Annotated in this window: 98 protein-coding genes, 8 pseudogenes and 1 riboswitch (1 of these 107 running past the window's edge); of the genes and pseudogenes, 76 read left to right on the top strand and 30 right to left on the bottom strand. The window is 71.7% G+C overall.

Features of this window, described 5'->3' with window-relative positions:
- The 7 genes from aroC to nusB form a co-directional block, all read left to right on the top strand.
- Nucleotides 1-1,180, top strand: the 3' portion of a protein-coding gene (aroC, locus tag IEZ19_RS04125) for a chorismate synthase (protein ID WP_189309602.1). 5 nt of this gene lie to the left of the window's left edge; only the last 1,180 of its 1,185 coding nucleotides appear in the window; its start codon lies beyond the left edge, outside the window; it ends in the stop codon at nt 1,178-1,180.
- Complete coding sequence (locus tag IEZ19_RS04120; RefSeq protein ID WP_189309601.1) at nt 1,177-1,695, top strand: shikimate kinase; 519 nt, start codon at nt 1,177-1,179, stop codon at nt 1,693-1,695. Before aroC ends, IEZ19_RS04120 begins: the two co-directional genes overlap by 4 nt.
- Entirely contained in the window at nt 1,692-2,783 is a 1,092-nt protein-coding gene (gene aroB / locus IEZ19_RS04115; RefSeq protein WP_189309600.1) for a 3-dehydroquinate synthase, read from the top strand. The genes IEZ19_RS04120 and aroB overlap by 4 nt, the downstream gene beginning before the upstream one ends.
- Before the next feature lie 165 nt (nt 2,784-2,948).
- Nucleotides 2,949-3,821: a Pro-rich N-terminal domain-containing protein gene (locus IEZ19_RS04110; protein WP_189309599.1), complete on the top strand. Its 873-nt coding sequence runs from the start codon at nt 2,949-2,951 to the stop codon at nt 3,819-3,821.
- Between the two features lie 179 nt (nt 3,822-4,000).
- On the top strand, nt 4,001-5,107 hold the full coding sequence (locus tag IEZ19_RS04105) for an aminopeptidase P family protein (RefSeq protein ID WP_189309598.1): 1,107 nt from the start codon (nt 4,001-4,003) through the stop codon (nt 5,105-5,107).
- A 47-nt stretch (nt 5,108-5,154) separates the two neighbouring features.
- Entirely contained in the window at nt 5,155-5,721 is a 567-nt protein-coding gene (gene efp, locus IEZ19_RS04100) for an elongation factor P (RefSeq protein ID WP_189309597.1), read from the top strand.
- 2 nt (nt 5,722-5,723) lie between these two features.
- Complete coding sequence (nusB, locus tag IEZ19_RS04095; RefSeq protein WP_189309596.1) at nt 5,724-6,158, top strand: transcription antitermination factor NusB; 435 nt, start codon at nt 5,724-5,726, stop codon at nt 6,156-6,158.
- 173 nt (nt 6,159-6,331) lie between these two features.
- On the opposite strand, the gene bldD is transcribed toward nusB, so the two are convergent.
- Nucleotides 6,332-6,835 carry a transcriptional regulator BldD gene (gene bldD, locus IEZ19_RS04090; RefSeq protein WP_010046440.1) on the bottom strand — a complete coding sequence of 168 codons (504 nt, stop codon included), beginning with the start codon at nt 6,833-6,835 and terminating at the stop codon, nt 6,332-6,334.
- A gap of 253 nt (nt 6,836-7,088) precedes the next feature.
- On the opposite strand from bldD, the gene pyrR reads away from it, so the two are divergent.
- From pyrR to IEZ19_RS04020, 14 genes are all read left to right on the top strand, one after another.
- On the top strand, nt 7,089-7,646 hold the full coding sequence (gene pyrR, locus IEZ19_RS04085; protein WP_189309595.1) for a bifunctional pyr operon transcriptional regulator/uracil phosphoribosyltransferase PyrR: 558 nt from the start codon (nt 7,089-7,091) through the stop codon (nt 7,644-7,646).
- Nucleotides 7,647-7,730: 84 nt separating this feature from the next.
- Complete coding sequence (locus tag IEZ19_RS04080; RefSeq protein WP_189309594.1) at nt 7,731-8,720, top strand: aspartate carbamoyltransferase catalytic subunit; 990 nt, start codon at nt 7,731-7,733, stop codon at nt 8,718-8,720.
- Entirely contained in the window at nt 8,717-10,003 is a 1,287-nt protein-coding gene (locus tag IEZ19_RS04075) for a dihydroorotase (protein WP_189309593.1), read from the top strand. The genes IEZ19_RS04080 and IEZ19_RS04075 overlap by 4 nt, the downstream gene beginning before the upstream one ends.
- Nucleotides 10,000-10,578 (top strand): PH-like domain-containing protein, encoded by a 579-nt coding sequence (locus IEZ19_RS04070; RefSeq protein WP_189309592.1) that lies wholly within the window; start codon nt 10,000-10,002, stop codon nt 10,576-10,578. The genes IEZ19_RS04075 and IEZ19_RS04070 overlap by 4 nt, the downstream gene beginning before the upstream one ends.
- The gene (gene carA / locus IEZ19_RS04065; RefSeq protein ID WP_189309591.1) at nt 10,575-11,720 is read left to right on the top strand and encodes a glutamine-hydrolyzing carbamoyl-phosphate synthase small subunit; all 1,146 of its coding nucleotides are present in this window, start codon (nt 10,575-10,577) and stop codon (nt 11,718-11,720) included. The genes IEZ19_RS04070 and carA overlap by 4 nt, the downstream gene beginning before the upstream one ends.
- On the top strand, nt 11,713-15,024 hold the full coding sequence (gene carB / locus IEZ19_RS04060) for a carbamoyl-phosphate synthase large subunit (RefSeq protein ID WP_189309590.1): 3,312 nt from the start codon (nt 11,713-11,715) through the stop codon (nt 15,022-15,024). The genes carA and carB overlap by 8 nt, the downstream gene beginning before the upstream one ends.
- A gap of 56 nt (nt 15,025-15,080) precedes the next feature.
- Nucleotides 15,081-16,187, top strand: a complete 1,107-nt coding sequence (locus IEZ19_RS04055) for a quinone-dependent dihydroorotate dehydrogenase (RefSeq protein WP_189309589.1) — start codon at nt 15,081-15,083, stop codon at nt 16,185-16,187.
- Nucleotides 16,184-17,029: an orotidine-5'-phosphate decarboxylase gene (gene pyrF, locus IEZ19_RS04050; protein WP_189309588.1), complete on the top strand. Its 846-nt coding sequence runs from the start codon at nt 16,184-16,186 to the stop codon at nt 17,027-17,029. Before IEZ19_RS04055 ends, pyrF begins: the two co-directional genes overlap by 4 nt.
- 299 nt (nt 17,030-17,328) lie before the next feature.
- Complete coding sequence (locus IEZ19_RS04045; RefSeq protein ID WP_003977346.1) at nt 17,329-17,652, top strand: integration host factor; 324 nt, start codon at nt 17,329-17,331, stop codon at nt 17,650-17,652.
- Nucleotides 17,653-17,712: 60 nt separating this feature from the next.
- A complete protein-coding gene (gmk, locus tag IEZ19_RS04040; RefSeq protein WP_189309587.1) occupies nt 17,713-18,270 on the top strand; it encodes a guanylate kinase in 558 nt (185 codons plus the stop codon).
- Nucleotides 18,271-18,323: 53 nt separating this feature from the next.
- The gene (gene rpoZ, locus IEZ19_RS04035) at nt 18,324-18,596 is read left to right on the top strand and encodes a DNA-directed RNA polymerase subunit omega (RefSeq protein ID WP_005319902.1); all 273 of its coding nucleotides are present in this window, start codon (nt 18,324-18,326) and stop codon (nt 18,594-18,596) included.
- Nucleotides 18,597-18,698: 102 nt separating this feature from the next.
- Nucleotides 18,699-19,901 carry a bifunctional phosphopantothenoylcysteine decarboxylase/phosphopantothenate--cysteine ligase CoaBC gene (gene coaBC / locus IEZ19_RS04030; protein WP_189309586.1) on the top strand — a complete coding sequence of 401 codons (1,203 nt, stop codon included), beginning with the start codon at nt 18,699-18,701 and terminating at the stop codon, nt 19,899-19,901.
- Between the two features lie 238 nt (nt 19,902-20,139).
- Complete coding sequence (metK, locus tag IEZ19_RS04025) at nt 20,140-21,348, top strand: methionine adenosyltransferase (protein ID WP_189309585.1); 1,209 nt, start codon at nt 20,140-20,142, stop codon at nt 21,346-21,348.
- A 424-nt stretch (nt 21,349-21,772) separates the two neighbouring features.
- A complete protein-coding gene (locus IEZ19_RS04020; RefSeq protein ID WP_189309584.1) occupies nt 21,773-23,920 on the top strand; it encodes a primosomal protein N' in 2,148 nt (715 codons plus the stop codon).
- A gap of 117 nt (nt 23,921-24,037) precedes the next feature.
- Here IEZ19_RS04020 and IEZ19_RS04015 read toward each other — a convergent pair whose 3' ends face one another.
- On the bottom strand, nt 24,038-24,580 hold the full coding sequence (locus tag IEZ19_RS04015) for a hypothetical protein (protein WP_189309583.1): 543 nt from the start codon (nt 24,578-24,580) through the stop codon (nt 24,038-24,040).
- A 284-nt stretch (nt 24,581-24,864) separates the two neighbouring features.
- On the opposite strand from IEZ19_RS04015, the gene fmt reads away from it, so the two are divergent.
- The 10 genes and pseudogenes from fmt (at nt 24,865) to IEZ19_RS03970 (ending at nt 36,369) form a co-directional block, all read left to right on the top strand.
- Complete coding sequence (fmt, locus tag IEZ19_RS04010) at nt 24,865-25,797, top strand: methionyl-tRNA formyltransferase (protein ID WP_189309582.1); 933 nt, start codon at nt 24,865-24,867, stop codon at nt 25,795-25,797.
- A 78-nt stretch (nt 25,798-25,875) separates the two neighbouring features.
- On the top strand, nt 25,876-27,303 hold the full coding sequence (locus IEZ19_RS04005) for an RsmB/NOP family class I SAM-dependent RNA methyltransferase (protein WP_189309581.1): 1,428 nt from the start codon (nt 25,876-25,878) through the stop codon (nt 27,301-27,303).
- Between the two features lie 99 nt (nt 27,304-27,402).
- Nucleotides 27,403-28,089 (top strand): ribulose-phosphate 3-epimerase, encoded by a 687-nt coding sequence (gene rpe / locus IEZ19_RS04000; RefSeq protein WP_189309580.1) that lies wholly within the window; start codon nt 27,403-27,405, stop codon nt 28,087-28,089.
- Nucleotides 28,090-28,167: 78 nt separating this feature from the next.
- A complete protein-coding gene (locus IEZ19_RS03995) occupies nt 28,168-29,211 on the top strand; it encodes a sugar-binding transcriptional regulator (protein WP_189309579.1) in 1,044 nt (347 codons plus the stop codon).
- 76 nt (nt 29,212-29,287) lie between these two features.
- Nucleotides 29,288-29,650: a barstar family protein gene (locus tag IEZ19_RS03990; protein ID WP_229839938.1), complete on the top strand. Its 363-nt coding sequence runs from the start codon at nt 29,288-29,290 to the stop codon at nt 29,648-29,650.
- A 515-nt stretch (nt 29,651-30,165) separates the two neighbouring features.
- Nucleotides 30,166-33,651 (top strand): S8 family serine peptidase, encoded by a 3,486-nt coding sequence (locus tag IEZ19_RS03985; RefSeq protein ID WP_229839936.1) that lies wholly within the window; start codon nt 30,166-30,168, stop codon nt 33,649-33,651.
- Between the two features lie 103 nt (nt 33,652-33,754).
- Complete coding sequence (locus tag IEZ19_RS03980) at nt 33,755-34,108, top strand: helix-turn-helix domain-containing protein (protein ID WP_189309577.1); 354 nt, start codon at nt 33,755-33,757, stop codon at nt 34,106-34,108.
- Nucleotides 34,109-34,234: 126 nt separating this feature from the next.
- The gene (locus IEZ19_RS03975) at nt 34,235-35,677 is read left to right on the top strand and encodes a GuaB1 family IMP dehydrogenase-related protein (protein WP_189309576.1); all 1,443 of its coding nucleotides are present in this window, start codon (nt 34,235-34,237) and stop codon (nt 35,675-35,677) included.
- Between the two features lie 22 nt (nt 35,678-35,699).
- Nucleotides 35,700-35,906, top strand: a pseudogene (locus tag IEZ19_RS50410) (amino acid permease); the annotation flags it as partial.
- 10 nt (nt 35,907-35,916) lie between these two features.
- Nucleotides 35,917-36,369, top strand: a complete 453-nt coding sequence (locus IEZ19_RS03970; protein ID WP_189309575.1) for an Lrp/AsnC family transcriptional regulator — start codon at nt 35,917-35,919, stop codon at nt 36,367-36,369.
- Nucleotides 36,370-36,417: 48 nt separating this feature from the next.
- Here IEZ19_RS03970 and IEZ19_RS03965 read toward each other — a convergent pair whose 3' ends face one another.
- Both IEZ19_RS03965 and IEZ19_RS03960 read right to left on the bottom strand, forming a co-directional pair.
- Nucleotides 36,418-36,876, bottom strand: coding sequence for an SRPBCC family protein (locus IEZ19_RS03965; RefSeq protein WP_229839934.1), 459 nt, complete (start codon nt 36,874-36,876; stop codon nt 36,418-36,420).
- Between the two features lie 23 nt (nt 36,877-36,899).
- Nucleotides 36,900-37,640 (bottom strand): GntR family transcriptional regulator, encoded by a 741-nt coding sequence (locus IEZ19_RS03960; protein WP_189309573.1) that lies wholly within the window; start codon nt 37,638-37,640, stop codon nt 36,900-36,902.
- Nucleotides 37,641-37,851: 211 nt separating this feature from the next.
- On the opposite strand from IEZ19_RS03960, the gene IEZ19_RS03955 reads away from it, so the two are divergent.
- The 8 genes from IEZ19_RS03955 to IEZ19_RS03920 all read left to right on the top strand — a co-directional run bounded on the left by IEZ19_RS03955 (nt 37,852) and on the right by IEZ19_RS03920 (nt 46,427).
- Nucleotides 37,852-39,009, top strand: a complete 1,158-nt coding sequence (locus IEZ19_RS03955; protein WP_189309572.1) for an ABC transporter substrate-binding protein — start codon at nt 37,852-37,854, stop codon at nt 39,007-39,009.
- Nucleotides 39,006-39,905 carry an ABC transporter permease gene (locus tag IEZ19_RS03950; protein ID WP_189309571.1) on the top strand — a complete coding sequence of 300 codons (900 nt, stop codon included), beginning with the start codon at nt 39,006-39,008 and terminating at the stop codon, nt 39,903-39,905. The genes IEZ19_RS03955 and IEZ19_RS03950 overlap by 4 nt, the downstream gene beginning before the upstream one ends.
- Nucleotides 39,890-40,708, top strand: coding sequence for an ABC transporter permease (locus tag IEZ19_RS03945; RefSeq protein ID WP_189309570.1), 819 nt, complete (start codon nt 39,890-39,892; stop codon nt 40,706-40,708). Before IEZ19_RS03950 ends, IEZ19_RS03945 begins: the two co-directional genes overlap by 16 nt.
- Before the next feature lie 4 nt (nt 40,709-40,712).
- Nucleotides 40,713-41,789, top strand: coding sequence for an ABC transporter ATP-binding protein (locus tag IEZ19_RS03940; protein WP_189309569.1), 1,077 nt, complete (start codon nt 40,713-40,715; stop codon nt 41,787-41,789).
- A gap of 59 nt (nt 41,790-41,848) precedes the next feature.
- Nucleotides 41,849-43,270, top strand: coding sequence for an HAD-IA family hydrolase (locus tag IEZ19_RS03935; RefSeq protein ID WP_229839966.1), 1,422 nt, complete (start codon nt 41,849-41,851; stop codon nt 43,268-43,270).
- A gap of 204 nt (nt 43,271-43,474) precedes the next feature.
- Nucleotides 43,475-43,615, top strand: coding sequence for a DUF742 domain-containing protein (locus IEZ19_RS50405; RefSeq protein WP_229839932.1), 141 nt, complete (start codon nt 43,475-43,477; stop codon nt 43,613-43,615).
- Between the two features lie 261 nt (nt 43,616-43,876).
- Nucleotides 43,877-44,665: a carbon-nitrogen hydrolase family protein gene (locus IEZ19_RS03925; RefSeq protein WP_189309567.1), complete on the top strand. Its 789-nt coding sequence runs from the start codon at nt 43,877-43,879 to the stop codon at nt 44,663-44,665.
- Nucleotides 44,666-44,714: 49 nt separating this feature from the next.
- A complete protein-coding gene (locus tag IEZ19_RS03920; RefSeq protein WP_189309566.1) occupies nt 44,715-46,427 on the top strand; it encodes a flavin monoamine oxidase family protein in 1,713 nt (570 codons plus the stop codon).
- Here the strand turns inward: IEZ19_RS03920 and IEZ19_RS03915 are convergent.
- Both IEZ19_RS03915 and IEZ19_RS03910 read right to left on the bottom strand, forming a co-directional pair.
- The gene (locus tag IEZ19_RS03915; protein ID WP_189309565.1) at nt 46,424-47,353 is read right to left on the bottom strand and encodes an LLM class F420-dependent oxidoreductase; all 930 of its coding nucleotides are present in this window, start codon (nt 47,351-47,353) and stop codon (nt 46,424-46,426) included. The two genes, IEZ19_RS03920 and IEZ19_RS03915, sit on opposite strands and share 4 nt — an antisense overlap.
- 91 nt (nt 47,354-47,444) lie before the next feature.
- Nucleotides 47,445-48,131, bottom strand: coding sequence for a DUF5995 family protein (locus IEZ19_RS03910; RefSeq protein WP_189309564.1), 687 nt, complete (start codon nt 48,129-48,131; stop codon nt 47,445-47,447).
- Between the two features lie 184 nt (nt 48,132-48,315).
- Here IEZ19_RS03910 and IEZ19_RS03905 point away from each other — a divergent pair.
- Nucleotides 48,316-49,423 (top strand): annotated as a pseudogene (locus IEZ19_RS03905) (glycoside hydrolase family 6 protein).
- On the opposite strand, the gene IEZ19_RS03900 reads toward IEZ19_RS03905, so the two are convergent.
- Complete coding sequence (locus IEZ19_RS03900) at nt 49,405-50,811, bottom strand: uracil-xanthine permease family protein (protein ID WP_189309563.1); 1,407 nt, start codon at nt 50,809-50,811, stop codon at nt 49,405-49,407. The pseudogene IEZ19_RS03905 and the gene IEZ19_RS03900 overlap by 19 nt on opposite strands.
- 151 nt (nt 50,812-50,962) lie before the next feature.
- Between IEZ19_RS03900 and IEZ19_RS03895 the strand changes: the two genes are divergently transcribed.
- The gene (locus tag IEZ19_RS03895) at nt 50,963-51,421 is read left to right on the top strand and encodes an acyl-CoA thioesterase (protein ID WP_189309562.1); all 459 of its coding nucleotides are present in this window, start codon (nt 50,963-50,965) and stop codon (nt 51,419-51,421) included.
- Here IEZ19_RS03895 and IEZ19_RS03890 read toward each other — a convergent pair.
- Nucleotides 51,381-52,601, bottom strand: a complete 1,221-nt coding sequence (locus tag IEZ19_RS03890; protein WP_189309561.1) for an MFS transporter — start codon at nt 52,599-52,601, stop codon at nt 51,381-51,383. The genes IEZ19_RS03895 and IEZ19_RS03890 overlap by 41 nt on opposite strands.
- Before the next feature lie 156 nt (nt 52,602-52,757).
- On the opposite strand from IEZ19_RS03890, the gene IEZ19_RS03885 reads away from it, so the two are divergent.
- Nucleotides 52,758-53,951, top strand: a complete 1,194-nt coding sequence (locus IEZ19_RS03885; RefSeq protein WP_189309560.1) for an ROK family transcriptional regulator — start codon at nt 52,758-52,760, stop codon at nt 53,949-53,951.
- Nucleotides 53,952-54,037: 86 nt separating this feature from the next.
- Here IEZ19_RS03885 and IEZ19_RS03880 read toward each other — a convergent pair whose 3' ends face one another.
- Nucleotides 54,038-54,793 carry an SDR family oxidoreductase gene (locus IEZ19_RS03880; RefSeq protein ID WP_189309559.1) on the bottom strand — a complete coding sequence of 252 codons (756 nt, stop codon included), beginning with the start codon at nt 54,791-54,793 and terminating at the stop codon, nt 54,038-54,040.
- 104 nt (nt 54,794-54,897) lie between these two features.
- Nucleotides 54,898-55,785: an RNA polymerase sigma-70 factor gene (locus tag IEZ19_RS03875; RefSeq protein ID WP_189309558.1), complete on the bottom strand. Its 888-nt coding sequence runs from the start codon at nt 55,783-55,785 to the stop codon at nt 54,898-54,900.
- 271 nt (nt 55,786-56,056) lie between these two features.
- Nucleotides 56,057-56,187, top strand: a riboswitch (FMN riboswitch).
- A gap of 152 nt (nt 56,188-56,339) precedes the next feature.
- Between IEZ19_RS03875 and IEZ19_RS03870 the strand changes: the two genes are divergently transcribed.
- From IEZ19_RS03870 to IEZ19_RS03830, 9 genes are all read left to right on the top strand, one after another.
- Entirely contained in the window at nt 56,340-56,942 is a 603-nt protein-coding gene (locus tag IEZ19_RS03870; protein WP_189309557.1) for a riboflavin synthase, read from the top strand.
- Nucleotides 56,939-57,580 carry a nicotinamide mononucleotide transporter family protein gene (locus IEZ19_RS03865; protein WP_189309556.1) on the top strand — a complete coding sequence of 214 codons (642 nt, stop codon included), beginning with the start codon at nt 56,939-56,941 and terminating at the stop codon, nt 57,578-57,580. Before IEZ19_RS03870 ends, IEZ19_RS03865 begins: the two co-directional genes overlap by 4 nt.
- Nucleotides 57,577-58,863, top strand: coding sequence for a bifunctional 3,4-dihydroxy-2-butanone-4-phosphate synthase/GTP cyclohydrolase II (locus IEZ19_RS03860; protein ID WP_189309555.1), 1,287 nt, complete (start codon nt 57,577-57,579; stop codon nt 58,861-58,863). Before IEZ19_RS03865 ends, IEZ19_RS03860 begins: the two co-directional genes overlap by 4 nt.
- Nucleotides 58,864-58,883: 20 nt before the next feature.
- Complete coding sequence (gene ribH / locus IEZ19_RS03855) at nt 58,884-59,369, top strand: 6,7-dimethyl-8-ribityllumazine synthase (protein ID WP_189309554.1); 486 nt, start codon at nt 58,884-58,886, stop codon at nt 59,367-59,369.
- 34 nt (nt 59,370-59,403) lie between these two features.
- Nucleotides 59,404-59,676: a phosphoribosyl-ATP diphosphatase gene (locus IEZ19_RS03850; RefSeq protein ID WP_189309553.1), complete on the top strand. Its 273-nt coding sequence runs from the start codon at nt 59,404-59,406 to the stop codon at nt 59,674-59,676.
- 50 nt (nt 59,677-59,726) lie between these two features.
- Nucleotides 59,727-60,575: an ATP phosphoribosyltransferase gene (hisG, locus tag IEZ19_RS03845; protein ID WP_189309552.1), complete on the top strand. Its 849-nt coding sequence runs from the start codon at nt 59,727-59,729 to the stop codon at nt 60,573-60,575.
- A 20-nt stretch (nt 60,576-60,595) separates the two neighbouring features.
- Nucleotides 60,596-61,060, top strand: a complete 465-nt coding sequence (locus IEZ19_RS03840) for a PH domain-containing protein (protein ID WP_189309551.1) — start codon at nt 60,596-60,598, stop codon at nt 61,058-61,060.
- 198 nt (nt 61,061-61,258) lie between these two features.
- Entirely contained in the window at nt 61,259-62,593 is a 1,335-nt protein-coding gene (locus IEZ19_RS03835) for a hemolysin family protein (protein WP_189309550.1), read from the top strand.
- On the top strand, nt 62,590-63,675 hold the full coding sequence (locus tag IEZ19_RS03830) for a hemolysin family protein (protein WP_189309549.1): 1,086 nt from the start codon (nt 62,590-62,592) through the stop codon (nt 63,673-63,675). Before IEZ19_RS03835 ends, IEZ19_RS03830 begins: the two co-directional genes overlap by 4 nt.
- 25 nt (nt 63,676-63,700) lie before the next feature.
- Here the strand turns inward: IEZ19_RS03830 and IEZ19_RS03825 are convergent, their stop codons facing one another.
- On the bottom strand, nt 63,701-65,560 hold the full coding sequence (locus IEZ19_RS03825; protein WP_189309548.1) for an AAA family ATPase: 1,860 nt from the start codon (nt 65,558-65,560) through the stop codon (nt 63,701-63,703).
- 430 nt (nt 65,561-65,990) lie between these two features.
- Nucleotides 65,991-66,659, bottom strand: coding sequence for a uridine kinase family protein (locus tag IEZ19_RS03820; RefSeq protein WP_229839929.1), 669 nt, complete (start codon nt 66,657-66,659; stop codon nt 65,991-65,993).
- Nucleotides 66,660-67,167: 508 nt separating this feature from the next.
- Between IEZ19_RS03820 and IEZ19_RS03815 the strand changes: the two genes are divergently transcribed.
- The 3 genes from IEZ19_RS03815 to IEZ19_RS03805 all read left to right on the top strand — a co-directional run bounded on the left by IEZ19_RS03815 (nt 67,168) and on the right by IEZ19_RS03805 (nt 69,552).
- Nucleotides 67,168-68,532, top strand: a complete 1,365-nt coding sequence (locus IEZ19_RS03815) for a C39 family peptidase (RefSeq protein WP_189309547.1) — start codon at nt 67,168-67,170, stop codon at nt 68,530-68,532.
- Nucleotides 68,533-68,674: 142 nt separating this feature from the next.
- Entirely contained in the window at nt 68,675-68,815 is a 141-nt protein-coding gene (locus tag IEZ19_RS03810) for an SCO1431 family membrane protein (protein ID WP_189309546.1), read from the top strand.
- A gap of 77 nt (nt 68,816-68,892) precedes the next feature.
- Entirely contained in the window at nt 68,893-69,552 is a 660-nt protein-coding gene (locus tag IEZ19_RS03805; protein WP_189309545.1) for a TetR/AcrR family transcriptional regulator, read from the top strand.
- A 52-nt stretch (nt 69,553-69,604) separates the two neighbouring features.
- Here IEZ19_RS03805 and IEZ19_RS03800 read toward each other — a convergent pair whose 3' ends face one another.
- Entirely contained in the window at nt 69,605-70,852 is a 1,248-nt protein-coding gene (locus tag IEZ19_RS03800) for a glycoside hydrolase family 18 protein (protein ID WP_189309544.1), read from the bottom strand.
- Nucleotides 70,853-71,184: 332 nt separating this feature from the next.
- Between IEZ19_RS03800 and IEZ19_RS03795 the strand changes: the two genes are divergently transcribed.
- Complete coding sequence (locus tag IEZ19_RS03795) at nt 71,185-72,357, top strand: acyl-CoA dehydrogenase family protein (protein ID WP_189309543.1); 1,173 nt, start codon at nt 71,185-71,187, stop codon at nt 72,355-72,357.
- Nucleotides 72,358-72,852: 495 nt separating this feature from the next.
- Here the strand turns inward: IEZ19_RS03795 and IEZ19_RS03790 are convergent, their stop codons facing one another.
- Nucleotides 72,853-73,290: a hypothetical protein gene (locus IEZ19_RS03790; RefSeq protein ID WP_189309542.1), complete on the bottom strand. Its 438-nt coding sequence runs from the start codon at nt 73,288-73,290 to the stop codon at nt 72,853-72,855.
- A 268-nt stretch (nt 73,291-73,558) separates the two neighbouring features.
- Here IEZ19_RS03790 and IEZ19_RS03785 point away from each other — a divergent pair, with 268 nt between their 5' ends.
- The 4 genes from IEZ19_RS03785 (at nt 73,559) to fxsA (ending at nt 77,683) form a co-directional block, all read left to right on the top strand.
- Entirely contained in the window at nt 73,559-73,999 is a 441-nt protein-coding gene (locus tag IEZ19_RS03785; RefSeq protein WP_189309541.1) for an Lrp/AsnC family transcriptional regulator, read from the top strand.
- A gap of 127 nt (nt 74,000-74,126) precedes the next feature.
- Nucleotides 74,127-75,743, top strand: a complete 1,617-nt coding sequence (locus tag IEZ19_RS03780) for an amidohydrolase (RefSeq protein WP_189309540.1) — start codon at nt 74,127-74,129, stop codon at nt 75,741-75,743.
- A gap of 534 nt (nt 75,744-76,277) precedes the next feature.
- On the top strand, nt 76,278-77,072 hold the full coding sequence (locus tag IEZ19_RS03775; protein WP_229839925.1) for a polyprenol monophosphomannose synthase: 795 nt from the start codon (nt 76,278-76,280) through the stop codon (nt 77,070-77,072).
- A gap of 47 nt (nt 77,073-77,119) precedes the next feature.
- Nucleotides 77,120-77,683 carry an FxsA family membrane protein gene (fxsA, locus tag IEZ19_RS03770; protein WP_189309538.1) on the top strand — a complete coding sequence of 188 codons (564 nt, stop codon included), beginning with the start codon at nt 77,120-77,122 and terminating at the stop codon, nt 77,681-77,683.
- A 126-nt stretch (nt 77,684-77,809) separates the two neighbouring features.
- Here fxsA and IEZ19_RS03765 read toward each other — a convergent pair whose 3' ends face one another.
- From IEZ19_RS03765 to yczE, 4 genes are all read right to left on the bottom strand, one after another.
- Complete coding sequence (locus IEZ19_RS03765) at nt 77,810-78,184, bottom strand: RNA polymerase-binding protein RbpA (protein WP_003977404.1); 375 nt, start codon at nt 78,182-78,184, stop codon at nt 77,810-77,812.
- Nucleotides 78,185-78,462: 278 nt separating this feature from the next.
- Nucleotides 78,463-79,809 (bottom strand): MFS transporter, encoded by a 1,347-nt coding sequence (locus tag IEZ19_RS03760; RefSeq protein ID WP_189309537.1) that lies wholly within the window; start codon nt 79,807-79,809, stop codon nt 78,463-78,465.
- Between the two features lie 59 nt (nt 79,810-79,868).
- Nucleotides 79,869-80,636 carry a glycerophosphodiester phosphodiesterase family protein gene (locus tag IEZ19_RS03755; protein ID WP_189309536.1) on the bottom strand — a complete coding sequence of 256 codons (768 nt, stop codon included), beginning with the start codon at nt 80,634-80,636 and terminating at the stop codon, nt 79,869-79,871.
- Entirely contained in the window at nt 80,633-81,286 is a 654-nt protein-coding gene (gene yczE, locus IEZ19_RS03750) for a membrane protein YczE (protein ID WP_189309535.1), read from the bottom strand. The genes IEZ19_RS03755 and yczE overlap by 4 nt, the downstream gene beginning before the upstream one ends.
- Nucleotides 81,287-81,387: 101 nt before the next feature.
- On the opposite strand from yczE, the gene IEZ19_RS03745 reads away from it, so the two are divergent.
- Nucleotides 81,388-82,896, top strand: a complete 1,509-nt coding sequence (locus IEZ19_RS03745; protein WP_189309534.1) for an SCO1417 family PLP biosynthesis transcription factor — start codon at nt 81,388-81,390, stop codon at nt 82,894-82,896.
- Between the two features lie 168 nt (nt 82,897-83,064).
- Here the strand turns inward: IEZ19_RS03745 and IEZ19_RS03740 are convergent, their stop codons facing one another.
- Together IEZ19_RS03740 and IEZ19_RS03735 are read right to left on the bottom strand one after the other, a co-directional pair.
- Entirely contained in the window at nt 83,065-84,669 is a 1,605-nt protein-coding gene (locus IEZ19_RS03740; protein ID WP_189309533.1) for a hypothetical protein, read from the bottom strand.
- Nucleotides 84,670-84,709: 40 nt separating this feature from the next.
- The gene (locus tag IEZ19_RS03735; RefSeq protein WP_189309532.1) at nt 84,710-84,904 is read right to left on the bottom strand and encodes a hypothetical protein; all 195 of its coding nucleotides are present in this window, start codon (nt 84,902-84,904) and stop codon (nt 84,710-84,712) included.
- A gap of 337 nt (nt 84,905-85,241) precedes the next feature.
- Here IEZ19_RS03735 and IEZ19_RS03730 point away from each other — a divergent pair, with 337 nt between their 5' ends.
- From IEZ19_RS03730 to IEZ19_RS03710, 5 genes and pseudogenes are all read left to right on the top strand, one after another.
- Complete coding sequence (locus IEZ19_RS03730) at nt 85,242-85,634, top strand: ankyrin repeat domain-containing protein (RefSeq protein ID WP_189309531.1); 393 nt, start codon at nt 85,242-85,244, stop codon at nt 85,632-85,634.
- Between the two features lie 300 nt (nt 85,635-85,934).
- A complete protein-coding gene (locus IEZ19_RS03725) occupies nt 85,935-87,353 on the top strand; it encodes a HEAT repeat domain-containing protein (protein WP_189309530.1) in 1,419 nt (472 codons plus the stop codon).
- A 139-nt stretch (nt 87,354-87,492) separates the two neighbouring features.
- Entirely contained in the window at nt 87,493-88,620 is a 1,128-nt protein-coding gene (locus IEZ19_RS03720) for a glycosyltransferase family 4 protein (RefSeq protein WP_189309529.1), read from the top strand.
- Nucleotides 88,617-89,762 (top strand): annotated as a pseudogene (locus IEZ19_RS03715) (glycosyltransferase); the annotation flags it as partial. The gene IEZ19_RS03720 and the pseudogene IEZ19_RS03715, both read left to right, overlap by 4 nt.
- 260 nt (nt 89,763-90,022) lie before the next feature.
- Nucleotides 90,023-90,877 carry an SGNH/GDSL hydrolase family protein gene (locus tag IEZ19_RS03710; RefSeq protein ID WP_189309528.1) on the top strand — a complete coding sequence of 285 codons (855 nt, stop codon included), beginning with the start codon at nt 90,023-90,025 and terminating at the stop codon, nt 90,875-90,877.
- Between the two features lie 4 nt (nt 90,878-90,881).
- Here the strand turns inward: IEZ19_RS03710 and IEZ19_RS03705 are convergent, their stop codons facing one another.
- The 5 genes from IEZ19_RS03705 to IEZ19_RS03685 are packed head-to-tail and all read right to left on the bottom strand — an operon-like array spanning nt 90,882 to nt 95,348.
- A complete protein-coding gene (locus IEZ19_RS03705) occupies nt 90,882-91,751 on the bottom strand; it encodes a 5-oxoprolinase subunit C family protein (protein ID WP_189309527.1) in 870 nt (289 codons plus the stop codon).
- Complete coding sequence (locus IEZ19_RS03700; RefSeq protein ID WP_189309526.1) at nt 91,748-92,365, bottom strand: 5-oxoprolinase subunit B family protein; 618 nt, start codon at nt 92,363-92,365, stop codon at nt 91,748-91,750. The genes IEZ19_RS03705 and IEZ19_RS03700 overlap by 4 nt, the downstream gene beginning before the upstream one ends.
- Nucleotides 92,362-93,120, bottom strand: a complete 759-nt coding sequence (locus tag IEZ19_RS03695) for a LamB/YcsF family protein (protein ID WP_189309525.1) — start codon at nt 93,118-93,120, stop codon at nt 92,362-92,364. The genes IEZ19_RS03700 and IEZ19_RS03695 overlap by 4 nt, the downstream gene beginning before the upstream one ends.
- A 45-nt stretch (nt 93,121-93,165) precedes the next feature.
- Nucleotides 93,166-94,032 carry a putative hydro-lyase gene (locus IEZ19_RS03690; protein WP_189309524.1) on the bottom strand — a complete coding sequence of 289 codons (867 nt, stop codon included), beginning with the start codon at nt 94,030-94,032 and terminating at the stop codon, nt 93,166-93,168.
- Entirely contained in the window at nt 94,029-95,348 is a 1,320-nt protein-coding gene (locus IEZ19_RS03685) for an MFS transporter (protein ID WP_189309523.1), read from the bottom strand. The genes IEZ19_RS03690 and IEZ19_RS03685 overlap by 4 nt, the downstream gene beginning before the upstream one ends.
- A 143-nt stretch (nt 95,349-95,491) precedes the next feature.
- On the opposite strand from IEZ19_RS03685, the gene IEZ19_RS03680 reads away from it, so the two are divergent.
- The 4 genes from IEZ19_RS03680 to IEZ19_RS03665 all read left to right on the top strand — a co-directional run bounded on the left by IEZ19_RS03680 (nt 95,492) and on the right by IEZ19_RS03665 (nt 103,438).
- A complete protein-coding gene (locus IEZ19_RS03680; RefSeq protein WP_189309522.1) occupies nt 95,492-96,199 on the top strand; it encodes a GntR family transcriptional regulator in 708 nt (235 codons plus the stop codon).
- A 114-nt stretch (nt 96,200-96,313) separates the two neighbouring features.
- Nucleotides 96,314-97,840 (top strand): hypothetical protein, encoded by a 1,527-nt coding sequence (locus tag IEZ19_RS03675; protein ID WP_189309521.1) that lies wholly within the window; start codon nt 96,314-96,316, stop codon nt 97,838-97,840.
- Between the two features lie 31 nt (nt 97,841-97,871).
- A complete protein-coding gene (locus tag IEZ19_RS03670; protein WP_189309520.1) occupies nt 97,872-98,750 on the top strand; it encodes a hypothetical protein in 879 nt (292 codons plus the stop codon).
- Between the two features lie 53 nt (nt 98,751-98,803).
- Nucleotides 98,804-103,438, top strand: a complete 4,635-nt coding sequence (locus IEZ19_RS03665; RefSeq protein WP_189309519.1) for a hypothetical protein — start codon at nt 98,804-98,806, stop codon at nt 103,436-103,438.
- 47 nt (nt 103,439-103,485) lie between these two features.
- Here IEZ19_RS03665 and IEZ19_RS03660 read toward each other — a convergent pair.
- The 4 genes and pseudogenes from IEZ19_RS03660 to IEZ19_RS03645 all read right to left on the bottom strand — a co-directional run.
- A pseudogene (locus tag IEZ19_RS03660) lies at nt 103,486-103,779 on the bottom strand (GMC oxidoreductase); the annotation flags it as partial.
- A pseudogene (locus tag IEZ19_RS03655) lies at nt 103,761-103,937 on the bottom strand (aldehyde dehydrogenase family protein); the annotation flags it as partial. The pseudogenes IEZ19_RS03660 and IEZ19_RS03655, both read right to left, overlap by 19 nt.
- Nucleotides 103,938-103,939: 2 nt before the next feature.
- A pseudogene (locus IEZ19_RS03650) lies at nt 103,940-104,140 on the bottom strand (alcohol dehydrogenase catalytic domain-containing protein); the annotation flags it as partial.
- A gap of 243 nt (nt 104,141-104,383) precedes the next feature.
- Nucleotides 104,384-105,232: an IclR family transcriptional regulator gene (locus tag IEZ19_RS03645; RefSeq protein WP_373296904.1), complete on the bottom strand. Its 849-nt coding sequence runs from the start codon at nt 105,230-105,232 to the stop codon at nt 104,384-104,386.
- A 308-nt stretch (nt 105,233-105,540) separates the two neighbouring features.
- On the opposite strand from IEZ19_RS03645, the pseudogene IEZ19_RS03640 reads away from it, so the two are divergent.
- Both IEZ19_RS03640 and IEZ19_RS03635 read left to right on the top strand, forming a co-directional pair.
- Nucleotides 105,541-105,865: pseudogene (locus IEZ19_RS03640) on the top strand (bifunctional 3-phenylpropionate/cinnamic acid dioxygenase ferredoxin subunit).
- Between the two features lie 157 nt (nt 105,866-106,022).
- Nucleotides 106,023-106,352 (top strand): annotated as a pseudogene (locus tag IEZ19_RS03635) (NAD(P)/FAD-dependent oxidoreductase); the annotation flags it as partial.
- A gap of 13 nt (nt 106,353-106,365) precedes the next feature.
- On the opposite strand, the gene IEZ19_RS52990 reads toward IEZ19_RS03635, so the two are convergent.
- Complete coding sequence (locus tag IEZ19_RS52990) at nt 106,366-106,863, bottom strand: hypothetical protein (protein WP_373296903.1); 498 nt, start codon at nt 106,861-106,863, stop codon at nt 106,366-106,368.
- Between the two features lie 463 nt (nt 106,864-107,326).
- Between IEZ19_RS52990 and IEZ19_RS03625 the strand changes: the two genes are divergently transcribed.
- The 5 genes from IEZ19_RS03625 to IEZ19_RS03605 are packed head-to-tail and all read left to right on the top strand — an operon-like array spanning nt 107,327 to nt 115,162.
- A complete protein-coding gene (locus IEZ19_RS03625; protein ID WP_189309517.1) occupies nt 107,327-110,104 on the top strand; it encodes a sensor histidine kinase in 2,778 nt (925 codons plus the stop codon).
- Entirely contained in the window at nt 110,101-110,529 is a 429-nt protein-coding gene (locus IEZ19_RS03620) for a roadblock/LC7 domain-containing protein (protein ID WP_189309516.1), read from the top strand. Before IEZ19_RS03625 ends, IEZ19_RS03620 begins: the two co-directional genes overlap by 4 nt.
- A 9-nt stretch (nt 110,530-110,538) precedes the next feature.
- A complete protein-coding gene (locus IEZ19_RS03615; protein ID WP_189309515.1) occupies nt 110,539-110,934 on the top strand; it encodes a DUF742 domain-containing protein in 396 nt (131 codons plus the stop codon).
- Between the two features lie 24 nt (nt 110,935-110,958).
- Nucleotides 110,959-114,576, top strand: coding sequence for a hydantoinase B/oxoprolinase family protein (locus tag IEZ19_RS03610; protein ID WP_189309514.1), 3,618 nt, complete (start codon nt 110,959-110,961; stop codon nt 114,574-114,576).
- Entirely contained in the window at nt 114,557-115,162 is a 606-nt protein-coding gene (locus IEZ19_RS03605; protein WP_189309513.1) for a GTP-binding protein, read from the top strand. Before IEZ19_RS03610 ends, IEZ19_RS03605 begins: the two co-directional genes overlap by 20 nt.
- Nucleotides 115,163-115,343 lie beyond the last annotated feature (181 nt).

Below are 115,343 nucleotides of genomic sequence, written 5' to 3'. Positions count from 1 at the left end.
CAGGCTGCGTTGGCTGACCGCGGGGGAGTCCCACGGTCCCGCACTCGTCGCGACGCTGGAGGGCCTTCCCGCCGGCGTGCCGATCACCACGGAGATGGTGGCGGACCACCTCGCGCGGCGGCGGCTCGGCTATGGCCGCGGTGCCCGCATGAAGTTCGAGCGCGACGAGGTCACCTTCCTGGGCGGAGTCAGGCACGGCCTCACCCTCGGCTCCCCGGTCGCGATCATGGTGGGCAACACTGAGTGGCCCAAGTGGGAGCAGGTCATGGCGGCCGACCCGGTCGACCCCGAGATCCTCGCCGGGCTTGCCCGTAACGCGCCGCTGACCCGCCCGCGTCCCGGTCACGCCGACCTCGCGGGCATGCAGAAGTACGGCTTCGACGAGGCCCGGCCGATCCTGGAGCGTGCCTCCGCCCGCGAAACCGCGGCTCGGGTGGCGCTGGGCGCGGTGGCCCGGTCGTACCTGAAGGAGACGACCGGCATCGAGATCGTCTCGCACGTCGTCGAGCTGGCCTCCGCGAAGGCCCCGCAGGGCGTCTACCCCACCCCGGCCGATGCCGAGAAGCTGGACGCGGACCCCGTGCGCTGCCTGGACTCGGACGCGTCGAAGGCGATGGTCGCCGAGATCGACCAGGCCCACAAGGACGGCGACACCCTCGGTGGCGTGGTCGAGATCCTGGCCTACGGCGTGCCGGTGGGCCTCGGTTCGCACGTGCACTGGGACCGCAAGCTGGACGCCCGGCTCGCGGGCGCGCTCATGGGCATCCAGGCGATCAAGGGCGTCGAGATCGGTGACGGTTTCGAGCTGGCACGGGTGCCCGGCTCGCAGGCACACGACGAGATCGTGGGCACCGACGAGGGTATCCGGCGCGTCTCCGGCCGTTCCGGCGGCACCGAGGGCGGCCTGAGCACCGGTGAGCTGCTGCGGGTGCGCGCCGCGATGAAGCCGATCGCGACCGTGCCGCGCGCACTGCGGACCGTGGACGTGGTCACCGGCGAGCCGGCGCAGGCCCACCACCAGCGCTCGGACGTGTCCGCGGTCCCGGCGGCGGGCATCGTCGCCGAAGCCATGGTGGCGCTCGTCCTCGCGGACGCCGTCGCGGAGAAGTTCGGCGGCGACAGCGTGACCGAGACCCGCCGCAACGTGCGTTCCTTCCTCGACCACCTGGCCATCCGGTGAGCGCCGTACCGGTCGTCGTCCTCGTGGGACCCATGGGCGTCGGCAAGTCGACCGTCGGGCAGCTGCTGGCCGAGCGGCTGGGCGTCGGCTTCCGCGACACCGACGACGACATCGTGGCCGCCGAGGGGCGGACCATCGCCGAGATCTTCGTGGACGAGGGCGAGCCCGCCTTCCGTGCCGTCGAGAAGCGGGCGGTGCACCGTGCGCTGGCCGAGCACGACGGTGTGCTGGCGCTCGGTGGCGGCGCGATCCTCGACGAGGACACGCGCGGGGTGCTCGCCGGGCACCGTGTGGTCTATCTCTCGATGGACGTCGAGGAGGCCGTCAGGCGCACCGGCCTGAACGTGGCCCGGCCGCTGCTCGCCCTCAACCCGCGCAAGCAGTGGCGCGAGCTGATGGAGGCGCGGCGGCACCTGTACGCGGAGGTCGCCACGGCCGTCGTCGCGACCGACGGCCGCACCCCCGAAGAGGTCACCCAAGCAGCGCTGGACGCACTGGAGTTGAAAGAAGCATGAGCGAGACGGTGACGCGGATCCAGGTCGGCGGCACGGCGGGCACCGAGCCGTACGAGGTCCTGATCGGCCGTCAACTCCTCAGCGAACTGGGCGGGTTGATCGGGGAGAAGGCCAAGCGTGTCGCGGTGATCCACCCGGAGGCGCTGGCCGAGACAGGTGAGGCCCTGCGTGCCGACCTGGTCGAGCAGGGGTACGAGACCGTCGCCATCCAGGTGCCCAACGCGGAGGAGGCCAAGACCGCCGAGGTCGCCGCCTACTGCTGGAAGGCGCTAGGCCAGTCCGGCTTCACCCGCTCCGACGTCATCGTCGGCGTGGGCGGCGGCGCGACCACCGACCTGGCCGGTTTCGTGGCCGCGACCTGGCTGCGCGGAGTGCGCTGGATCGCGATCCCGACCACCGTCCTGGCGATGGTGGACGCGGCCGTGGGCGGCAAGACCGGTATCAACACCGCCGAGGGCAAGAACCTCGTCGGCGCCTTCCATCCGCCTGCGGGCGTCCTGTGCGATCTGGCCGCGCTGGAGTCGCTGCCGGTCAACGACTACGTCTCCGGGCTCGCCGAGATCATCAAGGCCGGCTTCATCGCCGACCCGGTGATCCTCGACCTCATCGAGTCCGACCCAGAGGCGGCACGCACCCCGGCGGGTCCGCACACCGCCGAACTGATCGAACGCTCGATCCGGGTCAAGGCCGAGGTCGTCTCCTCCGACCTCAAGGAGTCGGGCCTGAGGGAGATCCTCAACTACGGCCACACGCTCGGCCACGCCATCGAGAAGAACGAGCGCTACAAGTGGCGGCACGGCGCCGCGGTTGCCGTCGGCATGCACTTCGCCGCTGAACTCGGCCGCCTCGCAGGCCGGTTGGACGACGCGACGGCGGACCGCCACCGCACGGTCCTGGAGTCGGTCGGCCTGCCCCTGCACTACCGCTACGACCAGTGGCCCAAGCTGCTGGAGACGATGAAGGTCGACAAGAAGTCCCGCGGGGACCTGCTGCGCTTCATCGTCCTCGACGGACTCGGCAAGCCCACCGTCCTGGAGGGCCCGGACCCGGCGGTGCTGCTCGCCGCGTACGGCGAGGTCGGTCAGTAAGTCCCCCGCGGCCCCGTCCGCCCGATTCTCCCTCCACAACGGGCACTTCCGACCGCCCCCGGCCGTTTCACCAAACGGCGGCCGGGGACGGTACCGTTCGGTAGGGAGCGGGGTTCGCACTCCGCTGCCAGCGTCAATCGCCTGTACGAGACGGAGTGGCACCGGATGCAGCACGCAGTGGGGTCTCCGCTGCCGCCGCCCCACCAGCCGGGGCAGGGACCGGTCACCGACTGGTCACCGACCGCACACCACCCGGGTGCGCACCATCCCGGAGCCCAGCGGGGTCCCGTGCCGACGCCGCACCAGGTACCGGGCTTCGCCGCACCCGGAACCCCTACAGGACCGCTACCGCCTTCGCCACCCCAGCAGGCGCCCGCCCCACCCCCGGCCGACACCACCGGCCACGTCCCGCTGCCGCCCGGCGGCCCCGTCGCCGTCCCCAGCGCACCGCCCGCCACGGCCACCGCGCCCGACCCGACGACCACGACGCTCGCCGTGCTGCTGATCGGCCCGGCGGGCGCGGGCAAGACGAGCGTCGCCAAGTACTGGGCCGACCACCGCCGGGTCCCCACCGCCCATATCAGCCTCGACGACGTGCGCGAATGGGTCCGCTCGGGCTTCGCCGACCCCCAGTCCGGCTGGAACGACCACTCCGAGGCGCAGTACCGCCTGGCCCGCCGCACCTGCGGCTTCGCGGCCCGCAACTTCCTGGCCAACGGCATCTCGTGCATCCTCGACGACGCGGTCTTCCCGGACCGCCCGGTCGTGGGCCTGGGTGGCTGGAAGCGGCACGTCGGTCCCGGCCTGCTCCCGGTCGTGCTGCTGCCCGGCCTGGACGTCGTCCTGGAGCGCAACGCGGAACGCACCGGCAACCGCCGGCTCACCGACGAGGAGGTGGCCCGCATCCACGGCCGCATGGCGGGCTGGTACGGCTCGGGCCTTCCGATCATCGACAACTCCCAACTGGACGTCCCGGCAACGGCCCGAGTTCTGGACGACGTCCTGGCAAGAGCCATAGCAAGCCCACCGAACTGGTAACCACGGCCACTGCGGTTCCCTGGGGGCGCGGGCTGTATCGACATGCGGCTCCGCCGCGTGGGCGCGACCAACCCCCACGGCCCGCACCCGACATACAACGGACGTATCCTCCCCCTCTCCCTCCCCCGACCGAACGTCCCCAACCGGCGCAAAACGGCCACGCCTTCTACGCTCGTGTCATGTCAGAGGTGTTCGCAGCCCGCCGAGCCAGACTCAGGGACCGCTGCAACGCGAGCGGCAGCGCATCCGCACTGGTCTCGCGCCCAGCCAACGTGCGCTATCTCTCCGGCGCTGCCCCGCAGGGCTCCGTCCTGCTCCTGAGCAGACACGAGGACTTCCTGGTGTGCGCGTCCCCGCCGGACGACCGGCCCTCCGAGGGCCGCCCCGACGAGTCGCTGACGCTGCATGTCCTGCCCGCCCCCGGCGGCGACACCGCCGTCGCCGCAGCCGGCCTCGCCGTCGCGCAGGACGCCGACTCCCTCGCCGTCGAGGAACACCACCTCACGGTCGCCCGGCACCGCGCCATCGGCTCGGTCGCCTCGCAGCTGCGCCTCGCCGACCTGGGCTGCGCGGTCGAACAGCTCAGGGTCGTCAAGGACGAGGAGGAGATCTCCTGCCTCCGCATCGGCGCCGAGATCGCCGACCAGGCCCTCGGCGAGCTGCTGGAGTCCATCCTGGTGGGCCGCACCGAACGGCACCTCGCGCTGGAGCTCGAGCGGCGCCTGGTCGACCACGGTGCCGACGGCCCCGCCTTCCCGACCTCCGTCGCCACCGGGCCGCACTCCGGCCGCCGCGGGCACCGGCCCACCGACCGTCGTGTCGAGGAGGGCGACTTTCTCTCCGTCTGCCTCGGGGCGACGTACCGCGGCTACCGTTGCGAGATCGGCCGTACGTTCGTCATCGGCACGTCGCCCGCGGACTGGCAGGTCGAGCTGTACGACCTCGTCTTCGCCGCTCAGCGTGCCGGACGCGAGGCGCTGGCGCCGGGCGCGGCCTTCCGCGACGTGGACCGTGCCGCACGCCATGTGCTGGACTCCGCCGGGCACGCCGAGGGGCTCCAGCCGCTGACCGGCCACGGCGTCGGGCTCGAAATCGACGAGGACCCGCAGCTGGCCCCCGCGGCCATGGGTAAACTGGACGCCTGCGTGCCGGTCACCGTCGAACCGGGGGTCCACCTCCCGGGCCGGGGCGGTGTCCGGATCGATGACACGCTCGTCGTGCGCCCCGAGGCGGACGGCGGACCCGAGCTACTCACCATTACGACCAAGGAGCTGCTCGCACTATAGGTGCGTGCCCCGGGGTCGTCCACGTCAGTCCAGGAGATTCCGCAACCGTGGCTTCCACGAACGACCTCAAGAACGGCATGGTGCTAAAGCTCGATGGCGGCCAGCTGTGGTCCGTCGTCGAGTTCCAGCACGTCAAGCCCGGCAAGGGCCCGGCATTCGTGCGCACCAAGCTCAAGAACGTGCTCTCCGGCAAGGTCGTCGACAAGACCTTCAACGCCGGCGTCAAGGTCGAGACGGCCACTGTCGACAAGCGCGACATGCAGTTCTCGTACATGGACGGCGAGTACTTCGTCTTCATGGACATGGAGACCTACGACCAGCTCCACGTCGACCGGAAGGCCGTCGGCGACGCCGCGAACTTCCTGATCGAGGGCTTCACCGCCACGGTCGCGCAGCACGAGGGCGAGGTTCTCTTCGTCGAGCTGCCCGCCGCCGTCGAGCTGACCGTCGCCGAGACCGAGCCGGGCGTCCAGGGCGACCGCTCCACCGGCGGCACCAAGCCCGCCACCCTGGAGACCGGTCACCAGATCCAGGTCCCGCTCTTCATCACCACCGGTGAGAAGATCAAGGTCGACACCCGCACGAGCGACTACCTCGGCCGGGTGAACAGCTAACCGTGGCTGCCCGCAACACGGCCCGCAAGCGCGCCTTCCAGATCCTCTTCGAAGGCGACCAGCGCGACGCCGACGTGCTGACGGTCCTCGCGGACTGGATCCGGCTCTCCCGGGACGACACCCGGCAGCCGCCGGTGAGCGAGTACACGATGCAGCTGGTCGAGGGCTACGCCGAGCACGCGACGCGCATCGACGAGCTGATCGCCCAGTACGCGGTCGGCTGGACGCTCGACCGGATGCCGGTCGTCGACCGCAACATCCTGCGCCTGGGCGCCTACGAGCTGATCTGGGTCGACGAGACCCCGGACGCCGTCGTCCTCGACGAGATGGTGCAGCTGGCGAAGGAGTTCTCCACGGACGAGTCGCCCTCGTTCGTCAACGGCCTGCTGGGCCGGCTGAAGGAGCTCAAGCCGTCGCTCCGCCGGGATCGGGCGTAAGACGTACGGCAACGCCAGGGGGCCCGCAGCGCGACCGCTGCGGGCCCCCTGGCGTTCCCCGGCATTCCGGTGCGGGCGACGCCCCCGAAGGCCGCAGAAAGCCGCCGGGGCGGCCGGAGCCATGACGGCCCGGCCGCCCCGGCGGCACGTTTCTGCTGGTGGACGGAGCGGGCTCAGCCCTCTTCGTGCGTGGCCACGGCGCGGCGCGCGTCCGCGTCGAGCACGCCCCAGCTGATCAGCTGCTCGGTCAGGACCGAGGGCGACTGGTCGTAGATGACGGCGAGCGTGCGCAGGTCGTCCTGGCGGATCGACAGCACCTTGCCGTTGTAGTCACCGCGCTGGGACTGGATGGTCGCGGCGTACCGCTGGAGCGGGCCCGCCTTCTCGGCCGGCACCGTGGCCAGCCGCTCCAGGTCCAGGACCAGCTTCGGGGGCGGCTCGGCGGCGCCGCCGGGGGTGGTGCCGGGCAGCAGTTCCTGCACGGGCACACCGTAGAAATCCGCCAGCTCCGCCAGGCGCTGTACGGTCACCGCGCGGTCACCGCGCTCGTACGAACCGACCACGACGGCCTTCCAGCGGCCCTGGGACTTCTCCTCGACACCGTGGAGGGAAAGGCCCTGCTGGGTGCGGATGGCCCGGAGCTTGGCCCCGAGCTGTTTGGCGTATTCGCTGGACATATAGCTCCCCGGACACTGTGTCGACGCGACGGGCTGGGTGCCGTGCCGCGCGGCTGGTAACTCACTGTGAGGTTACGCAGCGTGACTCTCATGCGTCAAGCCGAATGGTCCACACCGACTCTTCCGTGGCAGCGCCGGCCCGTTGCGCCGAGGGGGTGATCGGGGGCGTACCCACGGCCTGCTAGGGTTGATGGCGCAAATCCGACGTCCTTTAAGGTCCGTCCCGTGAGGCGGAGAAGGGGGTCCGTTTCGTATGGACACGCAAGCGTCCGATGCCCGGCCCGTGCTCGAAGGGCCCGACATCGCGCGGGTACTGACCCGCATCGCCCACGAGATCGTCGAGCGCGCCAAGGGCGCCGACGACGTGGTGCTCCTCGGCATTCCGACCCGGGGCGTCTTCCTCGCCCAGCGGCTCGCCGTCAAGCTCGAGCAGATCACCGACCGGAAGATGCCCGTCGGTTCGCTCGACATCACCATGTACCGCGACGACCTGCGCATGCACCCGCCGCGTGCGCTGGCCCGCACCGAGATCCCCGGCGACGGCATCGACGGCCGCCTCGTCGTCCTCGTCGACGACGTGCTCTTCTCCGGCCGCACCATCCGCGCCGCCCTCGACGCCCTGAACGACATCGGGCGCCCGCGCGCGGTCCAGCTCGCGGTCCTCGTCGACCGCGGCCACCGCGAACTGCCTATCCGCGCCGACTACGTCGGCAAGAACCTCCCCACGTCGTTGCGGGAGACGGTCAAGGTCCAGCTTGCCGAGGAGGACGGTCGCGACACCGTGCTGCTCGGTGCGAAGCCGACCCAGTAGCGGGCGGACGGCGTACGCCCGTCCCGTGCGCCCCGTCTTGCCTGAAATCTCCCTCAATGTGAACTGCCTTACGGAGCCTGACAGATGCAGCGTCATCTCATCTCGGCCGCCGATCTCACCCGTGACGACGCCGTCCTGATCCTCGACACCGCCGAGGAGATGGCCCGGGTCGCCGACCGGCCGATCAAGAAACTGCCGACCCTGCGCGGCCGCACGGTCGTCAACCTCTTCTTCGAGGACTCGACCCGGACCCGGATCTCCTTCGAGGCCGCCGAGAAGCGGCTCTCCGCGGACGTCATCAACTTCACCGCCAAGGGGTCGAGCGTCTCCAAGGGCGAGTCCCTGAAGGACACCGCGCAGACCCTGGAGGCGATGGGCGTCGACGCCGTCGTCATCCGGCACAGCGCCTCCGGAGCGCCGTACCGCCTGGCCAACTCCGGCTGGATCGACGCCGCCGTCATCAACGCCGGTGACGGCACCCACCAGCACCCCACCCAGGCCCTGCTCGACGCGTTCACCATGCGCCGCCGTCTCGTCGGCCGGGACGCCGGGATAGGGCAGGACCTATCCGGCAAGCGCATCACGATCGTCGGTGACGTCCTGCACAGCCGCGTCGCCCGCTCCAACGTCGACCTGCTGCACACGCTCGGCGCCGAGGTCACCCTGGTCGCCCCGCCCACCCTCGTGCCGGTCGGCGTCGAGCACTGGCCCTGCGAGGTGTCGTACGACCTCGACAGCACGCTGCCCAAGTCCGACGCGGTGATGATGCTGCGCGTCCAGCGCGAGCGGATGAATGCCGCGTTCTTCCCGACCGAGCGCGAGTACTCGCGGCGTTACGGCCTCGACGGCGAGCGCATGGCGAAGATGCCCGAGCACGCCATCGTGATGCACCCCGGGCCGATGGTCCGCGGTATGGAGATCACCGCCGAGGTCGCCGACTCCGACCGCTGCACCGTCGTCGAGCAGGTCGGCAACGGAGTCTCCATCCGGATGGCCGTCCTGTACCTGCTGCTCGGCGGCAACGAACCCGCCGTCAGCCACGCCCGCACCAACGAGGAGAAGCAAGACCGATGAGCAAGACCCTGATCCGTGGTGCGAAGGTGCTCGGCGGCGAACCGCAGGACGTCCTGATCGACGGCGAGACGATCGCCGAGGTGGGCGTGGGACTGTCCGCCGAAGGCGCCGAGGCCGTCGAGGCCGGCGGCAAGGTGCTGCTGCCGGGGCTCGTAGACCTGCACACGCATCTGCGCGAGCCCGGCCGCGAGGACTCCGAGACCGTGCTGACCGGCACCCGGGCTGCCGCGAGCGGCGGCTACACCGCCGTGTTCGCCATGGCCAACACCTTCCCGGTCGCCGACACCGCCGGCGTCGTCGAGCAGGTCTACCGGCTCGGCCAGGAGCACGGCTACTGCGACGTGCAGCCCATCGGCGCCGTCACCGTCGGCCTGGAGGGCAGGAAGCTCGCCGAGCTGGGCGCCATGCACGAGTCGGCCGCCGGGGTCACCGTCTTCTCCGACGACGGCAAGTGCGTCGACGACGCCGTGATCATGCGCCGCGCCCTGGAGTACGTGAAGGCCTTCGGCGGCGTCGTCGCCCAGCACGCACAGGAGCCGCGGCTGACCGAGGGCGCCCAGATGAACGAGGGTGTCGTCTCCGCCGAGCTGGGCCTGGGCGGCTGGCCCGCCGTCGCCGAGGAGTCGATCATCGCGCGCGACGTGCTGCTCGCCGAGCACGTCGGCTCCCGCGTCCACATCTGCCACCTCTCCACCGCCGGTTCCGTCGAGATCGTCCGCTGGGCCAAGTCCCGCGGTATCGACGTCACCGCCGAGGTCACCCCGCACCACCTCCTGCTCACCGACGAACTGGTGCGCACGTACAACCCGGTCTACAAGGTCAACCCGCCGCTGCGCACCGAGCGCGACGTGATGGCCCTGCGCGAGGCGCTCGCCGACGGCACGATCGACATCGTCGCCACCGACCACGCCCCCCACCCGCACGAGGACAAGGACTGCGAGTGGGCGGCGGCCGCCATGGGCATGGTCGGCCTGGAGACCGCCCTCTCGGTCGTCCAGCAGACGATGGTGGAGACCGGGCTGCTCGACTGGGCCGGTGTCGCCGACCGCATGTCGGTCAAGCCCGCGCGGATCGGCCGGGCCCACGGCCACGGACGCCCCGTCTCGGTCGGCGAGCCCGCCAACCTCACCCTGGTCGACACCGCATACCGTGGCGAGGTGGACCCCGCGGGCTTCGCCTCGCGCAGCCGCAACACCCCGTACGAGGGCCGTGAGCTGCCGGGCCGTGTCACGCACACGTGGCTGCGGGGCAAGGCCACGCTCGTCGACGGGAAGCTCACGTGACACCTCTGCAGCAACTGACAGACCTCGCCGTCGAGAAGAAGTCGGCCGAGGTCACCGACTGGGCCGCCCGCATCGGCTGGCTCGTCGGACTCGCCCTCTTCGTCGTGCTCGTCTACTGGCTGATGCGCGAGGGCTGGAAGTGGCGCGGAACGCTCCAGGGCGATCTGCCCGAGCTGCCCGGCGCGCCGGAGGAGACCAGCCCGGCGAGACTGAGCATGAGCGGCCGCTACCACGGCTCCACGACGGCCGGGCAGTGGCTGGACCGCATCGTGGCGCACGGTCTCGGCACCCGCAGCCTGGCCGAGCTCACACTGACGGACGAGGGCCTGGACGTCGTACGCCCCGGGGCGGCCGACTTCTTCGTCCCGGCCGCCGCACTGCGCGGGGCCCGGCTCGACAAGGGCATCGCGGGCAAGGTCCTCACCGAGGGCGGACTGCTCGTGGTGACCTGGGCGCACGGCGACAGGCTGATCGACTCCGGTTTCCGCTCCGACCACGCGGCCGAGCACACCGAGTGGGTCGAGGCCATCAACTCCATGATCAAGACAACCAGCACGGAAGGCGCCGAACGATGACGACCTCCACAAGGGGAGCCAAGGTTCCCGCCGTACTCGTCCTCGAGGACGGCCGCACCTTCCGCGGCCGCGCCTACGGGGCCGTGGGGGAGACCTTCGGCGAGGCCGTGTTCTCCACCGGTATGACCGGCTACCAGGAGACCCTGACCGACCCGTCGTACGACCGCCAGATCGTCGTCGCGACCGCCCCGCAGATCGGCAACACGGGCTGGAACGACGAGGACGACGAGTCGAGCCGCATCTGGGTCTCCGGCTACGTCGTGCGGGACCCCGCGCGCGTGCCGTCCAACTGGCGGGCCAGGCGCTCCCTGGACGACGAGCTGGTCGCGCAGAACGTCGTCGGCATCTCCGGCATCGACACCCGCGCCCTCACCCGCCATCTGCGCGAGCGCGGATCGATGCGCGCCGGGATCTTCTCCGGCGCTGTGCTCACCGGCGCCGCCGAGCCCGAGCTCCTCGCGCGCGTGCAGGCACAGCCGCCCATGAAGGGCGCGAGCCTCTACGAGGAGGTCGCGACCCAGGAGGCGTACGTCGTCCCGGCGATCGGTGAGAAGCGTTTCACCGTCGTCGCCGTCGACCTCGGCATCAAGGGCATGACCCCGCACCGCATGGCCGAGCGCGGCATAGAGGTGCACGTGCTGCCGGCGACCGCGACCGAGGAGGACGTGTACGCCGTCGCGCCCGACGGAGTCTTCTTCTCCAACGGACCCGGCGACCCGGCCACCGCGGACGGCCCGGTCGCGCTCATGACGGCCGTTCTGAAGCGCAAGACGCCACTGTTCGGCATCTGCTTCGGCAACCAGATCCTGGGCCGCGCCCTGGGCTTCGGCACCTACAAGCTGAAGTACGGGCACCGCGGCATCAACCAGCCGGTCCAGGACCGTACGACCGGCAAGGTCGAGGTCACCGCACACAACCACGGCTTCGCCGTCGACGCGCCGCTCGACCAGGTCAGCGAGACGCCGTTCGGCCGCGCCGAGGTCTCCCACGTCTGCCTCAACGACGACGTGGTGGAGGGGCTGCGGCTGCTCGACCAGCCGGCCTTCTCCGTCCAGTACCACCCCGAAGCGGCAGCGGGCCCGCACGACGCCGCCTACCTGTTCGACCGCTTCGTTTCCCTGATGGAGGGCCAGCGTGCCTAAGCGCACCGATATCCAGTCCGTCCTGGTCATCGGCTCCGGCCCGATCGTCATCGGCCAGGCCGCCGAGTTCGACTACTCCGGCACGCAGGCGTGCCGCGTCCTGCGCGCCGAGGGCCTGCGGGTCGTCCTGGTCAACTCCAACCCGGCGACGATCATGACCGACCCGGAGATCGCCGACGCCACCTACGTCGAGCCGATCACTCCCGAGTTCGTCGAGAAGATCATCGCCAAGGAGCGCCCGGACGCCCTGCTGCCCACCCTGGGCGGCCAGACCGCCCTCAACACCGCGATCTCGCTGCACGAGAACGGCGTCCTCGACAAGTACGGCGTCGAACTGATCGGCGCCAACGTCGAGGCCATCCACAAGGGCGAGGACCGCGACCAGTTCAAGGTCGTCGTGGAGGCCGTGCGGCAGAAGATCGGGCACGGCGAGTCGGCCCGCTCGGTCATCTGCCACTCCATGGACGAGGTCCTCGCGGGCGTCGAGCAGCTCGGCGGCGGCTACCCCGTCGTCGTCCGCCCGTCCTTCACCATGGGCGGCGCCGGCTCCGGCTTCGCGCACGACGAGGAGGAGCTGCGCCGCATCGCCGGGCAGGGCCTCACGCTCTCCCCGACCACCGAGGTGCTCCTGGAGGAGTCCATCCTCGGCTGGAAGGAGTACGAGCTGGAGCTGATGCGCGACAAGCACGACAACGTCGTGGTCGTCTGCTCCATCGAGAACTTCGACCCGATGGGCGTGCACACCGGCGACTCCATCACTGTCGCCCCGGCGATGACGCTGACGGACCGCGAGTACCAGATCCTGCGGGACATCGGCATCGCTGTGATCCGCGAGGTCGGTGTCGACACCGGCGGCTGCAACATCCAGTTCGCGGTGAACCCCGAGGACGGTCGCGTGATCGTCATCGAGATGAACCCCCGTGTGTCGCGGTCCTCGGCGCTCGCCTCCAAGGCGACCGGCTTCCCGATCGCCAAGATCGCCGCCAAGCTCGCCGTCGGCTACACCCTCGACGAGATCCCGAACGACATCACGCGGGAGACCCCGGCCTCCTTCGAGCCGACGCTCGACTACGTGGTCGTGAAGGCCCCCCGTTTCGCCTTCGAGAAGTTCCCGCAGGCCGACTCCACGCTGACGACCACCATGAAGTCGGTCGGCGAGGCCATGGCCATCGGCCGCAACTTCCCCGAGGCCTTCCAGAAGGCGCTGCGCTCGCTGGAGAAGAAGGGCAGCCAGTTCACGTTCGTCGGCGACCCGGGTGACAAGGACGAGCTGCTGCGCGAGGCCGTACGGCCCACCGACGGCCGGGTCAACACGGTCATGCAGGCGATCCGCGCGGGCGCCACGCAGGACGAGGTCTTCGAGGCCACGAAGATCGATCCCTGGTTCGTCGACCAGCTCTTCCTGATCAAGGAGATCGCCGACGAGCTGGCCGAGGCCCCGGAGCTGACGTCCGAGCTGCTCGCCGAGGCCAAGCGGCACGGCTTCTCCGACCAGCAGATCGCCGAGATCCGCGGCCTGCGCGAGGACGTCGTCCGTGAGGTCCGGCACGCGGTCGGCATCCGCCCGGTCTACAAGACGGTCGACACCTGCGCCGCCGAGTTCGCCGCGAGGACGCCGTACTTCTACTCCTCCTACGACGAGGAGACCGAGGTCGCGCGCCGCGAGAAGCCCGCGGTGATCATCCTGGGCTCCGGGCCCAACCGCATCGGCCAGGGCATCGAGTTCGACTACTCCTGCGTCCACGCGTCCTTCGCGCTGAGCGACGCCGGGTACGAGACCGTGATGGTCAACTGCAACCCGGAGACCGTCTCCACGGACTACGACACCTCCGACCGCCTGTACTTCGAGCCGCTGACGCTCGAGGACGTGCTGGAGATCGTCCACGCCGAGTCGCTGGCCGGCCCGATCGCGGGCGTCGTCGTGCAGCTCGGCGGCCAGACCCCGCTCGGTCTGTCGCAGGCGCTGAAGGACAACGGCGTGCCGGTCGTGGGCACGTCGCCCGAGGCGATCCACGCCGCCGAGGACCGCGGCGCCTTCGGCCGGGTCCTCGCCGAGGCCGGCCTGCCGGCCCCCAAGCACGGCACGGCCACCACGTTCGCCGAGGCCAAGGCCATCGCCGACGAGATCGGCTACCCGGTCCTCGTGCGGCCGTCGTACGTCCTCGGCGGGCGCGGCATGGAGATCGTGTACGACGAGACCCGCCTCGCCTCCTACATCGCCGAGTCGACCGAGATCAGCCCCTCCCGGCCGGTCCTCGTCGACCGCTTCCTCGACGACGCCATCGAGATCGACGTCGACGCCCTCTACGACGGCGAGGAGCTGTACCTCGGCGGCGTCATGGAGCACATCGAGGAGGCCGGCATCCACTCCGGCGACTCGGCGTGCGCCCTGCCCCCGATCACGCTCGGCGGCTTCGACATCAAGCGCCTGCGCGCCTCCACCGAGGCGATCGCGAAGGGCGTCGGGGTGCGCGGGCTGATCAACATCCAGTTCGCGATGGCGGGCGACATCCTCTACGTCCTGGAGGCCAACCCGCGCGCCTCGCGTACGGTCCCCTTCACCTCGAAGGCGACCGCGGTGCCGCTGGCGAAGGCCGCCGCCCGCATCTCGCTGGGCGCGACCATCGCCGAACTGCGCGCCGAGGGACTGCTCCCGGCGACCGGCGACGGCGGCGAACTGCCGCTGGACGCGCCGATCTCCGTCAAGGAGGCCGTGATGCCGTGGTCGCGCTTCCGCGACATCCAGGGCCGCGGCGTCGACACCGTCCTCGGCCCGGAGATGCGCTCCACCGGCGAGGTCATGGGCATCGACTCCGTCTTCGGCACGGCGTACGCCAAGTCCCAGGCCGGCGCCTACGGCCCGCTGCCCACCAAGGGCCGCGCGTTCATCTCGGTCGCCAACCGCGACAAGCGCTCGATGATCTTCCCTGCACGCGAGCTGGTCGCCCACGGCTTCGAGCTGCTGGCCACGTCCGGTACGGCCGAGGTGCTCAAGCGCAACGGCATCAACGCCACGGTCGTGCGCAAGCAGTCCGAGGGCACCGGCCCGAACGGCGAGAAGACCATCGTCCAGCTCATCCACGACGGCGAGGTCGACCTCATCGTCAACACCCCGTACGGCACCGGCGGCCGCCTCGACGGCTACGACATCCGTACGGCCGCGGTGGCCCGCTCCGTGCCGTGCCTGACGACGGTCCAGGCGCTCGCCGCGGCGGTCCAGGGCATCGACGCCCTCAACCACGGCGACGTGGGCGTCCGTTCACTCCAGGAACACGCGGAGCACCTGACCGCGGCCCGCGACTAGCAGCCCTGAGGGGGACACCGGAAACGGTGTCCCCCTCTGTACGAGGACTCTGAGACATGTACAAGATCTTCTTCCGTCTGGTTTTCACACGGATGGACCCCGAGAAGGCGCACCATCTCGCCTTCCGCTGGATCCGGCTCGCCGTCCGCATCCCCGTGCTGCGCACCTTCGTCGCCGCCGCCCTCGCCCCCCGTCACAAGGAACTGCGCACGGAGGCGTTCGGCCTGCGCATGCACGGTCCCTTCGGGCTCGCCGCCGGCTTCGACAAGAACGCCGTCGCGATCGACGGCATGGCGATGCTCGGCTTCGACCACGTCGAGATCGGCACCGTGACCGGCGAGCCGCAGCCCGGCAATCCCAGGAAGCGGCTGTTCCGGCTCGTCGCCGACCGGGCCCTGATCAACCGCATGGGCTTCAACAACGAGGGCTCCCTGGTCGTCGCCGCCCGCCTCGCCACCCGTGAGCCGGTGTTCAGGACGGTTGTGGGCGTCAACATCGGCAAGACCAAGGTCGTCCCGGAGGAGGGGGCCGTCCGCGACTACGTGAAGTCCGCCGAGCGCCTGGCGCCGTACGCGGACTACCTGGTCGTCAACGTCTCCTCCCCGAACACTCCCGGACTGCGGAACCTGCAGGCCACCGAGGCGCTGCGGCCGCTGCTGACCGCCGTGCGCGAGGCGGCCGACCGCACGGTCACCGGCCGCCGAGTCCCCCTGCTGGTGAAGATCGCCCCCGACCTCGCCGACGAGGACGTGGACGCCGTCGCCGACCTGGCCGTCGAACTCGGCCTGGACGGGATCATCGCCACGAACACCACCATCGAGCGGGAGGGACTCGGACTGCGGTCCTCGCCCTCCCTCGTCAAGGAGACCGGCGGCCTGTCCGGCGCCCCGCTCAAGGCCCGCTCCCTGGAGGTGCTGCGCCGCCTGTACGCGCGCGTGGGCGACCGGATCACCCTGGTGGGGGTCGGCGGCATCGAGAACGCCGAGGACGCCTGGCAGCGGATCCTGGCCGGCGCCACCCTGGTCCAGGGCTACAGCGCCTTCATCTACCAGGGTCCCTTCTGGGGCCGCGCCATCCACAAGGGCCTCGCCGCCCGCCTGCGCACCAGCCCCTACGCCACCCTCGCCGACGCGGTCGGCGCCGATGTGAGGAAGCCCGCATGACCTCGTACGAGCCCTTCGGCGCCCGGCTGCGCCACGCCATGGACGAGCGCGGCCCGCTGTGCGTCGGCATCGACCCGCACGCTTCTTTGCTCGCCGAGTGGGGTCTGAACGACGACGTCGCGGGTCTCGAGCGGTTCAGCCGCACGGTCGTCGAGGCCATGGCCGACCGGGTCGCCGTCCTCAAGCCGCAGAGCGCGTTCTTCGAGCGCTTCGGCTCGCGCGGTCTCGCCGTCCTGGAGACATGCGTCCAGGAGGCGCGCGCGGCCGGTGCCCTGGTCGTCATGGACGCCAAGCGCGGCGACATCGGCTCGACCATGGCCGCCTACGCCGAGGCCTTCCTGCGCAAGGACGCCCCGCTGTTCTCGGACGCCCTGACCGTCTCACCGTATCTCGGCTACGGCTCGCTGAGCCCAGCCGTCACGCTGGCGCGGGAGAGCGGCGCGGGCCTGTTCGTGCTGGCGCTGACGTCCAACCCCGAGGGCGGGGAGGTCCAGCACGCGGTCCGCGCCGACGGCAGGAACGTCGGCGCGACCATGCTGGCGCACCTGGCGGCCGAGAACGCGGGGGAGGAGCCGCTGGGCTCCTTCGGTGCGGTCGTCGGCGCGACGCTGGGCGACCTGTCCTCTTACGGCCTCGACATCAACGGTCCGCTCCTCGCGCCCGGGATCGGTGCCCAGGGAGCGACGCCCGCCGATCTCCCGGGGGTCTTCGGAGCAGCCGTCCGCAATGTCGTGCCGAACGTCAGCCGGGGTGTTCTGCGTCACGGTCCCGACGTCGGGGCGCTGCGGGCGTCGGCGGAGCGTTTCGCGGAGGAGATCCGGGCCGCCGTGGCCGCCGGCTGAGTCCGCCGTGGGTGTGTGCGGGAGCGCTACCAGGACGACGCGAGTCTTAATAGAGGCTCAAATCCGGGGCAATATGTCTGAAATGTCCGACCTGGCGGAGGCTGACCAGGACTTTTCCGCTGTTCTCGCTGACTCTGGCGCACTTGCCCGCTAGTCTCCGAGCAGTGGGGGCACCTCCCACGCCACTTAAGGCAGTGGGGGAGAACGGGCAGCGTGTTGCTCGTAGCTCCCCAGGTGTGGGGCGACTAGGTTCCTCACCGGTCCGTATCCGACAGTTCGACATCCGAGGTGACGTAGGCGTGGCTCTTCCGCCCCTTACCCCTGAACAGCGCGCAGCCGCGCTCGAAAAGGCCGCCGCGGCTCGCCGGGAGCGGGCCGAGGTCAAGAATCGACTCAAGCACTCCGGCGCCTCCCTGCACGAGGTCATCAAGCAGGGCCAGGAGAACGACGTCATCGGCAAGATGAAGGTCTCCGCCCTGCTCGAGTCTCTGCCGGGCGTGGGCAAGGTCCGCGCCAAGCAGATCATGGAGCGACTCGGGATCTCCGAGAGTCGCCGTGTGCGTGGTCTCGGTTCCAACCAGATCGCCTCCCTGGAGCGCGAGTTCGGCAGCACCGGTTCCTGAGTACCGGCTCCTGCGGGATCGGCGTCCCGGACACTCCGGGATTGCTGGAATAATCGCTGCATGAGTGAACGTCCGCGGCTGACCGTGCTCTCCGGCCCCTCCGGGGTCGGGAAGAGCACGGTCGTCGCCCATATGCGCAAGGAACACCCCGGGGTCTGGCTCTCGGTGTCGGCGACCACCCGCAAGCCGCGCCCGGGCGAGAGGCACGGAGTCCACTACTTCTTCGTCACCGACGAAGAGATGGACAAGCTGATCGCCAACGGCGAGCTGCTGGAGTGGGCGGAATTCGCCGGCAATCGCTACGGCACGCCGCGTGCGGCCGTGCTGGACCGCCTGGAGGCGGGTGAGCCCGTCCTCCTGGAGATCGACCTCCAGGGCGCCCGGCAGGTCCGCGAGTCCATGCCGGAGGCCTACCTCGTGTTCCTGGCTCCTCCCTCCTGGGAGGAGCTCGTGCGCAGGCTCACCGGCCGGGGCACCGAACCGCCCGAGGTGATCGAGCGCCGTCTGGAGGCGGCCACGATCGAGCTGGCCGCGGAGCCGGAGTTCGACGTGACCTTGGTCAACACCTCCGTCGAGGACGTGGCGCGCGAGCTGCTAGCCTTGATGGACGTTGTGTGATCGTGACTGTGATCACGATGATTGATTCTTTTCCACCCATCGGAAGGTAGAGCGTGTCCTCTTCCATCACCGCGCCCGAGGGCATCATCAACCCGCCGATCGACGAGCTCCTCGAGGCCACCGACTCGAAGTACAGCCTCGTGATCTACGCGGCCAAGCGTGCCCGCCAGATCAACGCGTACTACTCGCAGCTCGGCGAGGGCCTCCTCGAGTACGTCGGTCCGCTCGTCGACACCCACGTGCACGAGAAGCCGCTTTCGATCGCCCTGCGCGAGATCAACGCCGGTCTGCTGACCTCCGAGGCCATCGAGGGCCCCGCGCAGTAGTAATTTCGGAACGCGGTTGACTTGTCCACAGGCCCGGCAGTCATGCTGCCGGGCCTGTGGTGTGTCATGGAGCCGTACGTCATTCGAGTCCGGGGAGACACGGTGGACAAGCCGAGGGTTGTACTGGGGGTCAGCGGCGGCATCGCCGCCTACAAGGCCTGTGAGCTGCTGAGAAGGTTCACGGAATCGGGCCACGACGTACGCGTGGTGCCCACCGCCTCCGCGCTGCACTTCGTCGGCGCCGCCACCTGGTCCGCCCTCTCCGGCAACCCCGTCTCCACCGAGGTCTGGGACGACGTCCACGAGGTTCCGCACGTCCGCATCGGCCAGCACGCCGACCTGGTCGTCGTGGCCCCGGCGACGGCCGACACGCTCGCCAGGGCGGCGCACGGTCTCGCCGACGACCTCCTCACGAACACCCTCCTCACGGCACGCTGTCCCGTCGTCTTCGCCCCCGCGATGCACACGGAGATGTGGGAGCACCCGGCCACCCAGGAGAACGTCGCGACCCTGCGCCGCCGCGGCGCCATAGTCATCGAACCGGCCGTCGGCCGCCTCACCGGCGTCGACACCGGCAAGGGCCGGCTGCCCGACCCCGTCGAGATCTTCGAGGTCTGCCGCCGGGTGCTCGCCCGCGGGGTCACGGAGCCCGACTTGAAGGGCCGGCACGTCGTCGTCTCCGCCGGCGGCACCCGCGAGCCCCTCGACCCGGTCCGCTTCCTCGGCAACCGCTCCTCCGGCAAGCAGGGCTACGCCCTCGCGCGCACGGCGGCCGCGCGCGGTGCCCGCGTCACGCTGGTCGCGGCGAACACCGGCCTCCCGGACCCGGCCGGCGTCGACGTCGTCCAGGTCGGCACGGCGGTCCAGTTGCGCGAGGCGATGCTCAAGGCAGCCGCCGACGCCGACGCCGTGGTCATGGCGGCAGCGGTGGCCGACTTCCGCCCCGCGGCCTACGCGTCCGGGAAGATCAAGAAGAAGGACGACCAGGACCCCGCGCCCATCGTCCTCGTGCGGAATCCCGACATCCTCGCGGAGATCTCGGCCGACCGGGCGCGGCCCGGACAGGTGATCGTCGGCTTCGCCGCGGAGACGGACGACGTCCTCGCCAACGGCCGGGTGAAACTGGCACGCAAGGGGTGCGACCTCCTCGTGGTGAACGAGGTGGGGGAGCGCAAGACGTTCGGCTCCGAGGAGAACGAGGCGGTCGTGCTGGGAGCGGACGGCAGTGAAACGCCCGTACCGCACGGCCCGAAGGAGGCTCTCGCCGAGGTCGTATGGGACCTGGTCGGGCACCGTCTGACCTGATGTGTGCCGGTCGTCCGACGGTCCTGTGGAAGACGACATAGTCGCGTGGCGGCTCTGGTCAACGCCGCAGGCCAAAGGGCAGAATGCCCGTGCCGCAGAGCACAGCGCTCCCGAGAGGCGAGACAGGTGGGCCCGCGGCCGAGAGCGACCGATAAACTGTTCGCGGACGACGTCGGGCGCAGCTCCCGTGTCGTCCACCAATGATCAGCCAGCAGCCGCTGCAACCCCAGGGAGCGTTGTGTCCCGTCGCCTGTTCACCTCGGAGTCCGTGACCGAGGGTCACCCCGACAAGATCGCTGACCAGATCAGCGACACCATTCTCGACGCGCTTCTGCGCGAGGACCCGACCTCCCGGGTCGCCGTCGAGACGCTGATCACCACCGGCCTGGTGCACGTGGCCGGCGAGGTCACGACCAAGACGTACGCGGACATCGCGACGCTGGTCCGGAACAAGGTCCTCGAGATCGGCTACGACTCGTCGAAGAAGGGCTTCGACGGCGCCTCCTGCGGCGTCTCGGTGTCGATCGGCGCGCAGTCGCCGGACATCGCCCAGGGTGTCGACACGGCCTACGAGTCCCGGGTCGAGGGCGACGAGGACGAGCTGGACAAGCAGGGCGCGGGCGACCAGGGCCTGATGTTCGGCTACGCGACGGACGAGACGCCGACGCTGATGCCGCTGCCGATCTTCCTGGCGCACCGTCTGTCCAAGCGCCTCTCCGAGGTCCGCAAGAACGGCACGATCCCCTACCTTCGCCCCGACGGCAAGACGCAGGTCACCATCGAGTACGACGGCGACAAGGCCGTCCGTCTCGACACCGTCGTCGTCTCCTCGCAGCACGCGAGCGACATCGACCTGGAGTCGCTGCTCGCCCCCGACGTCCGTGAGTTCGTGGTGGAGCCCGAGCTGAAGGCCCTGCTGGACGAGGGCATCAAGCTGGACACCGAGGGCTACCGCCTGCTGGTCAACCCGACCGGCCGTTTCGAGATCGGCGGCCCGATGGGCGACGCCGGCCTCACCGGCCGCAAGATCATCATCGACACGTACGGCGGCATGGCCCGTCACGGCGGCGGCGCCTTCTCCGGCAAGGACCCGTCCAAGGTGGACCGCTCGGCCGCGTACGCGATGCGCTGGGTCGCGAAGAACATCGTCGCCGCGGGCCTTGCCTCCCGCTGCGAGGTGCAGGTCGCCTACGCGATCGGCAAGGCCGAGCCGGTCGGTCTCTTCGTCGAGACCTTCGGCACCGCCAAGATCGACCACGAGAAGATCGAGAAGGCGATCGACGAGGTCTTCGACCTCCGTCCGGCCGCCATCATCCGCGACCTCGACCTGCTCCGCCCGATCTACGCCCAGACCGCGGCGTACGGCCACTTCGGCCGCGAGCTGCCCGACTTCACGTGGGAGCGCACGGACCGAGTGGACGCCCTGCGCGCGGCCGTGGGGCTGTAAGTCACCGCAGCACGGCTCTCTCACCGAGGCCCGGTCTCCCTTCGGGGGCCGGGTCTCGGCGTTTCTCGGGCTTCGGGTGGCGGGTGCGGGGCTATTCCGGTGGCGGACGCGGGGCGCGGCTTCCCGGCCTGGTGATCTCCCGGTGCGCAGGCCGCGGTTACGTCGGTGGAGTGCGCTTCGTGCGTGCGGTGAAACTCGGTTGTGCGTCGCCGCGCCGAACGGATCCCGGGAGACCGGCGCCGCCCGGTGCGCGGGCCACGGATACTTCCTTCCGGGTCACCCCCTCGCAGGTTCGAATCCTGCTGCCGGTCCCGGGGCCGGTACGGCCGAGCGGCCCGAGGCGGAAGCGCCGCGTACGGCGGTCCGCGGCCGGAGTGATCTCGGGCGGCGTCGGCTGTCGGTCCCGTTTGGTAAGAATGCAAGCGTGAGCAGTGAGAACGGGCAGGCGGACGGCGGGGCCGAAGGGGCGCCGCCGGAGCAGCTCGCGCTCATCCGGGAGAGCGTGCGGGAGGCCAAGGTGCCGCGGGCGAAGCCCCGGACCTGGCGGGGAGCCGCGCTCGCCAAGGACCTGCCTGTCGCGCGGGTGCTCGTCGACAAGGGCGTGCTCCATCTCGACCGGTACTTCGACTACGCCGTCCCTGAGGAGCTGGACGAACAGGCGCAGCCCGGGGTGCGCGTGCGGGTGCGCTTCGGTGCCGGGCGGGGCCGGGTGCGGGAGGGACGCCGCGAGGGCGGCGGGCTCATCGACGGATTCCTCGTCGAGCGGCGGGCCGAGTCCGACTACTCCGGACCGCTGGCCGCGCTGGCCCAGGTCGTCTCCCCGGAGCCTGTGCTCGGTGAGGAACTGCTGGGGCTCGCGCGGGCTGTCGCCGACCGGTACGCCGGGAGCCTCGCCGACGTGCTGCAGCTCGCAGTGCCGCCACGCAGCGCACGGGCCGAGCAGCGGCCGTCGCCCGCACCGCTGCCACCGCCGGCGGCGCCGGACCCCGGGTCGTGGGTCCGGTACGAGAGAGGGGCCGCCTTCCTCGAGTCGCTGGCCTCCGGCGGTGCGCCCCGTGCCGTGTGGAACGCGTTGCCGGGACCGCGGTGGAGCGACGAGCTGGCGCGGGCCGTGGCCGCGACGCTCGCCTCGGGACGAGGCGCGCTCGTCGTCGTACCGGACGGGCGGGCCGCCGCCCGGGTCGACGCCGCGCTGATCGCGCTGCTCGGCGCGGGACGGCACGCGCTGCTCACCGCCGACGCGGGACCCGAGAAGCGCTACGCACAGTGGCTCGCCGTGTCACGCGGGTCCGTACGGGCCGTCGTCGGGACGCGGGCCGCCATGTTCGCACCGGTGCGGGACCTGGGGCTCGTCGCGATCTGGGACGACGGGGACGACAGCCACAGCGAGCAGCACGCCCCGCAGCCGCATGCCCGGGACGTGCTGCTGCTGCGGGCCGCCCAGGACAAGTGCGCCTTTTTGCTGGGGAGTTGGAGTTGCACCGTCGAGGCGGCGCAGCTCGTGGAGAGCGGCTGGGCGCGGCCCCTGGTCGCCGGGCGCGAGCAGGTGCGACGGGCCGCGCCGCTCGTGCGGACCGTGGGGGACGGCGATCTCGCGCGGGACGAGGCCGCCCGGGCTGCCCGGCTGCCGACGCTCGCCTGGCAGGTCGTCAGGGAAGGGCTCAAGCACGGCCCGGTCCTGGTGCAGGTGCCGCGGCGGGGGTACGTGCCGCGCATGGCCTGCGCGCAGTGCCGGGCGCCCGCGCGATGCCGGCACTGCTCCGGGCCGCTGGAGGCGCGGGACGCCGGGGCGTTGCGGTGCGGATGGTGTGGGCGCGAGGAGAACGCGTGGCACTGCCCGGAGTGCGGGTCGTACCGGCTGCGGGCGCAAGTGGTGGGGGCCCGGCGGACGGCCGAGGAGCTGGGGCGGGCGTTTCCCGCCGTACCGGTGCGGACCTCGGGGCGCGAGCATGTGCTGGACACCGTGCCGGGGGCGCCCGCGCTGGTCGTGAGCACACCGGGCGCCGAACCGGAGGCCGAGGGCGGCTATGCGGCGGCCCTGCTGCTGGACGGCTGGGCCATGCTCGGACGGCCGGATCTGCGGGCGGGCGAGGACGCGTTGCGTCGGTGGATCGCGGCCTGTGCGCTGGTCCGGCCGCAGGGGGAGCGGGGCACCGTGGTCGTCGTCGCCGAGCCGACCCTGCGGCCCGTGCAGGCGCTGGTGCGCTGGGACCCGGTCGGGCATGCGGTGCGCGAGCTGGCCGAGCGGGCCGAACTGGGGTTCCCGCCGGTGTCCCGGATGGCGGCCGTGTCGGGTCCGGCACAGGCGGTGGCGGATTTCCTGGGGACGGTCGAACTGCCGCCCGACGCCGAGGTGTTGGGCCCCGTGCCAGTGCCGGCCACACAGTCCGGGCGGCCTCGCCGTCCCGGCGCGCCGCCACCGGGGGAGCACTGGGAGCGAGCACTGATCCGCGTCCCACCCGGCAGCGGCTCCGCACTGGCCGCCGCACTGAAGACGGCTCAGGCCGCACGGATGGCACGAGGGGGCGGAGAGGCCGTACGGGTACGGATCGACCCGCCGGACATCGGCTGAGGCTGCCGACGGGAGCGGGCGGCTTCGGCCGGCGTCGGGGTGTCGGCATGGGGCCGGCCTTCGCCCGGTATGCGGCTGTCCTCCCGGGGTCTGCCGGGAGGGCAGGGTGAGAGGGCGTCAGCCGTTACGGGGGCCGGGAAAGGCAGTCGGCCGGACTTCTTCGCGGAGCGTCGGGCTGCTCGCGGTCGGCTGAGTCGGCATGGAGCGGGCCGCGGGAACCGTCGGCACCGCGGGAAGGCCGGTGCTCGCATTGACCGTGCGGGTCCCCGACGGCTCCGTCGCGCGCTCGGCCTCCGCGGCCGCCTGGGCGGCGGCGCGGCGGGCGCCGTAACGGCGGTGCACCGCCTGCTTGGTGACCCCGAGGGCGGAGCCCACCGCGTCCCACGAGAAGCCCAGTGAGCGGTCGAAGTCCACCGCAGCGGTGACCAGCGTTTCGACACTGTCCCGGAGTTCCTGGGCGAGACGGACCGTCGGGGCGGGGGCACGTCCGTACACGACGAAGCCCGTGGAGGGGCCGGAGCGGCGCGGGCGGTAGACGTTGCCCAACTGGGCGGTGAGCGTGCGCAGCGCGTCCACCTGCCGGCGGACCCGCTCGATGTCCCGCACCAGCAAGTGCAGGCTGGCCCGGGCCTGGGCGTCGTGGGTTGCGTGTTCGGCCATGAACAAGCCTCTCGAACCGGCGTTGAAAGGAATAGGGCCGCGAAAGCGGCCCGGTTGCGGTCAACTCTTCCTTGACCAACGCGTGTGCGCTCCGCTGGTAACGGGGAGGGGGCGCGTGGGGGTTCGCGTACGCCGGTTCGCCCACCTGTGCACCACCCGTTTCCAGTGGTCGAACAGTTGCCCTTTTCTGTGGGGGTTGTTCGCCGTCGTCGGTTTTCCGTTCGTGGTCATAGACTTGGGGGCTGCCCGCCAGTCGTCCCCGCCCGAGAGGCTCCACCCCACCCATGAAGCTCGTCTTCGCCGGTACCCCCGAGGTCGCCGTTCCCGCTCTGGACGCTCTCATCACCTCCGGGCGGCACGAGGTGGCCGCCGTCGTCACGCGGCCCGACGCGCCGGCCGGGCGCGGGCGCAGGCTGGTCGCGTCTCCCGTGGCCGAGCGGGCCGAGGAGGCCGGGATCGAGGTGCTGAAGCCCCTCAAGCCGAGGGATCCGGAGTTCCTGGAGCGGTTGAAGGGGATCGCGCCGGACTGCTGTCCCGTCGTCGCCTACGGCGCGCTGCTGCCCCGCGTCGCTCTGGACGTCCCCGCCCACGGCTGGGTCAATCTGCACTTCTCGCTGCTGCCCGCCTGGCGCGGCGCCGCGCCCGTGCAGCACGCGATCATGGCGGGCGACGAGATCACCGGGGCCTCGACCTTCCTGATCGAGGAGGGGCTCGACTCGGGCCCCGTCTACGGCACCGTCACCGAGGAGATCCGGCCCACCGACACCAGCGGCGACCTGCTGACGCGGCTCGCCTTCGCCGGTGCCGGGCTGCTCGCCGCCACCATGGACGGCATCGAGGACGGGAACCTGAAGGCAGTGCCGCAGCCCACCGAGGGGATCACCCTCGCTCCGAAGATCACCGTCGAGGACGCCCGGATCGACTGGACCGCACCGGCCCTCCGCGTCGACCGCGTGGTGCGCGGCTGCACGCCCGCCCCCGGCGCCTGGACCACGTTCCGCGGCGAGCGGCTCAAGCTCGTCCACGTCGCGCCCGTGCCCGAGCGCACCGACCTCGCGCCGGGGCAGCCGGCCGTCGGCAAGAACAGCGTGCACGTGGGGACCGGGTCGTACGCTGTGGAGCTGCTGTGGGTGCAGGCCCAGGGCAAGAAGCCGATGCGTGCCGCGGACTGGGCGCGCGGGGTGCGGGTCGCGCCCGGCGAGACCCTCGGCGGCTGACGTCCCGCCGGGCGGGGGACGCAGGCCTCCGACGTAGGCTGAAGGCCGCACCCCATTTCACACCCGGAGCACCTTTTCGTGAGCGAGCAGTCCCGGCGGCCCCGCAGGCCGGCCAAGCCCTACCGACGTCCCCAGAAGGACCCCGTCCGCATCCTCGCCTTCGAGGCGCTGCGCGCCGTGGACGAGCGGGACGCGTACGCCAATCTCGTGCTGCCGCCGCTGCTGCGCAAGGCGCGCGAGAAGGAGGGACCCGAGAAGTTCGACGGCCGGGACGCCGCGCTCGCCACCGAGCTGGTCTACGGGACGCTGCGCCGGCAGGGGACGTACGACGCGATCATCGCGGCCTGTGTCGACCGGCCGCTGCGCGAGGTCGACCCGCCGGTGCTCGACGTGCTCAGCCTCGGTGTGCACCAGCTGCTCGGGACACGGATCCCCACGCACGCGGCCGTGTCCGCCTCCGTCGAACTCGCGCGCGTCGTCCTCGGCGACGGACGGGCCAAGTTCGTCAACGCCGTGCTGCGGAAGGTCGCGCAGGACGACCTCGACGGGTGGCTGGCCAAGGTCGCGCCGCCGTACGACGACGATCCCGAGGACCACCTCGCCGTCGTGCACTCGCATCCGCGCTGGGTCGTCTCCGCGCTGTGGGACTCGCTCGGCGGCGGGCGCGCCGGGATCGAGGACCTGCTGGAGGCCGACAACGAGCGGCCCGAGGTCACCCTTGTCGCCCGGCCCGGCCGGTCCACGGCCGAGGAACTGCTCGGCGAGGACGCCGCCGTCCCGGGCCGCTGGTCGCCGTACGCCGTGCGGCTCACCGAGGGCGGGGAGCCGGGCGCCGTCGACGCCGTGCGCGAGGGCCGGGCCGGTGTGCAGGACGAGGGCAGCCAGCTCGTCGCCCTCGCGCTCGCCAACGCCCCGGTCGACGGACCCGACGAGAAGTGGCTCGACGGATGTGCCGGTCCCGGCGGCAAGGCCGCGCTCCTCGCCGCGCTCGCCGCCGAGCGCGGAGCCACGCTGCTCGCCTCCGAGAAGCAGCCGCACCGGGCGGGTCTCGTGGCGAAGGCGCTGCACGGCAACCCGGGGCCTTACCAGGTCGTCGCCGCCGACGGGACCCGGCCGCCGTGGCGGCCCGGCACCTTCGACCGCGTCCTGATGGACGTCCCCTGTACCGGTCTCGGCGCCCTGCGCCGACGGCCCGAGGCCCGGTGGCGGCGGCGCCCCGAGGACCTGGAGAACTTCGCGCCGCTGCAGCGCGCCCTGCTGCGCACGGCCCTGGACTCCGTCCGCGTCGGCGGGGTCGTCGGCTACGCCACCTGCTCGCCGCATCTCGCCGAGACCCGGGCCGTCGTCGAGGACGTGCTCAAGCATCGGCCGGACGCCGAGCTGATCGACGCCCGGCCGCTCCTGCCCGGCGTGCCCGCGCTCGGCGAGGGTCCCGACGTCCAGCTGTGGCCGCATCTGCACGGCACCGACGCCATGTATCTGGCGCTGATCCGGCGCACCGGCTGACCCGGTCCTCGGCCGGCCCGGGACGGCCCGACCATCCGATGAACGGCAAAGGTCTGGACCGGTGGGAACATCTGTGCCCGGGCATGGCAGGCTTGGGTCATGGCCGTGCAGATCAACCCCAGCATCCTGTCCGCCGACTTCGCCCGCCTCGCGGACGAGGCGAAGGCGGTCGAGGGAGCCGACTGGCTCCACGTCGACGTCATGGACAACCATTTCGTCCCGAACCTCACGCTCGGCGTGCCGGTCGTGGAGTCCCTGGCGCGGGCGACGGACACGCCGCTGGACTGCCACCTGATGATCGAGGACGCGGATCGGTGGGCACCCCAGTACGTCGAAGCGGGGGCCTCGTCCGTCACCTTTCACGTCGAGGCGGCGGCCGCTCCCGTACGGCTCGCCCGCGAGATCCGCGCCAAGGGCGCCCGCGCCTCCATGGCGCTCAAGCCCGCGACGCCGATCGAGCCGTACGAGGATCTGCTCCCCGAACTCGACATGCTGCTGATCATGACGGTCGAGCCGGGCTTCGGCGGGCAGGCGTTCCTCGACATCATGCTGCCGAAGATCCGCCGCACCCGTGAGCTCATCGCCAAGCACGGCCTTGAGCTGTGGCTGCAGGTGGACGGGGGTGTCTCCGCGTCCACGATCGAGCGGTGCGCGGACGCGGGAGCGGACGTCTTCGTCGCGGGTTCGGCCGTGTACGGGGCGAACGACCCGGCAGCGGCGGTCCATGCATTGCGCACCCAGGCGGAGACGGCTGTCGCCAAGGCGTCGTGGGCATGCGACCACTGAGCCACAGCTACGTGAACGGCGCCCATCAGGGCTGATCAAGCGCCGCGGATCTGCAAGGATGAACGGCGAATCCAGAGTGTGAACAGCAGTGAGGAGATCGCCGTGTCGGGTATGTCGGCGGGCCGGTCAGCCATGCGGATGGGACCCGCTGAGCTGGTGCAGGCGGCGGCCATGGCCCGCCGCTTCTACCTCGAGGGCAAATCCAAGATCCAGATCGCCGAGGAGTTCGGCGTCAGCCGCTTCAAGGTGGCCCGGGTCCTGGAGACCGCTCTCGAACGGGATCTCGTGCGCATCGAGATCCGTGTCCCGGCCGAACTGGACGCGGAGCGCTCCGACGCGCTGCGCGCCCGGTACGGTCTCAGGCACGCCGTCGTGGTCGAGTCCCCGGCCGATGCCGAGGACTCACCGGACCCCGAGAACCTCGGCGAAGTCGCCGCCGACCTGCTCGGCGAACTCCTCAACGAGGGGGACGTCCTCGGTCTGGCCTGGGGCCGTTCCACCATCCACATGGCGGCGGCTCTCGACCGGCTGCCGCCCTGCACGGTGGTGCAGCTGACGGGCGTGTACGACGCCGGGACCGCCGAGCGCGGCTCCGTCGAGGCCGTCCGCCGTGCCGCCCAGGTGTCCGGCGGCGACGCCCACCCCATCTACGCGCCGATGCTGCTGCCGGACGCGGCCACCGCGGCGGCGCTGCGCAACCAGACCGGGATCGCCCGGGCCTTCGAGTACTTCGACAAGGTCACGGTCGCCTGCGTGTCCATCGGTTCCTGGGAGCCCGGCATCTCGACGGTGCACGACATGCTCAGCGACGAGGAACGGTCGCACTACGCCTCGCTCGGTGTCGCCGCCGAGATGTCCGCCCACCTCTTCGACGCCGAGGGCCGCCGGGTCGGCCGGGACCTGGGGGAGCGGTGCATCACGGTCAAGGCCGACCAGCTCCGCAGGGTCCCCGAGGTCGTCGCGATCGCGGGCGGCCAGCGGAAGGCGGCCGCCATCGACGCGGTCCTGCGCTCGGGTCTGGTCACCAGCCTGGTCACCGACACCTCCGCGGCGGACTACCTGATGGCCGCCGGCCCGGCGCCCAAGCCGGCCCTGCAGCGGGCAGACCCGGACGGATCCTGATGACAGACCCGGACCCGGACCCGGACCCGGACCCGGACCCGGACCCGGACCCGGACCCCGCGCCGGTGCCGCCGCTGTGCTGGACGCCGCGCGCGGCGCGGGCTGGTCGGTCGCGGTGCTCGACCTGGGCGGGGCGGCGGCCAAGGAAGGCCTGATGGACCGGTGCGCGCGGGCTCTGAGCCTGCCCGCGTGGTTCGGCCGCAACTGGGACGCCCTGTACGACGTGTTCACCGACGTGTCCTTCTGGCCGGGGGTACCCGGCACGGGCCGTCTCCTGGCCGTCACCGGCTGGACCGGGTTCACGCGGGCGTACCCGGGGGACTGGGAAACGGCGCAGGGGGTGTTCGCCGACGCGGTCGACGCCGCGCCCCGGACGGCGGGTCCACCTCTGAACGTCGTCCTGCTGCTGGGCACGGCCCCAGGGCGTTCCGCCGGCTGACCACCGGTTCTCGCCGGTCCGACCGTCTGGCCCTCGGCCGCACCACCGCGCGGGGGCTCGGGCGCCTGTCCGGTGGCTCACTGGCCCTTCTCGTGCCTGTCCGGGGCCGCTGTCGGTGCCCAGTCGAGCCTGTTTGGGGGGAGGTGTCGGTGCCCAGTCGGCGGCCTTGTCATGCGCACTGTCGGAAATGTGGCGCCTTCACGTCATTCTCGCCCTCACCATTCGTAACTTCTTGTGTCGCTCTGCAGAGTTGAGCGAAGATTTGCGAGATCTTGTCGGGTCCCTTATTGCCCCGGTGTTCCGTTTTCCGTGTCATGCCCGGGTCATGGCCCGTGAGGTTCAGTACGTCCGCATCTGCACCATCCGTGCATGTCTGCCCTTTGCCGTTTTTGGAAGCGGGTGATCCCCGCGTGAACAGCAACGGAGACTCAGTGAGACCGATTCGGACAATGTCCTTAGATAGACCATCAAAAACGTTCAGACCGCTGAAAGTCGTCGCCGTAGCGCTGACCAGCATGGCTTTGCTGCCCCTGGGCTCCCTCACCGCCGTCGCGGCGCCCTCGCCGGACTCCGCCGCCGCGGACTCCCTGAGCGTGAAGGCCGAGCCGAAGGTACTGAAGGAGCTCGACGCGAACGACAAGGCCACCTTCTGGGTGGACCTCAAGGGCGAGGCCGACCTCACCAAGGCCAACCAGCTGACCAAAAAGGCCAGCCGGGGCGCCGAGGTGATGCGCGCCAAGAAGGCGACCGCCAAGGAGTCCCAGGAGAACGTCCTCGCGATCGCCGAGGCCGGCGGCGCCGAGGCGAAGTCGTACTGGATCGCCAACCAGGTCCTGGTCACGGCCACCGAGGCGGTCGCCAAGAAGATCGCCGAACTGCCCGAGGTGGCAGCCGTCCGGGCCCCGGAGACCATCAAGCTGGACGAGCCGATCAAGGGCAAGGACCAGGCCTCGGTCAACGGCGTTGAGTGGAACATCAACGACATCAAGGCCCCGGACGTCTGGAACACCTACGGCGTTCACGGTGAGGGCATCGTCGTCGCCAACGTGGACACCGGCGTGGACTACACCCACCCCGCCGTGGCCGGCAAGTACCGCGGCCTGAACGCCGACGGTTCCTACAGCCACGACTACAACTGGTTCGACCCGGCGGGCATCTGCACAGGCGGAGCCCCTTGCGACAACTACGGCCATGGCACCCACACCATGGGCACCATGATCGGCGACGACGGAGGCGACAACAAGATCGGCGTTGCACCGGGCGCCAAGTGGATCGCCGCCAAGGGCTGCGAGTCGAATGGCTGCTCGGAAGCGTCCCTGCTGGCCGCAGGCCAGTGGATTGTTGCCCCGACCGACCGTCAGGGCAACAACCCCCGCCCGGAGATGGCCCCGGACGTCGTCAACAACTCCTGGGGCAGCAGCGCCCTCGGCGTCGACCCCTGGTACCAGGACATCGTCGAGGCCTGGCGGGCCGCGGGTATCTTCCCCGCCTTCTCGGCCGGTAACTCCGGCTCGAGCTGCAACACCGCCAACTCCCCGGGCAACTACGTGGCCAGCTACGCCTCCGGCGCCTACGACGTGAACGGCAACATCGCCTCCTTCTCGTCCCGCGGCACCGGTGAGAATGGCGCGATCAAGCCCAACATCTCCGCCCCCGGTGTGGACGTGCGTTCCTCCGTCCCCGGCGGCGGCTACCAGCTCAACAGCGGCACCTCGATGGCTTCCCCGCACACCGCGGGCGCCGTGGCTCTGCTCTGGTCCGCCTCGCCGGCCCTGCAGGGTGACATCGAAGCCACCGAAGCTGTGCTGAACCAGACGGCCCGTGACACCTCGAACCTGCAGTGCGGCGGCACCGCGGAGAACAACAACGTCTACGGTGAGGGCAAGCTCGACGTCAAGGCCGCCGTGGACAACGCTCCGCGTGGTGCCCTGGGTTCGCTCGGCGGCACGGTGCTCGCCGGCGGTGAGTCGCTGGCCGGCGTCACCATCACCGCCGACGGCCCGATCCACCGTTCGGTCACCACGGGAGCGGACGGCACCTACTCGCTGCCGGTCCTCAGCGTCGGCGACTACCAGCTGACGGCGAGCAAGTTCGGCTACGGGACGGCCCACGACTCGGTCACCATCGTCGCGGACCAGACCGCCACCACGAACTTCGACCTGGCCCAGGTGCCGTCCAGCACCGTCTCCGGCACCGTGTCCAGCGAGGACGGACCGGCCGCCGGCGCGGTCGTCAGCTTCGCGAACACCCCGGTCTCGGCCACTGCCGACGCCCAGGGCCGCTACTCGGCCGTGATCCCCAACGGTGACTACACCCTCAAGGCCTCGAGCCCCACGCGCTGTTCGAGCCCGGCGAGCCAGCAGATCAGCGTGAGCCAGGACACCACCGCGGACGTCTCGCTGCCGCTGCGGCTGGACGACTTCGGCACCGCCTGCCGCACCGGATCCGGGGGCTGGGTCGAGGGCGACACCAAGCTCAACCTCACCGGTGACGACGCGGTCACCTCGGTGACCCTGCCGTTCGCCGTGCCGTTCTACGGCAACTCCTACGGCACCGCCGGGATCAACACCAACGGTATGGTCTCCCTCGGCGGCTCCACCACCGCCTACTCGAACGGTGCCATCCCGTCGACGGCGGCCCCGAACAACGCGCTGTACCCGTTCTGGGACGACCTGAGCATCGACAGCACGGGTGGCGTCTACACCAAGTCCTACGGAACGGCGCCCGACCGCAAGTTCGTGATCGAGTGGCGCCACGTCCACCCGCTCGGCACCACGCAGTTCTTCTCCTTCTCCGCGGAGATGAGTGAGGCCGGCGGTGTGACCTACCGGTACAAGGATGTCCCTAGCGATGACCGGTTCCGGGGGAACAGCGCCACCATCGGTGTCGAGAACGCCACCGGCACCGACGCCCTGCAGTACTCGCTGAACGAGGCCGTCATCAACGACGGCACCAGCATCTCCTTCCGCTCCACGACCACCGGCGTGCTCTGGGGCAAGGTGACGGACGGCAACGACGGCCTGCCCATCAACGGTGCCACCGTGACGGTCGGTACGGCCTCGACGGTCACCGATGCCGAGGGTGTGTACCTTTTCCAGGCCCCGGCCGGGCAGCAGACCGTCAAGATCTCGGCGCCCGCCTACCAGGGCGTGGAGAAGGCGGCCGACGTCCGGGTGGGTGAGCTCACCGAGGTGGGCGCGTCGCTCGCGACCGGCGCCGTCACCTCGAAGAACACCGGCGGAATCACGGCTGTGGTGCCCGGGGACGACACCCGTAAGCGGACCGTCACCCTCACCAACAGCGGCTCCGAGGTCAGCTGGACGGCGAGCGAGGACGCCGACTGGCTGACCCTGGACGCCACGGAGGGCACCCTCGCCAAGGGCGCCGAGGCCAAGATCGAGCTCTCCCTCGACACGCACGGCCTCACGCCCGGCCAGGTGTACAGCACCGACGTGGTCGTGCGATCCGCCTCGGGTCGCTCGCCCGAGCTCGTCATCCCGGTCCGCACGGTGGTCCCGGCCTACGTCAAGGCACTGGACAGCGGCGCCGGTGACGCCACCGCCGCGGACGTCAACGGTGACTCCTGGGCCGCGGACCAGGAGTACAGCGCGGGCGGATACGGCTGGATCGGCAAGTCCATCACCACGTCCACGAAGACCCCCATCGCCGGTACGGAGGACGACGAGCGCTTCAGCACGGCCCGTGAGGGCATGCTGGAGTACCGCTTCGACAACGTGCCGAACGGTGTCTACACCGTTGACCTCGACTTCGCCGAGATCGGCGGCAGGGCACCCACCAAGCGGGTCTTCGACGTGATGGCCGAGGGCAAGCTCGTCGAACCCAACCTGGACATCGCCCTGGAGGCGGGCAAGAACACGGCGCTCTCCAAGACCTACACCGTGACCGTGACCGACGGGCAGCTCAACCTGCGCTTCGTCGACAGTGACGGCAAGGCGCTGGTGAACGCTGTACGGGTGACGGAACGGCCCGACCTGGCCTGAGCTGGTCAGGTCCGGCGGACGAACCTCCGGCAAGGCCCGCCCCCACCGCCCCCGCGCGGTGGGGGCGGGCCTCGCCCCGTGCAGCGACGAAGGAGAAATCCGCATGGAATCGCACACATCCGTCAGACCCGCGACGGACCCGACCCGCGCCTCTGCGTCGGCTCCGCTGTCCAAGGACTCACAGGACCCGGAGGACCCGGAGGACCCGGAGGACCCGGAACTCCCCGAGCTGGACGGGCGGATCCTGCGGATGCTGCTGTCCGGTCACACCGACACCGCCGTGGCCGGCCGGCTCGGAATCGGCCGGCGGACCGTGCAGCGGCGCATCCGCCGCATGATGGATCTGGCCGGTGTCACCTCCCGCATCCAGCTGGGCTGGCACGCCCGTGACCACCTCTGGGTGCGCCGGCCGTGGGGCCCGGCCCGCTCGCGCTTGGAGGATCCTACGGAATCCTGATCCACGTCTCCGGACGATCGTCCTCTGGCGCGTCGGCCCCGCGGCGCGGGAACATGGAGTACGTGCCTTTTTCCCCACGGCGCATCGCGTCGCGGGGCCGTTTCTGAAGCTCTCCGGGATGTGCACGTGCGATTTCTCAACGATGTCCGGCCCACCTACGACCTGACCTACGACGACGTCTTCATGGTGCCGAGCCGCTCCGCGGTCGGCTCGCGTCAGGACGTGGACCTCAGTTCCCCGGACGGCACGGGCACCACGATCCCGCTGGTCGTCGCCAACATGACCGCCATCGCGGGCCGGCGCATGGCCGAGACGATGGCCCGGCGCGGCGGCCTGGTGGTGATCCCGCAGGACATCCCGATCGACGTCGTCACCGAGGTCGTCGGCTGGGTCAAGAGCCGTCATCTCGTGCTCGACACCCCGATCGTCCTCGCCCCGCACCAGACCGTCGCCGACGCGCTGGCCCTGCTGCCCAAGCGCGCCCACAACGCCGGTGTCGTCGTCGACGAGGACCACCGCCCGGTCGGCGTCGTCACCGACGAGGACCTGTCGGGCGTCGACCGCTTCACGCAGCTCGTCGAGGTCATGTCCACCGACCTGCTGCTGCTCGACGCGGACATCGACCCGCGGGAGGCCTTCAACACCCTGGACACCCACAACCGCCGCTACGCCCCCGCAGTCGACGCGGACGGCAAGCTGGCCGGCATCCTCACCCGCCGGGGCGCCCTGCGCGCCACGCTGTACACCCCGGCGACCGACGCCAACGGCAGGCTGCGCATCGCCGCCGCCGTCGGCATCAACGGCGACGTCGCGGGCAAGGCCAAGCAGCTGCTCGACGCGGGCGTCGACACGCTCGTCATCGACACCGCGCACGGTCACCAGGAGTCGATGATCAGCGCGATCCACCTGGTGCGCGCCCTCGACCCGCAGGTGCCCATCGTGGCGGGCAACATCGTCTCCGCCGAGGGCGTCAAGGACCTGATCGACGCGGGCGCGGACATCATCAAGGTCGGTGTCGGACCGGGCGCCATGTGCACCACGCGCATGATGACCGGCGTCGGCCGGCCGCAGTTCTCGGCGGTGCTGGAGTGCGCCGCCGAGGCGAAGAAGTACGGCAAGCACGTGTGGGCCGACGGCGGCGTCCGGCACCCCCGCGACGTGGCGATGGCGCTCGCCGCCGGTGCCTCGAACGTGATGGTCGGCTCGTGGTTCGCGGGCACGTACGAGTCGCCGGGCGACCTCCAGCAGGACGCCGACGGGCGCCTCTACAAGGAGTCGTTCGGTATGGCGTCGGAGCGGGCGGTGCGCCACCGCACGTCCGACGAGTCGGCCTACGACCGCGCCCGCAAGGCGCTGTTCGAGGAGGGCATCTCCACCTCCCGCATGTACCTCGACCCGGCCCGTCCGGGCGTCGAGGACCTGATCGACTCGATCATCGCGGGCGTCCGCTCCTCGTGCACCTACGCAGGCGCCGCCTCCCTGGAGGAGTTCGCGGAGAAGGCCGTGGTCGGCATCCAGAGCGCAGCGGGCTACGCGGAGGGCAAGCCCCTGCACGCCAGCTGGAACTGACCAGGGCGCGCTCGCGCGACGGTCGACGTTCTGCGGTGTCCTCGCCGCCGCGATCCGGCTCGGGCAGCGGGCCGGCGCGACCGGCACCGGCACGCTCTTCGCCTTCGCGCCGGTCGACATCGCCGTCGTGGTGCTGCGCCGGACCCGCCCGGACGGGCCGGCGGTCGGGCTCGTGTTGTACTTCGTGTACGGCCACCGCCGTTCCCGACCGGCAACACCTGAAAGCTGATCGACCCACAGTGCTGAACGATCTCGACGAACGCATCGTGCACGCCCTCGCCGAGGACGCCCGCCGCTCCTTCGCGGACATCGGGCAATTGGTCGGCCTGTCCGCGCCCGCCGTCAAGCGGCGCGTGGACCGGCTGCGCGCCACCGGGGCCATCACCGGGTTCACCGTACGGGTGGACCCGGCGGCGCTCGGCTGGGAGACCGAGGGGTACATCGAGATCTACTGCCGGCGCAACACCTCGCCGGAGACCATCCAGCGGGGCCTGGAGCGCTACCAGGAGGTCGTGGCCGCGTCGACCGTCACCGGCGACGCGGACGCGATCGCCCAGGTCTTCGCCTCCGACATGCGCCACTTCGAACGCGTCCTGGAACGGATCGCAGGCGAGCCCTTCGTGGAACGCACCAAGTCGGTCCTGGTTCTGTCGCCACTGCTGCGCCGCTTCAGCTCGGGCGCACCGGGCTGAGCCGGACCGATGACTCGCTGAGCCGCTTCCTCCCCGGGCGCAACCGGCTCACCGGGACCCACGGGCGATCGTGGCGAGCAGTCGTCGCATCCCCGCCGCGTGCCCGCCCGTGCCGATCACCAGCCACCGGTAGAGCCTCCCGGACAGACCGGGGAAGGCGGCCCGGGTCTCGGCGCGCAGGCGCGTGCGGCCCGGGCCCTCGGGTTCGAGGCGGAACGTCAGCGCGTACGTCGAGAAGCGGTGCCCGCCGGCGAACACCAGCCTGCGGCCGGGGTCCGCGGCGACCACGCGGAAGCCGGGCACGGTGGAACCCACCGCGAGCGGCCGTGGGCCGGACGCCGCCTTGTCGGCGCAGCCGACCAGGCGGGCGTAGCGGGCGGCTCGGGGGCGGGTCCAGGCGCGGTCCAGGACCTCGGCCGTCCGGTTCCACACGGCGTCGGGCTCCGCCGCGACGAGCGTGGCATGTTCGTCGACGTACGGCAGCGCGGCGATACCTGCGAGATCCATACGGCCCCCTGGGAAGTCCGGCCCTACTCGGCCGTCTTGCGTGCCAGCGCGTTGTTCCCGATCGAATTGTGCACGCTGAAGCTCACCGCGTCCGAGCGGTAGCGGTCGTCCGACCATTCCACCGGGCGGCCCTCGCGGGTCGTCGTCACCCGGCGCACCCGCAGCAGGGGGCTCGTGCGGCGGACGCCGAGCAGCTCGGCGTCCTGGGCGCCCGCGGCCACCGCGTCGATGACGTGCTCGCCGTACGCGAAGACCAACCCCGTTTCGTCGTACAGGCGTTGGGTGACCGACGGGCAGTCGGGTTCTATCGCCTCGACCGCCGGGGAGATCCAGTCGGCGTACACGGTGCGCTCCAGGAGCACCGGCTCGCCGTCCAGGCCACGCACGCGCAGGACGTGCAACACCGGTGTGCCCTCGCGCAGTTGGAGGCGGACCACGTCCTCCTTGGTCGCCGTGTGGTACTCCTGGAGCACCACACGGCCCGTCGCCTCGCGGCCCATCGCCCGCGCCCACTGGGCGAAGCTGCGCAGTTCCTCGAAGCTCTGGCTGCGGCGGCTGGTGAGCACCACGCGGCGGGCGCCCTGGCGGGAGCCGATGAGCCCCTCGGCGGTGAGGGCGGCGACAGCCTGCCGGACGGTGCCGCGGGAGACGCCGTAGTGCGCGGCCAGTTCCGTCTCCGCGGGCAGCCGACTGCCGACTGTGTACTCTTCGCGGTCGATGGCCCGCCGCAGTTCGTCGGCGATCTCCTCGTGTCGCGCCGTCATGCTTCCCCTCTGAGTAGGCGGCTGTGCACAGCGTGATCAGCCTAATCGACGTTCACCGGTGATTCGTGTCAGCCGTGATTGTGCAGGGAATCAGGGGCAAGGGTTTCGTCGGTGTTTACGAACAGGACACCCGCGACGGGCGTACTGGGGCCAACTTGTTCAGACAAGTTCCTCGTACCACCTCACCCTCGTGCGTACTCCTGGAGAGACCGTGACCGTGTCCCTGCCGAGAACCGCCGTCCTTGGCGGCTCCCTCGCCGCCGTAGCCGTGCTCGCACTGAGCGCCTGTGGCGCCGCCCCCGACGAAGCGTCGACCACCACCAAGGACGGCAAGAGCGCCGCCACCGCCGCCTCCGCCGCCGACCTCGGCGGTATGGACGCCCTGGTCGAGGCGGCCAAGAAGGAGGGCGCGCTGCACATCATCGCGGTGCCCCGCGACTGGGCCAATTACGGCGCCATCATCGACGGCTTCCAGAAGAAGTACGGCATCAAGATCGAGGACGAGAGCCCCGACAGCTCCAGCCAGGACGAGATCAACGCCGTCACCTCCCGCAAGGGCCAGGACCGCGCCCCCGACGTCCTCGACCTCGGCAGCTCCTTCGCGCTCAGCGCCGCCCAGCAGGGGCTGCTCGCGCCGTACAAGGTGACCTCCTTCGCCGACATCCCCGAGGGCCAGAAGGACCCGCAGGCCCGCTGGTACAACGACTACGGCGGCTACATCTCCATCGGCTGCGACGCCAAGCGCGTCAAGGAGTGCCCGACCACCTTCAAGGACCTCCTCGAGCCGCAGTACAAGGGCCAGGTCGCGCTCAACGGCAATCCCACCAAGTCCGGCTCGGCCTTCGGCGGCGTGTACGCGGCCGCCCTCGCGCACGGCGGCTCCTTCGACGACATCCAGCCCGGCCTCGACCTCTTCGCCGAGCTGAAGAAGAACGGCAACTACACCCCCGTCGAGTCCACCCCGGCCACGGTCGAGAAGGGCGAGACGCCGATCAGCATCGACTGGGACTACCTGAACGCCGGTTACGCCGACGAGTTCAATTCCAAGGGCGTGGACTGGAAGGTCGCCATCCCCACCGACGGCCAGTACGCGCAGTACTACTCCCAGGCCATCACCAAGGACGCCCCGCACCCGGCGGCCGCCCGGCTGTGGCAGGAGTACCTGTACAGCGCCGAGGGCCAGAACCTGTGGCTCAAGGGCTACGCCCGCCCGGTCCTGATGCCCGCCCTGGACAAGGCCGGCACCCTCGACAAGGCCGCCGCCAAGCTCCCGGCGGTCACCGGCACGCCCTCCTTCCCGACCGAGGACCAGCAGAACAAGGCCAAGACGGTCCTCTCGCAGGGCTGGGCGAAGGCCGTCTCCGGATGACCGCCGCCCTCACGCGCGCGGACGTGGCGCCGACCGCTTCGGTGAAGCGGCGGCGCCACGCCCCCGGCTGGCTCGCGGTGCTGCCGCTGCTGGTCTTCACCGCGATCGCCTTCGGAATCCCGGCCGTGGCCATGCTGAACGGCGCCTTCACGGTCAAGGACCAGGCGACGGGAGCCAGTTCGTACACGGCGGCGAATCTGAGCACCTCGCTGCAGGGGCCGTACCTCACCGCCCTCCTGGGCAGTGTGAAGCTGTCCGCGATCTCCGCAGCGCTCGCGGCCGTGCTCGGGCTGCCGCTCGCACAGGCCGTCGTCACCTCGCGCTCGCGTGCGCTGCGCGAGGCCGTGCTCACCGCCTCCGGCGTCCTGGCCAACTTCGGCGGTGTGCCGCTGGCGTTCGCGTTCGTGGCCACGCTCGGCAACGCCGGTGTGCTGACCGTGCACCTGGGCCTCGCGGACAAGGGCTGGGACCTCTACAGCTTCTGGGGCCTGGTGATCGTCTACCTCTACTTCCTGATCCCGCTGATGGTCCTCACCATCACCCCGGCGCTGGACGGCCTGCGCTCCCAGTGGCGCGAGGCGGCCCGCAACAACGGCGCCACCTCCGTGCAGTACTGGCGGCACGTGGCCCTGCCGGTCCTCACGCCCTCCCTCATGGGCGGCTTCGTCCTGCTGTTCGGCAGCGCCTTCGCGGCGTACGCCACCGCCGCCGCGATGGTCGGCAGCGCGGTGCCGCTGGTGACCCTGCAGATCGCCGACGCCATCTCCGGCAACGTGCTGATCGGCCAGGAGAACGTGGCCCTCGCCCTCAGCCTCGACATGGTCCTGGTCGCGGGCCTGGTCATGGCCGTGTACCTGCCCCTGCAACGACGGAGCGCCCGATGGCTCGACGCCTGACTCCGTGGCGATGGGCCGTGCTGGGCCTCGCCGCGCTGTACTTCCTGGTGCCGCTGGGCGCGTCCGTTGTCTTCACGGTCGACGTGCCCGGGCAGGGCGTCACGTTCGACGCCTACACCCAGATCCTGTCCACCGACGGCTTCCTCTCCAGCCTGGTGCTGTCGCTGGAGCTGGCCGCCGCCACCATCGCCGCCGTGCTGCTGCTGATGGTGCCCGCCGTGGTCGCGCTGCGGCTCGGCGCGCCGAAGCTGCGGCCGGTCGTCGAGGTGATCTGCTCGCTGCCGCTCGTCGTGCCGCCGATCGCGTTCGTCGCCGGCATCGCGACCGTCCTGAAGTGGGGCCCCGACCATTTGTCGCGGACCCCTCTGTTCCAGACGTTCGTGGCCATCCAGAACCCGAGCTTCCCCGTCGTGCTGGTCCTCGCGTACGTCGTGATGGCGCTGCCCTTCGTGTACCGGGCGCTGGACTCCGGGCTGCGCGCGATCGACGTGCGCACCCTCGTCGAGGCCGCCCGCAGCTGCGGCGCGTCGTGGCCGCAGTCGCTCGTGCGGGCCGTCCTGCCCAATCTGCGCGGGGCGCTGCTGAACGCGGCCTTCCTCACCCTGGCGCTGGTGCTCGGCGAGTTCACCGTCGCCCGGCTGCTCGGCTTCCAGCCCTTCGCCGTGTGGATCTACAACGTCGGCGGCTCCCAGGCCCAGATGTCCGTCGCCGTGTCCGTGCTCAGCCTGCTCGTCACCTGGGCCCTGCTCCTCGCGCTCGCCGGTGCCGGCGGGCGTACCCGAACCGCTTCGTCCTGGGGATGAACCGATGACCGCCACCACACTCGAGAAGGCCGCCACGGATCAGGCCGCCACCGTCGAATTCCGCGGCCTGCGCCGGGAGTTCGGACCGACCGTCGCCCTCGACGGACTCGATCTGGCCGTGCGCCCGGGGGAGTTCCTGGCGCTGCTCGGCCCGTCCGGCTGCGGCAAGACCACCGCGCTGCGCATGCTCGCCGGGTTCGAACACCCCGACTCCGGCGCCGTACTGGTCGACGGCCAGGACGTCACCCATGTCCCGGCCCACCGGCGCGACGCCGGGATGGTGTTCCAGTCGTACAGCCTCTTCCCGCATCTGGACGCCGTCGACAACGTCGCCTTCGGGCTGCGCATGCGCAAGGTGCGTACGGCGCAGCGCCGGGCCCGCGCCGCCGAGCTGCTGGAGCTCGTCGGCCTCGCCGACAAGGGCGAGCGGTTCCCGCACCAGCTCTCCGGTGGCCAGCAGCAGCGCATAGCGCTGGCCCGCGCGCTCGCCCTGCGGCCGCGCGTGCTGCTCCTCGACGAGCCGCTGTCCGCGCTGGACGCCAAGGTGCGGCTGACCCTGCGCGAGGAGATCCGCCGCCTCCAGCGGGAGCTGGGCATCACCACCCTGTTCGTCACGCACGACCAGGAGGAGGCTCTCTCCGTCGCCGACCGGGTCGCCGTCATGCGCGCCGGCCGGCTCGAACAGTGCGCCGAACCGGCCGAGTTGTACGGCAGGCCCGCCACCGCGTTCGTCGCCGAGTTCGTCGGCACGATGAGCCGGATCCCGGGCGAGCTGAAGGACGGCACGGTCGAGGTGCTCGGGCAGCGGCTGCCCGCCGACGGCGAGGTGCCCGACGGGACGGTGGACGTGCTGGTGCGGCCCGAAGCCGTACGGGTGGCGGCCGACGAGCAGGGCGGCGCACGGATCGTCGCCACGTCCTTCCTGGGCGCCGTCGTCCGGACCACCGTCCGGCTCGCCGACGGCACCGAGGCCAAGGCCGACCTGCCCGCCCACGAGGCCGCTGGGCTCGGCGCCGGAGCCGCCGTGCGCGTGTCGCTGCCCGAGCGGCCGGTGCTGGTGGCGGAACGTACCCAGAAGTGAGGAAAGGTGACAACGTGACCCCCCACCCCCGACTCCCGCTCCAGGCGGTCCTGTTCGACATGGACGGCACGCTCGTCGACACCGAGCGCCTGTGGTGGGAGGCGGTGGCACAGATCGCCGGGCGCCCCCTGACCGAGGCCGACCAGCCGGAGATTCTGGGCCGCCCGGTCGAGCACACCGCGCGCTGGCTCCGCGCGGCCACCGGCAGGTCCGCCACGGAGCTGGCGGCCGACCTGCACCGGGAGTTCGCGGACCGCGTCCGCACCGGCATCGTGCCCCGCCCCGGCGCCCTCGAGCTGCTGACCGCCCTGGACCGCGCCGGCGTCCCCACCGCCCTGGTCACGGCGTCCCCACGCGCCGTCGCCGACCTCGTGCTCGAGGCACTCGGGCCCGGCCGGTTCGCCGTCTCCGTCACCGCTGACGACACCGAACGCACCAAGCCCGCCCCCGACCCCTACCTCGCCGCCTGCCGTGCCCTGGGCGTCGACCCGAGGGCGTGCGTGGCCGTGGAGGACACCGAGACCGGCGTCGCGTCCGCCGAGGCGGCCGGCTGCACCGTGCTGGCCGTGCCGTCCCTCGCCCCGATCGACGCGGCACCCGGCAGAACCGTCCGGGACAGCCTCGTCGCCGTCACCCCCAAGGAGCTGTCGTCGATGGTCGCGCCCGAACTCCGCGTCATGTCCTGGAACCTGTGGCTCGGCGGCAGCCCGGTCGACGACCACCGGGCCAAGCAGCTCAAGGTGATCGCGGAGAGCGGCGCGGACGTGGTCGGCCTCCAGGAGACGGCCGGTACGGCGGCCCAGGAACTGGCCGAGGCCCTCGGCTGGCACCACCACCGCGCCGGGGAGAACCTCGGCGTCATCAGCCGGTATCCCCTGACCGCCCGCTTCGGCGACCCGGACGTCGGCTTCTACGGGGCCGCCGGAGTGCGCATCAGCATCGCCCCCGGCCGCGAGGTCGACGTGTGGACCGTCCACCTCGACTACACGCCGTACGGCCCGTACGAAGCCGCCTTCGACGGGCTCGGGGAAGCGGATCTCGTCGCGCACGAGGAGGTGCGCCTCGCGCAGATGCGGGACACCCTGCGCCGGATCGCGGAGGCGGCCGACGACGCCGTACCCGTCGTCCTGGTGGGCGACTTCAACTCCCCGTCCCATCTGGACCGGCCGGACGTCCAGTGGCCCGTGACGAAGGCCGCCCAGGAGGCGGGGCTGCGCGACTCCTACCGGGAGGCCCACCCGGACCCGGTCGCCGAGCCCGGTCACACCTGGTCGCCGATCCACCCGTTCCACGAGGACGGCAGCAGGCGCCCCGAGCCGCAGGACCGCATCGACTTCGTCCTGCACCGCGGCCTCACGGTGCTCGACTCCCGGACGGTCGTCACGGGCACTCCGCGCCCCTGGCCCGACGTCGCGGGCAACGACTGGCCCTCGGACCACGCGGCCGTGCTCACGTCGTTCGGCTTCCGGTCACCGGCCTGACGACGGGGTCACCGACAGCAACCCCAGCCGGGCCGGTGGCTTCCGCCCAGTGCCAGGGCATGGGTCCAGGACCCACCCCTGCTCACTGGGCAGGAGCGGTGGGCGAGAACTTCGGCACCTGAGGGGCTCCTTGACACGGCCGCTGCCGAAGAACTGATCGTCCGGCAGCGTCGCAATGACCACGCCCTCGCTGCCCTGCTCGGCGTGGTCCGTCGAGGCCCCCGGCCGGTCGTCGAGCCGGCCGCCGACGCCGATCTGCCGCTGACCGTCGTCCGTGTGCTGCTCGGCGACCTCGCCGAGGCCGGCCCGGTCCGCATCGACGAGCCCCCGCCGGGCCCTTCGTGACGGCCCGGCCGCCCAGCCCGGGCTGCTGTGCGAGATCGTCGAGCGGCTCCGGGAGCTGTAAGCCGACCACCCTCGCTGTGACCTGCGCCTCAGTGGAGATCCGACCGCGATGGAGGCCCGCGCAACGAATCGCCGCCCGACCCGTCGTGCACGCAACGATCCGCTCACCGGCGCGCAACGGCTCCTTCTTGTCCGCCGAGTCCGCCGACCGTACCGTCTATCTGGCCCCCACCCCCCCTTCCGTACCGGCGAGGATCACGCATGCGCACCGCCCTGCTCCAGAGCTCCGGCCGCCCCGGCTCCGTCGTCGAGAACCTCAAGGTCCTCGACGAGGCCGCGGCCCGTGCCGCCGCCGCGGGCGCCGCGCTGCTGACCACACCGGAGATGTTCCTGACCGGCTACGCCATCGGCGACGGCATCGACCGCCTCGCCGAGCCGGTCGACGGCGACTCCGCGGACGCCGTCGCCGAGACCGCCGCCCGGCATGGCCTGGCGATCGCCTACGGCTACCCGGAGCGCGCCGGCGAGACGGTGTACAACGCCGCCCAGCTGATCTCCGCCGACGGCAGCCGCCTCGCGAACTACCGCAAGACCCATCTCTTCGGCTGCTTCGAGCGCGACCACTTCACGCCGGGCGAGCAGCCGGTCGTCCAGGCCGAGCTGAACGGACTCACCGTCGGCCTGATGATCTGCTACGACGTCGAGTTCCCGGAGAACGTCCGCGCCCACGCCCTCGCGGGCACCGACCTCCTGCTCGTGCCCACCGCGCAGATGCACCCGTTCCAGTTCGTCGCCGAGTCTCTCGTCCCGGTACGGGCCTGGGAGAACCAGATGTACGTGGCGTACGTCAACCGGGTAGGCGCCGAGGGCGAGTTCGACTTCGTCGGGCTGTCCGTCCTGGCCGGCCCCGACGGCATCGCCCGCACCCGCGCCGGACGCGCCGAGGACCTGGTCCTCGCCGACGTGGACCCCGCGTTCCTGGCCGCTTCCCGCGAGGCGAACCCGTATCTGAAGGACCGCCGCCCCGGCCTCTACGGGTCGCTCGTCTGAACCCTCCAGCCCTTTCTCCGAGTTACACCGCGCAAGGAGTCCGTACCCCATGACGTCCACGGTGCCCAACGCCGTCCAGCACACCGACGAGCAGCAGCCGCCGATCACCATGTTCGGCCCGGACTTCCCCTACGCCTACGACGACTTCCTCGCCCATCCGGCGGGTCTCGGCCAGATACCCGCGACCGAGCACGGCACCGAGGTCGCGGTCGTCGGCGGCGGCCTGTCCGGCATCGTGGCCGCCTACGAGCTGATGAAGATGGGCCTCAAGCCCGTCGTCCACGAGGCCGACCAGCTCGGCGGACGCCTGCGTACCGTCGGCTTCGACGGCTGCGACCCGTCGCTGACCGCGGAGATGGGCGCGATGCGGTTCCCGCCGTCCTCCACCGCCCTCCAGCACTACATCGACCTGGTCGGCCTGGAGACCAAGCCGTTCCCCAACCCCCTTGCCGAGGCGACGCCTTCGACCGTCGTCGACCTCAAGGGCGAGTCGCACTACGCCGAGACGATCGACGATCTGCCGCAGGTCTACCGCGACGTCGCCGACGCCTGGAACAAGTGCCTCGACGAGGGCGCCGACTTCTCCGACATGAACCGCGCCATGCGCGAGCGCGACGTGCCGCGCATCCGCGGGATCTGGGCGAAGCTCGTCGAGAAGCTCGACAACCAGACCTTCTACGGCTTCCTCTGCGACTCCGAGGCCTTCAAGTCCTTCCGGCACCGCGAGATCTTCGGGCAGGTCGGCTTCGGCACCGGTGGCTGGGACACCGACTTCCCGAACTCCATCCTGGAGATCCTGCGCGTCGTCTACACCGAGGCCGACGACCACCACCGCGGCATCGTCGGCGGGTCCCAGCAGCTGCCCCTGCGCCTGTGGGAGCGCGAGCCGCAGAAGATCGTGCACTGGGCGCAGGGCACCTCGCTCAGCTCCCTGCACGAGGGCGGCGAGCCCCGCCCGGCCGTGACCCGGCTGCACCGCACCGCCGGCAACCGGATCACGGTGACGGACGCGAACGGCGACATCCGCACCTACAAGGCGGCCGTCTTCACCGCCCAGTCCTGGATGCTGCTCTCCAAGATCGACTGTGACGACTCACTCTTCCCGATCGACCACTGGACGGCGATCGAGCGCACCCACTACATGGAGAGCTCAAAGCTGTTCGTGCCGGTCGACCGGCCGTTCTGGCTGGACAAGGCCGTCGACGACAAGGGGAACCCGACCGGCCGGGACGTCATGTCGATGACGCTCACCGACCGCATGACCCGCGGGACCTACCTGCTGGACGACGGCCCGGACAAGCCCGCTGTCATCTGCCTGTCGTACACCTGGTGCGACGACAGCCTGAAGTGGCTGCCGCTGTCCGCCAACGAGCGGATGGAGGTCATGCTGAAATCGCTCGGCGAGATCTATCCCAAGGTCGACATCAGGAAGCACATCATCGGCAATCCGGTGACGGTCTCCTGGGAGAACGAGCCCTATATCATGGGCGCGTTCAAGGCCAACCTGCCCGGCCACTACCGCTACCAGCGGCGCCTGTTCACGCACTTCATGCAGGACCGGCTGCCCGAGGACAAGCGGGGCGTCTTCCTCGCCGGCGACGACATCTCCTGGACGGCCGGCTGGGCCGAGGGCGCCGTCCAGACCGCGCTCAACGCGGTCTGGGGCGTCATGCACCACCTCGGCGGCTCGACCGACGCGACCAACCCGGGCCCGGGCGACGTCTACGACGAGATCGCGCCGGTCGAACTCCCCGAGGACTAGACCCCGGCCGCCCGCGCCTTCTCGTACACCTCCGCCGCGACGTCCTTCAGTTCCTCGGCGTCGCGCGTGGTGGTCTGAAGTTCCACGAGGATCTCGTCGAGACCGATCTCGGTGTGTGCGACGAGGTCCTCGACGATCTGGCCGGCATCGCCCTGGAACGGCCGCCGTCCGGCACCGTCGTGCGGCTTCGCCGACCACTCCGCGTTCACGCGCAGCACCGTCCGGATCGGCTTCGTACGGCCCCGCTCGGCGGCCAGGTCCTGCAACTGCCGCCACTGCGAGGCGATCTGCTCGATGCCCATGCCCACCGGCAGCCAGCCGTCGGCGTGGTCGACGAGCCGGCGCAGCGCCCGGCTGTTGCCCGCGGCCAGCAGGATCGGGATCGGCCGGGCGGGCTTCGGGCCGACCACGGCGGACGCGATCCTTGTGATCTCGCCGTCGTACACCACCGGGTCCGGGCCCCACACCGCCCGGCACACCCCGATCACCTCGTCCAGCACCCTGCCGCGCTCCTCGATCGGCCGGATCCCCGCGGCCGCGTACTCGTCGAGGGACCAGCCCGTGCCGAAGCCCGCGAGAACCCGTCCGCCGCTCGCCGCGTCCAGCGAGGCGAGGGACTTGGCCAGCTGGAACGGCTGGTGCAGCGGGGCCACCAGCACACTGGAGCCCAACTCCACGCGCTCGGTGGCCGCCGCCGCCAGCGTGAGGGTGACCAACGGGTCCGCCACATCGCGGTAGTGGTCGGGCCAGGGGAGGCCCTCGACGCCGTACAGACCCTGGGTGGCGGGCTCGGGGAACAGAGCCCGCTCGAAGACCCACACGCTGTCGTAGCCGATCCGTTCGGCGGCGCGCGCGACGTCGGGCACGTCCTTGCCGAGTTCGTACTGCCGCGTCTGGGGAAGGCCGAGGCCGAGCCGGGTCGTCATGTAACGGGTGCTCCTTCGCAGTCGGGTGACTGCGGATCAACCTAACGCGGTCACCGGGAAGTTCCGGGGGACAGCCCGCACGATGGCCGGATCAGTCCGGTAGCGGGGTGAGGAGCATGCGTCCGGCGAAGCCGACGGCCGCGTCCAGGCGTTCGGTGAACGCCTCGGCCACGTCTTCGCATCCGCGCAGCGCCCACAGGGCGCGAGCCGCCGCCCACGCAGCGTCCCGGGCACGCTCCAGGCTCCACGCGCCGAGCAGATGGGTGAGCGGATCGGCGATCTGGAGCAGATCGGGACCCGGCATCAGATCCTCGCGGATGCGCTCCTCCAGCGACACGAGGAGATCGCCCACGCGGTCGAACTCGTCCTCCAGCTCGGCGGGTTCGCAGCCGAGCGTACGACAGGCGGCCACGACGGCGAGTGCGAGGTCGTGGCCGACGTGCGCGTTGATACCCGCCAAGGCGAACTGCAGGGGCCGTACGCCGGGATGGCGGCGGGACTGGAACAGCGGTCGCCAGCAGGCCGGTGGCCGGCGGTCGTCGGAGACCGCGTCGACAGCGGCCAGATACCGCTCCGCGAACCGCACGTCCAGCGCGGTCGCGGCCCGCGGGTCGTCGAACCGACCGGCGTCCAGGCGGCGTTCGACCTCCACGGTGACGGCCAGGTAGACACGGTTGAACACCGCGACGCCGTCCCGCGCGGGCAGGCTCGCGTCGAGCGCGCGCATCCGGGAGACGACGGTGTCGACGGACGGGATGAAGTGGACCGACTGCGCCATGGGGGCAGCGTCCCAGCCCTGGGCCGGCCGGCGTGCCGACGGGCCCGGCGCGTCCCCGAAACGGGGGAACGGGCCCGCCGGCCGGGGGTGGAACGAGGGGGGGAACAGCACCGTCGCAGGCTCACGTGCCCGGCGCCTGGCCGCGCGCAGGACCGAGCGCAGGCGCGCCGCCCGGCGCGGCGCGATGCTCGCGGCGGCCTCGGTCGCGGTGGCCGCCGGCACCGTGACCGGGATGATCTCGGTCGCTCGGCGAGGGCGGCGGCGCGGACGAGGCCCGGCCGGAGGTGACGAGCGCGCCGAGCCTCGCACCGCTGCCCGCCGTGCCGTCGGCGACCGCGTCGCCCCGGACGTCCCGCGCCCCGTCCCCGATGCCCACGCCGAGGAGCCCGAAGCCGGTGCGCACCGAGCCCGAGCGGCGGACCATGGTCGTGTCCTCGAGCCTCTACCGCCACCCGGACTCCCAGGTGCTCGACCGGGTCCGAGCCCATCCTGGTGACCCGCGCGCCCCGGACATCGCCTCCCGCATCGCCGGGCAGCCGGCCGCGGTGTGGTTCACCGACCACAGCCCCGGCACCATCGCCGCCCGGGTGCGGGCGGTCACCTCCGGGGCCGCCGCGCAGGGCCGGGTGCCGGTGCTCGTGGCGTACGCCGTGCCGGGCCGCGACTGCGGCGGCGCCTCCGAGGCGTGTCCGACGGTCCCGCGTACGACACCTGGAGCGACGCCTTCGCGCGCGGGCTGGGCTCCGGCGAGGTGATCGTCGCCCTGGAGCCCGACTCGATCGCGCAGGCGGACTGTCTGCCGGCGGCCCGGCGCGCCGAGCGGTTCGCCTCGCCGGCCCGCGCGGGCCGGGTCCTGAAGGCGGCCGACCCGCGGGCGCGGGTGTACTACGACGGCGGCCACTCGGGCCGGAACCCGACGGAGCGGCAGGCGCAGCTGCTGGGGCAGGCGGGCGCGGGCTCGGCCGCCTCATCCGACGGCGTCTTCAGCGACGTCTCCGACTTCCACACCACGGACGACGAGATCGCCTGTGACCGGCGCGTCCTCGACGCCCTCGGCGGGCCGCCGGACCTCGGCGCGGTGATCGACACCAGCCGCAACGGCAACGGCGCGCCGCCGGACGGCGAGTGGTGCGACCCGGCCGGGCGCGGGATCGGGCGCGCGCCCGATCCTGAGCACCGGAGAGGCACGGATCGACGCCTACCCGTGGATGAAGCTGCCGGGGGAGTCCGACGGCTGCGAGAGTGCGGCCGGGACGTTCACGCCGTCGTACGCCTACGACTTGGCGCGCTGACCGCTCTCCGACTCTTCCTCGGTGTCGTACGTGGACGTGCCCTCGTCGAGCAGCGGCTCCTGCGTCTTGAGGTGCGCGGGCGCGAAGGCGCGCAGGCAGTGGTAGCCGGTGATGACGACCAGTGTGCCGAGCGCGATGCCGCTGAGGGAGAAGGTGTCGGTGAACTTCATGGACACGTTGCCGACGCCGATGATGATGCCGGCGGCCGCCGGGACCAGGTTCAGCGGATTGCGCAGGTCCACCTTGGCGTTGGTCCAGATCTGCGCGCCGAGCAGGCCGATCATGCCGTACAGGATGACGGTGATGCCACCGAGCACACCGCCTGGGATGGCAGCCACGATCGCGCCGAACTTGGGGCAGACGCCGAAGAGCAGCGCGAAACCGGCGGCTGCCCAGTAGGCGGCGGTCGAGTAGACGCGCGTCGCCGCCATCACACCGATGTTCTCGGAGTACGTCGTGTTGGGCGGGCCGCCGACCGCGGTGGACAGCATGGAGGCGACGCCGTCCGCCGAGATGGCCGTGCCGAGCCTGTCGTCCAGCCGCGTGCCGGTCATCTCGCCGACCGCCTTGACGTGCCCGGCGTTCTCCGCGACCAGCGCGATGACCACGGGCAGGGCGACGAGGATGGCCGACCACTGGAAGCTCGGCCCGTGGAAGGAGGGCAGGCCGATCCAGTCGGCCCTGCCGACGCCGGAGAGGTCGAGCCGCCAGTGGTCGGTGAGCTTGCCGCTCGCGTCAACCGAGTGGATCTTGCCGAAGATCCGGTCGGAGGCCCAGGAGAGGCCGTAGCCGAAGAGCAGGCCGAGGAAGATCGCGACGCGGGACCAGAAACCTCGCAGACAGACGACGGCCAGACCGGTGAACAGCATGACGAACAGGGCCGTCCACTGGTCCTGCGGCCAGTAGGTGGTGGCCGTCACGGGAGCGAGGTTGAAGCCGATCAGCATGACGACCGCGCCGGTGACGATCGGCGGCATCGTGGCGTGGATGATCCGGGCCCCGAAGCGCTGCACGGCGAGGCCCACCAGGAACAGCGCGATGCCGACGACGAAGACGGCGCCGGTCACGGTGGCGCTCGTGCCGCCCTGCGCGCGGATCACCGCGGCGACACCGACGAAGGACAAGGAGCAGCCCAGATAGCTGGGCACCCGGCCGCGGGTCGCGAGCAGGAAGATCACGGTCGCGACGCCGGACATCATGATCGCGAGGTTCGGGTCGAGGCCCATCAGGACGGGTGCCACGAAGGACGCGCCGAACATGGCGACCACGTGCTGGGCGCCCAGCCCGACGGTGCGGGGCCAGGACAGCCGTTCGTCGGGGCGTACCACCGCTCCGGGCGCGGGCGTGCGCCCGTCGCCGTGCAGTTTCCAGCGCACGCCGAGATCCATAGTGGGGTTTCACTTTCTCTGTACATCAAGACGGTCTGCACCATTGTCAGGGGTTCCTGGCGGTCCCACGGCCACACGACCAGGGATCCTGAGCGCTCGCTTAGGATGAGGTGTCTTCACCGCCCCGCCCAGACGTTCAGGAGCCGTACCCGTGACCGCCGAAGCCCCGCCCGCCCCCGCCCTGTCGTACGGCCGGCTGATCCCCGTCACCGTCCACTTCGACGACCTGGATGCGCTCGGGTTGCTGCACAACGCCCGCTACCCGGTGCTGGCTGAGCGCGCCTGGACCGAACTGTGGCACGAGAAGGGCGTCCGGTTCGAGGGCGACTGGGCGGCCGCCGGTGACGCCTGCAACGCGGTCAAGGAACTGCGCATCACCTACGAGACGCCAGTGACCAGGCCGGGTGCGTATGCCGTCCACCTGTGGCTGGAACGGCTCGGCACCACCGGCCTGACCTACGGCTTCCGGTTCTGCTCGGCGGACGGGGCGCTCACCTACGCACACGGCACCCGGGTACTGGTCCGGCTGGACGCGGCCACGATGCGCCCCGCCCCGTGGAGCGAGGGTTTCAGGGCCGCGGGTCGGGAACTGCTGCGCCCCGTCGACTGACCTCGACCTTCCCGGCGCCGCCACGATCGCCGGGGCGCAGCACACCCGCGAACACCGCGAGTCCGGCGGCCAGCAGGGTCACCAGGCAGAACGACACCATCAGGCTGGTCGCCTGGGCCACCCCGCCGATCAGGCTGGGCGCGATCAGACCCGAGGTGTATGTGATCGTCGCCACGCCCGCGATGGCCTGACTGGGATTCGGGCCGCTGTGCCCGGCCGCCGCGAAGCACAGCGGTACGACGACCGCGATGCCGAGCCCCATCATCGCGAACCCGGCCATGGCGACCGCCGGATGGCCCGCGACGACGATCAGCAGCCCGCCGAGCACGGCGAGGACGCCGCCCGCGCGCACCGTACGGACCGCGCCGAACCGGTTCACCACCGCGTCCCCGGCGATCCGGGCCACCGCCATGGTCAGCATGAAGCCCGTCGTAGACGCCGCCGCGAGACCGGCCGAGCTGTCCAGCCGGTCACGCAGGAACACCGCCGACCAGTCCAGGCTGGCGCCCTCGGCGAACACCGCGCAGAAGCCGACGGCGCCGATCAGCAGCGCCGACCGGGGCGGCAGGGTGAACCTCGGCGGCGGCTCCTCGTCGTCCTCGGGCTGTACGTCCAGCACCTGGCCCGCGAACAGGATGCCGAGCCCGGTCAGGGTGGCCGCCGCCAGCGCGAAGTGCACACGGGCGTCCGAGCCCAGGTGTGCGGCGAGGGTGCCGGCCGCAGAGCCGACCAGGGCGCCCGCGCTCCACAGGCCGTGCAGCCCGGACATGATCGACCTGCCGAGCAGCCGCTCGACCTCGACGCCGAGCGCGTTCATCGCGACGTCGGCCATGCCCGCGCTCGCGCCGTAGGCGAACATCGCCAGACACAGCGTGTACACGTTCGGCGCGAGCCCCGGCAGCACCAGGGACAGCGTCCACAGCGTGATCAGACCGCGCAAGGCCGTACGGCTGCCGAAGCGGTGGCTGATCCGGCCGGCCAGCGGCATCGCGCACGAGGCGCCCAACGCCCCGAAGGCCAGTGCGAACCCCAACTGGCCCGCGCTCAGCGAGGCATGGTCCTGGATCCACGGCACACGGGTCGCGAACGAGCCGGTGACGGCACCGTGCACGGCGAACACGGCCGCCACGGCGTACCGCGCGCGCCTCACCTCTTGCTGGTCGTAGCCCACGTCACTCATGGTCCAGCCCCTCCCCGGGTGGTTTCACCTGCTGCGTGCCCCGCTGCATCGCCGTAAACTATCAGGGACCCTGCCTGATAGATAGATGATTTCGCGGCCGCCGGATGCCGGTGACGACGCGCCGGCCCGGTTCGCCGATCTGGGAGGATTCCCGTCATGCCCGCATCACCGAGCACCGCCCGGGCCATCAACGACCGGCTCGCCCTCCGTCTGCTGCAGGAGGAAGGCCCGCTCACGGCAGGGCAGTTGAAGCAGCTGACCGGGCTGTCCCGGCCGACGGTCGCGGACCTCGTCGAACGCCTCGCAGCGGCCGGCCTGATCACCGTCGTCGGCGAGTCCGGCGAGCAGCGGCGGGGCCCCAACGCCCGGTTGTACGGCATCGTCGCCGACCGGGCTCACCTGGCGGCGCTCGACGTCCGCACCGCGGGCGTCTCCGTGCTCGTCTCCGACCTGGTGGGCCGGGTGCTCGCCGAGGCGTCCGTGCCGATCGGCGGCGACACCGGGACCGGGCCCGCGCTGGAGCAGGCGGTCACGCTGGTCGAACGGGTGGCGAAGGAGGCCGGGGCCGACCGGCTGCACACCGTCGGTATCGGCGCGCCGGGCCTCATCGACCCCGCGACGGGCGAACTCCGGGACTCGACCGGGCTGCCCGTCTGGCACCGGCGGCTGGTGGCGGCCCTTCAGGAGCGGTTCCCGGAAGCACGCGTCACGGTCGAGAACGAGACCAACCTCGCCGCCCTCGCCGAGCAACGCGAGGGCGGCGCCCGGGACCGCGACACCTTCGTCCTGCTCTGGCTGGGCCACGGCACCGGCGCCGCCGTCGTGCTGGACGGCACCATCCGCCGGGGCGCCTCCGGCGGTACCGGGGAGATCGGGTTCCTTCCCGTGCCGGGCACGGTGTCACTGCCCTCGGCGACGGACTGCGAGGGTGGCTTCCACTCGCTGGCCGGGGCCGCGGCGATCGGCGCGCTGGCCGTGCGGCACGGGCTGCCCGGGGATCCGAAGGGGGACGGACCGGTCGCGGCGGGAACCGTCCGGGAGGCCGGGGCGAGCGCCGACCCGGGCAGCGCGGCAGACCGTTTCCTCGACGCTCTCGCCGACCGCATCGCGATCGGCGCCGCCTCCGTCGTCGCCGTCCTCGACCCCGGCTGCGTGGTCCTGGGCGGCGAGGTCGGACAGGCCGGGGGAGAGGACCTCGCGGCGCGGGTCGAGTCCCGGCTCCGCCGAATGTCACCCCTGGTCACGGAGGTACGCGCGACCGACCTGGGCGGCACGGCGGTCCTCCGCGGCGCCCTCCTGACGGCCCGGGAACGTGCCCAGGAGGAACTGTTCGCACCTCCGGAGCGGTAGCGGAGCGGGGTGCGAACAGCAGGGCCGGGCTCCAGTTCTCGCGACCGCACGCGCGCGTCCCCCACACCGCACCCGCCGGGCCCGGCTCACTTCCGGCCGCGGCCCCCGAACCGCCGCTCCAGGTACTCCTCGAAGGTCCCCTGCCCGTCCGCGTGCTCCGGGGCCAGATGACCGCCGGTCCTGAAGGCGGCGTACGTCCTGCCGAACAGCGGGACGGCGGCCACCCGGCGGTGTCGGCCGGTCGCCCGCAGATAGGCGCGGGCGAAGGACTCGAGAGTCCGCGCCTCGGGACCGCCCAGGTCCGGGACCCGTCCCGCCGGGCTCCCCTCCGCCAGCTCGGCCAGCCGGTCCGCGACTTCGCTCACCTCGACCGGCTGGTCCGGCACGCCCGCGGGCAGCAGCATCACCGGTGGCTTGGCGAGGACCTGGAAGAGCTGTACGAGCAGGTCGTGGAACTGCGTCGCCCGCAGCACCGTCCAGCCGAGACCCGACTCCTCGACCAGCTTCTCCACGGCGTACTTGGACTTGTAGTAGCCGAGCGGCACCCGGTCGACGCCCACGATCGAGATGTACACGAGGTGCTCCACACCGGCCCGCCGCGCCGCCGCGATCAGGTTCGCCGCCGCCCGCTCGTCGCCGCCCCGCGGCGTGCTCGCACAGTGCACGACCGTGTCCACGCCCGCCACGGCCGCGTCCAGACCGGGGCCGCCCGCGCGCAGGTCGACGGCGTACGGCGGGGTGTGCCGGCTGAGCACCCGCACCTCGTGGCCGCCCGCCCGCAGCCGCTCGGTGACAAGCCCGCCGAGTGTTCCGGTACCGCCGGTCACCAGGATCGTGGTCATGCTGTTCCGTCCCTCCGGTCACACCGTGTGCTCCCCGCTGGAGCACCCTTCACCGGCTGAGACCGCACAGCCCCCGCGGGATGTGACAGCCGCGCGGCGCGATGTCAGGTGCGAGCGAGCTGACGCCGTACGAAGTCCAGCTTGTCCGGGTTCGCCACGGCCCGCGCACTCGTGATCAGCCCGTCCCGCAGCTCGAAGGTGACGACGCCGACCAGCGTGTCGTCCAGCCACGCGAGCAGCGCGCTCGAGCCGTTGACCTCGGCCCCCGTGTAGTCCAGGCCCGCCGCGAACTTCCGCAGGCCACCGGCCAGGAACCGGGCGACCGTCGCGCGGCCCTCGATCGGCCGCCGGGCCGCAGAGACCTTGCCGCCGCCGTCGCTCCACCAGACCGCGTCGGCCGCGAGGAGCTTCTCCAGACCGGCCAGGTCCCCGTCCCGGGCCGCCGAGATGAACGACGCGACCAGCTCCTGTTGCCGCTCGGGTGCCGGTTCGAAGCGGCCCTCCTCGGCTTCCACGTGACGCACCGCCCGGCGGTACAGCTGACGGCAGTTGGCCTCGCTCAGGTCCAGCACACCCGCGATCTGCCGGTGCCCGTACCCGAACGCCTCGCGCAGCACGTACACCGCCCGCTCGGTCGGCGTGAGCCGTTCCAGGAGGACCAGCATGGCCAACGACACGGCGTCCCGCTGTTCCGCCGACTCCAGCGGCCCGAGCGTGCCGTCCGAGGTGAGCACCGGCTCCGGCAGCCAGGTGCCGACGTACTGCTCGCGCCGGGCGCGAGCCGAAGTCAGCCGGGAGAGACAGAGGTTGGTGACGACCTTGGCGAGCCAGGCGCCGAGGTGCTCGATCTTCGCGCGGTCCGCGCCGGTGAAGCGCAGATAGGCGTCCTGGACGGCGTCCTCGGCCTCGTCCGCCGAACCGAGCAGACGGTATGCGAGCCCGAACAGACGCGGGCGGTGGGTCTGGAACTCCTCGGTGAGCGACGTGGTCATGCGTTCACCCTGCCAGAACCCCGCGGAGTCCCTGGAGGCCCGACGGCGGGCAAGGGCCGTCGTCACCGCCGCCGGGCCCGCTGGAACAGTAAATGGACTAGACCATAGCGGTCAATAGATCGGGAAGGGTCTCAAGATCCGTCGCCGGTGGGGGAGTTGGGAACCCGGCGATCCGCCCCGGAACGGGCGGCCGTGCGGAGTGTGAGGCACTGCACACCATGCGTCTGTCTTGATGTCGATCTGGCGTGGCACACTGTGCGTGTACCAGAAGCAGCGCACTCCGGGGTCGGTGAAACTCCGAACCGGCGGTTAAAGTCCGCGACCCGGTCGCTTCCAGCGGCCGGTTGACCAGGTGGAATTCCTGGACCGACGGTTAAAGTCCGGATGGGAGGCAGTGCGCGGCGGGCGGGCATGCGTGCGCGCCGCCGTTTCTGGGACTCGTCCGCCGGGACGGGTCCTGTCCGGCGTCGCCCCCAGTGTGCTCATCCGTTTCATTCTGTCGTCATCGACAGGCCCCGGAGTCCGTGCCCGAATGAGGCAGGAGGACCCGGGAAGTGTTCACCGGAATCGTCGAAGAGCTGGGTGAGGTCACCGCCGTCGAGAATCTCGGCGACGCCTCCCGCTTCCGGCTCCGCGGCCCCGTCGTCACCCAGGGCGCGCAGCACGGCGACTCAATCGCCGTGAACGGGGTCTGTCTCACCGTCGTCGACCACGAGGGCGACGAGTTCACCGCGGACGTCATGGCCGAGACGCTGAAGCGCTCCAGCCTGGGCGCCCTGTCCGTCGGCTCCCGCGTCAACCTCGAGCGCCCCACCGCCGTGGGCGCGCGCCTCGGCGGGCACATCGTGCAGGGCCATGTGGACGGCACCGGCGAGGTGCTGGCGCGCACGCCCTCCGAGCACTGGGAGATCGTCAGGATCTCGCTCCCCGCGGACCTCGCCCGCTACGTCGTCGAGAAGGGCTCCATCACCGTCGACGGCATCAGCCTCACCGTCGTCGAGGCGGGCCCCGACTACTTCACCGTCAGCCTCATCCCCACCACGCTCGCCCTGACCACGCTCGGCCTCAAGCAGCCCGGCGACCCGGTCAACCTCGAGGTCGACATCATCGCCAAGTACGTCGAGCGGATGCTGGCCGGTCAGGAGGCCGGCCGGTGAACCAGCTCAACTCCGAGGCGTTCGTGCTGTTCGGCCAGCACATCCTGTGGTCGGACATGATCGGCAACATTTTCGGTCTGATCGCCCTCGCCCTCGGCTGGCGCCGCTCCGTATGGACCTGGCCGGTCCAGTTCGTCGCCGGCCTCGTCCTCTTCGGCGCCTTCTTCGGCCATCTGACCGGCAGCGCGGGCAAGCAGGTCGTCGTCATGCTCGTCGCGCTGTACGGCTGGTGGCAGTGGAACCGCGGCAAGGGCGAGGCGGAGGACGGGCACGTCTCCGTACGGTTCGCCACCTGGCGCGAACGCGCGGCCATGCTCGCCGCCGCGGCCGTCGGCACCGTCGCGGTGGCCCTCCTCTTCCAGGCCTACCCGTCCCTGTCCTGGGACCCGTGGCCCGACGCCTACATTTTCGTCGGCACCGTCGTCGCCATGTACGCCCAGGCGCGCGGCATGGTCGAGTTCTGGTTCGCCTGGCTCCTCGTCGACCTCGTGGGCGTGCCCCTCAACTTCGCCAACGGCTACGCCTTCTCCGGCTTCGTCTACGTCATCTACGGCGCGCTCGTCCTGTGGGGCATGCGCGACTGGTGGCTGCGCTCGCGCAAGGCATCGCGGCCCGTCCTGGAAGGAGCGCCCGCATGACTGCGGCACCCGTCCTGTACAGCACCGAACTGGACGACTTCACTCTCGATCCCGTCGAACAAGCCATCGCCGACATCGCCGCCGGCCGGCCCATCGTGGTCGTCGACGACGAGGACCGGGAGAACGAGGGCGACCTCGTCGTCGCCGCCGAGAAGGTGACGCCCGAGATCGTCGCCTTCATGATGAGCGAGTGCCGCGGCCTGATCTGCGCCCCCATGGAGGGCGAGGAACTCGACCGGCTCAGGCTCCCGCAGATGGTCGAGGACAACACCGAGTCGATGCGGACGGCGTTCACGGTCTCCGTCGACGCCTCCCCCGCCCATGGTGTGACCACCGGCATCGCGGCCGCCGACCGCGCGACCACGCTCCAGCTGCTCGCGAGCGGCACGGCCGAGCCCACCGACCTCGTCCGCCCCGGGCATGTCTTCCCGCTGCGCGCCCGGTCCGGCGGCGTCCTGGTCCGCGACGGCCACACCGAGGCCGCCGTCGACCTCGCCCGGCTCGCGGGACTGCGCCCGGCCGGCGCCATCGTGGAGATCGCCGGCGAGGACGGCCGCATGCTGCGGCTGCCCGAGCTGATCCCGTTCGCCCGCAAGCACGGTCTGACGATCATCTCCATCGAGGACCTGATCGCCTACCGCCGCAGCACCGAGCCCACCGTCCGTCGTGAGGCCGAGGTCAACCTGCCCACCAGGCACGGCACGTTCACGGCGTACGGCTACCGCTCCACGGTCGACGGCGTCGAGCACGTGGCGCTCGTCCACGGCGACATCGGCGAGGGCGAGGACGTCCTGGTCCGTGTGCACTCCGAGTGCCTCACCGGAGACATCTTCGGTTCCGCCCGGTGCGACTGCGGCCCCCAGCTCGAGGCCTCCCTGGAGCGCATCCAGGAGGAGGGCAGGGGCGTGGTGGTCTATCTGCGCGGCCACGAGGGACGCGGCATCGGGCTGCTGTCCAAGCTGCGGGCGTACGAACTCCAGGAGCGCGGTCGCGACACCCTAGACGCCAACCTCGAACTCGGCCTGCCCGCCGACGCCCGTGACTACGGCGCCGGCGCGCAGATCCTCGAGGACCTCGGCGTGCGCAGTCTGCGCCTGATGACCAACAACCCCGACAAGACCGACGCCCTGCTGCGCCACGGCCTCAAGGTCACCGGACGTGAGCCGATGCCCGTGCAGGCGGGCGAGCACAACCTCCGCTACCTGCGCACCAAGCGGGACCGGATGGGGCACGACCTGCCCTGGCTGGACACACCTGCGGTGTCCACCTGCGGCAACCAGTAAGAGAAGCACGAAGGAGAGACGTGAGCGGCAAGGGTGCACCGGAACTGTCCGTACAGAACGCGAGCGACCTCAGGGTCGCCGTCATCGCGGCGCAGTGGCACGAGAAGGTGATGGACGGTCTGGTCAACGGCGCCCTGCGCGCCCTGGGCGAGCTCGGCATCGACGAGCCCACCCTCATTCGGGTCCCCGGCAGCTTCGAGCTGCCGGTGGCCGCCAAGGTCCTGGCGGGCCGCGGCTACGACGCGGTCGTCGCCCTCGGCGTCGTCATCCGCGGCGGCACCCCCCACTTCGACTACGTGTGCCAGGGCGTCACCCAGGGCCTGACCCAGGTCTCCGTCGAGACCGGCATCCCCGTCGGCTTCGGTGTGCTGACCTGTGACACCGAGGAACAGGCCCTGGACCGCGCCGGCCTGGAGGGTTCCAACGAGGACAAGGGCCACGAGGCCGTCACCGCGGCGGTGTCGACAGCGTGCACGCTCCGCTCGGTGTCCGAACCCTGGCACTGAGCCATCGCCCGGAGCGCGTAGGCTAAGGACCACCATGTCCAAGAAGACGTTCGAGGAGCTCTTCACCGAGCTCCAGCACAAGGCAGCCCACGGCGATCCCGCCACCTCCCGCACCGCGGAACTGGTCGGAAAGGGCGTCCATGCCATCGGCAAGAAGGTCGTCGAAGAGGCCGCCGAGGTCTGGATGGCCGCCGAGTACGAGGGCAAGGCGGCGGCCGCCGAAGAGATCTCGCAGCTGCTTTACCACGTCCAGGTGATGATGGTCGCCCGCGGGATCTCCCTCGACGACGTCTACGCCCACCTCTGAGCCGTACCCCCGTACAGTCCCGTACACAACGAGCAAAGGAAGCCGACCTCATGCTGCGCATCGCCGTCCCCAACAAGGGTTCACTGTCCGGCCCTGCGGCGGACATGCTGCATGAGGCCGGCTACCAGCAGCGCCGGGAGTCCAAGGAACTCCGCATCGTCGACCCGGCCAACGAGGTCGAGTTCTTCTACCTCCGCCCCCGCGACATCGCCATCTACGTCTCGACCGGGCGGCTCGACATCGGCATCACCGGGCGCGACCTGCTGATCGACTCCGGCGCGGGCGCCGAGGAGATCCTCCCGCTCGGCTTCGCCCGCTCCACCTTCCGCTACGCCACCAAGCCGGGCACGGCGAGCGGCGTGCAGGACCTCAACGGCAAGACGGTCGCCACCTCCTACGAGGGCATCGTCGCCAAGCACCTCGCCGACAGCGGCATCGACGCCTCCGTGGTCCACCTCGACGGCGCCGTCGAGACCGCCATCGAGCTGGGCGTCGCCGAGGTCATCGCGGACGTCGTGGAGACCGGCACCTCGCTGCGCAACGCGGGGCTGGAGGTGATCGGCGAGCCCATCATGAAGTCCGAGGCCGTCGTCATCCGGCGCACGGGCGCCGACACCGAGGAGCCCAAGGTCCGGCAGTTCCTGCGCCGCCTCCAGGGCGTCCTGGTCGCCCGGACCTACGTGATGATGGACTACGACTGCCGCGCCGAGCACCTCGAGGCGGCCGTCGCCATCACCCCCGGCCTCGAGGGCCCGACCATCTCTCCGCTGCACAACGAGGGCTGGGTCGCCGTCCGCGCCATGGTCCCGGCCAAGGACGCGCAGCGCATCATGGACGACCTGTACGCCATCGGCGCCCGGGCCATCCTCACCACGGCCATCCACGCCTGCCGCCTCTGATCCGAGGAGGCCGCACCCCGATGTCCGACCCGACCCCCCTTCCCGACCTGCCCGTCACCTTCCGCCCGGGCCGCACCCGCGCCGTCCTGCTCACCGCCGGCGTCGTGATACTCCTGGTCATCTCCGGGATCGCGATGCTCCTGGAGCAGCTCGGCCCGGGGGAGCGGCTGAGCTTCGTCATCACCGGCGCCCTCATCTTCTGGGTGCTGGCGCAGCTCGCCCGGGTGAAGGTCGTCGCCGACGAGTCCGGCGTGACCGTCGTGAACATCGCCAGCCGGCGGCGCCTGGAGTGGGCGGAGATCCTCCAGGTCAACCTCCGCGCCGGCGACCCCTGGGTGTTCATCGACCTCAGCGACGGCACCAGCCTGCCCGCGCTCGGCATCCAGCCGGGCATCGCCAGGCAGCGCGCCATCGCCGACGCCCGCACCCTGCGGGCACTCGCCGAGGCCCGCGCCGTCACAGATCCGGAGCGGCCTCAGGGGTGAGTGTGGGGTCGGCCACTCTCCCTCCGGCCCCCTGTCTTGATTAATCTGTTGGCGGAGGCGTTTTCACGGCGCCTCCGCCCCTGTCGTGCCTCCGGTCTTCAGAGGCCCCCTGCTACCCGAGGAGTGACTCCCTCCAGCGATGGACGGATCGTCCTGTAGTACCTGCGCCGCCCCCTCCCGACATACCGAGGCGGCGGCATGACCCTCTCTCTGCTGCTCCTGGGAGCGGCTCTCCTGCTGATCCTCGCCAACGGGTTCTTCGTGGCCGCCGAGTTCGGCCTGGTGACGGTCGAGCGCGCCGAGGCCGAGAAGGCGGCCGCCGAGGGCGACAAGCGCGCCCGTACGGTCGTCGAGTCCCTCAAGGAGCTGTCCTTCCAGCTCTCCGGCACCCAGCTCGGCATCACCATCACCTCCCTCGTCGTCGGTATGCTGGCCGAACCGGCCCTTGCCGAGCTGCTGAACGGCCCGTTCACCGCGATCGGCATCCCCGAGGGCGCCGTCTCCGGTGTTGCCGTGGTCATCGGCATGCTGCTCGCGTCGGCGGTCCAGATGGTGATCGGCGAACTCCTGCCCAAGAACTGGGCGGTGTCCAAGCCGCTGACGGTCGCGCGCTTCGTCGCCGGACCGCAGCACCGCTTCGCCCGGCTGTTCCGGCCGGTGATCGCCGCCCTCAACACGGTCGCCAACCGCCTGGTGCGCGCCCTGGGCGTCGAGCCCGCCGAGGAGCTGGCCTCCGCCCGCACACCGGGCGAACTCGTCTCCCTGGCCCGGCACTCCGCGCAGGCCGGCGCCCTGGAACAGGACACGGCCGACCTGTTCGTCCGGACGCTGTCGCTGGGGGAGCTGACCGCGCAGCACGTCATGACCCCGCGAGTGAAGGTCAGCGCGCTCCAGGCCTCGGCGACCGCCGAGGACGTCGTCAACCTCACCCGGGCCACCGGACTGTCCCGCTTCCCCGTCTACCGGGAGAAGATCGACGAGATCGTCGGCATGGCCCATCTCAAGGACGCGCTGGCCGTGCCCGCGCACGACCGGCTGCGCACCCCGGTCGGCCGCATCGCCCACCCGGCCCTGCTGGTCCCGGAAACGCTGCCCGTCCAGCCCCTGCTGGCCCGGCTGCGCAGCGAGCAGCCGATCGCGGTCGTCGTCGACGAGTACGGTGGTACGGCGGGCGTGGTGACCCTTGAGGACATCGTCGAGGAACTCGTCGGCGAGGTGCGTGACGAGCACGACCGCCAGCACCTGCCCGAACTCGCCGTCGCCCCGCCCGAGGACGGCAGGCCCGCCTGGGAGGCCGACGGCAGCTGCCGAGTCGACATCCTCAAGCGCATAGGCCTCGACGTGCCCGAGGGGCCGTACGAGACCGTCGCGGGCCTGGTCGCCGACCTGCTCGGCCGGATCCCCGCCCCCGGTGACAAGGCCGAACTGCCCGGCTGGCGGCTGTCCGTGCGCCAGGTCGGTCACTACCGTGCCGAGCGCGTCCGACTCGTCCGCACCGCCCCGGTGGCCCCTGCCGCGGAGGCCGTCCGATGAGCGTGCTCCAACTCGTCTTCGCCGCGCTGCTGGTCCTCGCCAACGGCTTCTTCGTGGGCGCCGAGTTCGCGCTCGTGTCCGTGCGCCGCAGCCAGATCGAACCCCTCGGCACCGCCCGCGCCCGCCAGGTGCTGTACGGCCTGGAGCGGCTGCCGCAGATGATGGCCGCCGCCCAGTTCGGCATCACCGTCTGCTCACTGACCCTGGGCGCGGTCGCCGAGCCGACGGTGGCGCATCTGCTGGAGCCGGTGTTCGAGTGGATCCACCTGCCGGACGGTGTGATCCACCCGCTCGGCTATGTCATCGCCCTCGCCGCGGTGGTCTTCTTCCATCTGGTGATCGGCGAGATGGTCCCGAAGAACCTCGCGATGGCGGCACCGGAGAAGGCCGCGCTGTGGCTCAGCCCAGGGCTGGTCGCCTTCGCCCGGGTCTGCAGGCCCATCACGGTGGCCCTCGGCGCCTGCGCGCAGGGGCTCCTGCGACTGTTCCGCGTGGAGCCGAAGGACGAGGTCGAGGCCGTCGTCACCAGCGAACAGCTCAACCGGCTCCTCGAGGACTCCGGCGAGGCCGGGCTCCTCGACCCGGAGGAGCGGGAGCGCCTGGAGGACGCGCTGGAACTGGGCTCGCGCCCGGTCACCGACGTGCTCCTCAAGCGCGAGTCGCTGGTGACGGTGCCGCCGTCCGTCACACCGGGCCAGATCGTGGAGCTGACCGCCCGCACCGGGTACTCCCGCTTTCCCGTGGCGACGGAGAAGGGCGCCTTCATGGGCTACCTGCACGTCAAGGACGTACTCGACCTGGAGGACTCGCAGCGGGCGGTACCGCAGCAGATCTGGCGGCCGATGACGACCCTGCGCTCGGAACTCCCCCTGGACGACGCCCTCACGGTCATGCGCCGGGCGGCGACCCACCTCGCCCAGGTGGCGGACGCGTCGGGCAGAGTCCTGGGCCTGGTCGCGCTGGAGGACGTACTGGAACTCCTGGTGGGCGAGGTCCGCGACCCGGCCCACCGGGAAACCCCGGAGCCGAAGGTCACCGAGCCGAGGGTGAGCGGGGAACCGGAACAGGCACTCGCGAGCTGAACGGTGGGGGCGCGGGATCCATGGGTCACACGGCCGGCGGATCCTGCGGCCCCCGCCCCGACAGCACTTCCCCGTACGCCTGCATCAGGTCGGGCAACCGCAGCGTCGCCAGGTCGTCGCGCGTCAGCTGCCCCGGATACCCCGACAACCGCAGATCCCGGTACGCACAGCTCTTCTCGTACAGCGTCCGCAGGAACCGCCCGTTGCCCAGTTCGTCGATCCACCCCTGGTCGACCACATGACCGGCGATGGACCGCAGCTCCTCCAGCGCCTCCTCGTCCCACGCGTCCCCGTTCTCCGCCGCCAGCACCTCACCGATCGACGTGAGTTCCAGCGGCCGGTAGGAGGGGAAGTCGACGCGCGTCGTGAAGCGGGACGACAGGCCCGGGTTGGCGGCCAGCAGACGGTCCATGCCCTCGGGGTAGCCGGCCAGGATCACCACCAGGTGGTCCCGGTTGTCCTCGGCCCGCTTGAGCAGCACCTGCAGCGCCTCGTCGCCGTACGCGTCCCCCTTGCCGTAACCGGAGTTGGACAGCGAGTACGCCTCGTCCACGAACAGCACACCGCCGATCGCGGAGTCGATCAGCTCGTTGGCCTTGACGGCGGTCTGGCCCAGATACTCCCCGACGAGGTCGGCCCGCTGCGCCTCCACGAGATGGTCGCCGCCGAGCAGCCCGAGGGCGTAGAAGACGCGGCCGAGGATGCGGGCGACGGTGGTCTTGCCGGTACCGGAGGGCCCGGAGAAGACGAAGTGTCGCTTGGGGGGCTGGACCGGCAGCCCCTGCCCGGCCCGCAGCCGAGCCATGTTCAACTGTGCCGACAGCGCCTTGACCTGGCGCTTGACGGGTTCGAGCCCCACCATGCGCTCGAGCTCGGCGAGCGCCTCCTCGAGCAGGGCGGCATCCGTCGGTCCGGCGGGCAGTGACGAGGGCACGAAGGACTTCTCGCGCACCGAAGGGGCGGTCACCGAGGGCAGGGGACCGGTCGGCGGCAGCTCGGCCTCGGACAGCCGGAGATCGCGGCCTTCGGTGCCGAACAGCGGGTCCAGGGTGTCCGGGCCGTCCACGGAGTCCCCGGCACCGATGAGCGTGATCGCCGCGAGGCCGGTCGCGTCGTCGTACCCGTCGCCTTCGGCGATCGCGGCGAGCCGGGCCGAGGTGTCCATGAAGGCGGGGTCGACGCGGTGCACCGCCCGGTACAGCGGGAGGGCCGCGGCGCTGCGGCCGGTGCCCTCGTGCGCGCGGGCCAGCCAGTAGCGCAGCTCCTTGCGCTGCGGCTGCTCGCTGCGGCAGCGCATCAGGGCCGCCGCGAGGAGCGGTTCGGCCTGGCCGTACATCTCGAGCCGGACCCTGGCCATGCCGCCGAACAGCCCCGCCTCGATGCCCAGCAGGGGATCGTTGATCAGCGGGTCGGTGTGCCGGACCAACTGCTCCCAGTCCTTGACCAGATAGGCGCGGCAGGCGTGCAGGAAGCGGACCTGCGGATCGCTGTCCACCGGCGGCAGCCCGGCGAGCGCCCGGTCCAGCTCCGGGACGTGCCGGCCGTCCAGCCAGTGCGAGGTGTGCGCGAGGAGCAGGTCGCGCGGGTTCTCGAGCACCGGCTGCACCCACCAGCCCAACCAGTACCAGGAGTTGAGGGAGCGGCGGTGCCGGGTGCGCTGCTCGCCGAAGCGCTCGCGGTGCCGGAACATCTGCAGCAGCGCGGTCGTCGTGTCGACGCGCAGCGCGTGCAGCCCGAGCCAGGCGTCGGCCATCCCGGGATCCATCCGCACCGCGGCGCGGAACTCCTCCTCCGCCTGCGGATAGGCGCCCATGGTGTAGGCGTCCACGCCTCGCAGCCAGGCGAGGTCGGCCGGGGCCTCGGGGCCCTGCGTGCCGAAGTCCATCACGTCCCCCACAAACCGTGCCCCCGTTGGTTCGCCACCGGGCAGTCGCCCGACGGCTGCCTTGGTCGAACCGCTGTGCCGCGGACCGGAGTTGCAGGTGCGCGAAGCAGCCGCTCGAAGGTCGCACCGAGGGCATCGTACCTGCGGGGTGTGTGCCCGCCGAAGGGTGTGTCACGAGCCGTTCGGCGAGGTGGGAGCAGACAGGGCACGACGCATTCGGTGACCGAGGGTGAGCGAATCGATGCGCGGGGCGCTCGTGAAGCGGGCCGAGGGCAGAACGAAGCCCCCGATCACGGGGGAACAACCGGGGGCTTCGCGTTTCTGGGCGGCACCGAATGGCCGCACATTGAGAACGTAAGTCCTGTACGGCCGCCGGGTCAAGCCGAGTTGGAGCACTTGGCCAAGTTCTCACGCAAGGCTCTTCACGGGTTCAGCACACTGCCGACGGTCCGTCACGGTGCGTGACATGCTGGTCTGGTCCAACAGTTCCCGCTGGGCCCGGCAGCATCTCGTACCCCTCGGGTGACTGCAGCACCAGAAGATCGGCGTACGGCCGCGACGGGTCCTCGGCGAAATGCCGGCGCTCCGCCTCGACCCACCCGGCCCAGAACTCCCGCTGCTCCGCCCCGTCCCGCAGCCGGCCCCGCGTCCAGGACTCCTCGTGCTGCAACTCCATCCACATCAGCCGTGCCAGATGAGGGCGCAGCGCACGACGGCCGGCGCCGACCCCTTCGACGAGGACCACGGGCACGGGCGGCAGTGCCACGGGCCGGCCGAAGCGGCGGGTGCGCCAGTCGTACGGCTCGTAGGTGGCCGGTTCGCCGTGGGTGAACGGCTCGATCACCTGGGCCAGCAGCCGGCCGGTCCACTCGAAGAGTTCGTCGTGACTGGCGATGTCGTCGAGGTGCAGCACCGGCGCCCCGTCGAGCGCGGCGGCCAACTGCCCCGCGAACGTGGACTTTCCGGATCCGGCGTGCCCGTCGACGGCGACCAGCCGGACCGGCCCGCAGGACGGGGGCAGTTCGCGCAGCCGGGAGGCGAGGACGTGAATGGCGATTCCCGGGGTGTGATGCGGTGTGGGGGCGCTTTCCGGAAACATTCTAGTAGGGGCAGCGCCGCGTACGTCCGCCGGGCGTAGGTGCCTCCTGCGTGACTGCGAGGTGTCGAACGGGACGCCCACCGGACCGTCGTGATCATTCCGGCACGGCCCCTGGCACCTGGGCCGCTGGGGCCGGCCGGCCGATCGGCCGGCTCGCTGTGACCTGGTTCCTGCTCGGCAGCCTGCTGTTCATGCTGCCGAGCAGGCCTCGCCTGTCACCGCCGACTCCTTCGACCACGCGCCGAGGACCTCGTCTGTCCGCCCGCGGAAGTGGCACCGATGTACGTCAAGCACATCCGCCGTCGTCGTCCGTAGCAGGTGGCATCAGTGGACGAGACCAATATTGCTGGCGTGGTATCGGCCGAAGTACTGGCAGGGGCATGGCGGCTGTTCCATAGTTGGCGCACAACTGCTAGGCGGGCTCGCCGAATGGGGCAGGGCTGAACGGCCCCGAAGGTGAACCGCCGCGCACCGGAACCGACTCGGACCCCTGGGGGTACTTCCGCCCATGAGCAGAGCCGAACAGCCGTCCCGCAGAACCGTTCTGGCCGCCGCGGTCGTCGCCGCCGTGGCCGGCGGCACGGGACACGCGGTCGCCGCGACCGTCTCCGACACCGCCGTCACCGGGAACACGGCCCCTGCCCGGCCGGTCGACAACCGCGCCTGGACCACCTTCACCGACTGGCGTTCCGGCACCGCCAAGGGCGTCCGGGCCGTGTCGGGTGCCCGTCCCGGTGTGGTGATCACCGCCCCGGCGGGCACCACCGACTACACGGACCCGCACACCGGCACCACGGCCGCCTGGGAGTACGCCACCTGGACCTCGCCGGTCCACCGGCTCTCCGTCCCCGCCACCGAGGCGATCGCCTCCTGGAACGCGCACACCCCGGCCGGCACCTGGATCCAGGTCGAGCTCCACGGCACGTACTCCGACGGCACGGACACGCCCTGGTACGTGATGGGCCGCTGGGCCGCCGGCGACGAGGACATCCGGCGCACCTCGGTCGACGACCAGAGCGACGGCAAGAGCAGTATCTGGACGGACACGTTCGCGATCGACGACGCGAGCACCGGTCTGCGCCTCGTGTCGTACCGACTGCGCCTGACCCTCTACCGCAAGCCGGGCACCAGGCTCACCCCGACCGTGTGGCGGCTCGGCGCCATGGGCTCCGACGTCCCGGACCGTTTCACGGTGCCCGCCTCCACACCGGGCCTGGCCCAGGAACTGATCGTCCCGCGCTACTCGCAGTCGATCCACTCGGGCCAGTACCCGGAGTACGACAACGGCGGCGAGGCCTGGTGCAGCCCCACCTCCTCGCAGATGATCATCGAGTACTGGGGCGGCCGGCTCACCCCGGAGCAGCTGTCCTGGGTCGACCCGGGCTATGCCGACCCGCAGGTCGACCACGCGGCCCGCTACACGTACGACTACCAGTACGAGGGTTGCGGCAACTGGCCGTTCAACGCGGCGTACGCGGGCACGTTCGACGGTCTGCAGGGCGTGGTCACCCGGCTCGGCTCGCTCACCGACCTGGAGACGCTGATCGCGGCGGGCATCCCGGCCATAACGTCCCAGTCGTTCCTCAAGACCGAGCTGACGGGCGCCGGTTACGGCACCTCCGGCCACCTGATGACGGTGATCGGCTTCACCGCCGAGGGCGATGTGATCGCCAACGACCCGGCCTCGCCGAGCGACGAGGCGGTGCGGCGCGTCTATCTGCGGCGCGAGTGGGAGAACATCTGGCTCAGGACCAAGCGGGTCAACGCCAGCGGCGGCGTCTCGTCGGGCACCGGCGGCGTCTGCTACCTGTACTTCCCCGCGCATCCGACCCCGCGCCAGCGCAAGGCGCTCGCGGCGGTGGGCGTGCGCTGATCAGGCCGGACGCGGCCCCCGGGGCAGGACCGGGGGCCGGGTGCCTGTGACCAACGTCTCTGCCGCAAGCGCCGCTGACGGTGGCAAGGTGGACGAAACGGTGGGGGGAGTCCATCCGTACAGCCGACCTCAGCGAGACGCCATGACCGCACACTCAGCCACCGCCGCCCGCACTCGCACCGGCGGCCCCAAGGACGACGGCCCGAAGATCCTCGAGCACGTCATGGGCTGGACCCTGGTGATGGTCGTCGCGATGCTCGTGACCCAGCTCGGCCTCATGTGACCCGACCCCGGGGTGCCGCTCGATGGCGTTCTGCCATACTGCGAGCGTCCCGCCGCCGGTTGAGACCAGGGTCCGAATTGAACATCAGTCAACAGGCTGCCGTCGTCCGTCCCCGGGCCCGCGGCACCGAGCGCTCCGTGGCACGACGCGCCGAACTCATCGCCATCGGGCGGAAGTTGTTCGCCGACACGTCGTATGACGCGCTCTCCATGGACGACATCGCCCGCCAGGCGCATGTCGCCAAGGGGCTGATCTACTACTACTTCCAGTCCAAGCGCGGCTATTACCTGGCGATCATCGAGGATTCGGTCGCCGACCTGGTCTCCTTCGCCGCGAGCGGTCTCGAGCTGCCGGCCGTGAACCGCGTCCAGCGCACCATCGACAGCTATCTGCGCTTCGCCGAGAACCACCAGGCCGCCTACCGCACCATCGTCAGCGGCGGCGTCGGCTTCGACGCCGAGGTGCACGCCATCCGTGACGGCGTGCGCGAGGCGATCGTCTCGACCATCGCCGAGGGGGCGTACGGCCGCGTCGACGTCTCACCGCTCGCACGCATGGGCCTGCTGTCCTGGGTGTGCAGCGTCGAGGGCGCCACCCTCGACTGGATGAGCCGCGACGACCTGAGCCGCGACACCATGCGCGAACTGCTGGTCAAGACGCTCGGCGGAGTCCTGCGCGCCATCGAGGAACTGGACCCCGCCTACCGGGCACCGCGGCCGGCCCGCCGCGACTCCTGACGCGGCGGGGCGGAGGCGGTCACGCCCCGCCCCTTCTCGGGCCGCCCGAAGGCTAGCTGATCGCCTTGATCAGCTCACCGTTCGCGGTGTCCCCGCTCAGCTCCCAGACGAACGTGCCGCCCAGACCCTGCTGGTTCTTGTACGTCATCTTGGTCGCGATGGTCGCCGGGGTGTCGTAACTCCACCAGTCGCTACCGCACTTGGCGTACGCGGTGCCGCCCACCGTGCCGGTCGCCGGGCATTTCGTCTTCAGCACCTTGTAGTCGTCGATGCCCTGCTCGTACGTCCCCGCCGCCGGGCCGGTCGCCGCGCCGCCCGGCGCCGCCTGCGTGACGCCGGTCCAGCCGCGGCCGTAGAAGCCGATGCCGAGCAGCAGCTTGGAGGCCGGAACGCCGAGACCCTTGAGCTTCGCGATGGTCGCCGAGGTGTGGAAGTCCGTCTTCGGGATGCCGGAGTAGGAGGTCAGCGGCGAGTGCGGGGCGGTCGGGCCGGTCGCGTCCCAGGCGCCGAAGAAGTCGTACGTCATAGGGTCGTACCAGTCGACGTACTGGGCCGCGCCCGCGTAGTCCGCCGCGTCGATCTTGCCGCCGCTCGTCGCGTCGGCGGTGATCGCCGCGGTGACCAGGCTGCCGGGGCCGAACTTCGAACGCAGCGCCGCCATCACGTTCTTGAAGGCGTCCCGCCCGCTGGTGTCGCACGTGTTGCCGCAGGCGTTCGGGTACTCCCAGTCGATGTCGATGCCGTCGAAGACGCCCGCCCACGTGGAGTTCTTCACCAGGTCGTAGCAGGACTGGGCGAACGCGGCCGGGTTCTTCGCGGCCTCGCCGAAGCCGCTCGACCAGGTCCAGCCGCCGAAGGACCAAAGGACCTGCAGACCCGGGTGCTTCTTCTTCAGCTTGAGCAACTGGTTGAAGTTGCCGCGCAGCGGCTGGTCCCAGGTGTCGGCGACTCCGTCGACCGACTCGGCGGCGGTGTAGGCGCGGTCGGTGGCGGCGTAGGCGTCACCCATCGCGCACTTGCCGCCGGTGACGTTGCCGAACGCGTAGTTGATGTGGGTCAGTTCGGCGGCCGAGCCGGAGGTCTCGACGTTCTTGACGTAGTACTTGCGGTCGTAGGTGCCCCATTCGGTGAAGTAGCCGACAACCTTCGAGCCGGCTGCCTTGGGCGCGGCCGCGTCCCGGGCGGCCGGTGTGGCGGTCGCGGTGCCCGCGCCGGCCAGCAGTCCGGCGCCGAGGACGGCGCAACAGACGGCGGAGAGCAGCGCCCGGAAGCCGCTGCGGGAATGGTGGGGGGTGTGCATCGGGTGTCTCCTCGTGGGGGAGGGGAACGCGCGCCGATTGGCATGAACGCGATCAAGCCGTGATCCGAGAGCGTAGGAGGACTAGACCAGCACGGTCAATGGTTCGGACCAATTTCGGGCGAGTGGGAGGTGCGGGTGAATTCTTGAAGTGAGCGGTCGTTAACAAGTGACTTGCTCTGCCCGATCGGGCATACTCACAGCGCAGAGCCGCTGGTCAGCAGCTTCCGCGACCCGGGAGCGCGCACCGGTCGGACTCCGCAGGACCAGGCGGCGCCGCCTCACCGAGGGCGCACGTCCGCCGATGTGCCCGACACAGGGAGGAGACCGTCGCCATGTCCGACCGCGACCAGCAGCCGGTGGAGCGCCAGCTGCCCACCGACGAGTCCCGGGACCTGATCGCGCTCGTCCGCGACATCGCGCAGCGCGAGATCGCCCCGAAGGCCGCCGAGGAGGAGGACGCCGGGCGCTTCCCGCGCGAGGTCTTCACGCTCCTCTCCGAGTCCGGACTGCTCGGCCTGCCCTACGACTCCGAGTACGGCGGCGGCGACCAGCCGTACGAGGTCTATCTCCAGGTCCTCGAGGAGCTCGCCGCGGCCCGCCTCACCGTCGGCCTCGGCGTGAGCGTCCACACCCTCGCCTCCTACGCGCTGGCCGCCTACGGCACCAAGGGACAGCAGGTCGAGCACCTGCCCGCGATGCTCGGCGGCGGCCTGCTCGGCGCCTACTGCCTGTCCGAACCGTCCTCCGGCTCCGACGCGGCGTCCCTCCGCACCAAGGCCGTGCGGGACGGCGACCACTGGGTGATCACCGGTACGAAGGCCTGGATCACGCACGGCGGGATCGCCGACTTCTACACGGTCATGGCCCGCACCGGCGAGGAGGGCTCGCGCGGGATCACCGCGTTCCTGGTGCCCGGCGACGCCGAGGGGCTCACCGGCGCGGTGCCCGAGAGGAAGATGGGGATGAAGGGCTCACCCACCGCCCAGGTCCACTTCGACGGCGTGCGGGTCCCCGACGAGCGGCGCGTCGGCGAGGAGGGCCAGGGCTTCGCCATCGCGCTGGCCGCGCTCGACTCCGGGCGGCTCGGTATCGCCGCCTGCGCGATCGGCCTGGCCCAGGCGGCGCTGGACGAGGCGGTGGCGTACGCCACCGGGCGCCGGCAGTTCGGGCGGCCGATCTCCGACTTCCAGGGGCTGCGCTTCATGCTCGCCGACATGGCGACGCAGATCGAGGCGGGCCGGGCGCTGTATCTGGCGGCGGCACGGCTGCGGGACGCGGGCCGGCCGTTCGCCAGGCAGGCGGCGATGGCCAAGCTGCACTGCACCGACACGGCGATGAAGGTGACCACCGACGCCGTCCAGATACTCGGCGGGTACGGCTACACCGCCGACTTCCCGGTCGAGCGCTATATGCGCGAGGCTAAGGTCCTGCAGATCGTCGAGGGCACCAACCAGATCCAGCGGATGGTCATCGCCCGTCATCTGGCGGGCCCTGAGGCGCGCTGAACCGGCTCAGGGCGACCGGGAGGGCCGCCAGCCTGACCCATTCCGGGTCGTGGCGGCCCGGCAGGGTGCGGCCCCGGTCGGCCCAGGTGCGCATCAGGTCGCGGTAGATGGGCGGGTCCTGGTGCTGGGGCGGCTGGACCGAGTCTCCGGGCGTGGGGACGAAGAGTCGGCGCTGACGCCCGGTTACCGAGTACGTGGGGGGCATACCTGGGCAACGCGAGCGCGCCGGACCAGGTCACCGATCAGCACAATCGGGCGTGAGTTCGCGAACGTCCGCACGCGCCCGAGGGCTCCCCGAGCGGTCTGACGTACCCTCACCCGAACGTCCCCAGGAGGTCGGCCGCCCTCGACCGTCCCGTACCGCTGGTGGGGCACCCGCCCACCGGTTGCCCCGGTCCATGCGACATGGGGCAACCGGAAGCGTGGCCAACTCCGGGTGCGGGAAGCCGAGTTCGTGGACCGCCCGGCGGCCAGGTGCCGCGCCGGGCAGGGGCCTCAGGCGGCCTGGTGGCGCATCTCAGGGACGCGCATCGGGCGCGAGCCCGGGCCTCCGACGTGCGAGAAGGGCTGCGTCCGCCAGTTCAGGCCCTGGGGAAGCGTCAACAGGAGGGCGGTGTCCTGCTCCTGCGGCTCGACGGACTCGTCCGCGGACGGGGCCTCGCTCGCGGAACGGCCTGTACCGGCACAGACCGTGAGGCCGAACGGGTTCCACGGCGAGGCACACAGCGCGTGCTCCGGCAGGACCTCCTCGTCCGCGAGCAGCGCGATGGGCTGCGCGCAGTCCGGGCAGATCACCCGGTACATCTCGAAGGTGTCGTACGCGTCGAGTTCCTCGGCCTCGTAGGCGTCGAGTTCGGCGCCCTCCGGCTCGGGCTCGACGACCGGCTGCTGCCGCTTGGACGCGGTACGACCAGGGCGCTTAAGACTCTGCATGGGATTCTCCCCCTCGGGCTGGGCCGTGAAGGCGCTGCGGCCTCGACCACAGCAAGCATTTCCCGTCCGCTCTCGGCGGTAATCACGGGAACATCACGGAGCCTGCGTGAAGGCTGTGGCGTTCGTCACATGCCGACCGCAGGTGCCCGGTGCGGCCGTTTTGTCCCCCACGCGGCTCACAACCAGCTCTCGAGCACATCACGAACCGGCTATGACCTGGGGTGCTCAGGTATCCGAGGAGATCAGGCGCACTGTAGGTTTTGGCGCCATGGAGGAGCTGGACCGTCAAATCGTGCAGCTGCTCGTCAAGGACGGGCGGATGAGCTACACAGACCTGGGCAAGGCCACTGGGCTGTCCACGTCGGCCGTGCACCAGCGGGTGCGCCGGCTGGAACAACGCGGCGTGATCCGCGGGTATGCCGCGGTCGTCGACCCCGAGGCCGTGGGGCTGGCCATGACGGCCTTCATCTCGGTGAAACCGTTCGACCCCAGTGCACCCGACGACATCGCGGACCGTCTGGCCGACGTCCCCGAGATCGAGGCCTGCCACAGCGTCGCCGGCGACGAGAACTACATCCTCAAGGTACGGGTGGCCACGCCGCACGAACTGGAGGAACTGCTGGCCCGGTTGAGGTCGCTGGCGGGGGTGTCGACGCGGACGACGGTCGTGCTGTCCACGCCGTACGAGGCCCGCCCGCCTCGCATTTGAGTGCCGGCCGCTGTGGGCGGTCGTTCCGCTGGGTGACGGGGGAGGGCGGGCACTGCCGGCAGCACCCGGTGCCGTCCTGACCGGCCCCAGGTGCGGTTCCGGCGGCTCGGCACGAGAAACTGACGTCATGAGTGAGCGCACCGACCAGCCGCAGACCGTCCTGCTCCGCCGTGGAGAGGTCCACAGCCCGGCCGATCCCTTCGCCACCGCGATGGTGGTGGAGCGCGGCCAGGTGGCGTGGGTCGGCTCAGAGGGGGCCGCCGACGCGTTCGCGGACGGCGTCGACGAGGTCGTCGATCTCGACGGGGCCCTGGTCACCCCGGCGTTCACCGACGCCCACGTGCACACCACGTCGACCGGCCTCGCCCTCACCGGCCTCGACCTGTCCGACGCGCCCTCCTTGGACGCGGCGCTGGCCCTCGTGCGGGACTTCGCCGCGGCCCGCCCCGACGACCGCGTCCTGCTCGGGCACGGCTGGGACGCCGCCCGCTGGCCCGGGGGCCGGGCACCGCGCCGGGACGAGCTCGACGAGATCACCGGCGGACGCCCGCTGTATCTGAGCCGGATCGACGTCCACTCCGCCGTCGTCACCACCGCGCTGCTGGATCTGGCACCCGGCGTCCGCGGCAAGGCCGGCTTCTCCGACGGCCTGCCGCTCACCCGCGACGCCCACCACGCCGTACGCGCCGCCGCGTTCGCCGCCGTCACTCCCGCCCAGCGCGCCGAGGCCCAGCGCGCCGCCCTCGCGCACGCGGCCTCCCTGGGCATCGGCTCCGTCCATGAGTGCGGCGGGCCGAAGATCTCCTCCGAGGACGACTTCACCGGCCTGCTGCGGCTGGCGCGGGAGGTGCCCGCACCCCGGGTGATCGGCTACTGGGCGGACCAGGACATCGACAAGGCCCGGGAACTGGGCGCCGTCGGGGCCGCGGGCGACCTCTTCGTCGACGGCGCCCTCGGCTCGCACACCGCCTGTCTGCATCAGCCGTACGCCGACGCCGACCACACCGGCACCGCCTACCTCCACGCGGCCGCCGTCGCCGCCCATGTCGTCGCCTGCACGGAGGGGGGACTCCAGGCCGGGTTCCACGCGATCGGTGACGCCGCCGTCAGCGCCGTCGTCGAGGGCGTGCGCGCCGCCGCCGAGAAGGTCGGCCTCGCCCGCGTCCGCGCCGCCCGCCACCGCGTCGAACACGCCGAGATGCTCACTCCCGAGACCATCGCCGCCTTCGCCGAACTCGGCCTGACCGCCTCCGTCCAGCCCGCCTTCGACGCGCTGTGGGGCGGCCAGGACGGCATGTACGCCGACCGTCTGGGCGCTGAGCGGGCCCGCACGCTCAACCCCTTCGCGGCCCTGCTGAGGGCGGGCGTTCCGCTCGCCTTCGGCTCCGACAGCCCGGTCACCCCGCTCGACCCGTGGGGCACGGTCCGCGCGGCCGCCTTCCACCGCACGCCCGAGCACCGGGTCTCCGTACGCGCCGCGTTCACCGCGCACACGCGCGGCGGCTGGCGGGCCGTCGGCCGGGACGACGCGGGCGTCCTGGTGCCCGGCGCGCCCGCGGACTACGCGGTGTGGCGCACCGACGAACTCGTGGTCCAGGCCCCCGACGACCGTGTCGCGCGCTGGTCGACCGATCCGCGCTCCGGCACCCCCGGCCTGCCCGATCTGACCCCCGGCCACGACCTGCCGCGCTGTCTGCGAACAGTGGTCGGCGGACGGACGGTGTTCGTAGGGCCGGGCGAGTGATCTCCCGGGGTGGCGCAGAGTCGATCATCCCGCGCCGCATCGTCGCGCGACCTGCGTATCCTCCGCGGTGACCAGGAAGGGGAGGGAATCTCCGCAGGTCAAACGGCTGTTGACAGCCAGCAGCAGGGGGCCGGTAGGTTCGGCCGAGTCCACCACCGGACGCCCGACCGGAGAACCTCCGCGCAACTCGTCGCAGCGCCGCTGGGTCAGGGACGGTGTGCCGCACGGGGCACCGTCGCTGGGAGCCAGGCTCAGCGCCCGCGCCGACGAGGGAAGTTCCGGCCGGTCGGGAAGGTGTGACCCGGGTGGGGCCCGGACGCTCAGTAGACAACGGCTTTCGGTCGACCCGCAGCCAGCGGGTCCCAGGTCGGCCCGAAGGGCGCCGGGCCTCCCTCCGCAGGGGACGCACACGACGAAACCGTGCACTCTTACCCCGCTCTTGCGGAATCGACACCACCGTTCGCACGCGCTGTCACGTCATCGCAGGCCGCGGCCACTATGGTGGACCCCTGCGTACGACACGAAGGGGCAGCAGTGAACGACGGCGACGGGACCCTCGCGGCACAGGACCGGGGGAGGCGGTTCGGCCCCCTCGGCACCGCCTTGGTGATCATTCCGACGTACAACGAGGCCGAGAACATCAAGTCCATCGTCGGCCGGGTGCGCAGGGCCGTCCCCGAGGCCCATGTCCTCGTGGCGGACGACAACAGCCCCGACGGCACGGGCAAGCTCGCCGACGAACTCGCCGCCGAGGACGACCACGTCCAGGTGCTGCACCGCAAGGGCAAGGAGGGCCTCGGCGCCGCCTACCTCGCAGGGTTCCGCTGGGGCCTGGAGCACGGCTACGGCGTGCTGGTCGAGATGGACGCCGACGGCTCCCACCAGCCCGAGGAACTGCCCCGGCTGCTCACCGCACTCAAGGGCGCCGACCTCGTGCTCGGCTCCCGCTGGGTGCCCGGCGGTCGTGTCGTGAACTGGCCCAGGAGCCGGGAGTTCCTCTCCCGCGGCGGCAGCACCTACTCGCGGCTCATGCTCGACGTGCCGATCCGGGACGTGACCGGCGGCTACCGCGCGTTCCGCCGCGAGACCCTCGAGGGTCTCGGCCTCGACGAGGTCGCCTCCCAGGGCTACTGCTTCCAGGTCGACCTGGCCCGCCGCGCGGTCAAGGCCGGCTACCACGTGGTCGAGGTCCCGATCACCTTCGTGGAGCGCGAGCACGGCGACTCCAAGATGAGCCGTGACATCGTAGTCGAGGCGCTGTGGCGCGTGACGTCGTGGGGCGTGGGAGAGCGGCTCACGAAGATCGCCCGCCGCCCCGGACGGCGGTAGCCGGGCCCCTTGTCCCGGACCGAGCCATGCCCAGGCACACTGGGAGCATGACGACTGGCGCTCCCACCCCTCAGCCCTCCGTCCGGCCCCGGCGCTCGCGGCTGCGTACGTTCCTGCCGCTGGGCATCGCCGTGTGGCTCGTGCTGGAGATCTGGCTGCTGACCGTGGTTGCGGGCGCGGCGGGCGGCCTGACCGTGTTCCTGCTGCTGGTGGCCGGTCTCGTCGCCGGTTCCGTGGTCGTCAAGCGGGCCGGCCGGCGCGCGTTCCAGAACCTCAACGAGGCCCTCCAGCGCGGTGGCTCCCCGGAGCGCGCGGGCGGCAACGGCTTTCTGATGCTCGGCGGGCTGCTGCTGATCATCCCCGGCCTGATCTCGGACGGGATGGGCCTGCTGCTCCTGATCCCGCCACTGCAGAAGGCGCTGAGCCGCATCACGGAACGTACCGTCGAGCGCAAGCTGCGGCAGGCGGCACCCGGCTCCCTCGGAGACGCCTTTCAGCAGGCTCGCATTCACCGTCCCGACGGGAAGATCGTCCAAGGTGAGGTCGTCCGGGACGACCGGGGCGAAGCCGGCGGCGCTCCGCGCGAGCAGCGCCCGCCGCTGACCCGCTGAGACCGGCTGCCGGGGTCGTCCTGACGAGGGCGCCGCGTCCGCGCACGACGAAAAACCGTGGGCGCCGTACGTCGGGATGACGTACGGCGCCCACGATTGATCACGCGTCGTGCAGCCGGCTCCGCGCTAGGCGCTCTTGCGGCTGTCCCGGGGGTGAACAGCGATGTTCATCGCCCCGGAGCGCAGAACGGCGAGGCGCTCCTCGAGGACCTCTTCGAGCTCCTCACGGGTGCGCCGCTCCATCAGCATGTCCCAATGCGTACGCGCCGGCTTGGCCTTCTTCTCCTCAGGTCCGTCGCCGTCCACCAGGAGTGCCTGGGCACCGCAGACCTTGCACTCCCACTCCGGCGGAATCTCCGCCTCGACCGAGAAGGGCATCTCGAAGCGGTGCCCCTTCTCGCATGCGTACTCCACGGCCTGGCGCGGGGCCAGGTCGATGCCGCGGTCCGTCTCGTAGCTGGTCACCACGAGGCGCGTACCGCGAAGAGCTCGCTCACTCATGAATCGTGCCTCCCGGGCTTGTCGCCCACAGGACAGGTGTCGCTGTCGTCGTCATCCGGTCAACGTCCGGTCGGCGGTAAAGATTCCCGTTCCGAATCCCGTTCCGGGTCATGCGTCGCCGTCGTAGCCGCCCCTTGTTGTACCCACCGGCGCCCGGTTTGTCACATCTGCTAGCAGATGTCACCCAGCGTTGCGGCATCTTTGACGCGCAGTAACGGTACGCCTGGCAGGCCAAACGCGTACACTACCGCCCTTTCGTGTTGAGCGCTAAATCAGCGCTAGATCTTCTCCGGGACGGGGTTGCCCGCGTCCCCGATCGCCCTGCGCACCGGAACCCGTGCGAGCAGCACGAACCCGATGACGAAGAAGGCCACCAGCGAGAGGATCGCGGAGCGGTAGCTACCGGTCAGCTGGTATGTCACACCGAACAGCAGCGGGCCCAGCCAGCTCATGCCGCGGTCGCTCATCTCGTACGCCGAGAAGTACTCGGCCTCCTTACCCGGCGGGACGAGATGCGAGAACAGTGACCGGGACAGTGCCTGGCTCCCGCCGAGCACCAGTCCGATCCCGGCGGCCAGCACGAAGAACCAGAACGGCGCCCCGGCCGGCAGGAAGTACCCGGCTGCCAGCGTGAGCGTCCAGGCGATCAGGGACCCGAGGATCGTGCGTTTCGCGCCGTAGATCACCGCCAGCCGCCCCATCGCCAGCGCGCCCGCGACGGCGAGCACCTGCACCAGGAGCACGGCCCCGATGAGCGTCGACTGCCCGAGGCCCAGCTCCTCCGAGCCGTAGACCGACGCCTGCGAGATCACCGTCTGGATGCCGTCGTTGTAGATGAGGTACGCCAGCAGGAAGGAGAGCGTCAGCGGGTGCCGGCGCATGTCGCGGACCGTCGCCGCGAGCTGCCGCAGCCCGGTGGCCGTCGCCGTGGCCGCCGTGGCACGCCGGTCCCGCAGCCGCCGCAGCGGTACGAGCGTGAAGGCGCCCCACCACAGACCGGCCGACGCCAGGCAGATCCGGACCGCGGCCGTCTCCGAGAGACCGAAACTGTCGTGCGCGGTGTAGAGGACGAGGTTGACGACCAGAACCAGGGAGCCGGCCGCGTAACCGAACGCCCAGCCGCGGGAGGAGACCGCGTCGCGTTCCTCGGGCGGCGCGATCTGCGGCAGATAGGAGTTGTAGAGCATCGTCGCCACGGACTGGGCCGCGTTCGCGACGACCAGCAGCACCCCGCCCAGCAGATAGCGGTCGCCGTCGAGGAAGAACATGCCCGTCGTCGCCGCGGCACCCGTGTATGCGGCCGCCCCGAGCAGAGGCTTCTTGCGTCCGGTGCGGTCGGCCGCGCTGCCCACCAGGGGCATCACCACGATCGCCACGATCACCGACAGGGACACCGAGTAGGCGAAGAAGGACCCCGCCCGGACCGGAATGCCCAGCGGATGCACGAACCCGTCCGCGTCCGCCGCCGACTTGGCCACCGACGTCAGATAGGGGCCCAGGAACACGGTCAGGACGCTCGTCGAATAGACGGAGCACGCCCAGTCGTAGAAGTACCAGCCGCGTTGCTCGCGCCGCCGGTCCGCGGTCGCGTCGGCCGCCCCCGCCCGCACGGTCTCGGTGCCCACCCCTGCCCTCGCTTCTCCGCCGATGGTGCCGTGCGAAGGCGCGGCCCCGGAGCCGGGGTTCAGACCCAGACGCCCCGGTCCTCCATGACCTTGCGCAACGTGTCGATGTGATCGGTCATGATGCCATCCACACCGAGGTCCAGGAGCCGGTGCATCCGCTCCGGGTCGTTGATCGTCCACACGTGGACCTGCAGCCCGCGCGCGTGGGCGGCGCGGACGAAGCGCGGGTCGACCACCGGGACGCCGGACTGCGACTCCGGCACCTGCGCGGCGACCGCGGACCGGCGCACCGCCGCGGGCAGCCCCCAGGAGCGCAGCCGCAGGTTGAGCACGCCACGCGTGCCGAACGACGTGGCCAGACGCGGTCCGGCCAGCCGCTGGGCCCGCAGGACACGCGCCTCCGAGAAGGAGCCGACGCACACGCGGTCGTAGGCGTCGGTGCGCTCGATGAGGTCGAGCAGCGGCCGCAGCGCGGGCTCCGCCTTGATGTCCACGTTCCAGCGCACGTCGGGGAACGTCTCCAGCAGCTCCTCGAAGAGGGGCACCGGCTCGCTGCCCGCCACGCGCGCCTGCCGTACGTCCTCCCACGGCAGGTCGGCGATGCGGCCCGCCCCGTCGGTGACGCGGTCCAGCGTCGTGTCGTGGAAGGCGACCAGCCTGCCGTCCGCCGTGGCGTGCACATCGGTCTCGATGTAGCGGTAGCCCAGGTCGACCGCGCGCCGGAACTGCGCCACGGTGTTCTCCAGCCCGGCGGCGGCACCGCCCCGATGGGCGAAGGGGATGGGGCCCGGATGGTCGAGGTACGGGTGGCGTATCAGCGTGCTCACGGACGCAGTATCGCGCGTTCGGGTGGCGCGGTGGCAACGACCGTGCTGCGCTCCGATGCAGATGGGGCGGCGAACACGCGCAGGAAGAACTGGGCGAGGGGGCCGATGGACAGCGCGTACAGGAGGGTGCCGACGCCGACGGTGCCGCCGAGGACGAAGCCGGTGACGACGACGGCGACCTCGATCGCCGTCCGTATCAGCCGGATCGAGCGTCCGGTACGGCGGTGCAGTCCCGTCATCAGCCCGTCGCGCGGGCCGGGCCCGAAGCGCGCCGCGATGTAGAGGCCGGTCGCCACACCGTTCAGCACGAGGCCCCCCAGCAGGAGCGGAATCCGTACCGCGAGGGAGTGCGCCTCGGGGAGCAGGGCGAGCGTGCCGTCCATGGCCAGGCCGACGACGAAGACGTTGGAGACCGTGCCGAGGCCTGGGCGCTGGCGCAGCGGGATCCACAGCAGCAGCACGGCGGCGCCCACGATGATCGAGACCACGCCGATGGTCAGCCCGGTCAGCTCCGCGAGGCCCTGGTGCAGCACGTTCCAGGGCTCCAGGCCCAGGCCCGCCTCGACGAGCAGTGCGGAGCTCGCGCCGTACAGCGCGAGCCCTGCGTACAACTGGATCAGCCGTCTCCCGAGACGGCGCCGTGCGGACAAGAGGTACCCCCCTGGTGGTCATGGTGGACTGATGCATGTCACTCTGTGGCTTGAGATGGAATGCCATCCATGGCCAATCCGGGGAAGGTGGACTGATCGTCATGGCGCAGTGGACCTCGGCGGTGGGTGCCGCCCAGCTCGCCCGGCTGCTCAACTCCCAGCAGGACCGCCCCGCCGGCCCCGGCACGCGCCGTCCGCCCGCCTACCGCGTGCTCGCCGACGGCATCCGGCTGCTCGTCCTCGAGGGGCGCGTGCCCGTGGCCGCCCGGCTGCCCGCCGAACGCGAGCTGGCCCTGTCGCTCTCCGTCAGCCGCACCACCGTCGCCGCCGCCTACGAGGCGCTGCGCGCCGAGGGCTTCCTGGAGTCCCGGCGCGGCGCGGGCAGTTGGACGGCCGTACCCGCCGGGAACCCGCTGCCCGCCCGCGGTCTGGAACCGCTGCCCCCCGAGGCGCTGGGCTCGATGATCGACCTCGGCTGCGCCGCCCTGCCCGCCCCCGAGCCCTGGCTCACCCGCGCCGTCCAGGGCGCCCTGGAGGAACTGCCGCCGTACGCCCACACCCACGGCGACTACCCGGCGGGTCTTCCCGCCCTGCGCGCGATGATCGCCGAGCGCTACACCGCGCGCGGGATCCCCACCATGCCCGAGCAGATCATGGTGACGACGGGCGCCATGGGCGCCATCGACGCCATCTGCCATCTCTTCGCGGGCCGCGGCGAGCGCGTCGCCGTGGAGTCGCCGTCGTACGCCAACATCCTCCAGCTGATGCGGGAGGCGGGCGCACGGCTGGTCCCGGTCGCCATGGCCGAGGGGCTCAGCGGCTGGGACATGGACCGCTGGCGCCAGGTGTTGCGGGAGGCCGCGCCCCGGATCGCCTATGTCGTCGCCGACTTCCACAACCCCACCGGCGCGCTCGCCGACGAGGACCAGCGGCGCCGGCTGGTGGACGCGGCCCGCTCGGCGGGGACGGTCCTGGTCGCCGACGAGACGATGAGCGAACTGTGGCTGGACGACGGCCTCGACGGCGCCGCGATGCCGCGCCCCGTCTGCGGGTTCGACCTTGCGGGCTCGACCGTGATCACGGTCGGCTCGGCGAGCAAGGCCTTCTGGGCCGGGTTGCGGATCGGCTGGGTGCGGGCGGCCCCGGACGTGATCCGCAGCCTGGTCGCCGCCCGCGCGTACGCCGACCTGGGCACACCGGTCCTGGAGCAGCTGGCCGTCAACTGGCTGTTCAGCACCGGCGGTTGGGAGCAAGCGGTGCAACTGCGGCGCGCCCAGGCGCGCGAGAACCGGGACGCCCTGGTGACGGCGGTACGGCGTGAACTGCCGGGCTGGGAGTTCGAGGTCCCGCAGGGTGGACTCACGCTGTGGGTCCGCGCGGGCGGTTTGTCGGGCTCGCGCCTCGCGGAGGCGGGGGAACGGGTCGGCGTCCGCGTCCCGTCGGGCCCCCGCTTCGGCGTGGACGGTGCCTTCGAGGGGTATGTGCGGCTGCCGTTCACGGTCGGGGGAGCGGTGGCGGAGGAGGCTGCGGTCCGCCTGGCGGCGGCGGCACGGCTGGTGGAGACGGGGGCGACGGGGGCGGTGGAGGCACCGAGGACGTTCGTGGCGTAGCCGCTGACACCTTTGAACGCCGGACGCCGCGCCCCGAACGCCGCCTCAGCCGCGGGCAGTCGTGCCTCCCCCAGCGCCTCAAGGGCCTGGGGGAGGCACCCGGCAAGCGCCAGTGAGTGTCCCCACCCCCCCGCCCGGCACCAACGCCCGGCGCCTACCGAACTTCGCTCATGAACTCTCCAGTGCGACAGCCTCCGCCCGCACGGTCTCCACGGATGCCCTCTCCACAGCCCCCTCCCGCACGGCTCCCGGCTCGTCCGGCGGCGCCACCCGCCCCGGCAGCAGCGCTGCCACCGCCTCCCGGTCCCCCTCGCTCGCCGCGTCGTCGTAAGGATCCGGCGTAGCAGGAACCTGGAGCCGCAGCACAGGCCCGCTGCCCAGCCGGGCATAGCCACGTCCCGGCGGCACCTGCGCGAGCGGCGTCGTGTTCGGCGGCGCTCCCAGGACGACCGCCAATTGCTCCGGCGTCGCAGGCCCGAGCACGACGCGCGCGCGTGTGTGCTGCCGTACCGCCTCGCTCAACGCGTCCGTGCCCTCGAACTGTTCGGCGACGACCACCGTGACGTTCGCCGCGCGCCCGTGCCGCAGGGGTACCTGGAGCAGGGACTGCGGATCCGCGCGGCCGTCCGCGGCAGCCAGATGGGAGAAGACGCTCGGACGGTCGAGGAGGATCCACAGCGGACGCTTCGTGTCGTCAGGCGGCGTCTGCCCCTCCTGCCGGGCCCGGTTGGTGGTGATCAGCCGCCGTTCCGTCTCGTGCGCCGCCCATTCAAGGCCGGCCAGTGCCCCGGTGAGCCCGCACTCGACCCCGAGGACACCGCTGCGGCCCGCCAGGAACGCGTACTCACCGGTGCCGCCGCCCTCGACGATCAGCACGTCGCCGTACTGGAGCGCCTGCAGGGCGATGGAGCGCAGCAGCGTAGAGGTGCCGCTGCCGGGCCGGCCCAGGGCCAGCAGATGGGGCTCGGTGGAGCGGGCGCCGGTGCGCCAGACGACCGGCGGGACGTCGCGCTGAGCCTCGCCGTAGCCGAGCGGGAGCGTGCGCTGCACCTCGGTCGGGTCGGTGAAGCCCAGGACGGTCTCGCCCGGCGCGGTGACGAAGCGCTGCGCGGCGATGTCGGTGGGCAGGGGGGCGAGGACGGCGACCGTGAGCCGGTTGCCCTCCTCGTCCCAGGTGAAGTGGTACTCGCGGCCCCGGCCGGACTTCGCGGTGAGCAGGTGCTCGATCCGCGCGCGGGCCTCGGCCTCGCCGTCCGGGAAGTACGCCGGGTAGCGGATGACGAGGTGGCCGACCCGGCCCGCCTCGTCGAACTCGTGGGCGGAGAAGGCCTTCTCCCACTCCCCGCCGTGGGCGTAGAGCGGTGCCGGGTCCTCAGGGGTCGAGAAGTACGGCACGAGTGCCTCGTACAGCGACCGGAGCCGTTCGGCCTTCGGCGCGTCGGGGCCGTCGGGCTCCGCCGCGGTGCGGTCCCGGCCGTGCCAGGCCGCCGCCGCCATCAGGGAGACGACGGCGAGCAGCGGACCGTACGGCACGAGCGCCACGACCAGGACCAGCGAGGCCACCAGGAACAGCAGTGGACCGCGCTTGTCCTTGGGGGTGTCCGCCCACTTGCGCCGCCCGGCCGAGGCCAGCCGGCGCAGTCCGCGGGTGACGGTGATCAGCGGGTGGAGGATGTCCGTGGCGCTGTCGGCCGCCGTCCGGGCCAGCTCCCGGCCCCTGGCGATCTGTGCGCTGCCGTTGCTCAGAATGCGGGGGAGCGGGCGCAGGACCACAGCTGTCTCCTGACGGTACGTACGGGCGGGAGGGGCGGCGTCAGAACTTGATGCCGCCGAGCAGGCTCGCCAGGCTCTCGCCGCCCGCTTTGATGCTGGGGGCGATGGCCGTGCTGGCGAGGTAGAAGCCGAACAGGGACGAGGTCAGGGCGTGCGACGCCTTGAGCCCGTCCTTGCGGAAGAAGAGGAAGACGACGACGCCGAGCAGGAGGACGCCTGACATGGAGAGGTTCATTTGGGATCTCCTGGTGTCGAGAGGGGACAGTCACCATGAGTACTTCCAGCATCACAGTGTGTATCCATACGATAAAAGGTGCAACTGGGTGAATTACGGAAGATTCCCCCCAGGTGGCGGAGGGTTGGCCCGGCCGGGCATCGATCCATGCGCCGGATCGCCGGTGTCACCGCGTCCGGCAGGGTTCGCGATGATCTTTACCTCGGGCGCCTCGGGTCATGTGCCGCGGTAGCGCGTACGCTGGCGATTCACCCGTACGGGCGCGACCCGGTCGCTGCCGTACGCTCTGTCAGTCCCCGAAGGGACCCCGGAAGTCGCAGGAGAGGTGGTCCGGCCGATGAACGAAGCCCCCGACCCCGAGGTCGTGGAGCTGGCGACCAAGATCTTCGATCTGGCCCGGCAGGGGCGGACCGAGGCGCTCGTCGCATATGTGGACGCGGGCGTTCCGGCCAACCTCACGAACGACCGGGGCGACTCGCTCGTGATGCTCGCCGCCTATCACGGCCACGCCGACGCGGTGCGCGCGCTGCTCGCCCGCGGCGCCGAGGCGGACCGGGTCAACGACCGGGGTCAGACCCCGCTCGCCGGAGCCGTCTTCAAGGGTGAACAGGAAGTGATCGAGGCCCTTCTGGAGGGTGGCGCGGATCCGTCCCTGGGTACCCCCTCCGCCGTCGACACCGCCCGGATGTTCGGTCGGACGGAACTCCTGGAATTGTTCGGCGCACACTGATCCCAACGTCCTGACCAGGCACGACACGGAAAACGGGGGAGGCGGTGCCGGGCCGCCGGAAATCCGGTCGCGGCAGGAGAAACCCGCGAGTCATCATGACGTCGTGATTCACGGACGCGATGGCTGGGCAGGTGTTGCCGCACCGTGCGGGCCGTGATCGGTCCGCGTGGGCCACCGACGAGAGGCAGAGGAAGATGGTCTACAGCAAGCAGAAGACGGCGGGCGCCCCGACGTTGTGTCACGCGGCCAGGTAGTGCGTGTTCCCCGGTTGCGTCGACGCTTGATGTGAGGCTGTTTCCCATGTTCGATCCGGTCATAGCGCCCAGTGGTACGTTGCTCGGCCTGCTCCAGCGGGGCCGCGGCGACGGCACACTGCACGCGCTCACCGCCCCGCGCGCCGAAGCGCTCGCGGCCCTCAACCACTGTGTCCTGCGGGATCCCCGCCACGACTGGCAGGTCGAGAACCGCTCCCTCTACTACGCCCGTCTCCATCTCGACCTGAACGGCGAGCTGGACGCCATCGAGGCCCATCTCTTCGACCCGGAGGACGTCCTCGACCCCGAGGAGTCACGCACCGGGCTCGCCCTCGCCGTCCTCGGGCACCTCGCCTCCTACGGCAGGCGCGACGCGCTCGAACTGCTGCGCAAGTACGCCGCCTCGGGCGCCAACTGGGCCTGGGCCCTCGACGAACTCGCCCTCAGGGACGACGACGCGGGCCTGCGCGCCCTGGCCGCGCCCGTCCTCGCCCGGTTCCCCACCGACCCGCAGGGCGAGGCCGAGCTGGCCGCGGCCGTGCGCGACGCCTTCGAGCCCCGGCCGTGGCGGCTGTGGGCCGAGGATCCGCGCGAATCGGTCGCCGCACGCGTGCGTACCGCCCAGGAAGCCGGCTGTTTCGACCGCTGGCAGCGCCAGATGCGACCGACCGGGCCCCGCCCCGGATGGAGCGTGCAAGCCGTCTTCGACTGGGCCCAGCAGGGCATCGAACGCGGCGCGGCCCTCCATGTCCCGGCCGCCCGCTGTCTCGTGGCCGTCGCCGGGCCCGAGGACCGGCCGGAGATCGTCCGGGCCGCCCGGGACGGCACCGAGGGAGCCCGGTGCACGGCCCTGCGCTACCTCGCCGACAGCAACGACCCAGCCGCGCTCGAGCTGATCGAGGCCGCCGTGTCCGACGGCGAGCGGGCCGTCGCGGAGGCCGCCGTCGACGCCTTCGAGCGGATGCGCAGCATCGCCGCCGTCGAAAGGGCACGGGGCTGGGCCCGTCGGCCCGACGCTCTCGGCGCCGCCGCCGGACGCATGCTCGCCTGCCGCGGCGGCACCAAGGACAGCGATCTCGTCCTCGGCGCCCTGCGCGAAGCCGTGCGGGGCGAGGGCCCCGACGCGCCGACCCTGTGGACGCTCGTCGACGGCGCCGGACGCCTCGGCATCGTCTGCGCGGCGCCGGTTCTGCGCCATGTGTACCGAGAGACGGCGTCGTCCCATCTCCGCGGCCGCGCCGCCCGCGCCCTCGCCGCCACCGATCCCTCGTTCCCCGCCGGGTTCGCCGTCGAATGCCTGTGGGACTGCGAGGAAACCACGCGCGAACTCGCCGCCCGGCACGCCGAGACCGGTGATGCCCGGGTCGTCGAACGGCTCCGCCGGCTCGCGGCCGATCCGGCCGAGGAGGCCGAGGTCCAGACGGCAGTACGCAGCCGGATCGCACCCGACGGGCCCGTCGCGTGAACATCGGGTGACTCGCGGGTCAGGAGGGCATGGACGTGGTCTGACCTGCTCGAGTGTGCAGAGGAACGCTCACGGGACGTTCCCCGTACGGAAAGATCCACGTTGACGCGGCCACGTCCAGCGCGGCGAGAACACGGGTATGCGTGTCGTCATCGTGACCGAATCCTTTCCCCCCGATGTGAACGGCGTGGCCCACTGCGCGCTCCAGACCGCCCGACACCTCGTCGATCGCGGTCACGCTCCCCTCGTCGTCGCTCCGGCCCCCGCTCCCGGCAACAAGCCGGACGCGTCCGTGCCCTGCTCTGTCGTCCATGTCCCCTCCCTTCCGCTCCCGGGCTATCCCCAGGTCCGCGTGGCTCTCCCCAGCCGGCGCCTCGCCGCCGCCATGGTCGAGCACCGCGCCGACGTGGTCCACCTGGCCAGCCCCTTCATCCTCGGCGTCCGCGGCATGGCGGCCGCCGCCCGGCTCGGCATCCCCGCCGTGGCCGTCTACCAGACCGACCTCGCGGGTTACGCCCGCACCTACGTGGGCGCGGGCGAGGCGGCGGCCTGGCGGCGCATCCGCTCCGTCCACTCCGCCGCCGACCGCACCCTCGCCCCGTCCAGCGCCTCCCAGCACGACCTGGAGTCGCACGGCGTGCCCCGGGTCAGTCTGTGGCCACGCGGCGTGGACACCGTCCGTTTCCGGCCCGGCCTGCGCGACGAGGCGCTGCGGCGTGAACTCGCCCCCGACGGCGAGGTGATCGTCGGGTACGTCGGCCGGCTCGCCCCCGAGAAGCAGGTCGAACTCCTCGCCGGAGCCTGCGGCCTGGACGGTGTGCGGGTCGTGGTCGTGGGCGACGGACCCAGTCACGCCCATCTGACCGAGGCCCTGCCGGGCGCCGTCTTCCTCGGCCGGCGCACCGGCGACGACCTCGCCCGGATCTTCGCCTCGCTGGACGTCTTCGCCCACACCGGCCCCTTCGAGACCTTCTGCCAGACCGTCCAGGAAGCGATGGCCAGCGGCGTGCCCGTCATCGCCCCCGCGGCCGGCGGTCCGCTCGACCTGGTCGACCACGGGCGCACCGGACTGCTCGTGCCGCCGCGCGACGCGAACGCCGTGCAGGAAGCGGTGCGGACCCTGGCCGCCGACGCCGATCTGCGCGCCGCGTACGGCGCCGCCGCGCGGGAGACGGTCGAGGGTCGCACCTGGGCCGCCGTCGGCGACAAGCTGATCGCGCACTACGAGGACGTGCTCGCCGCGCGCCGGACGGTGGTGGCGGCATGACCTCCCCGACCAGCCCCTCCCTGCGGATCGTGCGGCTCGCCAACTTCGTCGCCCCCGCGTCCGGCGGCCTGCGCACCGCGCTGCGCGAGCTGGGCAAGGGGTTCCGGGTGGCGGGCCACGAACCGGTGCTCATCGTGCCGGGCGAGCGCCACACCGACCGGGACACCGAGCAGGGCCGGGTCATCACCCTGCCCGGCCCCGTCCTCCCCGGCACCGGCGGCTACCGCGTCCTCACCGACAAGCAGCGTGTCGCCGCCCTGCTGGAGGACCTGGCGCCGGACCGCCTGGAGGTGTCCGACCGTACGACGCTGCGGTGGACCGGCCGCTGGGCCCGGCGCGCCCGGGTCCCCGCCGTGATGGTCTCCCACGAGACCGCCGACGGCGTCCTGCGCACCTGGGGCCTGTCGGAGAACCTCTCCCGGCGGGCCGCCGACGCCCTCAACATCCGTACTGCGCACACCTACTCGCGGGTGGTGTGCACCACCGAGTTCGCCGAGCGCGAGTTCGTCCGCATCGGTGCCCGCAACGTCGTCCGTGCCCCGCTGGGCGTCGATCTGGCCGACCGGCACCCGTCGATGCGCGACCTCGGGCTGCGTGCCCGGCACGCGCGCGGGGACGAGGCGCTGCTGGTGATGTGCTCCCGGCTGTCCGTGGAGAAGCGGCCCGGCACGGCGCTCGACGCCCTGGAGGCACTGCTGCGGCGCGGCCGCCGGGCAGTGCTCGTGGTGGCCGGTGACGGACCGCTGCGGGCGCGCCTGGAACAGCGGGCGCGCGATCGCGGACTGCCGGTGACGTTCCTCGGGCACGTCACCGACCGGGCGCTGCTCGGCGCGCTCCAGGCCTCGGCCGACGTGGCCCTGGCGCCGGGGCCCGCGGAGACGTTCGGACTCGCCGCACTGGAGGCCATGGCGTGCGGTACGCCCGTCGTGGCGAGCGCCTCCTCGGCGCTGCCGGAGGTGATCGGCTCCGCCGGTGCCACGGCGGCCGACCGCGGCGAGGCGTTCGCGGACGCCGTGGACATGCTCCTGGAGCGCCCGGAGGCGGACCGCCGGGAGGCCGCACGCGCGCGTGCGGAGTGCTTCGGGTGGGGCACGGCGGTGGAGGCGTTCCTCGCCGCGCACGACGCGGTGGTGGTGGAGCGTACGGACGGAGCGGACGTCACTCCGACGGCACAGTCCCGTCGTGCCGACGGCGATGCGCCGGCACCGTTGCGTTCCGAGGCGCTCGACGCATCGGTGGCGTCCCGTCCCGGCGTGGACGAGACGGCGCTGCCGGCCCGTCGTGCAGACGGCGACGCGTCTTCGCGGTCTCGTTCCGACGCGCGCGAGGCGTCGGCCCCGTCCCGTCCGGACGCCTACGAGGCGTCGGCGCCGGCCCGTCGCGTCGTGGCGGAGGGCGTGGCATGAGACCCGTCCGGTTCGTGGCGCTCGGTGACTCGCTGACCGAAGGCGTGGGAGACCCCGTCCCGGACGGGTGGCGCGGCTGGGCCGCGCTGCTGGCCGGCGGGCTCTCCGACGAGCACGTGGAATTCACCAACCTCGCGGTCAGCGGGGCCCAGACCCGGGACGTCCTGGAGCGGCAGACCCCGGCGGCTCTCGAGCTGAAGCCGGACGTCGTCTCCGTCGTCATCGGCGTCAACGACACCCTGCGCTACACGTTCGACATCCACGCGGTGGCCGCCCGGCTCGACCAGGTCTACGCGGCCTTCACCGCGCAGGGTGCCACCGTGCTCACGGCCTGTCTGCCCGACCCCGGCTCGATGCTGGGGCTTCCGGGCGCCCTGGCCCGCCCGCTGGCCAGGCGGCAGCGCGCGGTCAACGCGGTGGTGCATGCGCTGTCCGAGCGGTATGGCGCCGTCCACCTGCATGCCGCGGAAGCCGACTGGATCAGCGACCGCGGCATGTGGAGCTCGGACCGGCTGCACCCGGGCGAGTGCGGGCACCGGCAACTCGCCCTGCGGTTCCACGCCCTGCTCGCGCGGGCGGGCACGGCGACGGGCCCCGTGCCCTCGCCCGAGCCCGAGTTCCCCGCACCCACCAGGTCGGCCAGCCTGTGGTGGCTGGCCACCGCCGGCACCGCCTGGGTGATCCGGCGCTGCACCGACCTGCTGCCGCAGCTCCTCACGCTGGCCGTGGACGAGATGCGGCACCGCGCGCGGGGCACCAGTGCCCGCCTCGACCTGAGGACGGCGCACGCGGTCTCCGCAGCGCTCGCCGCCGTGTCGGTGACCCCGACGGAACGGCCGGACGCCGCGTGAAGGCTCAGCGACGGCGTACGGCCAGGAACCGCACCGGAGTTCCCGGCGCCGCCTGCGCGGCGGCCGGGAGGTCGGTGGCGCGGACCACCGCGATCACCGGGTAGCCCCCGGTGGTCGGGTGGTCGGCCAGGAACACCACGGGGCGTCCGTCCGGCGGGACCTGGACGGCGCCCAGCACCATGCCCTCACTGGGCAGTTCGCCGGAAAGGGCCCGCTCCAGGGCGGGCCCCTCGGTGCGCAGACCGATGCGGTTGCTCGCGGACGACACGCGATACCTGCGGGACGTGAAGTCCTGTACGGCCGCGGGCGTGAACCAGTCCTCGCGCGGGCCGAACGTCACACGCAGCACGAGTTCGGCCGGCGGACGCGGCTGCGGGGCGACGTCCACGCGCGCGTGCGGGCCGGCGGCCTTACCCAGAGGCAGCACCGTCCCGTCCGTGAGCGGCGCGGGGCCCAGGCCGGACAACAGGTCCGTGGAACGGCTGCCGAGGACCGGTTCGACGGCGATGCCGCCGGAGACGGCCACATACCCCCGCACTCCGGCCACGGCCGCCCCCACCTCGAGCAGTTCCCCGGCCGGCACCACCACCGGAGCACCCCAGGCGACCGGCCGCCCGCCCACCCCGACCGGCGACGGAGCGCCCCCGACAGCCGCGATGACCGTGGAACGCGGGCGTATGGCACAGCCGTTGAGCGTGGTCTCCAGCACTGCGGCGTCGGGAGCGTTGCCCACCAGGCGGTTGACGAGCGCCGCCGCGGGCGCGTCCAGCGCCCCGGAACGCGGCACGCCTAGGTGGGCGTGACCGGGTCGCCCCCGGTCCTGCACCGTGGTGAGCGCCCCGGCGCGCACGACGACGAGCGCGCGGTCGCTCACGCCGCACCCACCGGTACGAATCGGATCCGGGCGCCCGGTGACAGGAGGGCCGCGGGCACGCGCGCGTGGTCCCACAGGACCGCGTCCGTCGTGCCGATCAGCTGCCAGCCGCCCGGTGACGAGCGCGGGTACACGCCCGTGTACGGCCCGGCCAGCGCCACGGCTCCGGCGGGTACGGCCGTGCGCGGGGTCGCCCTGCGTGGGACGTCGTAGCGGGTGGGGAGGCCGGTCAGATAGCCGAAGCCGGGCGCGAACCCGCAGAAGGCGACCGTGAATTCGGTGGCCGCGTGGATGCGGGCCGCCTCCGGCTCGGACACGCCCCAGAGCGCGGCGACGTCGGCGAGGTCCGGGCCGTCGTAACGGACTGGGAGTTCGACGACGACTTGCGTGGACGAGGGCGTGGGAGGGATCCGGGCGGTGGTCAGTTCGGAAGCCCAACCGACCGGATCGGCCAGGCCGTCGAGGAGTACCGTGCGCGCCGCGGGGACGATCTCCCGGACGGGCAGTGAGCCCTCCGCGCGCCGGCGCAGCAACTCGGCGTGCAGGGCCTGGGCCTCGTCGACCGAGGCGACCTCGACGAGCAGCGCGCTGTCGCCGACCGGCAGCGCCTTCATGCGAAGGACTCCACCCGCACGCCGGACGCCACCAAGCGCTCGTGCACCCGGCGCGCCAACTCGACGGCGCCCGGAGTGTCGCCGTGCAGACACAACGAGCGGGCGCGCACCGAGATCCGCGCGCCGGAGCGCGCGACGACCGCGCCCGAGCGCGCCAGTTCCACCGAGCGTCGGACCACCGTGTCGGGATCGGTGACGACCGCGCCGTCCTCGCCACGCGGCACGAGCGTGCCCTCCTCGGTGTACGCCCGGTCCGCGAACGCCTCCGTGACGGCCGACAGCCCGGCCTTGTCCGCCAGTTCGAGCAGACGCGAGCCGGGCAGTCCGAGGACCCGGAGCGAGGGGTCCGCGAGCAGCACACCGTCGATCACCGCCGCGGCCTGCACCTCGTCGTGCACGACCCGGTTGTAGAGCGCGCCGTGCGGCTTCACGTAGCCGACGCGTGTTCCCGCCGCGCGCGCGAAGACTTCCAGGGCGCCGATCTGGTACGCCACTTCGGCCGCCAGCTCGGCGGGCGGCACGTCCATCGCGCGCCGCCCGAACCCGGCCAGGTCCCGGTAGGAGACCTGTGCCCCGATCGTCACGCCGCGCTCCGCCGCCAGTTCGCACACCCGCCGCATGGTGGCCGCGTCCCCGGCGTGGAAGCCGCAGGCCACGTTGGCGCTGGTGACGACGGACAGCAGCCGTTCGTCGTCGGTCAGCCGCCAGCGGCCGAAGCCCTCGCCGAGGTCGGCGTTGAGATCGATGGTGCCCATGGCTCTTCCGTGTCTCCCTGTCCCCGTGTACTTGCCGCTGTACCGCTATGCGGTTTTGTCTCTTTGCGTCCTGGCCCTCGGGTCAGCCACGCGGTACTGCTCCTCGCGGGCGTCGGTGAGGAACATCTGGCCCGGCGCGTGCGTGATGGCGAACGGCGGGCGCGAGGCCATCACCGCGGCCTGCGGGGTCACCCCGCAGGCCCAGAACACCGGGATGTCGTCGGGCGCCGCGTCCACGGGATCGCCGAAGTCGGGACGGCCGAGGTCGCCGATGCCCAGCCCCGAGGGATCGCCGCAGTGCACGGGGCTGCCGTGCACGGCCGGGAGCAGGCTGCTCTCCCGGATCGCCGCCGAGAGGCGCTCCGGCGGCACCGGACGCATCGACACCACCAGCGGCCCGCGCACCCGTCCCGCGGGACGGCACTGCCGGCTCGTCACGTACATCGGCACGTTGCGGCCCTGCTCCACGTGCCGGATCGGCACGCCCGCAGCGGCCAGCGCCCACTCGAAGGTGAAGCTGCAGCCGATCAGGAAGGAGACCAGGTCCTCCCGCCAGTGGGCGCGCACGTCCGTCGGCTCGTCGGTCAGCTCGCCGTCCCGCCACACCCGGTAGCGCGGCAGGTCGGTGCGCAGGTCGGCGCCGTCCGCCAGGACCGTCGTCCAGGAGCCGGCGTCCGTGACGTCGAGCACCGGACAGGGCTTCGGGTTGCGCTGGCAGAACAGCAGCATGTCGTACGCCCAGTCGGCGGGCACCGCGATCAGGTTGGCTTGTGTGTGGCCCGCCGCGACGCCGGCCGTGGGACCCGCCAGGCCCGCCCGGAAGCGTGCCCTGGCGGTTTTCGGGCTCCACGCGTGCGCGTGCTCGTCGACAAGGGTCAGCGGACGGTCTTGCGTACGGGGTACGCCGGTCACTCCAGCTCCTTCCCGCGCGTCTCGGGCAGCCCGAGGAGCGCCAGCGCCGCGATGCCGTACCCGATGGCGCCGAAGACCAGCGCGCCGCCCACGCCCCAGCTGTCGGCGAGGAAGCCGACCAGGGTCGGGAAGACCGCGCCGACCGCGCGCCCGGTGTTGTAGGTGAAGCCCTGGCCCGTGCCGCGCACCTCGGTCGGGTACAGCTCGCTCAAATAGGAGCCGAAGCCGCTGAAGATGGCCGACATGCAGAAGCCGAGCGGGAAACCGAGCACCAGGAGAAGGGTGTTGGCGCCGTTCGGGATGTTGGCGTAGGCCAGGATGCAGACCGCGGACAGCAGGGCGAAGAGCCAGATGTTGCGGCGCCGGCCCAGCCGGTCGGTGAGATAGCCGCCGGTGAGGTAGCCGAGGAAGGCGCCGGAGATCAGGAAGGTCAGATAGCCGCCGGTGCCGACGACCGACAGGCCGCGCTCGCTCTTGAGGTACGTCGGCACCCAGGTCGCCAGCGTGTAGTAGCCGCCCTGGACACCGGTGGACAGCAGGCCGGCGAACACCGTCGTCCACAGCAGGCCCCGGGCGCCCGCCGTGCCCGGCCGGAAGATCGCCGTGAACGAGCCGCGCTGCGCGTTCTGTTCACGTACCTCGGTCGCCTGAGGGGCGTCGTGGACGCGGCGGCGCAGCCACACCACGAGGAGCGCGGGCAGTGCGCCGGTCCAGAACATCACGCGCCAGGCAAGGTCGTCGTCCGCGACCGAGAAGACCAGCGTGTAGACGATCGCGGCCAGCGCCCAGCCCATGGCCCAGGAGCTCTGGACCGCGCCGAGCGTGCGACCCCGGTGCTTGGCGCTCGCGTACTCGGCGACCAGGATCGCGCCGACGGCCCACTCGCCGCCGAAGCCGAGGCCCTGGAGGGCGCGGAACACCAGCAGGGTCTCGTAGTCGGGCGCGAAGCCGCAGGCCACGGTGAAGACGGCGTACGTGATCACCGTGATCATCAGGGCCCGGACCCGGCCGACCCGGTCGGCGACGACGCCGGCCACGGCGCCGCCGATCGCGGAGACCACCAGCGTGACGGTGGTGAACAGGCCGGTCTGGCCGCTGTCCAGCCCGAAGTGCGCCGCGAGCGCGACCATGCTCAGCGGCAGGGTGAAGTAGTCGTAGGAATCCAGGGCGTATCCGCCGAATGCACCGGCGAACGCGCGGCGGCCGCGCGGGCCGAGGGCGTGCAGCCAGCCCAACGCGCCGTCCTGGGCGGTGCGTTCACCCACGCCGGACGACGTGTCGGCGGACAGGGCCTGCGGTGGAGGGGTCGAGCTCATGGGCACCTCGCAGATGAGGGACGGAGGGTGCGGGGACTGAGCCGTGCCGTGAGTCGTGCCGTGCGGAGCACCGTAGAGGATCGTTCAACGATCCTTCAATACCCATGTTGTTTCGTCCTTGTGTCTGCGGTTGAATTCCGGGCATGGCAGAGCAGCTGACGGGACTGGCCGACGACCGTGCCCTCCTCGGGCGCACCAGCACCGCGGAACGGGTCTCCGACATCCTCAGGAGCCGTATCGCCGAGGGCTATTTCCCGCCAGGCACCCGGCTGTCCGAGGACAGCATCGGCGGGGCGCTCGGCGTCTCCCGCAACACCCTCCGCGAGGCGTTCCGGCTGCTCACGCACGAACGCCTGCTGGTCCACGAGCTCAACCGCGGGGTCTTCGTCCGCGTCCTGACCGTGGAGGACGTCGAGGACATCTACCGCACCCGGTCCCTGGTCGAGTGCGCCGTCGTACGGGGCCTCGGCGAACCGCCCTACGCCCTGGACGAGTTGGCGTCCGCCGTCACCGAGGGGCAGGTGGCCGCCGGCGAGAATGACTGGAAAGCACTGGGTACGGCCAATATCCACTTCCACCGGGAACTGGTCGCCCTCGCCGGCAGCGAGCGCACCGACGAGCTGATGCGCAGCGTCTTCGCCGAACTGCGCCTCGCCTTCCACGTCGTCGACGACCCGCGCCGCCTCCACGAGCCGTACCTCGCCCGCAACCGCCAGATCCTCCAGGCGCTCCAGGCCGGCGACCGGGCCGGCGCGGAGAAACTCCTCGAGAACTACCTCGCGGATTCGCTGGAGCGGGTCGTCGAGGTCTACCGGCGACGGGTCGGGGAGGAGGGACAGGGCGCCGGCTGAGACCGGCGCGCCCCGCCCACCGCCCACGACGGACGGTGATCTCGATCCGCTGTGACCTCTGTCGCTTCTACGTCGTTTCGGTCGTTGTCATACCGAGGACCTAGTCTGTGCACCGTGACTTCGCCTGCATCGACGGACAGCGTTCCGCCCCAGCTCAGCGCGGGGCCGCGCCCGGCGCCGGGCCCGGCCGCCGACGAGGGGCTGGCGCGGCGGCTGCGCGCGCTCGCCTGCACGGCGCCGCTGCACGACCTCGACGCGCGCAAGGCGAACCTCGCGGGCGAGTACTCGGTGTACGGCATGGCGGAGGTGGCCCTGGCCGCCATCGACCTCGTCACGCTCAACATGGACTTCGACACGGGCGCCGACCACGACCAGATAGTGGCCAGGCTCATCCCGCGCATCGCCGCCCAGGCCCCGCGGCGCCCCGTCGCCGAGCACGAGCGCGTGGCCCGCTGGGTCCTGGAGAACCTGATCAACGTCGGCAGTGTCGACCGCGGCTTCCGCGCCGTGTACGGCACGTTCGCTCCGGACGGCACCTATGTCCGCCGTGACTACGACTTCAAGCTGATCGAGGAGGTCCCCGGACCCGGCGGCACGGTCTACCTCCGTACCACCGACGAGGCCGTCAACGTCCTGGTCGGCGCACTCGACACCGACGTCACCAGCGCCCAGATCGCCGCCGAGGTCAAGCTCGAGGTGCTGATCAACCGCGGCCGTCTCGCCGATGCCCAGCTCGCCGCGGAACAGGCCCGGTACCGCACGGTGCAGTACTCGGAGACCCTGCGCCGGGCCCTGGAGGCGACCCGGCGCAACGTCCGGGCCGTCGACTGGCTCAACACCGTGCCCGACATGATCGCCGAGGCCCTCGACCACGTCGCCGACCGGTACCGCCACGAGAACGCGATCCTCACCAACATCCGCAGGGCCCGCGACGAGTCCGAGGACCCCGAGCACAAGCGGCGCGCCGCCGAACTCGTCGACATCGTGAAGGACTGCATCCGGCGCCACACCCAGCTCCAGTCCCGGCTGCTGGAAGCCGGGCCGCTGTTCCGCGCCGAGCAGGACCGGCAGGCCTTCGCCACGCCCCTGGCCACATCGGGCATCGACCTGTACGGCCATCTGCTGGCGCCCGTCCTTCCGCTGCCCCTGGAGCGGGCCGTCCGCGTCACGGACTCCTTCTTCGCACGCGGCACCGGGCTGCGCACACCCGTCTCCGTCCGGGTCGGTGACCTCGTCGACATACTGCTCACCCCGCCGATGGAACGGGAGCATCTGGGCGCCGAGATGCCCGAGCCGGACCTGATCGCCACCCCGGACGACAGCCGGTTCAGCGACGAGCAGCTGGCCGCCGCGACGGAGCTGTTCGACCTGCCCGCCGACGCGCCGCGCCGGCTGTCCGGACTGCTGGCCGAGGCGCGGCGCCGGGACCCCGATCTGCCGTACCTGGTGGCCCTGCTGGCGGTGCACGCGGCCAGCCCGCCGGTCGGCACGGCCTATCGCCAGGGCGAGCAGAAGCTGCTGTTCGCGGTGGACGACGGGACCGAGCTGGACGACCCCGAGTTCGGCGGGGCCGACCTCGTCGTGGGGACGGCGCTGCTGGACGCGGTGGGCATGGCGGCGGACAGGACGGAAGCAGCATGAGCAGGCCAGAGCGTGACAAGGAGCCCGAGCAGTGACCGAGCACGTCGAGTGGAGCGAGCCGGAGGCCCCGGCATCGTCGGCGCCCGCCGCCGTCACCCCCGCCGACGCCGCCGACGCCGCGCGGCTCGTCGCCTTCGGGCTGCAGCCCAAGCTCCAGCCCGCGCGCGACCAGGAGTACACGGAACTGCTGCGCCGCTACCGCGAGGACCCCGCGTTCGCGCGCCTCGCGGACGCCGTGGCGACCGGGCTCGGGCTCGTCGTCCTCGAGGTGTCCCCGCGCGCGGGGATGGCCGTCACCGCCGCCGAGGACTCGGTGTTCGCCGTGCGCATGGGCGACTACGCGCGTCGTACGTCAGCCGACGGAGGCGACCGCTTCCTGCACGGCCTCGCCCATCTCGCCGTCGCCACACTGGCCTTCCCGCGCCCCGAGGACCTGGCCGACGACGGCTACATCGGGCGGGTCACCGTCAACGGCGTCGACGCCTTCGTACGGCAGGCCTGCCGCCGCCTCGAGGACCGGGCCGAGCAGCAGGGCGAGAACACCGACCCGGCCACCGACGCCCCCGGCCTGGAGGCCGCCTGGCGGATCTGGGCGCGGCGCAGCGCGACCGGCGCCACCAAGGACGCGCGCAGACTCGCAGGTTCGACGACCGGCATCGTCGGCAAGGCGGTCGCGTTCCTCACCGACTCCGGGTTCCTGCACAGAACGGGCGACGACAACGGCGGCACGTACCGCACGACGTCCCGCTACCAGCTCCAGGTGCGCGACATGGCCGGTGGCGCCGCCATGGCCGAACTGCTCGAGCTGGGCGTGGTCCCGGTCACCGACGGCACCGCCGGCCTGGTGCCCGCCGAGGACACCGAGGACCTGGACCTGGTGGCCGACGCCGCGCTGCCGTTCCACTCCTGAACCCCCCTCATCCGACACAGACTTCTGACACAGACTTACGACGAGAGTCCGCCATGTACGAGCTGTCCCGGGTCCGTCTCTACTCCATCGGTCCCGCCGGTGCGCGCTACGCCGACACCGTGCTTGACCTGCGGGGCGTGGGCGAGCCGGTGCCCGACCCCGCCCCCACGCAGGCGGAGTTCTTCGAGGAGGAGCCCGCCGGCCCGCCGCGCCGGCCCGCGCCCGCCGGCGTGCTCTTCCTGGAGAACGGCGGCGGCAAGTCCGTGCTGCTCAAGCTGATCTTCTCCGTGATGCTCCCGGGCCACCGCAACACCCTCGGCGGCGCCAGCTCGGGCGTGCTGCGCAAGTTCCTGCTCGCCGACGACTGCGGACACGTGGCCCTGGAATGGCAGCACACGCTGACCGGCGAGTGCGTCGTGGTCGGCAAGGTCAGCGAGTGGCGCGGCCGGCAAGTCTCCAACGACCCGCGGAAGTTCGCCGAGGCCTGGTACTCCTTCCGGCCCGGCCCCGGCCTCAGCCTCGACAACCTCCCCGTCGCCGAGTCCACCTCCGTGCGTCCGCCCGCGGAGGGCCAGTCGGGCGCCCAGGGGCGGCGGCGCACCATGAAGGGCTTCCGGGACGCCTTCACCGAGGCCGGCAAGGCCTACCCGCATCTCGAGGTGTACTGGGAGGAGATCCACGACCGCTGGACCGAGCACCTCGGCGACCTCGGCCTCGACCCCGAACTCTTCCGCTACCAGCGGGAGATGAACGCCGACGAGGGCGAGGCGGCCGGACTCTTCGCGGTCAAGAAGGACTCCGACTTCACCGACCTGCTGCTGCGCGCGGTCACCGACACCCGGGACACGGACGGCCTCGCCGACCTGGTCGGCGGCTTCGGCAACAAGCTGGGCCGGCGCGCCGAGCTGATCGCCGAGCGGGACTTCACCGCCGGGTCGGTCGATCTGCTCGGGCGGATCGTCGAGGCCGCCGAGGCACGCTCACGCGCGCGTGACATCCACGCCGGTGCCGAGCGCCGTACCCGCACCCTGGCGCGGCGGCTGTCCGCGCGGGGAGTGCGGGAGCGGGTGCGCGCCGCCGACCTCGCCCAGCGCGTCACGGCCGCCGCGTACGCCGTCACGCACTCCGAGGGCGCCCGCGAGCGCAGTGCGCTGATCGCCGCCGAACTCGCCTACCGGCACGCCTCGTTGGCGCTCGCCGCCGGCGAGAAGGCGGCGGCCGCGCAGAAGCGCGAGCTGGCCGACGCCCGGACCCTGCACTCCGCCTGGCAGGCTGCCGAGGCCGTGCTGCGCCACCGCGCCGCCGCCGACCGCGTCACACGTGTGGCCGCCGCGATCCAGGAGGCCGAGCGGGACGCCGCCCCCGCCCTCGCCGCCCGGGCCGAGGCCGCCGTCGATCTCGTACGGGCCCTGCATGCGGCCGCCGAGAGCGCCGAGGCCCTCGCCAACGAGGGGGAGGAGCGCTCGGCCGCGTTGCAGGAGCTGAGCGAGTCGGCGTACCGGGACTCGACCGCCGCGGCCACCGAGGCACAGCGCGCCCGAAGCGAGATCGGCCATCTGCGCCAGCGCCTCGGCGAGGTCGAGCAGGAGACCGCCGAAGCCGTGCGCGCCGGTTGGCTCGACGACAGCGCCCCCGACGCCGATCCCGCGCGGGCCGCCCTTGCGGCCAGCGACGCCGAGAAGACTGCGGTTGCCGCCTGGGACACGGCCCGCGAGACCGCCCGCAGGGCCACGGAACACGCGCGCGAGGCGGTCTCGGCCGAGTCCCGCGCGGAGCTGACGGCGGCCCGCGCGGCGGACGCGGCGACGGCGGCCGAGCGGACCCACGACGCCGAGCGCCGCCTCGCCGAGACGCTGGCCGGGGAGGAGCGACTGGGCGAGCTGCTCGGCCTGCCCGGTGCGTCGGGCGCGGCGCCGGCGGGGGTGCCCGGTCCGCGTACGGGAGCCGAGGACGGCACCGTCGCGGCCCGGCCCGTCGCCGAAGGGCCCATGACCCCCGAGGACCTCGACCGCTTCGCCGACGAACTGCGCGAACTCCTCGACGAGTCCCTCTCCTCCGCCGAGCGCCAGCTCTTCGAGTTGCGGACCGTCGCGGCCGACGACGCTCGCATCCTCGGGGCGCTCGGTGACGGCGGACTGTTGCCGCCCGGCCCCGACGTGCTGGCCACCGTCGAGTTCCTCGGTGAGCACGGCATCCCGGCGCTGCCCGGCTGGCGCTACCTCGCGCAGGCCGTCGATCCCGCCGACCACGCGCGCGTGCTGGCCGCCCGCCCGGAACTGGTCGACGGCGTGATCATCACCGATCCGGACACGCACGCGCGTGCCCGCGAGGCGCTCGGGGACGCGGCGCTGCTGCCGCGCTCGGCCGTCGCCGTCGGCACCGCGGCCGCCCTGCTCGCCCCCACCCCGGCCGCCGGGGACGTCTTCCTCGTACCGCCGAACCCGGCCATGCACGATGAACACGCCGCCGACGAGGAACGGCAGGCGCTGCGGGCGCGGGCGACCGAGCGGGACGAGGAGATCCGGCGGCTCGCCGCCCGGCTCGGCAAGGACCGGGAGCTGGCGGCCCGGCTCGCCTCCTGGCGCACGGGCTGCCCGGCGGGACGGCTCACGGAACTCGCCCGGGCCGCCGGGGAGGCGCGCGCCTTCGCCGAGGAGTCCGAGGCCGAACTGGCGGAGACACGGACCGCGCGGGCCGAGGCCGACGAGGTCGCCGCCGAGGCCACACGCATGCGCGACGAGCGGCAGGAGACCGCGCAGAAGGCCCGGCGCGCCGCCGACGCCCTCGCCGGGCTCGCCTTCCGGCTGCGCGAGCGCTCCGGCTGGCAGGCCAAGCTGCGCGAACTCGCCGACGAGGCAACCGAGTCGGAAGCCCGCGCCCAGACCTGCCTGGAGCGTGCCCGCGCCGCCGACGAGGACCGCCGTGCCGCCCAGCGCGCCGCCGACGACGCCCGCCGCACCGCCCGCACCCTGCGCGCCGAGCGCTCCGAGATCGCGGGCGCCCCCGATGACGTACCGGACGACGGCACAGACGCGCCCAAGGCGGCGCTGCCCGCCCTCCGCGAGGCCTACCGGGCCGCCTCCCAGGTGTACGAGAAGGTCGGTGTCGGCGCCGATCTGCGAGCCGAGCAGGCCCGCGCGGAGAGCGACGAGAGCGCGGCCCGCGCCGAACTCGACCGGCTCAGCAACAAGGTCCGCACGCGCGCGGAGCAGCTCCTGCAGTCGCCCGAGGGCTCGGACGGCCCCTCCCGGCAGGCCGCCGCCGCACGCGCGGAGGAGCTGGTCCAGCTCCTGGAAACCCGCATGTCCACCGCGAGCGAGCAGCTCGGGCGGCTGCGCGGCGAGGCCGAGCGGCACGCGCCCGAGGACGGGGAGGCGCACACCGAGCTGCCCGAGGAGCTGCTCCCGCGTGACGCCGAGCACGCCCAGGCGCTGCTGCGCACGGCCACCGCCGAACTCGCCTCCCGCACCGAGGCCTTGACCCGGACCCGAGCGGCGCACGCCGAACTGCTGGAGACCCACCGCGCGGCCGAGGACGCCGCCGGCGGCTTCGACGAGATCGCCGCCATGCTCCGCGACCTGCTGAGAGACCACACCCCGGACGACGACCAGGAGGAGCCGGAGCCGTACGCCGGCAGCCTGGAGGAGGCCCGGCACTCCGCCGCCGAGGCCCGCCGCTCGCTGCGCGGCTGCGCCGCCGACCTGTCCGCCGCCGAAGCGGCCGTACGTGAGGCGGGCGACGTCCTGGTCCGGCACGCCAACTCGACGCGCTACGAGCAGGTCCGTACCCCGGCCCGGCAGCAGATCCGCGAACTGCCCGCTTCCGCGCTGCCCGAGCACGCCCAGAAGTGGGCGGACGCCTTCGCGCCCCGACTACGGGTGCTGACGGACGAGTTGGCGCAGCTGGAGCGCAACCGGGACTCGATCGTGGACCGGTTGCGCGGGCTCGTCGAGTCGGCCCTGGCCACCCTGCGCTCCGCGCAGCGGCTGTCCCGGCTGCCCGAGGGGCTCGGGGAGTGGTCCGGGCAGGAGTTCCTGCGCATCCGCTTCGACGAGCCCGACCAGGCCGCGCTCACCGAACGGCTCGGCGAGGTCATCGACGAGGCGACCCGCGCCGCTGTGAAGAAGAACTCCGACCTGCGGCGCGACGGCATGTCCCTGCTGCTGCGCGGAGTTGGGGCGGCGCTCCAGCCGAAGGGCGTCGCCGTGGAGATCCTCAAGCCGGACGCCGTACTGCGCGCCGAGCGCGTGCCCGTCGGGCAGATGGGCGACGTGTTCTCCGGCGGCCAGCTGCTCACCGCCGCGATCGCCCTGTACTGCACGATGGCCGCCCTGCGGTCGAACGACCGGGGCCGCGACAAGCACCGGCACGCGGGCACGCTGTTCCTCGACAACCCCATCGGCCGCGCCAACGCCACGTACCTGCTGGAACTCCAGCGGGCCGTCTCGGACGCGCTGGGCGTGCAGCTCCTCTACACGACCGGCCTGTTCGACACGACTGCACTGGCCGAGTTCCCCCTGGTCATCCGGCTGCGCAACGACGCCGACCTCAGGGCGGGCCTGAAGTACATCAGCGTGGAGGAACACCTCCGGCCCGGGTTGCCCCAGCAGCCCCGGGCCGGAGAAGCGGTGCACAGCGAGATCACGGCGACACGGATGTTCAAGAAGCCCGAGCCGTCCACCAGTTGATCAAGAGGTTGACCAACCCATCGATCAACTGGTGATCAACTGTCCTCCGATGGGTCGTCGTCCGATCCCGTCTTCACCGTGCAGGACGGGTGGTAGACCGTGTTGTGCGTCTTGTGGATGTGGTCGAGCAGTTCGTCGTCGGACCGCACGTCCGGCCCCGGCGCCGGCTCCGCGCCCGTCCAGCCGCTCAACGCGGGCTGGGCGGCGATGCGGCGGGCCGGCTTCAGCCCGTACGTCATCACCCGCACGTCGTGCTCGTGCGTGAAGTACCGGGGGCCCACCTTCGGCTTGTCCCGGTAGTCGCGTGTCCTGAGCCGCACCGTGCCGCGCACACCTGCCCGGAGTGCAGGAACACGGCGGTCAGCGCCATGTCGACGGCCGTGTCGAAGTCGGCGTCCGCGAACACGATGTCGGGGTTCTTGCCGCCGAGTTCGAGCGCGACCTTCTTGACCGTTCCGGCCGCGGCCGCCACCAGCCGGCGCCCGGTCCGCAGCCCGCCCTGCCGGCGGCCTCATGGCCCAGCAGGAACGGGAAGTCGTCCGCGACCGCGCCCTCGCGGTAGTGCAGATCCGTGTGGCAGACCCCGCAGGCCTGCACGGGGAGGAGGACCTCTCCGGGCCAGGGATCCGGGACGACGATCGTCTGCACCTCGACGGGCGCGCCCTTCTGCGTGGCGACTACGGCACGGACCTCGTGTGGCACGACAAGCTCCTCTGCTGTTGCGCATTGCACGATGGGTTGCGCGATGGGGAACATATTGAGAACGGCGTCACGGAGCCGTCAAGAGGTGCGCGTTCACCCTTGGCAAAAGGAACCTGTGGGACGGAACCTGTCGGACACACGGCGGTGCGGGCCAGCAACTTCCTGGTCCCGCACCGCTGTTGCCGTGTCGCAGGGCGCCTTCGTCCGTGCCCCCGTTCGCCCGGGCGTCCGCCCGGCCGTCGCTCAGAAGCCGTAGCCCATACGGCGCGACAGCTCGGCCCCCGCCGCCACCGTCCGCTTCGCCAGCTCCGGCAGCCGGTCCGCGTTCAGCCGGTACACCGGCCCCGAGACGCTGATCGCCGCGATCACCTTGCCGTCGTGCGCCCGGATCGGCGCGGCCACGGCCGAGAGGCCCAGCTCCAGCTCCTCGACGGTGATCCCGTAGCCCTGCTCGACCACGGCCTCCAGCTCGGCGCGCAGCATGCTCGCGCCGTTGATCGTCCGCTCCGTGAACCGCGACAGCGGGCGTGCGAGGAGGCCCTCGCGCAGGGTCGGCGGCATGTGCGCGAACAGTACCTTGCCGCTGGAGGTGGCGTGCAGCGGGGTGCGCCTGCCCAGCCAGTTCTGCGCGGTCACCGAAGCGGTGCCGCGGGCCTGCATGATGTTGACCGCCGCGTCGTCGTCGAGCACGGCGATGTTCACGGTCTCGCCCAGCTCGTCGGCGAGTTCCCGGCAGACCGGGACCCCCTCCTGCGAGATGTCCAGCCGCACTGCCGCCGCCCCCGCGAGGCGCAGTACGCCGGCCCCCAGGTAGTACTTGCCGCGGTCCTTCGCCTGGGCCACCAGGCCGCGGTTCTCCAGGACACCGAGCAGCCGGAACGCCGTGGACTTGTGCACGTCCAGCTTCTCGGCGATCTCGGTGACCCCCGCCTCGCCGTGCCGCGCCAGGATCTCCAGCACGCTCACGGCGCGGTCCACCGACTGCACGGCGCTGGCCGCTCCCCGGCCGTTCGGCCTCTCCGTGGTTCCCGGGTTGTCCGGGGTTCCGGCGTGCTCCTCGCTCCGGTCAGCCTTCTTCTGCGTGCGGGTCATGGCTCAACTCTCACCACCTGTCGGCCCCTGTTTGGGCCGCATCTGCGGGAAGCCCTTGATGCGACAGTCGTCCCGCGCGATTCTGTTGCGTATAGCGCTCGCTCGTGCGTCATACGAAACATCATGTTACCGAAGCGTCCGGATCCCGGAAGGGGACGAGTCCCGTGACGGGACCGGACGACCTGGACCGATGGCGGTCCGCCTCACTCCTTCACCACCGCACCGCCCGGGCCGGGCACGGCCCGGACTTCCCGACTGCATGCACCAAGCAGGTCCAGGACCGAGTGTCCCGGACCGAGAGGGGGCCCGTGATTCCCGTCTGCCGCCTCGAAGACCTTCCCAAGGGCGAGTCCGTCCGCGTCGACAGCACTCCGCCGGTCGCCGTGTTCCACACCGACGAGGGCGACTTGTGCGCCATCGACGACACCTGCACCCACCAGGACGCCTCCCTCGCCGAGGGCTGGCTGGAGGGCTGTCTGGTCGAATGCCCGCTGCACGTCGCTTCATTCGATCTGCGCACGGGGGGAACCGACCTGTCTCCCGGCGCGCCGCTCCGTCCGCACCCACCGCGTCACCGTCGACGACGGCGTGATCCACGTCCACCTCGTCGCCGAGGAGGGAACGGCTGCATAAGCACGATGCCGGTGCGACATACGGCCATTTCCGCGACAGCCCCTCTCATGACACCGGGCGCCGTTCCGGGTACGCGTCGTCGTCCCGCGCCGCCCGAGACGAGCCGTACCGCATGAGGACCGTGACCGTCGTCGGCGCCTTCCTCTCCGGGCTGCACGCGGCCCGTGAGCTGCTCGCCGGACGCACCCTCGAGACCGCGCGATCGGTGCCGTACTTCTGGTCCGACCAGTACGGCGCCCGCATCCGGTTCGCCGGTCGGCGCCGGGACGGCGACGCCGTTCGCGTCGCCGAGAGTGAACTCACCGGGGACGAACTCGCCGAGGGAGCGCTGGGCGAGCGGGCTCAGGGCGAGACCGGCTTCCTCGGCCGGTACGAACGCGACGGCCGTACGGTCGCGGTGCTCTCCGTCGACCGCCGCCGCCCGTTCGTGCGGGCCCGACGCGAACTCGCCCGCCGGGAGAGCCCGGTGGAGCCGGCCGCGCTCTGACCGGCCTGCCCTCTCAGGGGTGCGACAGCTGCCCGGTGCCGCCCCGCCGCCGTATCCGCTCCCGCTCGCGCTCGGCTGTCCGGGCCTGCCGCCGGGCGGCGCGCCGCTCACGGCGCAGCGCCCGCGCCGTACTGCTGGGCACCGACACGACACCGTTGCGCTGGTTCCACACCTGGCGGGTCACCCAGACGTCGAGCACACCCCATGTGGCCACCACTGTGCCGGCCACACTGCTGAGCACCATCGGGAACGCCAGCCATGACCCCGTCAGCGTGCACAGGAAGGCGACCATGGCCTGAATCAGAGTCACGGAGATGATGAGGACCGCCCGCACGGCCGCCGTACGCACCGGATCGGGCATCCTGCGCCGCCGCGCGGGCTCCTCCACCCACAACGGTCGAGAGGACGGCCGCCCAGAGGATCCGGTGACGGCTTCCGCATCGCGTCGTTGCGCCGGAATGTCGTGATCCGGTGCCCCTGGGCCCCGCCACACCGTATGGCTCCCCGTCACGCCGTCCCCCGCTGTGTCGCGCCGCTCCGCTCCGCCGTGCCCATCAATGTGTCACTCCCCACCGCCAGCAGACCGCTCGCCCGGTGTCCGACGACACCGTCTCCCCAGTGGCTGCCCGGCTTGCGCTGTTTTACGCCGCCGAGGTGCGGGATATGGCTCCTGTGGCCGATTCCGCCCCCGTTCCCGTAGTGAAGGACGAACGAAGCGTCACGAAGATTCCCAGCCGGCGAAAAATTCCGGCCAACCGGTGCTCCCGGTCAATCCCGCCCACCCCGGCCGCGGGCGACGGAATCGGGGTGGCAATCTCCTCCAATGCCCGGACAACTCGGCATGTCTTGCCGCCGTTGCGGAAGTTCAGCCTCCGGACGGGTCTTCGAGTTGACTGTGTGACGGTAGTAGGCTCGCGCCGTTTGTTGACGCACATGTGTACCCCCGTCCGGAGGGGGTCGAGCTGGGGGAGGCCATGCGCTTTCGCGGGAAGTCCGTCCGCAGGAAGATCGTGACGCTGCTTCTCGTGCCGCTGGTGTCCCTGACCGCCATCTGGGGCTTCGCGACGGTCATCACAGGGCGGGAGGTCACCCGGCTCTTCCACGTGTCGCACATCGTGGAGGACATCGGCTACCCCACCCAGGACACGGTCCGTGTCCTGCAGCAGGAACGCCGCCAGTCCCTCGTCTACCTCGCCGACCCGCGCGCCTCCGACGCACTGGCCGCACTGCGCCGCACCCGGACCGTCACCGACGAAGCCATCGTCGAGTTCCGGAAGAACGCCAAGGACCCCGACGTCCGCGGCGACATGGACACGGACGACGGCGAACGTCTCACCGCGGTCCTGGACGCCTTCGGCGGCATCGACTCGCTGCGCCGCAGTGTCGAGGAGGGCACGGTCAGCCGCGCCCAGGCACTGGACCTCTACAACCGCGTGGTCGACCCGTGCTTCGCGCTGCTCGCGAGCCTCGACGGCATCGACGACGTGGACATGGACCAGGAGGCCCGTGCCCTCGTCAACGTCACCCGGGCCCGCGAACTCCTCTCCCGCGAGGACGCGTTGCTCGGCTCCGCCCTGGTGGTCGGAGAGCTCTCCGGCGACGAGACGCGCGACATCTCCGACCTCGTCGCCCAGCGCTCCCTCCTGTACGACATCAACCTGCCGCTGCTGCCCGCGTCGGAACGCGAACGGTACGAGCGCTTCTGGAAGAACGCGTCCACCGCCCCCCTGCGCGTCGCCGAACAGGCCGTCATCGGCACCGGATCCGGCACGCCGCACGGTGTCGACGCGAAGAGCTGGGACACAGCCGCGGGCAATGCGCTCGACGAACTTCGCGCCCTTGACGACCAGGTCGGCGACCGCTATCAGGACCGCGTCCGGCCGACGGCCGTGAGCGTGATCGTCCAGGCGGCCGTCGCCGGCGTCCTTGGACTGGTCGCCGTCCTCCTCTCCGTCGTCCTGTCCGTACGCGTCGGCCGTGGCCTCATCCGCGACCTGCGGCAACTGCGCCTCGAGGCGCACGAGGCCTCCGGCGTCCGGCTGCCCAGCGTGATCCGCCGGCTGTCCGCCGGTGAACATGTCGACGTCGAGACCGAGGTCCCGCGCCTGGAGTACGACAAGAACGAGATGGGCGAGGTCGGCCAGGCCCTCAACACCCTGCAGCGCGCGGCCGTGGAGGCCGCGGTCAAGCAGGCCGAACTCCGCGCCGGGGTCGCCGACGTCTTCGTGAACCTCGCCCGGCGCAGCCAGGTGCTGCTGCACAAGCAGCTCACCCTGCTCGACACCATGGAGCGCAGGACCGAGGACACCGACGAACTCGCCGACCTCTTCCGCCTCGACCACCTCACCACCCGTATGCGCCGACACGCCGAGGGCCTCGTGATCCTCTCCGGTGCCGCCCCTTCCCGGCAGTGGCGCAAGCCCGTCCAGCTGATGGACGTCGTGCGCGCGGCCGTCGCCGAGGTCGAGGACTACGAACGCATCGAGGTCCGCCGACTGCCGCGGGTCGCCGTCACCGGCCCGGCGGTCGCGGACGTCACCCACCTGGTGGCCGAACTCCTCGAGAACGCAACGGTGTTCTCGCCGCCGCACACCGCCGTACAGGTCCTGGGCGAACGCGTCGCCAACGGCTTCACCCTGGAGATCCATGACCGCGGCCTCGGCATGGCGGCCGAAGCTCTGCTGGACGCCAACCTGCGGCTCGCCGAGACTCCGGAGTTCGAACTCTCCGACACCGACCGGCTCGGCCTGTTCGTGGTCAGCCGCCTCGCCCAGCGGCAGAACGTCCGCGTCTCGCTGCAGCCGTCCCCGTACGGCGGCACCACCGCGGTCGTCTTCATACCCGACGTGCTGCTCAGCGACGACGTCCCCGACACCAATGGCGTCGGCTTCCGCCTGGACCGCGAACGGCCCTCGAAGGAGGGCGAACTGGCGGAGAGCGGCACCAACGCCCTCGCACAGGTGCCCGTGCCGCTGCCGGGCCTGCCAGCCTCCCTGCTGGACGGGCCGATCGAGCTGGATGCCCTGGACGACTTCCCGGGCGCGCTCTCCGACGAGGACAGCGAACGCGGCGGACTGTTCCGCCCACGCCGCTACCGCGCCGATGACGAGGCACCGTCCCGGTTCGGTGAGGTTCATCAGCAGGGCTCCGAACCGGCGGACGGTGCGGGTGCCGAAGACCGCGAGGGCGCACCGGTGCCGCTGCCTCGCCGCCATACACCCAAGCTGGTCAGTTCGCACGGTCGGCCCGTCCCCGAACAGCGCTCCCGGCGGGCCGAGGCGGACGCGGAACCTCCGGTGGACCCGCGCCGCTCCGAGCAGGACACCCTCGCGCCGTTGCCGACCCGTCGCCGCGGCGAGATCTCTCCGCGCCCCGGCACCGGACTCGGCAACCACCTCGACGAGCGCACCGGGACTCCGTCCGAGCCGGCCGAGCCCTCCGTGCTGCCCGGCCGCGCCCGGCAGTCCGGGATCTCGTCCGACGGCCCGGGCAGCGACACACCGACTGCCGGCAGCGCCCCCCAGGCACTGCCCAGGCGCGTACGGCAGGCCAGCCTGGCGCCGCAGCTGCGCAAGGACCCCGAGCCGCGCCGCGCGCGTGACGCGGAGCCCGTCGAGCGCGACGCCGACCAGGTACGCAGTCGCATGGCCTCGCTCCAGCGTGGCTGGCAGCGCGGCCGTGAGGAGAACGCCGCGGGCGACGACGCCCACAACGGCACAGCACAAGGAACGACTAAGGGAGACGGTCGATGACCGCACCGAAGGCGACCGGCCACACCAGCAACGGCGAGCTGAACTGGCTCCTCGACGATCTCGTGGACCGGGTCGCCAGCATCCGCAAGGCCCTCGTGCTGTCCGGCGACGGCCTGCCCACGGGCGTGTCCAAGGACCTGACCAGAGAGGACAGCGAGCACCTTGCCGCCGTCGCCTCCGGCTTCCACAGCCTTGCCAAGGGCGTCGGCCGACACTTCGAGGCGGGCAGCGTGCGGCAGACGGTCGTCGAGCTCGACGAGGCCTTCCTGTTCGTGACGGCTGCGGGCGACGGCAGCTGCCTGGCCGTGCTCTCCGACGCGGACTCCGACGTCGGCCAGGTCGCGTACGAGATGACGCTCCTCGTGAAGCGGGTCGGAGTACATCTGGGCGCCGCTCCGCGCACCAATCTGCCCGCGGGTGGGTAGTGGGATGGCATGAGCGGAGAGGGGCAGGGAAGCAGCCGCTGGTTCGACGACGAGGCCGGGCCGGTCGTCCGTCCGTACGCCATGACGCGCGGCCGCACCTCCAGTGCGGCCCAGCACCGTCTCGACCTGATCGCGGTGGTCGTCACGGAACCCCACGTGGACGACCCGGAGGCGGACCAGACACTGTCGCCGGAACACGTCGACATCGTCGAACTCTGCCGTGACGTCCCGCAGTCGGTGGCCGAGCTGGCCGCGGAACTCGATCTGCCCGTCGGAGTGGTGCGGGTCCTCGTGGGGGACCTGGTGAACCAGGAACTCGTCCATGTGACGCGTCCCGTACCCCCGGCGGAACTCCCCGACGAGAGTATTCTGCGCGACGTGATCAACGGCCTCCGGGCGCTGTGAGCGGCGCGGAATCGGAGTAGTGACGTGACAGGCTGGCAGTTCTGGGTCGACCGGGGCGGTACCTTCACCGACATCGTCGCGAGGCGCCCGGACGGCCGCCTGCTCACGCACAAGCTGCTGTCCGACAATCCCGCCCGGTACGCCGACGCGGCGGTCGCCGGTGTCCGCGAACTCCTGGACGGCTCCCAGGAGCCCGTCGAGGCCGTCCGCATGGGCACGACGGTCGCCACCAACGCGCTCCTGGAACGCAAGGGCGAGCGCACCCTCCTCGTCATCACCCGCGGTTTCCGCGACGCCCTGCGCATCGCCTACCAGAACCGCCCCCGCATCTTCGCCCGCCGCATCGAACTGCCGCAGCTGCTGTACGAGCGCGTCGTCGAGATAGACGAGCGGATCGCGGCCGACGGCACCGTGGGGCGCGCACCCGACCTGGACGCTCTCCGGGGCGCGCTCCAGGAGGCGTACGACGAAGGGATCCGCGCCGTCGCCGTCGTCTGCATGCACAGCCATCTGTACCCTGCCCACGAGCAGGCGATCGGTGACCTGGCCGCCCGCACCGGCTTCCCGCAGATCTCGCTGTCCAGCGAGGTCAGCCCGCTGATGAAACTCGTCCCGCGCGGGGACACCGCCGTGGTCGACGCCTACTTGTCGCCCGTGCTGCGCCGCTACGTCCAGCACGTCGCCGACGAGCTCCAGGGCGTGCGGCTGATGTTCATGCAGTCCAACGGCGGGCTCGCCGAGGCAGGGCAGTTCCGGGGCAAGGACGCCATCCTGTCGGGACCGGCCGGCGGCATCGTCGGCATGGCCCGGATGTCGCAGCTCGCCGGCTTCGACCGGGTCATCGGGTTCGACATGGGCGGCACCTCCACCGACGTCTCGCACTTCGCGGGCGAGTACGAACGCGTCTTCACCACCCAGATCGCCGGCGTCCGGCTGCGCGCCCCCATGCTGGACATCCATACCGTCGCCGCGGGCGGCGGCTCCGTGCTGCACTTCGACGGCTCCCGCTACCGGGTGGGTCCCGACTCCGCGGGCGCGGACCCCGGTCCGGCCTGCTACCGCGGCGGCGGCCCTCTCGCCGTCACCGACGCCAACGTCATGCTCGGCCGCATTCAGCCCGCCCACTTCCCCAGGGTGTTCGGACCCGACGGAGACCAGCCCCTGGACGACGCGCTCGTGCGAGACCGCTTCACCGCCCTCGCCCACGAGATCCGCGAGCGGACCGGTGACGACCGCACCCCCGAACAGGTCGCCGAGGGCTACCTGCAGATCGCCGTCGCCAACATCGCCAACGCCGTGAAGCGGATCTCCGTCCAGAAGGGCCACGACGTCACCCGCTACGCCCTGACCACCTTCGGTGGCGCGGGCGGGCAGCACGCGTGCATGGTCGCCGACTCGCTCGGCATCCGTACCGTCCTGGTGCCGCCGATGGCCGGTGTCCTGTCCGCCCTCGGTATCGGCCTCGCCCACACCACGGCGATGCGCGAACAGTCCGTCGAGGCCCCTCTGGAGGCCGCCTCGATGCCAGCCGTCCGCAAGACCGCCGACGACCTGGAGGGCGCCGCTCGCGCCGAACTCCTCGCCGAGGACGTCCCGGAGGACCGTATCGAGGTCACCCGCCGCGCCCAGCTCCGCTACGACGGCACCGACACCACCCTCACCGTCGAGCTGGCCGAGCCCGACACGATGAGGCACGCCTTCGAAGAACGTCATCGCGCCACGTACTCCTTCACCCTCGACCGCCCGGTCGTCGTCGAAGCCCTCTCCGTCGAAGCCACCGGCATCACCCAACCCCCCGATCTCTCCGCCCTCGCCACCTACGAGGGCCGCGCCGCCGCCCCCGAGACCGTTCGCCTCCACACCGGCGGCGTCTGGCGCGACGTACCCCTCCACCGCCGCGAGGCCCTGCCTCCCGGCGAAACCGTCACGGGCCCCGCGATCATCACCGAGGCCAGTGCCACGACCGTCGTCGACGAGGGCTGGCGGGCCGCGACGACCGACGACGGGCATCTGGTCATGGAACGCGCGGCGATTACGCAGAGTTCCGATCTCGACACGGAATCCGATCCCGTTCTGCTCGAGGTCTTCAACAACCTGTTCATGTCCATCGCCGAACAGATGGGCGCACGGCTCGAGTCCACGGCCCAGTCCGTCAACATCAAGGAACGCCTCGACTTCTCCTGCGCCCTGTTCGACCCGGACGGAAACCTGGTGGCCAACGCCCCGCACATCCCCGTGCACCTGGGTTCCATGGGTACCAGCGTCAAGGAGGTCATCGGGCGCCGCGCAGGCTCCATGCGGCCGGGGGACACGTACGCCGTCAACGACCCCTACCACGGCGGCACCCACCTGCCCGACGTCACCGTCATCACCCCCGTCTTCGACACCGAGGGTGACCGGATCCTCTTCTACGTCGCCTCCCGAGGTCACCACGCCGAGATCGGCGGCATCGCACCCGGCTCCATGCCGGCGAGCAGCCGCACCATCGAGGAGGAGGGCATCCTCTTCGACAACTGGCTGCTGGCGGAGAACGGCCGCTTCCGCGAGGCGGAGACGCTCCGCCTGCTCACCGAGGCGCCGTACCCCTCGCGCAATCCGAAGACCAACCTCGCCGACCTGCGTGCCCAGATCGCCGCCAACCAGAAGGGCGTCGACGAAGTCGGCCGCATGATCGGGGACTTCGGACTCGACGTCGTCCAGGCCTACATGCGGCACGTCCAGGACAACGCCGAGGAGGCGGTCCGCCGTGTCATCGAGGCGCTCGACGACGGCGAGTACGCCTACGAGACCGACTCGGGCGCCGTCATCCGCGTACGCGTGCGCGTGGACCGCGCCGAGCGGCGCGCGACCATCGACTTCACCGGCACCTCGGCCCAGCTGTCCACGAACTTCAACGCGCCGTTCTCGGTCGTCAATGCCGCCGTGCTGTACGTGTTCCGCACCCTGGTCGCCGACGACATCCCGCTGAACGACGGCTGTCTGCGCCCGTTGGACATCGTCGTGCCGCCCGGCTCGATGCTGGCGCCCGAGTCGCCGGCCGCCGTCGTCGCGGGCAACGTCGAGACCTCCCAGGCCATCACCGGAGCCCTCTACGCCGCCCTCGGCGTCCAGGCCGAGGGCTCCGGGACCATGAACAATGTGACCTTCGGCAACGAACGCCACCAGTACTACGAGACCGTCGCCTCCGGATCCGGCGCCGGGGACGGCTTCCCCGGTGCGAGCGTCGTGCAGACCCATATGACGAACTCGCGTCTGACCGACCCGGAAGTGCTGGAGTGGCGACTGCCCGTGCAACTCGACGAGTTCGCCGTCCGGCAGGGCAGCGGTGGCGCCGGTCGGTGGCGCGGCGGCGACGGCGCGCTGCGCCGCATCCGCTTCCACGAGCCCATGACCGTCTCCACGCTCTCCCAGCACCGCCGTGTCCCGCCCTACGGCATGGCGGGCGGCGAACCCGGCGCACTCGGTGCCAACCGTGTCGAACGGGCCGACGGCACCGTGACCGAACTCGGCGGAAGCGACTCGGCGGACGTCGGCCCCGGAGACGTACTCGTCATCGAAACCCCGGGCGGCGGCGGTTACGGGCCGCCGTCCTCCGACCACCGTCAAGCAGGAGAAGAGACCGATGACCTTCGGGCGTTCTGAGCGCGGCAAGCCCCCGGTCGAGCCTGTCACGCTGAAGATCCTCGTGGCCGGCGGCTTCGGGGTGGGCAAGACCACCCTCGTCGGTGCGGTCAGCGAGATCCGGCCGCTGCGCACCGAGGAACTGCTCACGGAGGCCGGGCGTCCGGTCGACGACACGAGCGGTGTCGAGGGCAAGCACACCACGACCGTGGCCATGGACTTCGGTCGCATCACCCTGCGCGAGGACCTGGTGCTGTACCTCTTCGGCACGCCCGGGCAGGAGCGGTTCTGGTTCATGTGGGACGAGCTGTCCGAGGGCGCGCTCGGCGCCGTCGTGCTGGCCGACACCCGCCGCCTGGAGGACTGCTTCGCCGCCGTCGACTACTTCGAGCGGCGCTCCATACCCTTCCTCGTCGGTGTCAACTGCTTCGAGGGCGCGGCCCGTTATCCGGAGGATGACGTGCGCAGGGCCCTCGACCTCGATGCGGACGTGCCGCTCGTGCTCTGCGACGCCCGTGACCGCGCCTCGGTCAAGGAGGTGCTCATCGGTGTCGTCCAGCACGCGATGGCCTACGCGACCGACCGGCGGCAGACCGTCACGACCTGAGGCGCGGGCACGGCTCGTACCCCCGCCGACCGGGTACGAGCCGTGTTCCCTGCCGAGACGCGCCACGCACGCGCAGGCCCTCGTAGGCCGCACGCGTGCGTGGCGGACGCCTTCCGGGCTTCTAGTAGGGCTTTGTTAGGTACCCCGATTGATCATCGTCAGTTAGATTGTGATCTTCTGT

The organism is Streptomyces brasiliensis, assembly GCF_014647875.1.
In the GTDB taxonomy this organism is placed as follows: Bacteria; Actinomycetota; Actinomycetes; order Streptomycetales; family Streptomycetaceae; genus Streptomyces; species Streptomyces brasiliensis.
The sequence above is the reverse complement of the archived record's forward strand: the minus strand, read 5'-3'. Positions and strand labels throughout refer to the sequence as shown.

Coding starts and splice junctions, on each gene's coding strand:
- aroB (WP_189309600.1), top strand. CDS start 1,692: ATGAGCGAGACGGTGACGCGGATCCAGGTCGGCGGCACGGCGGGCACC.
- IEZ19_RS04110 (WP_189309599.1), top strand. CDS start 2,949: ATGCAGCACGCAGTGGGGTCTCCGCTGCCGCCGCCCCACCAGCCGGGG.
- IEZ19_RS04105 (WP_189309598.1), top strand. CDS start 4,001: ATGTCAGAGGTGTTCGCAGCCCGCCGAGCCAGACTCAGGGACCGCTGC.
- bldD (WP_010046440.1), bottom strand. CDS start 6,835: ATGTCCAGCGAATACGCCAAACAGCTCGGGGCCAAGCTCCGGGCCATC.
- pyrR (WP_189309595.1), top strand. CDS start 7,089: ATGGACACGCAAGCGTCCGATGCCCGGCCCGTGCTCGAAGGGCCCGAC.
- IEZ19_RS04080 (WP_189309594.1), top strand. CDS start 7,731: ATGCAGCGTCATCTCATCTCGGCCGCCGATCTCACCCGTGACGACGCC.
- IEZ19_RS04075 (WP_189309593.1), top strand. CDS start 8,717: ATGAGCAAGACCCTGATCCGTGGTGCGAAGGTGCTCGGCGGCGAACCG.
- carA (WP_189309591.1), top strand. CDS start 10,575: ATGACGACCTCCACAAGGGGAGCCAAGGTTCCCGCCGTACTCGTCCTC.
- IEZ19_RS04055 (WP_189309589.1), top strand. CDS start 15,081: ATGTACAAGATCTTCTTCCGTCTGGTTTTCACACGGATGGACCCCGAG.
- pyrF (WP_189309588.1), top strand. CDS start 16,184: ATGACCTCGTACGAGCCCTTCGGCGCCCGGCTGCGCCACGCCATGGAC.
- gmk (WP_189309587.1), top strand. CDS start 17,713: ATGAGTGAACGTCCGCGGCTGACCGTGCTCTCCGGCCCCTCCGGGGTC.
- IEZ19_RS04015 (WP_189309583.1), bottom strand. CDS start 24,580: ATGGCCGAACACGCAACCCACGACGCCCAGGCCCGGGCCAGCCTGCAC.
- fmt (WP_189309582.1), top strand. CDS start 24,865: ATGAAGCTCGTCTTCGCCGGTACCCCCGAGGTCGCCGTTCCCGCTCTG.
- rpe (WP_189309580.1), top strand. CDS start 27,403: ATGGCCGTGCAGATCAACCCCAGCATCCTGTCCGCCGACTTCGCCCGC.
- IEZ19_RS03985 (WP_229839936.1), top strand. CDS start 30,166: ATGGCTTTGCTGCCCCTGGGCTCCCTCACCGCCGTCGCGGCGCCCTCG.
- IEZ19_RS03980 (WP_189309577.1), top strand. CDS start 33,755: ATGGAATCGCACACATCCGTCAGACCCGCGACGGACCCGACCCGCGCC.
- IEZ19_RS03965 (WP_229839934.1), bottom strand. CDS start 36,876: ATGGATCTCGCAGGTATCGCCGCGCTGCCGTACGTCGACGAACATGCC.
- IEZ19_RS03960 (WP_189309573.1), bottom strand. CDS start 37,640: ATGACGGCGCGACACGAGGAGATCGCCGACGAACTGCGGCGGGCCATC.
- IEZ19_RS03950 (WP_189309571.1), top strand. CDS start 39,006: ATGACCGCCGCCCTCACGCGCGCGGACGTGGCGCCGACCGCTTCGGTG.
- IEZ19_RS03945 (WP_189309570.1), top strand. CDS start 39,890: ATGGCTCGACGCCTGACTCCGTGGCGATGGGCCGTGCTGGGCCTCGCC.
- IEZ19_RS03940 (WP_189309569.1), top strand. CDS start 40,713: ATGACCGCCACCACACTCGAGAAGGCCGCCACGGATCAGGCCGCCACC.
- IEZ19_RS03935 (WP_229839966.1), top strand. CDS start 41,849: ATGGACGGCACGCTCGTCGACACCGAGCGCCTGTGGTGGGAGGCGGTG.
- IEZ19_RS03925 (WP_189309567.1), top strand. CDS start 43,877: ATGCGCACCGCCCTGCTCCAGAGCTCCGGCCGCCCCGGCTCCGTCGTC.
- IEZ19_RS03920 (WP_189309566.1), top strand. CDS start 44,715: ATGACGTCCACGGTGCCCAACGCCGTCCAGCACACCGACGAGCAGCAG.
- IEZ19_RS03915 (WP_189309565.1), bottom strand. CDS start 47,353: ATGACGACCCGGCTCGGCCTCGGCCTTCCCCAGACGCGGCAGTACGAA.
- IEZ19_RS03910 (WP_189309564.1), bottom strand. CDS start 48,131: ATGGCGCAGTCGGTCCACTTCATCCCGTCCGTCGACACCGTCGTCTCC.
- IEZ19_RS03900 (WP_189309563.1), bottom strand. CDS start 50,811: ATGGATCTCGGCGTGCGCTGGAAACTGCACGGCGACGGGCGCACGCCC.
- IEZ19_RS03890 (WP_189309561.1), bottom strand. CDS start 52,601: ATGAGTGACGTGGGCTACGACCAGCAAGAGGTGAGGCGCGCGCGGTAC.
- IEZ19_RS03885 (WP_189309560.1), top strand. CDS start 52,758: ATGCCCGCATCACCGAGCACCGCCCGGGCCATCAACGACCGGCTCGCC.
- IEZ19_RS03880 (WP_189309559.1), bottom strand. CDS start 54,793: ATGACCACGATCCTGGTGACCGGCGGTACCGGAACACTCGGCGGGCTT.
- IEZ19_RS03875 (WP_189309558.1), bottom strand. CDS start 55,785: ATGACCACGTCGCTCACCGAGGAGTTCCAGACCCACCGCCCGCGTCTG.
- IEZ19_RS03860 (WP_189309555.1), top strand. CDS start 57,577: ATGACTGCGGCACCCGTCCTGTACAGCACCGAACTGGACGACTTCACT.
- IEZ19_RS03850 (WP_189309553.1), top strand. CDS start 59,404: ATGTCCAAGAAGACGTTCGAGGAGCTCTTCACCGAGCTCCAGCACAAG.
- hisG (WP_189309552.1), top strand. CDS start 59,727: ATGCTGCGCATCGCCGTCCCCAACAAGGGTTCACTGTCCGGCCCTGCG.
- IEZ19_RS03840 (WP_189309551.1), top strand. CDS start 60,596: ATGTCCGACCCGACCCCCCTTCCCGACCTGCCCGTCACCTTCCGCCCG.
- IEZ19_RS03835 (WP_189309550.1), top strand. CDS start 61,259: ATGACCCTCTCTCTGCTGCTCCTGGGAGCGGCTCTCCTGCTGATCCTC.
- IEZ19_RS03830 (WP_189309549.1), top strand. CDS start 62,590: ATGAGCGTGCTCCAACTCGTCTTCGCCGCGCTGCTGGTCCTCGCCAAC.
- IEZ19_RS03825 (WP_189309548.1), bottom strand. CDS start 65,560: ATGGACTTCGGCACGCAGGGCCCCGAGGCCCCGGCCGACCTCGCCTGG.
- IEZ19_RS03820 (WP_229839929.1), bottom strand. CDS start 66,659: ATGTTTCCGGAAAGCGCCCCCACACCGCATCACACCCCGGGAATCGCC.
- IEZ19_RS03815 (WP_189309547.1), top strand. CDS start 67,168: ATGAGCAGAGCCGAACAGCCGTCCCGCAGAACCGTTCTGGCCGCCGCG.
- IEZ19_RS03810 (WP_189309546.1), top strand. CDS start 68,675: ATGACCGCACACTCAGCCACCGCCGCCCGCACTCGCACCGGCGGCCCC.
- IEZ19_RS03800 (WP_189309544.1), bottom strand. CDS start 70,852: ATGCACACCCCCCACCATTCCCGCAGCGGCTTCCGGGCGCTGCTCTCC.
- IEZ19_RS03795 (WP_189309543.1), top strand. CDS start 71,185: ATGTCCGACCGCGACCAGCAGCCGGTGGAGCGCCAGCTGCCCACCGAC.
- IEZ19_RS03790 (WP_189309542.1), bottom strand. CDS start 73,290: ATGCAGAGTCTTAAGCGCCCTGGTCGTACCGCGTCCAAGCGGCAGCAG.
- IEZ19_RS03785 (WP_189309541.1), top strand. CDS start 73,559: ATGGAGGAGCTGGACCGTCAAATCGTGCAGCTGCTCGTCAAGGACGGG.
- IEZ19_RS03780 (WP_189309540.1), top strand. CDS start 74,127: ATGAGTGAGCGCACCGACCAGCCGCAGACCGTCCTGCTCCGCCGTGGA.
- fxsA (WP_189309538.1), top strand. CDS start 77,120: ATGACGACTGGCGCTCCCACCCCTCAGCCCTCCGTCCGGCCCCGGCGC.
- IEZ19_RS03765 (WP_003977404.1), bottom strand. CDS start 78,184: ATGAGTGAGCGAGCTCTTCGCGGTACGCGCCTCGTGGTGACCAGCTAC.
- IEZ19_RS03745 (WP_189309534.1), top strand. CDS start 81,388: ATGGCGCAGTGGACCTCGGCGGTGGGTGCCGCCCAGCTCGCCCGGCTG.
- IEZ19_RS03735 (WP_189309532.1), bottom strand. CDS start 84,904: ATGAACCTCTCCATGTCAGGCGTCCTCCTGCTCGGCGTCGTCGTCTTC.
- IEZ19_RS03730 (WP_189309531.1), top strand. CDS start 85,242: ATGAACGAAGCCCCCGACCCCGAGGTCGTGGAGCTGGCGACCAAGATC.
- IEZ19_RS03725 (WP_189309530.1), top strand. CDS start 85,935: ATGTTCGATCCGGTCATAGCGCCCAGTGGTACGTTGCTCGGCCTGCTC.
- IEZ19_RS03720 (WP_189309529.1), top strand. CDS start 87,493: ATGCGTGTCGTCATCGTGACCGAATCCTTTCCCCCCGATGTGAACGGC.
- IEZ19_RS03710 (WP_189309528.1), top strand. CDS start 90,023: ATGAGACCCGTCCGGTTCGTGGCGCTCGGTGACTCGCTGACCGAAGGC.
- IEZ19_RS03700 (WP_189309526.1), bottom strand. CDS start 92,365: ATGAAGGCGCTGCCGGTCGGCGACAGCGCGCTGCTCGTCGAGGTCGCC.
- IEZ19_RS03695 (WP_189309525.1), bottom strand. CDS start 93,120: ATGGGCACCATCGATCTCAACGCCGACCTCGGCGAGGGCTTCGGCCGC.
- IEZ19_RS03685 (WP_189309523.1), bottom strand. CDS start 95,348: ATGAGCTCGACCCCTCCACCGCAGGCCCTGTCCGCCGACACGTCGTCC.
- IEZ19_RS03680 (WP_189309522.1), top strand. CDS start 95,492: ATGGCAGAGCAGCTGACGGGACTGGCCGACGACCGTGCCCTCCTCGGG.
- IEZ19_RS03665 (WP_189309519.1), top strand. CDS start 98,804: ATGTACGAGCTGTCCCGGGTCCGTCTCTACTCCATCGGTCCCGCCGGT.
- IEZ19_RS03645 (WP_373296904.1), bottom strand. CDS start 105,232: ATGACCCGCACGCAGAAGAAGGCTGACCGGAGCGAGGAGCACGCCGGA.
- IEZ19_RS03625 (WP_189309517.1), top strand. CDS start 107,327: ATGCGCTTTCGCGGGAAGTCCGTCCGCAGGAAGATCGTGACGCTGCTT.
- IEZ19_RS03620 (WP_189309516.1), top strand. CDS start 110,101: ATGACCGCACCGAAGGCGACCGGCCACACCAGCAACGGCGAGCTGAAC.
- IEZ19_RS03615 (WP_189309515.1), top strand. CDS start 110,539: ATGAGCGGAGAGGGGCAGGGAAGCAGCCGCTGGTTCGACGACGAGGCC.
- IEZ19_RS03605 (WP_189309513.1), top strand. CDS start 114,557: ATGACCTTCGGGCGTTCTGAGCGCGGCAAGCCCCCGGTCGAGCCTGTC.